This window comes from Portibacter lacus, assembly GCF_021533215.1.
Classification (GTDB): domain Bacteria; phylum Bacteroidota; class Bacteroidia; order Chitinophagales; family Saprospiraceae; genus Portibacter; species Portibacter lacus.
The window spans coordinates 1-94,139 of record NZ_JAJNKA010000020.1 but is presented as its reverse complement, the minus strand read 5'-3'; the positions used below and the strand labels follow the sequence as shown (position 1 = coordinate 94,139).

Below are 94,139 nucleotides of genomic sequence, written 5' to 3'. Positions count from 1 at the left end.
TTGACCTTTTTTTTCTTAAACGTTTCACTAAATCTTCGACGTTGCCGCTCTGTCTGATTTAATCCAGAATGTTGTTTTCCACTCATAATTCTTTTAATTTGTGGTCAACTTATTTCAGGCAATGACACTTTAATGCGAGATTTAAACATCATGAAAAAAACAACACTTTTCATCATCTCGCATTGCTCCACCAAAAGTGTTGCTTTAAACCTTACTTCGACCTGTTGCATTTTAAGCAGAGCTATGCGTGATGGCAGAAATGGGTAAGGTCTTTTCTGGAAAAAAAATTCATAGTCTCATCTTTAGAACTTTTCCGAATACTAGCGGACATGTTCGATCACCAGCGAAAGCTTATGTTTATTTTTAAAGCAGAATCACCTGTTAACTACAGCACATTGATAGGCTCAACTTTAGGTGATTCTATCAAGTGCTTTTTCTTGAAGAAAATCAACACTTTCCTTTTTCGCTTTAAGCTTTAATTAATCCCATTTTCAACAGAAATATCCGGACGTTTGCCTTGCAATGCAGCAATGCCTTCTGGTGTTACTTGTGTCTGCCAAGTATAAATTCTCTTAAGTGAAGGGAAAGACGCTAGATAATCTAAAGCTCCATCATCGATACTTGTGCCATATAGATTAATAGATTCTAAACGTGGCAGAGGAGCTATCTTTAATAAGTCTTCTGTTTCTGTATTCGATCCATTCAGTTGAAGGCGAATTAAGTTTTTCAGTTCAGACAACTTCTCGAAATTGGCATCAGATATTTCGGTATTCTTCAAGTCCAAAATAATAATGTTCTCTTTCAATGGACCGAAATCGATCGGGCTTCCTAAATCCGTTCCAAGTGGACTTACTTCTAAATAGTTATCGCTTTTGGACATTCCTGATACCTTAAACCCTCCTTGAGCGAACGCCTCTAAAGCCATCGTATCTATCTTAGGCCCAGATTCTTTCTCATACCAAGGTTTCGGAGTGAAATCTATCTTGTAAAGTTTATTAATACCTGTCATTATTTCTGCAGGCATTTTAATAGTCGCAGTTTGCTCTTTAAAATGTGCACCATTTTCTATCCACCATTTCAGCAACGCCATCTCGTAATAGGTCAGTGGAACGCCATTAGTTGGCATGAATTTCACATTATTCTGGTTCAATGTAACTCTTCTGAACAATTCACTTTCGTCAACATCTCCCGGAATCACAACTTCACCTCCATCTCCACCTTCCAGTAGTTTTTCAACAGAAGTGATATCTAGATTTCCACTCATAGATTTCTCATTGTGACATTTCGCACACTTTTGCTCTAAGAATGGATAAATCAAATGTTCATAAGTAGTAATGGAATCTGGTTCTATCCCTGACAAATCTACAGCCTCCGGTGGATTATATCCCGCTATACTTTTTATAAAGCCTGGAGCCGCCTCTACTAAATAATCATTTCCATGCGTTAATTGACCACCGATATGCCCACCTAATGAAAGCAGAACAATTAGTCCAACTTTTAAGGCCCCAGAAAATAGATTCTTCCGTTTTTCAACAAATTTAGTGATTGCCCAAAGCAAAAAGGAAATGGCCGCTACAGAGATGCCGAGCCACTTGTGCCAGAAAAGTTGGTTTTCGGGATAACTAGATCCTATAGAAAGCTGCCATCCCGTAAAAATGGAAAAAAGTGCACTAGCAAATGAAATCAACCACATCCAGGCCAAAGTATTTTTACCAGTTTTTCCGATTAACTCGAGAACAAGTGTAATAATTATCATACCAATTGGCAGGTGCACAAACAAAGGGTGAAACCGCCCAACAAAAACTGAAAAATCAAAGCTCATCATAATATTTCTATGGTTATAAAGCTAAAAATTTATTTTGATTTATGAGGACTTATCTCCAACTTCTAATGATCTAATTTAGAATTAGGTGTACGTTAACATGAAAAATGGAAAAAATGTTGGGTGATATAGCTTTACATGACTTAACTAAGAATTAAACATTGTTAAATAAGATCAATAACTATGAGGAGCTTGTAATTTTAAAATCGTTACCATTAATTATTTGTTACATCCTATCATCTATAAACATTGTATATAACGAGAAATAGATTCAAAAAAAGACAGATAAATAAAGCGTAGAAGCCACCAATGAAAGCAAGTGATTCTGATTTACCATGTATCTTACTTCGTGATAATTTTAATTTTTTAAAAAGATAAATTATCAATACTGAAAGTTGACCTAATATTTGAAAAAAGATAGTAAAGGAGACCGCATAGATTAATTGACTATATAAATTGAGTTCAAGGTAGAGGTGCTGAATTGTAAATACTAGATTTGTGATGAAGAGCAATAATAAATACCTTAAAAACCAATTAACATTTTCAATTTCCTCTGTTAATAAATTATCTTTTTTGATAATTGCAGGTGTCTTCATTGAGATAGATATGGTAATTAATGGCGAAACTACCCTTTAAATATAGACATTAAATTCCTTTTAAAACAAAATGACTATTAGCATCATACTTAGCTAAGATTTGTAGCTTCTATTTTCAGAATAAAATGTAAAATATTTTTGTAAATGCCTATAACCTTCTAGACAGGATAGCGCATAAAATCTTAGATAAATGGTCATGCTTCTTGCGGATAAAATGCGCAATGTTTCAATATATTTCAGTTAATTTTCAAACAATGGAACTTTATTCTAAAATAAGGGTTAATGGTGGTGGTAGGGTTATTAATCTAATAATTCGCCATTTTAAAATTATATATTTTTACAATGAATAACGGTACAGTTAAGTTTTTTAATGACAGCAAAGGGTTTGGATTTATTACACCAGAAGATGGTGGAAAGGACGTTTTTGTTCATGCTAATGGTTTAGATGGTAGTACTATCTATGAAGGAGATAAAGTCTCTTATGATGTCGAAGAAGGACAAAAAGGATTGAATGCAGTGAATGTCTCAGTGATATAAGCTCATTTAAATCTTAAATGATATAGGCCTGTCGATTAATCGACGGGCTTTTTTTATGCATATATTTATCGTAAGGAAACATCTTAAGCCTCCTTCAGCGAATAAACTCGCCCACAAAAAAAACTCATAGCTTTACTAAACGTAAAACCATGAGTCCTTTATAAATTGACATACAAAAAATGCTACCTATAAATCAAACTTGATTCCTTGCGCTAAAGGTAGTGTATCACTATAATTAATTGTATTAGTCTGTCTTCTCATATATGCTTTCCAAGCATCAGAGCCACTTTCTCTTCCTCCACCTGTTTCTTTTTCACCTCCGAAAGCACCGCCTATTTCGGCACCACTTGTTCCTATATTGACATTAGCAATTCCGCAATCAGATCCTGCATTGGACAAGAAAAATTCTGCTTCTTTCAGGTTATTTGTCATAATTGCTGAAGAAAGACCTTGTGGAACATCATTCTGCATTGCGATAGCTTCATCTAATGTGCTATATTTCATTACATAAAGAATCGGCGCAAATGTTTCATGCTGAACGATCTTGTAGCTATTTTCAACTTCTGCTATACATGGTTTCACATAACAGCCTGAAGTATATTCTTCACCTTTCAAAACTCCACCAGCAACAAGCATTTTACCTCCTTGCTCTTTAATAGCGTCTAGTGAATCTAAATAAGCATTCACAGAATCTTTATCAATTAATGGACCTACATGCATTGCTGGATCTAAAGGATTACCAATTTTCAACTGCTTGTAAGCTTTCTTTAATTGAGCTTTGACCTTATCATAGATCGATTCATGAATAATTAATCTTCTGGTAGAAGTACAACGCTGTCCACAAGTTCCTACTGCACCGAATACTGCACCAGCCAACACAACACTAAGGTCTGAGTTCGGAGTAACAATGATCGCATTATTTCCTCCTAATTCTAATAAACTTTTACCCAGTCTAGAAGCCACTGTTGCTCCTACTATCTTACCCATTCTAGTACTTCCAGTTGCTGAAATCAATGGAATTCTGCTGTCATAGGTCATAAATTCACCTACTTTATAGTCTCCATTAATGATAGAACTTACGCCTTCTGGGACTTTATTTTCTTTTAATACTTTCTGAAGGATGTTATTACAAGCAATCGCACATAGTGGCGTTTTCTCACTTGCCTTCCATATGCATACATCTCCACAAACCATGGCGATCATAGCATTCCAAGACCAAACGGCAACTGGGAAATTAAAAGCACTGATTATACCAACGATCCCAAGTGGATGCCATTGTTCATACATTCTGTGTCCAGGACGCTCAGAATGCATACTCAATCCATATAACTGTCTAGAAAGGCCAACTGCAAAATCACAGATGTCTATCATTTCCTGAACTTCTCCCCAACCTTCTTGCAGGCTCTTTCCCATTTCATAACTCACTAATCTACCTAGTGCATCTTTGTGTGTTCTTAGCTCGTTTCCATATTGCCTTATAACTTCTCCTCGCTGAGGAGCAGGCACAGCTCTCCATTTAATAAATGCTGCTTCCGCTTTTCTTACAACTTTAGCATAATCCTTTTCAGAAGTGACACCTACTTTTCCGATTAATGTCCCATCTACAGGAGAGTAAGATTCCAGATATTCAGTTGCAGTTCCGATGGACTTCTGACCAGTCCAAGTTCCTTCATTTGACTTTTTAAGGCCTAATTTTTTTAAAAAACTAGTGTTCATTTTGTGGCTTTTTTATTAACGTTAAAAATGGATAAAGGAATAAAATCAGATGGCATTAATAATTCCATATTCGAGGCAATTTTTATTCGGTTTAGTGGAACTAAATCGGATGAAAATTAACGAAGTAGATGGATTTAGAAATGTCACCTGCCATAAAAACAATCTGAATCATCTTCTTTTCTTAAAAATCTCTTGAATTAGCGCTGCTAGTCTTGTAAGATTCTTAATTCAAATCTGATAATTCTTATGGCTTCTGATAAAATTACTTATCCATTATTAACGCTTTATTAATAATCTTATCATCAAAGGTATGATAAATAAATCGCTTAATAATGCTGTGACTAGAGTTATTCCAATAAGAATTCCTATCGATTTGCTTGGTGGATGAACTGAAAACAGCAAGACCATAAATCCAAAAAAGAGAATGATACTTGTTATGCAGATGGCTTTTCCTGTTTCTAAAAATGTATTCTTTAACGACTCTTCTACTGACATACCATTCACTTGACCAATTTTAAACCGACTCAGAAAATGAATACTATCATCTACTGCTATTCCGAATATGATGGCAAATACAATGGTAATTCCAGCCTCTAATTCTATATTCAAAAATCCGAGGATCGCTCCTGCAAATAGAAGTGGGAAGATATTAGGAACAAGCGCTATGATTAAGTACCTCCAATTTTTAAATAGCAAGGCCATTAAGAATCCTACAATGATGATTGCTATCGCTAATCCTGTTAACAAGCTCCTCCTCGCATATTCAACATTTTTATCCAGCAACATAGCTGTCCCGGTAACATTAAAGTTAACCAGACTGGTGTCTGTATTTTGATTAATCCAAGTATCCAGATTTTCTACAATAACTTTCACACTATCCGCTCCTACATCATTCATTCTTGAAATAACCCTTGCCTTTTTGGCGTTCTTTCCTACTAAAATATTATTGCTCAACTTAGGTATCTTAGCGGCGATCTCTTTGTACTTATTATACTCTGCTTCCGTTTCAGGAAACTTATAATTATCGTGATTATTTCCACCATACATCTGGGCAATACTCTTATAGACCATTGTCTGAGATCGAATGGCTTTAAAATGACCATCTTCTTTGAATTTTTCTTCGACCTTATTGATTTCCTTCATGATTTCATAATCATAAATATTTCCATCTGTAGTTACAGCGACTTCTACTGGTCTGAAACCTACGAATTCATCTTCGAAGAAATAATAATCTTTGGTAATCTTCGCTCCAATAGGTAGATTCGATTCGATCTTATAATTTGTTGTCACCATAGAAATACCAACTCCACAGAAAACCAAAAAAGCTATGATAGAAGTCCAGATCGCCTTATTATTAAATGAAGCCTTATAAGCCCAAGTCATCCATTTGTTCCAGAAGTTGGTCCTCGTTTTTTCTGAGGTCAATTTATTTAAGTCATAGAAACTTAACACCGCTGAAGTAAATAAAACGACCGTTACATATGCGATCATTACTCCTACTGCTGCGTTCACACCAAATTCTCTTATCGGTGTAATCTTGCTGGTTAACAAAGTAGTGAAGCCTACTGCAGTAGTGACTGAAGTTAATAGGGTGGCAAGGCCAATTTCTTTGATCGTAACAAGAATAGAACTATTAGGCGGATTGCCTTTTTCTAGCTCATCCAGGTATTTACTCATAATGTGAATAACGTCTGATGTACCGACTATGATCATCAATATCGGATACAATCCAGTCATTGCACTTAAAGCTTGACCTGATATTCCTAAGTATCCCATAAACAAAGTCATCCCGAGACCAATGGATGTCAGCGCAATCGCTACGGTCAGCGCCCGCCTATATATAAATAGCATAATTAAGAAAACCAATGTCCCAGCTATAATGGTCGACACTAAGATTTCCCTGACTTGCATTCGCACCAGTTCTTTCTGAAAAACAGCTCTTCCCAGTAAATGAGACTCTTCAAAATCATAAGAATCTATGAGCGCTTCTAAGCCACCTAATAATTCTTTAGATTGATCTAACCTGATCGCATCCACAGTCTTCAGTGCTATTGCTGTTGACTTCCCATCTCTTGAAACCAAGTAATCTAGAAGCCTTTCATCTTCAAGGAGCTTTTCCCTTTCCATTGGGTATTTAGAAGGGTCGTCTATGTGTATAGCTGGAATCGCTGTTACACCGAAAGGCGTAATTAATGGGTACGAAAACTTCGTTATAGATTCTGCTTCTAAAACATGAGGAAGATCTCTTGCTTTAATCGTTAGATCGTGAAGATCTGTCAAAAATTTCTGATCAAAAATTCCTTCTTCCCTTTTCAGGCCGATTAACAGAAAATTATCATCTGTTTCAAAATCCTTAATAAAGTCTTTAAAGATTGCGAGTTCCGGATCATCCTTAGGAAAAAAGGATTCGAAGTCGAACTGGAAATTAAGTTTAAACATGAATGTCAGACTGTATACTGCCATTAATGCAAATGCGATAATAATCGGAATTCTTAGTTTCTTAACCATGTGCGGCAAATGTATTTAATTGCTTATTGTAATTACAATTAAATACGTGCAAAGTTTTTATCTTCGGCCCAATAAATCAACAAAATGAAAAAACTTAAAGTTGCTATTCTTTTTGGTGGAAGATCAGCAGAACATCAGATATCGCTGTTATCAGCTAAAAATGTCATTTCCTCGATAGACAGAGAATTATTCGAACCCATCCTTATTGGTATCGACAAAGCTGGAAAATGGCACTTAAAGAATGACTCCATGGATCTTCTGAATGCTGACAATCCAAAACTGGTTTCTATGAGCAAAGGTGGTGCGGAAGTGATTTTATCGCATAATGGAAATGACCACCGATTGATCAGTGTAGCAGATGGAACACCTCAACTTGAGATCGATGTCATCTATCCAGTTCTTCATGGTACATTCGGTGAGGATGGATCTGTCCAAGGTCTTGCTAAATTAGCAAACCTTCCTTGTGTTGGTTGCGGAATTCTAGGTTCTGCTCTAGGAATGGATAAGGATATCATGAAGAAGATTTTAAGAGATGGAGGAATAGGAATCGCGGACTTTTTTACGTTTAGAAAAGGCAGTGCTAAGAATCCTTCTTATAAGGAAGTGATTGAAAAACTTGGCAACGAACTTTTCGTTAAGCCAGCTAACTTAGGTTCTTCTGTTGGAGTTTCCTTCGTCCAGAATGAAGAAGAATTCAATAAAGCATTAGCAGAAGGATTCGAATATGACCGAAAAGTTATAGTGGAAGAGAAAGTGACAGGCCGAGAAATAGAAGTTGCTGTATTAGGAAACGATAACGCTCAGGCTTCTGTTCCAGGTGAAATCTTACCGAAGTCGAGTTGGTATTCTTTCGAAAACAAGTATGTAGATGAAGATGGAGCTGCACTTGCAATACCTGCCGAGTTAGATGAAGCCACAACGAAGCGAATGATGGAGGCCGCTGTAGAAACTTACCATTTGCTAGAGTTAAGTGGTATGACTAGAGTTGACTTTTTCCTTAAGGCTAATGGTGAACTTATTGTTAATGAGGTCAACACCTTGCCTGGATTTACCTCTGTTTCCATGTATCCTAAATTATGGGCATATTCTGGAATTCCGCAAAAAGAATTGATTACGAAGTTAATCCACTTTGCAATGGATCGTTTCGCAGAAGATGACGCGTTAAGGAATTAATATAATCTTGGATCGGACTTTATCGGTTATAATTAAATAAAATGCTTAGTAAGCTTAAGAGGAGGAAAAGTGAACCTTTGGCTAAATTTCATGGAGGTGACTTTTCGCTGTAGAATTATTATCTTTTCTTTTGCCACCCATGCAAAAGAAACAAAAGATCTCCTCTGTGAAAGAATATAGCGTAAATGTAATAGTTGATTCCTTCGGTTGCCTTTTCATTTGGCGTCACTAATTAAACAATCCTAATTGTCAATTGCATGGTGAGTATGAGCGAAATATTCTCCATGCATAATGTTAGATCTAGTTCACGGATTTTTTGACTAGATAATTCGTTTTACTTTTGTCTCCTTTCTTTGCAAAAAAACCTTCTTCCACACCTTTTCTCAAATCTCTTGATGCTGTTGCACTTGAAATATCTTTAAACATATTCAAATAATCCTTTCTTACGAAATTTTCCTGTTTGAAATTCTCAATGAAATACTCGACTCTTTCAATATCTGAAAGTTGACTTCGTTGTTCTGTTACTAATTGTTTTAATGATTTGAGAATTATCTCAAGCATATACTCTACAAAAACTGTTGAAATTCCTTGTTTATCTGAAATAGATAAACTTTTGTAATAATCTTGTTGAGTATTTCTGACTTCGACTTCAATTGGTAAAAATTCAAAGACTGGATTCTCGTTCATTAAAATTACCGTTTGCCATAATCGACCCATTCTTCCATTCCCATCCATAAACGGATGTATAAATTCCATTTCATAGTGAAACACACAACTCTTAATGATAAGATTGTCATCACCATTCTTCAAATAGTCGAAAAGTAGACTCATCAAATGTTGGACATTCCAAGCTGGGGGAGCCATATGAGCTACTTCATCTACTTTAAATATACCAACTCCTTTAGTTCGAAGTTGACCTGGTTTGCCTACAAGTCCATTCATCAAAAGTTTGTGAGCTGATAGATATGAATCAAGTTTAAAGGCATCAAAACAATCAAGTTGACTGTACACATTTATAGCATTTTGAACTTCCAAAATATCTTTTGCTGGTCCTAAAACTCTTTTGTTGTTAAATAGCGTTGTCACTTGATCAATTGAAAGTGTATTACCCTCGATCTCTAATGATGATTGAATAGACTTAATTCGATTTTCCTTTCTAAGTGCAGCTTCTGGTTTTCTTAAATAAGTTGAATCGACAACACCCAAAAGTTTGCCTATTTCTGTGGAAAGGTTGATAATTTTTGAAGTGCCCTCAAAATATTTATTAATCACAATACTATCATTTGATAGTATCAAAGATACAGAAAATGATAATTAAAGCGTCTAGTTTAGATATTTAGCTCAAATGATTTTATGACAATTAGACCTAACGGAATCGCAGCAAGCGGCGTTCCGAGGAACGAGGAATGATCGTCTTCGCTGCCTGTTCTATATAGTGCTTTGCACTTTTAGCTAAATGCGAATTCTTTCTTATCCAGTTTTAGCATCGGTTTGCCTAGTTTATTTATCGTTTTTTCAATTTTAACTTTTTCTTCTTCTGGAATTTGAGTTGGGATTAATTTGTTGAGATTAATTTTAAGTAGTTTGCTAGTTACTATGAGATCTTTCAATGAAAATGGTATTATCCCATTCATTAGTTCAGATATATAAGACTTATTATCATGACCTAGCACTTTTCCAAATTCTTGCTGGTTCAGGCCAAGCTTTTTCAGTTTGGATCTTATAAGTTTTTTACGTTTTTCAATAAATTCTAGATGTTGTTGGACAATGAGTTCAGCTTTATCACTTTCTTCGACTTGTGAATCTGTAATTTGATCTCGATTTGTCCAGTGTTTGGCTTCGTAAGCATCAATAAGTTCCATTATTTGTGAATACTTAATTTTGGCTTTCGGATTTTCTTTAGACAATAGTTTTAATTGCCTTTCGGCAAGAGAAGCGTACTCTAATTCAAGTTCGTTTTTAATTGAGCCGCGTTTAATTACTTTGTTGATATTAAATTCATTTTCCATATTAGATCAATTTTTTTGATTGAAGCCATTTTCTAATGGTCGTCTTATTATTCTTAAAAGTTGATTCGTAACTATCATGATTTCCACACCATATTATTGAAGCTCTGTCATGATCTAGTTCAATTAAAACCATGGTTCGATCGACAGAAATATTGAAAAAGTAGAAACCGTTTGAATGTACTTTATCTGCATCAGGTCTATTAAATTTGATCTCTTCTTGTGTTGACCAATTTGCATTTTCAAGTGTCTCTAAAAGGCTAATGATTTCACTTTCTAGTTTCTTGTTGCCTCTTCTCTTTTTTGCATATTTTTCAAGAATTCTTCGATACCTTACTTTCATTAAACGTAAATATAAGAAATAAAGTTCTTATTTGATATGAACTGTTTGTGTTTGTGTATTTTGATTTGCATTACATAGAACTAGAATATCTAAGTTACGGAAACATGAACCCTTGGATGAATTACAATGAGGTGATTTTTCGTGTTATGGCTCTCTTTCCATCACTATAAATTACTAAGAAATAATAACCAGTCTTTAGCTTGGGTTGAATACTCGTATGATTACTTTCCGTCTCATGAGAAAATACACATTGACCTAAAACATTATAAATCTTTATTTCATCCACTTCGAAATCTGTCGATCTGATATTTAATTCCGAATGAAAAGGATTCGGAAATATCGCTACGTTATTTGCCTTCGCAACATTACTCAAGGATGAAACTTCCGCGTTTTTCTGATAGCGAACTTCACTAATCACCTCTGAATCTCCCAGTACTACGCCACTAGCTTGAAGAACTGGTCCTGAAAACCCTTCTGCATACCATTTATATTCAACCATCGTTGTTGAGATCGGAAATATAGAGGAATCATAGCTTGTGGTATCCATATTAAAGATCAGCGTTTTCATCTTTATTACATTATTATAAGTCCCAGCTGGAGTTTTTAAGGTGCCACTACCGTCCACGCTGTTAAGTCTTCTCCCATTCCGAGCAATCCTAGCATTAACTCCTATAGACTCTAAGTCTATTACTAAGCGACTTTCAGAACTATCCACCTTTCCGAATGCTAAAGGAAATGCAAGTTGGGTATCTGCTTTTTCATATTCTATACCCACAGGAATGGAAATTCCATTCACCGCTACCGTCATTCCTATCATTGTTTCAGAATAGGCATTATCATTCTTGAGATAGTGACGAACTATGTTTTCCGCTTTGATTTCACCAAAACCTAAAGTATCTGCACCTTTCACCGCTACACTCGTCACTTCGTCAAACTTACTATTACAATTAAAAACGTAAAAATTAGATAGACAAAATGAAGACTTGTATCCACTATCTTCAGGATCTATAAAATCGGTGGTATCCTTTCTGGTCTGAGTAAAGTCAAGATATTCCCAATTGGTGTTTTCACCAGTTGTAGAAAAATCCACATCGAGATTTACAAGATTAGTCACTTCATACTCTATCGATGTACCCACTGAGAAGTGTTGTTCAGCAGTATAAGATAATTGAGCTGCTGCGATATTGAAGTATAAGAAACTAAGTAAGCATAAAATAATCCTCATTAATAAGTCTTTAGACCCTAAAGGTAATATTCATAATACTAATCAAGGTTCGTCCTTCTTAAATATCGCAGAAATGTATCTGTGAACACATTGAAAATCAAATTAAACTATGGAGAATAGATCCCGATCTCTAAGGAAATTATAAGCTCTTCTATACGCAACTTGCTTTTCCTTGGACAAATTGACATAGAATATACCTTCCTCTGAATGGCAGTCTACAAGCTTCTTACCTTCATAGTTTAAAGCAACACTGTCACCCGAATAATTGATATTAATCCCATCTAATCCTATTCTATTAACACCGATGGTATAGCTCTGATTCTCTATCGCTCTACTGATCAGTAACTGGGACCAAGCGTATTTTCTCTTTTCGGGGAAATTAGCAACATAAATCAATAAATCGTAATCTTCTGTATTTCTCGACCACACAGGAAACCTGAGATCATAGCAAATTAAAGGACAGATTTTCCAAGTCTCCGTTTCTGACTGAAGTTTAAAAATTTTACGTTCTTTCCCTGGTTCGAAAAAGTTATTTTCTTTCGCAAGCGTGAACAAGTGTTTTTTATCATAATGGTCAATGTTGCCATTCGGTTCCACCCACAATAACCGGTTATAAAAGACTTCTCCTTCTTGAATAATAAGACTTCCTGTTACAACTGCATTGTATTCTCTAGCGATACTTTTCATCCAGTCCAATGTCTTTCCAGACATTAATTCTGCATTCTTATGGGTGTCCATACTAAAGCCCGTATTGAACATTTCGGGAAGAATAAGCAATTCGAAAGGATCACTAGAGCTTGCTAAAATCTGTTCAATTTTATTAAAATTTTCTTGGGCATTCTCCCACTGAATATCATACTGTACAAAGGCTACTTTCATGCGCTACAAAGATAATTTATTTTTCTTGTAGATTTTCCGAATCCATTGAGGAACGATGATCACTCCAGCAAAAAGATAGGTATAATATGCAATTAGCCGCCATGCGAATGCAATAACCACAGCCAGTGTAATAGGAACATAATCACTATAAAAACCACCGAACAAATACTCCGCAAGCCCAGATCCTCCTGGTGTCGGACTTGCAGCAGTTATGGTAAACATCGTTTCATATCTGCCATAGATCATTGCCGTATTATAAAAAGTCCTTGGTAAGTCATGAATAAAGGCATAGATCACACAGAAAATTAAAGTAAACTTAAAAAACCATGCAGTAAACGTTGATAAGATTGCTTTAAGGTGGAAAAGTGGACTTTTTGCTCTGAGCGTTTTAGAACTTTTTTCTATGTCAATTCCTGTATTAATAATCTTTTTCTTGAACCTCCTTAATATTTTACGATTGCCTATGAAATTCAACAGTTTCTTGATCTGGTCAGGTCGATGAAATAATCCATAATAAAATACAAAACCATAGGTCATCATTGCAAAAAAGACAAATAGAAAAGTGATGCCATAACCATTAATATCAAATAAGGTTTCCATTTCTGGCCGGATAACCAAAGGGCCTAGAATTATATAAAGCAATGGAAGACTGATCACAAAAAACAACGTATCAAGCACTACAGAATACAGCACAATGGTCACTGCTTTCGCGGTTTTTATTTTTTCTTGTGATAAGAAAAACATTGCAACAGCGCTTCCTCCCAAACTGGTAGGTGAAACCGCTGTCGAAAACTCCCAGATAAAAATAAGTTGGATAGCTTTACGCCAAGAAAAAACATTATCGGACAAAATGACTAATCTGGCGGCATAAGCTAGATGTCGAATGACATAAAAGAAGACTCCCAGCATTAACCACCCTAATGTCCATATACCCCATTCAATATCGTTAAAAGCTGATCGATCAAATTGTTTCCACAATAAAAAAACCACAACACCTATTCCAATCAACATGGGTAGGACGATGCGATTAATCCTAATCCGCTTTAATACATTTTCTATTTTCTTTTCTTTCTTCAACTAGGAACAATCATTTTAATAGTAATAAACCCAATATCATACTAGCATTGAATTTTAAACTTAAAAAGATGCAAAAAATAGATGAAATTATCTAACAATAAGGACTTTTGTTACAGCAGTATCTGGATCTTGGTTAATATCAGTGCTGTTACTGAAGACTAAGTATACTCCAGAAGCAACTTTTCTACCGTTATAATCACGGCCGCTCCACGTCGCTTGACCACCCAGTGCACTAGATTCATAGACCAATTGTCCTTTTATATCTGTAATCTTTATGGTAGCATCACGAGGCAAGCCTTTGAATGCGATTACCCCATCATAATCAGGTCGAACAGGATTTGGATAAGCATAAACATTAGGCTTGTGATACTTTCCGCCTTCTGTGGTATTTGTTTTATAACCTTGAATTCCACGATCTGTAGCGATATACATTACACCACTTTCTGGATCAAATTCTAGATCAATGATATTATCATTAAATAGAGGGCTATTTTCTGTTGTAAACCTCAGTACTTTTTCCGTTCCATCAGGTGACTGAACAAATATACCGTTTCTGGTTCCAAACCACTTCTGATTTCCACCATCTATTCCTATACATCGAATATCCTCAGTCTCTAATAATCGAGCTGCAATTTCATCTTCGAGAACGGTTTTCAATGTCCCAGTGCAAAATTCATTTCCTTCACTATCCGTTTGAAAAACATCACAACCGAAAACAATAGGCCCGTTACTTGTCCCTACCCACATTTCACCATCCAAGTCTTTCGTAATACAGTTTACCGTATTCGACAATAATAGAGAATTACTTGAATTGATAAATTTTTGCCGGTCATCTGAAGGGTTATTTATAGTTCCTTGATCATCATAAACCAAAATTCCACCTGATGCACCTGTTGCTTGTATCCATTTGTAATCAAAGTCATCTACGGTTATGGATGCAATTCTGTTACTACTATTTACCGCAAAACTGTGAAAAGTACCTTCTGCACTATAGGCAATAAGTGGTTTTTCTGCTTCATATGAACTGATCCACAAATTATTCTGACTATCAAATGCTAAGCCGGAAACTTTCTCTAAATCTGGTGCACCCGTTGAACCAATAATAGGTGAGTTGTCTTTGTTATACAACTTAAAACTATTCTCTTCTAAATTAGCCTCCATAAGTCCCGCCCAAAATGATCCCAAATAAATATTATTGTTAAGCGGATTCAGCGCAATTTTAAATATATTGATAAAATCTTCTGTCCTGAAAATCTCTGGATTGCCTTCTTTGTAATTGGTCCATTTTCCATCCTTATAAACATAGATTCCATTTCTATTCGACTGCGCATTAAATCCTTCTGTCACTCCGCCCGATGCTGCATACAACACACCATCTTTCACGACTAGATCACTTACCGTCTGAGAGAATGGAGAGTCATTATATACTCGATTACAATTACCATCGATACCATCTGTATAGCGGAAGCTATCCCATTCATCAGCGTACCATGTTCTACCTGACTCATCTACGATCGCATTGTTTATAAAGTTAGCACATCCAAGAACACCTATCGAAATATCTAAGTTTTGATTTACATATTGAACTCTCGACTTAAATTGGTTAGGAAACCTGGATCCTATCATGAGTTCTGGGCCTTCCGTGCTTAAAAATTTGAATTCCTCACCACTCTCTGGACTTATAAATTCTACGAAAAAGTTATTCGGATTTGTCCATATCTTATTCTCAGAAACCACCCATAACTGATTAGCATAGAAATCAATGTCTAATGCTTCATAAATTAAAGGCAGGCCTACTTCATCACCTAATAACTCCCAATTCGCAAAATCGCCAAAGTTGAAATTCTGATTCATATCAAGCCGATATATTCCATCCTCTGTGGCTGCATATAAGTTGTTATTATCATCCGTCGTGGTACTAAAAACTTTGAGGCCCATCTGAGTTGTAAAGCCAAACTCAAAATTTTCCATGTTTAGAGAAACAACACCGAAACCAGTAGAAAGGTAAGCCATATCTTGCTCATCAAAATGAACATCATATATTCTCTTATCACCTATGATCCCGAGGTTATTCTTTATATCCGCAATATTTACAACACCATCTTCAGTTAGAATATCGATTTCACTATTCGTATAATAAATGAGTAAGTTCTCTGAGGTTGGGTCATATTTCAGACCGCCAGAACTCGCATCGCTAACACCGATAGTTGATAGTCCAGAAACTTTGCTAATAAAATCCAATGTAAAATCTGCTTTATCTATCGACATAACGGACCAGTCTGTACCAAAGTAAACTTTAGTGGGGCTTTGAGTTACAGCAAGACCTCTCTGATAAGGTAGATGTGATACCCATTCTCCGAAACCAAGATTTTGCTGACTTTGTATGTTCAAGCAGGAAAGAAGCAAGCACAAAAATATCAGTAGCGTTTTTTCCATTATGGAATTATGTATACATTTTATTCGATTCGATATATTCGAAAACGGACTGGGGAACTAAATATTGAATAGATCGACCATTTTTTATCGAATTTCTTATAAAACTGGAAGAAATATCAAGCATTGGTGCTTCAACAATAGAAATTCTAGGATGATTTTCTAATTCTCCTAATTCATAAGATGGCCTTTTATAAACATAGATATCATGATTCTTAAGTATGATTTCATAGTTTTTCCACTTGTGAAAACTTCCTAGATTATCACCTCCCATGATTAAACTAAATTCATGGTCTGGGTATTTCTCTTTTATATAAGTCAAGGTATCGATGGTGTACGAAGGCTTAGGAAGTGAAAACTCAATATTAGACGCTCTTATATTAGGATTCTCAGCAATTGCTAACGTTACCAAGTGAAGTCTGTCATAATCTTTAGCTAAGCTCTTCTTGTTTTTATGAGGGTTATGTGGACTAACCACCATCCACAATTGATCCATATCTGTATACTGCACGATATGATTAGCGATAATCATATGGCCCACATGAACAGGATTAAAAGAACCAAAGTACAATCCGATCTTCATAGAAACGGTATTAGTGACTCATCATCACTGGCATAACAAGCATTAACAATTGCTCATTTTCATCTTCTTCTGTAGGAAGTAGAATACCTGCTCTACTAGGAGTAGACATTTCTAGTTTAACCTCATCAGATTCGATCACGTTAAGCATCTCGATCATAAACTTGGCATTAAACCCAATGTTCATCGCATCTCCTGTATAATTACATGGTAGTTGTTCAGTTGCTTCATTGCTAAAGTCAAGATCTTGAGCTGAAATTGTTAATGAGCCATCATTGATGTTAAGGATAACTTGATTTGTTGTTTTATTAGCATAGATATTAATCCTTGTCAGTGATTTCTGGAAATCACTTCGTCCGATTAACATATCATTCGGATTATCTACAGGAATCACTGCATTATAATCTGGATACTTCGCATCGATTAACCTGCAAATAATTCTAGTTACACCGAAATTGAAAAAAGCATTCGTTTTATTATAACTAAGCTTTACATCTTGTTTTCCACTAATAGCATTCTTAATAAGCGTCATCGCTTTTTTCGGAATGATAAAAGAAGCAGCTTGATCGCTGTTAATATTTCCGAAAGTATACTTGATTAATTTGTGCGCATCTGTTGCTACGAAAATAATTTTATTAAAATCGATCTGCACATATACACCTGTCATCGCAAGTCTTAACTCATCGTTACTCGTTGCGAATAAAGTCTTGTTAATTGCTTTAGATAAAATATCTGTATTGATGTCTATAGAATTAACATCATCTTCTTCTGGCAATTCTGGAAAATCCTCAGGACCTTCTCCAGCAAGTTTATATTTTCCGAAAGCTGAAGTTAACTCGATTGCTCTGTTATCATCATTTAGAGCGAAAGTAATCGGCTGATCCGGAAGTGCTTTTAATGTATCTAGCAAGATTTTAGCAGGAACGGCAACAGAACCATCAGATTCTGCATTCACATCCATTTCAGAAATAATAGTTGTTTCCAAATTTGTGGCGCGAATGTTCAATGTATTATCCTTGATAGAAAACAAGAAATCCTCTAATATAGGAAGTACAGGATTAGAGCCAATTGCACCGCTGGCAACTTGAAGATTTTTGAGCAATTCAGAAGAAGAAACAGAAAATTTCATATTCACTTATTTTAAAGTACCACAAAAATAATTCTAAATACCAATATTCCTAACTATTCGCTATATGGTATGATTATTTTTTAGGTTCTTTGCGATCTTATGGAAAATCTTAGAAAAAATGGTCCACCTATAAAAATGATCGATCGAGTGGAATTACCCGACTTCGAAAAGATCACTTTAGACAACGGACTGTCCTTGTATTCGATCTCTCAAGGTACGCAAGATATTATAAAAATTGAACTTGTTTTCGAAGCAGGTAGACCCTTCGAGCTAAAAAAAGTAGTGTCTAGAGCATGCAATAGCCAGATTAAGGAAGGCAGCTTGCTCATGAATTCGAAGCAAATTGTTGACAAAGTAGATTATTACGGTGCGACTTTAAGAACCAGCGAAAACTTAGATAGCTGCTCCGTTAGTCTATTTTGCCTAGGCAAGCATTTCGAAACCTTAATTCCAATTTTGCATGAAGTGGTTACGAAACCTGCATTTCCGGAAGAAGAATTAAGGAAATATATTAAAACAAATTCCGAAAGGCTTAAAATAGAATTGGTCAAAAATGACGTAATCGCATACCGTAGCATTACAGAATCTATATTTTCCAAAGACCATCCATATGGATACAATTCAGAAATCACTGATTATGAAGCACTCACTAGAGAAGATTTAGTGCAACACTATCAGAAAAATTACGGATACAACAACTGTACAATTTTCCTAAGTGGAAAGGTGACCACTGAGCACTTAGAAGTATGTAACAAATATTTTGGAAATGGTTTCCTAGTTGCAAGTCCAGAAGAAAAAGTACCTAAGGATATCAATCTTAAACCAGAGAAAATTAAAATTTCAGCCAATCAAGAATTTCAGACTGCGATAAAGATTGGGAGAAAACTCTTTAAAAGAAGTCATGCGGACTATCCGGGCATATATGTTCTCAATGCTATATTCGGTGGCTATTTCGGCTCAAGACTAATGTCTAATATTAGGGAAGAGAAAGGTTATACGTATAATATTTACTCCGAAGTAGATGTTATGAAACACGATGGACTTTTCATGATCGGTACTGAAGTAAGTGATGAGTATGCTAGCAAAACCCTCCATGAGATCTACCATGAAATGAAGGTCTTGAGAGAGGAGTTAATTAGTGAGGAAGAGTTAAACATGGTTAGGAATTACTTAATGGGCCGTATCTTAAACTTTATTGATGGACCATTTAATACAGGGCGACTTCTAAAATCGATCGTACTTTCAAATTTACCTGAAAATTACTTTTCGAATTTAGTTTCAACGATAAAGAATGTGACTTCCGAGGAATTGCAAGTCTTAGCAAATAGATATTTGAATGAAGATGAAATGTGGACCATTTCAGTCGGTTAATTGGTACACAATTTGTATGATAGAATAAGATATGATACAATTAAGACGAAAATAAATAAGTAATACCATTTAATGATATCTTTTTTGCGTAATTTTCGCGGTTTTGAAAATGTAAGGTAAAAATCATTTATAATTGATAAATAACACTTTAACTTAAATGAGGTTTTTTAATTTTTTTACACAAGAGCTCGCTATGGATCTCGGTACAGCAAACACCCTGATAATACAGGATGGCGAGATCGTTGTGGATGAACCATCTATAGTAGCTATTGACAGAAAATCTGGTGAAGTCATCGCTGTGGGGACTAAGGCTATGCAGATGCACGAGAAGACTCACGACAATATAAAAACAGTTAGACCTCTAAAGGATGGTGTAATTGCAGATTTCCAAGCGGCTGAAAAATTGATTCAAGGCTTGATAAATCAAATTCCTGACAGAAAACGTTTTTTTACACACTTGAGAATCATGATCTGTATACCAAGTGGTATTACAGAAGTAGAAAAACGTGCAGTTTTTGATTCAGCGGATCACGTGGACTCTAAGGAAACTTATTTAATTTATGAACCAATGGCAGCAGCACTTGGTATCGGGTTAAATGTGGAAGCTCCTATAGGAAACATGATTATCGATATAGGAGGAGGAACGACAGAAATTGCCGTAATTGCATTATCTGGAATCGTTACTGATCAGTCTATTAGAACTGCTGGTGATGAATTTACGATGGATATCGTAGAACACATGAGAAGAAAACACAATCTGCTTATCGGTGAAAGAACAGCAGAAAGTATAAAAATAAACATTGGCTCAGCACTTCCTAAATTGGAAGAACCACCAGAACAAATTGCCGTGAATGGTCGAGATTTAATCTCTGGGATTCCGAAGCAAGTATATGTTTCCTACGAAGAAACAGCAGAAGCTCTTGATAAGTCTATTGCTAAAATAGAAGAAGCAATTCTTAAAGCGCTAGAAGATACTCCTCCAGAGTTAGCTTCCGATATTTATAAAAGAGGAATTTATCTAACAGGTGGTGGAGCATTACTTAGAGGTCTGAATAAAAGAATTGCTGAAAAGACTAAGCTTCCTGTACATATTGCAGAAGATCCATTGAGAGCGGTTGTTCTTGGAACAGGAATTGCGCTGAAAAATGCTAAACGGTTTACTTTCTTAATTGATAGAAAAAGTATATAATTTGATTACTGGAGATTTCATGGATAAGAGCCATGCTCCTTAATTTGATTCTTTGAAGAATATTAATAAATGCAAAACCTCCTATTATTATTTGCTCGTGTTGGCAATCTAATTTTATTTATAGTACTGGAGATTTTATGCATTTATCTAATCGTTAATTACAACCAAGAACAGAAAGGCATTTATATTAATTCATCTAATATTATGTCCGCTTCTATGTTGAAAAGGTATAATTCATTTACGGAGTATCTTAAACTAGGAGATAAGAATGATCGATTAGCGGAGGAGAATAGTAAACTTTTAGAAGAACTTATCAACTTAAAAAGTGTCATCCAATTACCTGAGGAAAAAGTAGACTCGATAAGAAGGTTTAGATTGATGCCTGCTGCTGTAATTAACAATTCCATCAATCAGAAGAACAATAAAATTACAATTAATAAAGGGGCCGATCAAGGAATAAAGAAAGGCCAAGGTGTTATTAATAATGAAGGCATCGTAGGAATCATCAGCGATGTTTCTTCTAATTATGCTACAGCAATTTCACTTCTTAACTTACAAACTAATATCTCTGTCAAATTAAAAAGGACTAAAGAGATCGGTGAATTACAGTGGGATGGTCGTTCAGTGAAGCGATTAACGATGAATGCTGTTCCTCCTCACGTAGAGGTTTTACAAGGAGATTCTGTCATTACAAGTGGATATTCTACTATTTTTCCAGGAGATTTATTTGTAGGCGTTGTAGAAGATGTAAAACAAGATAAACGGAATGGATTCCTATCCTTAGAAGTTTTGCTTAATAATGATATCTCTAGATTAGATTATGTTTACGTAATTGAAAATCTAAAGGCAATGGAACAATTAGAACTAGAGGCTGATGAATAATTCTATCTTAAGAAATATAATCCGATTTATAGTACTATTGCTTGTTCAGTGCTTGGTTTTAAAAGGGATCGACCTTAGGATTGGTGAATTCGACTATCTCCATATAATCATTTACCACTTATTTATTCTGCTCCTTCCTCTTAATATGCCTCGATGGTCTATTTTAATTGCGGCATTTATAATGGGAATTAGTGTAGATATGTTTTATGACAGTCCGGGTCTGAATGCAAGTGCTGCAGTGTTTACAGCGTATCTCAGAAAACCAGTTTTACAATTTCTAGAGCCACAAGGCGGATATAACATTAACGAAATTCCAAGTTTACACCATTTTGACATTTCTTGGATCATTATATACACTTCTATTCTTACCTTTGCTCACCTTTTATGGTACTTTTCGATGCAAGCGTTTTCATTTGTATTCTTCTTTGATATTGTGTTGAATACAATATTTAGCTTTATAATATCGATTATATTTATGATGATCTACCAATTTATCATTAGACCAAAATACTAATTTTGGAACAGACTAAAAGAAATATCATTCTTGGCATTTTTATTTTCAGCGCACTAGTACTTACACTAAAGGCTGCACAAATTCAATTACTAGATTCTTCTTTTAAAGATAAAGCTCGTAGAACTACACTTAATGAAAAAAAGCTCTACCCTACACGTGGTCTGATCTATGATCGAAACATGAAATTGCTCGCAGCTAATGAGCCTAATTATGAGTTAAAACTTGTCTACAATCAACTGGATCCAAAGATGGATACCATGTTATTCTGCGAACTACTTGATATTGATAAAGAGACATTCGAAATACTCATTAATAAAAATTGGAGAGATCCGAGATTTAGTAAATCCACTCCATTTAGAGTAAAAAATAATATTTCCCCTGAGAAATATGCAGTTCTTCAAGAACACATGTTCCGTTTTCCCGGGTTTTTCACAGAGATGCGGAATGTAAGGTCATATCCTCACACTAGCTCTGCCCACGTTTTGGGTTATTTAGGAGAGGTAAATCAGAGTCAAATTAATAATTCTGAAGGTGTTTATGAGTTAGGTGATTTTAAGGGATTAGTAGGTTTAGAAGAAATGTATGAAGAAGAACTGAGAGGAAAGAAGGGTGTAGAGTACATGTTAAGAGATAATCTAGGAAGAAATGTAGAAGTTTTTGATGGTGGTAATCTTAATGAATACCCAGTTCCCGGAGATTATTTGATCACTGGATTAGACCTCGAGCTTCAGAAATTTGGCGAAGCTCTAATGGCAAATAAAAGAGGAAGTATCGTAGCTATTGATCCTTCCACTGGAGAGATATTAACTGCATTAAGTTCGATTTCATATGATCCTAATCAGATGTCGATCTCAAGTAATCGAGATAGCATCTATAGAGCAATGAATACAGATTCTCTTAATCGGCCATTATTTGATCGGTCAGTTCAAGCAAAATATCCTCCTGGGTCTATTCTGAAACCTGTCATGGCACTAATTGCCTTACAAGAGGGACTGACAACGGTTAATCGTTCCATTCCTTGTGATGGCTCTTATCGAGTAGCAAGAAATTTTTACCAGAAATGTCATGCACATAATAAAGCATGGGGAGTCGCAGGTGCGATTCAATATTCTTGTAATTCTTATTTCTACCAGATCATGCGTGAAATGGTCGAAAAATATGGATATACTAATCCGGGCAAAGGACTCGATATGGTTATGGATCATTTAAAAGAATTCGGGCTTGGAGACAAACTGGACGTAGATATTAGTTCAGAGAATAAAGGAAATTTGCCGAGTTCAGAGTATTTCAATAAGTTATATAACAAGAATGGCGCAACATGGAGATCAACGGCCATCTTATCTATTGGTATAGGTCAAGGTGAGCTGGAGTTAACTACGGTTCAGATGGCTAATCTCGCCGCAATCATAGCTAATAGAGGATACTATTACAAGCCACACCTTGTGAAATCTTTTAGCAGTCAGACTAGAGATATTCCTGATAAGTACAAGGTTAAAAACGAGGTCAATATCAATAAAGAATTTTATGGTCCTGTAATAGATGGAATGGAGATGGCAATCGAAGCAGGAACTGCGCCATTAGCAAAAATCCCAGGAATTCAAGTTTGTGGAAAAACAGGTACCTCACAGAATATAGGAAAAGATCACTCTGTTTTCTTTGCGTTCGCGCCGAAAGAAAACCCAAAGATCGCCATCGCTGTATTTATAGAGAATGGAGGTTGGGGAGGCTCACATGCCGCACCGATTGCCAGCTTAATGATAGAACAATATTTAAACAAAAAGATCGCGGAGAATAGAAACTGGATATTAGAAAGAGAACTTAACGCGAACTTGTTAGAAGACGACAAGACATAATGATAGTATCAAGTATAGTTGCTGTAGCAAAAAATGGAGTAATAGGAAAGAATAATGAAATGCCTTGGTACTTGCCAAAGGACATGAGATATTTCAAGAAAAAAACTATTAATCACCACGTAATTATGGGTAGGAAAAACTTCGAAGCTATGGGAAACCCATTGCCGAAGCGAACCAATATCATTCTAACACGAGATCCATTTTATATTTCATCTTCCTGTATCGTGGCTCATACCATAGAGGAAAGTCTTTCTATTGCATTCGAAAATGAAGAAGAAGAAGTTTTTTTCATCGGAGGTGGTGAAATCTACAAGCAAAGTATGGATTACTGGGATCGACTTTACATAACTGAAATAGATGAAGAAGTTGATGGGGATGTATTTTTTCCACCAGTCAATTATGAGGAATGGACACTTGTCTCTGAAGAAGCTCATCAAAAAGATGAAAACAATCCGTTCGATTTTGTATTTAAAGTATATGAACGAAAAGTTAATTCTGAAGAATAACATACTTCATTACCTACATCATCAGTTTATTAGTAGGATTTCCATTACATCAAACTCTTACATTTGAGGTATAAGTCATTGAAATTGAAGCTATTTACTTTCTCATTCTTATTATTGGCAATTTCTTCATTTGCTCAGGAAGTTGGTAACCTACCATTGACTAAATTGACAGAAAAAGATGGAGAGCAATTTAAAAGCAATGTCGTTTCCAAGGATAAATTTGGCACTTTTTACAGTGGAGGAGATGATGAAATTCGGATATTAAAAGGAAATGACTGGCAATCTTATTACGATGATGGTCGACCGATTACTGAACTTGCCTTAGATTATAATGAAAATATCATATTAGGAGGGGAAGATTATTTTGGTAAATTAGGGGAAGATTCCACTGGCAAATTTCAATTTATAGATCTAAGCAACAACCTACATGGAATCGATGGTTTTACAAAATTAAATAAGATCATTCCATATAATGATGGGACACTTTTCCATATAGACAATAGAATCATTAAAATTAGTGACGAAATCACAGATTACAATTTCACGGATGTTGAATTTTCAGGAAAGTTTAATCAAAACATCATCATTCAGAGATCTACTGAAGGTTTTTTCATTTATGCAGGCAATGGGTTTCGAAAAATAAATGGAAGTGAAATCTATAAAACAGAAAGCGTCCAAAAATTCATCGACTTAAGAGATGGTCGCTTTATCGTTTTTTTCGAGCGAAAAATAGTCATGTATGACGGTGATCACTTTACGGATTGGAGACCTAAAAGGAAGATTCCTGGCGCATTCAAGAATGCAGTCTACAATCAAAACGGTCTTTTTATACAATCTTCAGATCAGGAAATTCAGCAACTAAATTTGGATGGAGCATTAATTAGAACCATAGATCTAGAGAGTGAAATAAACCATATTTATGCAGATTTATCTGATCGATTATGGATTTCTACGGATCGCGGTGTTTCGGTCATCAGAACAGATTCGCCTTTCCAACTTATGCCCATCGAAGAAGAAAAAGGAAGAGTTGCAGTTAAAATAAATGATAAGTTTTACTTCGGAACTAACCAGGGTGCATATTCGACTTCATGGTTACAGTTCAGTAATAGTGGATTTAATCGAAATTACACGACCTTACTTGATGCTGCAGTAAATGATCTAGGGAATTTTGGAGGACCATTTTTAATCGCTTCTGACGAAGGACTCTTCGATCAAAAGAAATTGATTTCTCCAGAGCCATTCAGTAATCAACTCTTATTTCTGGAAGAATACGATGTACTTATAGAGGCCAGTAAATCTGGGCTAAACTTATATGAGAAAAACTATAATCGATGGGAATATGCTAATCACATCTATGGATTAGAAGAAGAAGTAAAACAAGTTGTGAAAGATGACAATGGAAGATTATGGGCATACAGTAGTAAATCTGGAATTTACTTGTTGGATTTTGATAAAGAACTTTTTACCATATCGCCGAAAAGGTATGAATTAGATCAGTTACCCATAGGAAAGATTAATGGTATTTTTCTTATCAATGGTCAACCCGTAATCTCGACTTATGAAGGCATCTATGAATTGAATAAGCAACTAGATCGTTTCAAAAAGAGTGATGTCTATAATGATTTGCTTGGCGAAAACAGCAATATTCAGTTGCTATATCAAGATGAAACGGGAGACATTTGGTATATCTCCAAGTCGGAAGTTGGACTTATTAGAATAATTGACAAGGGCGTTCAGAAATCAGCTGAGAAGATAAGGATCCCTGAGCTTGTAAATTACGTAAACTTAGAAACGCCACTCATTTATGGTTTGGATTCAAGGAATTATCTAATCAATGGAACAGATGGATTTGTTAAGATTGACAAGGCAAAAATTGACCACCCCGAAAAGTTAAAAATCAGCTTATACAAAGTTGAAAATACAGTTTCTGATGAGCTGATATTCGTAAAAGATCCTAATAAAATCAATACTTATGAATTTTATAGGACGAACAATAATGTTGCGTTAAGCTTTAGCACCAACTTATTCGGGAGTGAAGAAACAGTGGAATACGCTTTCAGTTTTAATGACAAAGAATGGACCGAATGGTCTGAGAATTCAGAGAGTAATGTTGAATTGCTAGGAGGTGTTAATAGCCTGAAGGCCAAAGCCAGGGTGGGAATGAAAAACGTGAGTAACACGCTTGTGGTTCCGCTAATTATTAATCAGGAATGGTATTATGAAGACTGGGCCAAATATCTTGTCGCAGCAATTGGGCTTTTACTGTTTATCATATTCATTTGGATCCGAACGATTCTCTTTAAAAGGCGTAGAAAAAAACTAGACTTGCTGATGAAAGAGAATGATGAGCTGAAGAAAGTTATCAAAGAACTCACGGAGAAAAATGCGGTGATTAGCGCCCAGTTACTAAGCGCGATTAATGAGTCAGATATTAATTCACAATTGAAAAAGCTCGGCGAAGAAAACGATAACCCAGATGTAAAAAAGGCGATTAAAAAATTAACAAAAAAGATAAAATCAGATCGCAAGCAGCCAGAAGAAATGATGATAGATCCAGATTTCATGGCGAAGTTGAAGATTAAATTTCCATCTTTGACCAAGAAAGATATCCGGCTTTGTAATCTTTTAAAAATGGACCTTACTACGAAAGATATTGCACCTATTTTAGATATTACAGTGCGAGGTGTGGAAATAAGCAGGTATCGATTAAGAAAAAAACTAGAATTAGATAACGATGTAGTGTTATCTGATTTTTTAAAGAAATTATAATGGCATTCGAAAAGAATTTTCAAGTAAGATGGTCGGAAATAGACCTTAATATGCACCTAACTTCCTCAGCATACGTGAAGTATATCACAGATACGAGGATGAGTTTTTTTGTGGATAATGGATTCGGCTTAGACGAGATGGCGAAGCATCAATTGGGCCCGATAGTACTATGGGAAAAGAGTTACTATTTCAAGGAAGTGCATCCGGATCAGAAATTTACGGTAAAAATCACAAATGCTGGAGAATCTGAAAATGGTGGAATGATGCGGTTAGAGCAGCGAATCTATAATGAAAAGGGTGAGAATTGCTTTTTAGCTTATACGTTGATAGCTTTTCTAGATCTAAGGCTTAGAAAGATGATTGCACCACCAGAAGCGCTAGCTAAAGTCTTAGCCTCACTTCCGAAGTCGGAGAATTATAAGATTATCCCTAAGGAGGAACTTAGGGATGCGGATGCGAGACCAATGTAAAGAGGGGTAAGAGTTGTTTTTCTTTGTATAGATTTGTTTTTTTGGTACACAAATTTTGCTTTCAGAAAGCAAGCAAAATCATCGTATCACATTCAGTGATGCTATGAGTTTTTGCTGGCTCGAAGTAGTAGTAATTCTGGTGCGATCGATAAACTACTTTTCTTTCCCATCATCGGATTCCAGTTTATTCATCAACTCTTCTGGAGTATATAACTTTAAATGCCCATTGTAAATCAGCCCATCTTTAATATAGTATGGCTCAACATAGATTGTATTTCCTTCTATTTTCTCTACCTTCAAAGAAAAAAGCAACTCTAAATTTTTATGAATGTTCATCTCACTTATATTATCAAATAAGCTAAAAATCTCTGGATCATTTCGGAAGAGCTTTTGAAGACCCTCTTTAGCTTTTTCAAGTTCTGTGGCATTCTGGTAAATCTCAAAAGGCACATGGTCATTGCCTCCGCCGAAAACAATGCAAAGATTGTCTGCCGTATTTTCAGCTGGATTTCCAATCCTAAGTTCCATTTGACCAAATTGTTGAATAAGATCTTGACTTGATGCTATGATTTCATTTAAAAACTCCTCTGCTTCTATCATGCTTTGTTCTATTTCGGCCTCAATTTCTATGCAGCTGCAAAACTCTCCAAGAGGACAAGACTGACTTTCTACAGTGCAAACTTCCCATCCTATATGACCTTTATCAGATAAGAAAATGGATTCATCCAAAATCTTTAAGGAAAGGGTATACCTGATATTATTTGGCAATTTTTTAGGCAAATCCACAGAGATATTATACGAACTCAGAAGCTCATAAAAAGCAGAAAGCAACCTTTGCAATTGATCATCATTCAACAATTCTGCTTTTGGAAATCGGATGGCTTCCAGGTCAACTATCTGCCCGAAGGTAGGCTCATGTTCATAGTCGAATTCCAGGTAATTTTCAACTTCTCGAAAGTGAGCTTCCAAGCCATCATCTAGATCATTTAATGAAGTGGTCTTATCTGAATTAGAATCGTCCAGCTTTTTATGAGCCGCATTGATGTCATGCAGTAACTGGGTGATATATTTTTCAGGAACCATGATATTGAGGTTTGTTATTTATTGAATTTTTGTTGATAAAAATAGGAAGAAAATGGCAGGGAAGGTAGGGGGGCTTTGCTAATTCCTATAATGTTAACAATTTTTAGCTGCCAGTTTATTACTTTAGCTACATGCGGCTGTTGAAACTATTATTCATTTCGTTTCTTGTAATGACTTATTCTTGTACTTCCGACAAAGAACTAAGTAAAATCGAAGCTTTTGTATTATTAGCTCTAGAACGAAAAGTGGATCAGCAAGAAGATTTTATTGAGCGTGTTAAAGATGATCCCAGACTCAAAGACGTACTTGTAGCATTGTCAGATCCTTTATTAAAGCTTCCGCCCGAAAATACTTTCCATAGTAGAATTCACGAATCAAAAAGTCTTATTTATAACAAACAACAAAGTGGAGGGATAGAAGAATTAAAAGAAAATTATCAAAAACAAAATTATAATGATCAATTTGACAGATTAACATACCAAGAAATCCTGCTTACATATTATCAATACAAAGTACATAATAGCCTTTCGCCCCTTGCTTTTAGCGAGGAAATTGTTCCGTTACTTTCAACAAACTGGGACTCCGAAATCCTACAATTTTACTTTGACTACCGCATTCTAAATATTCTATCTACAATCAAAGGAGATGAGAATAATCTTAACGAGTTTTTATTAATGAATCAGTATTTGTTGTCTAAAATCAAAAATCTAGTAAATAGATATGACCTTAAATATTGTGAAGAAGAAATTAGAGCAAACATAGCAAACAAGCTTTTTAGGGAATATGACCACAAGTTCTTTGGAGAGTACATCTATTTTCACTTGGATAAGATTAGTGACAATGAAAACCGCCGTTTTAGCAGCAATTACAATGAGCAATTTATCAGAGCTAACTTCTTTTTCGAAGATGGTGATATAAATTCTGCCAATGAAATTCTGCGAGCCATTGACCTTGATAGTTTGAGCATAACTCAGAAAAGTAATTTCTACCTATCATCTGGATTTTTCAGCATGGGTTTTGATAATTCAAAAGCATACTCATTTTTTGAGAAATCTCTACAACTTTACCAAGATACTTTCAGTTTTGCACATGCTACAAGACCTCTTCTCTACATGATGGCTTCTGCCCCAAGTGCTGACAAGTATTTTGAACATAAATCAACTGTGGATCAATTCATTGAAGCAGGACATGAGGCTTCTATTATTGCATTTCAGAAACTTCTATTCATAATCGATAGCCCGTATGAATCTTTTAATGATTCACAAAAAATAGAGCTACTTTTAGAAAAGAGAAGCTTAGCAGAACAACTTTGGGGAAAGGAACCTAATTTTCACATTCAAGATTTATACGCACACAATACCGCAGAAATACTTACCATTGCAAAAGGCATGTTATCAAGGGGCCAGTCGATTGACATTCCAACTATCTTACAATTATTTCAAGAAACAAAAGCGATAGAACTAAAGAGAAAAAGAGCATTTGAACAAAAGCTAGAATTAGAAAAAAATAGATTCGATGATTTTGCGGATGAGCTTTTATTAACAAATGAATTTCTGTCGACTGAATATGATGGCCATCCAATCTACCTTGATATTTGGAAAAATTATCTCCACAAATTAATCGAACACTCCGAAAACAAATTACCAACTAATAAGCCTATTGTTGTTCCTGAAATTAATTTACTTAAAAATACAATGGTTCTAGAATTTTTAAAATTTGACACCAGCTATTGGTCATACTTTGTACATGACCAACAAATTAGTATTTCCAATTACTCCGCCCAATTTATTGACTCATTAACAATAGCTTTCCAAGACAAAATGATGTCTAAAAAAAACGTAAAGGCATCTATATATGAATTCAAGAAATATCTAGATTTACCTCAGGATCTTCAAAATAATGATGGGGTAATCATACCAGATGGTGAATTATTTAATATTCCTTTCGATCTAATTTTTAACAATCAAAGCATAAGCTATCATTATGATCTGGCAGCATATGGACTTGAGAAGGAAATCGTGATTGATAACCCAAACCTTAGCTTATTTAGTTATTCTAACAGTGAAACCATAAAATCAAAATCAAAACTTGATTATCCAGAGTTGACATATGGATGGAATGAAGTTGAAAGTATACACAAAGTGCTACCAAATAGCAAAACATATAGTGGTTCAGATTTTCGTAAATCAACTCTGCAATCGAATAAGTCAATAGACATTATGCATATTTCCACTCATGCCTCAATGAATAAAGCTAACCGACTTGATAATTTTTTGCTATGTCGTGAAAAAGATAGTGATCCTGAACAAGTCTATAATTTTGAAATAGAATCCTGGGATTCAAGCAGTCCAGTTGTCATACTATCGGCATGTGAAACTGGAAGCGGTATCCACAGAATTGGTGCTGGATCTTATTCGTTAAGTCGTTCTTTTATTTATGCCGGTACTGACGTTGTGCTAAAAACCTTATGGTCTGTGAACGATAAAGCCACCTCTGAATTCATGGTTTATCTCTACGAGTTTTGGAAAGATGGGATGTCTCTTGAATCTGCATTACAAAAAACTAAACATCTTTTTCAGACGCATGATAAATATGCTCATCCCTTTTATTGGTCAGGGTTTGTGCTAGAAGGAAATGGAAAAATAAAAATTAATCTAGACTAAGGGGTTACTTTTTTCAGTCATATTCCGACAATACTCTCGAAAGCAATAATCAAAACAAAGGATTAGAAAAACAACTTTAATTATCCTCTCAGATTATCGCATTTCAATAAACTTTTTATTTAACAAATGTGGTAACAATTGCGCATTGTTACCCTAGCACTCTTATGCCTTAATGAAGGCTTAGGAAACAAAAACTTCATGTTCGTGGCCACTGACATGATTCAATTTTTTAACACTTAAAAAATAAGAATCATGGAATTTTACGAATGGTTGCTCTCGATGATAATCGGTGAGGATTTAGGAGGCTTCTAAGCCCCAAAAATAAAAGGATAGCGAATCTTAATTTTCGCTATCCTTTATTTATTTCTGTAGATAACCAGTCTCGATAAACCAAAGTATTGTATTTTTCAAGATGGATGGTTAACTTGCGAAAATCCCTCTGCACTAGTAACTCCACCACTTTTACAAAATTAGTATAGGCCTTAATTGATTCGTTGCTCAATTTTCCTTCATTTCTTTTAATCGTCCTTTTGAAATTCGCAATGTAGTTTCTTAGAAAGCTATAATTATCCTTCCTATCAATAAAGATAGCTATCAATTCTAGACCCTGTGCCCTGATTTTTTCGATGAAATCTTGAAATTCTATACCTCGAATCAAAGGAATGATCAAGTCATACTTTTGATAGGCAAATGCATTCAAAGCCTCGGCCAAAGACTTTGTGTCTACAGTGTTTTGAGTTTCTACGTTCTTATGCCATCTGATAATGAATTCTTGTGTCCACGCATATGATTTGAGTTTGCCCAGCGTCGCGATCAAGTTGAAAAACCTTCTTCGAGGAATTTTCCCGCTTTTCATAAGTACTCCGCTACTAAGTCCATACTCTATCAACTCTGCACTTTCGGAAGCATTGGTGAATTTTCCATTTTGCCATAATTTGATTCCAGCATTGATGAGATAGAGTGTGGTCAATGTATGCAATTCACTGGGTTGTTCAAAAGTATTGTCAAATAACAAGGCCTTAACTTTGAGAAAGGCTTCTAAATCTAGATTACTGACCACCTTATTCAAGTCCTTTAGCACTTCCGATAAGTCATTGTTAGGAAGTTGTTCTACCGTAGCATTGATACTTTCAAGTAGTGTAGAATAATCGATTTGCTTTAATCGGCCCCAATTGTGCAATTCTAGTTCATATATAAGAGCGGACAATTTGGTTGTGGTTAATTGCGCATTGACCAAATCACCAAGCAATGTTGAATCCTTTGCATATTTGATGGGATTATCACTGTAATATTGTTGATGTAATAGCTGCGCTTTATTTCTTTCTTGGTCATAAGAAAATACAGCTCTATTATTCCAAAACTTTGAAAGCTTCTTTGCTTTCTGATCTGCCAACTTATAAAGTCCATTATCATTATATGCTTTGTTAAGAATAAGCTCCTTCTTTTCTTGGTCATTCATAACAGTCTTGAAAGTCAACCAATTTTCAGATTCAATAAAAAGTCTGGAATGTAAGTTTAGTAACCCTTTTTTTGTGAGATGGGAAAAATCCTTTTCAAAGTTTTCTGATTTAGCGATTAATTCTTGAAGGTGGTTCCGCTTGTCTTTATATAAGTCAAATAATTTCATAATATCAGCATCCTCACGATGCGACATGCCAATAAACTTTTTCAATGAGGTCCAATCTGAAGGCGCTAAAATCTCAGCTAATTTCAAAAACGAAGTATTCAAGGACTGGTTGTTTATTTAAATAAACGAATATAATAAAATAATATATTGTTGGGACATTTAATATATAAAATGACTATATAAAATTGTATATCAGCTATTTAGTTTTAAAACGTATCCAATAATTATTAATATTATATTAGGATAAACTTGAATTATTGCATTTGTGAACGGTCTAAGTGGATGTAGATTTACAATCGTAATCAACACCCATTAAACAAATGAAAATGAAAGAGCAGTCAATGAAAATTCTAATTCCAACTTTTTCGACTTTGGAAGTGGTTGCTGCGGACGAAATTATTTGCATTCATGCTGCTGATAGTTATAGTCAAGTTGAATTAATTAAGAAAAAGAAAATTACATCCACCAAGGGGATTGGACAGTTTGCGAAAGAATTAGAAAATCAAGGATTTTTTCAATGTCACAAATCACATTTGGTCAATCTTTCAAAATTAGTAAGATATCATAAAGAAGGACAAGCAGAAATGGTTGATGGAAGATTAATCCCCGTAGCAAGGAGAAGGAAGGAGGAATTTTTGGATCAAATAAAGCAACGTGGCGATTTCACTAATTCTAATTTTAAAAGTTAAAGATTAACAAAACCTAAAACCCTTAAATATTTACGATGAAACGATTATTTCCAATTTTAATTCTACTTATTTTCTGTTATTCTACAAATGGTCAAATAAACCAATTTGAGGTAAAAGAATCAGGAATTGTAATACCTCGTGTTGATAAAAATTCAATATCGGCGCCCGAATCAGGGCAAGTAATCTATGATATTACTAGCTCGTCTTTTTGGTTCTACGACAACCAAAAGTGGTTAGAACTTAAGGAGGACAATGACCAGGATGAGAGCAATGAGTTGCAAAATATGATTGTGTCCCTTTTTGGTGACACCCTATATTTGGAAGGTGGAAATCATATAATAGTACCTGGCATTAGTGACGCTAATTATATCAAAGATGGTAATGGCAATGTCTATACTGAAGTGGAGATTTTGGGACAGGTCTGGTTAAAACCAAATCTTTCAGCGACACGATACAATGATGGCTCTCCGATTGAAAAAAGCGAAACTTATGCAGAATGGGGAACACTATCTACAAATAATACGCCTACTTACGGTTGGTATAATTTAGATTCTATAACCAATGCCCCAAGATATGGAGCGCTTTATAACTGGTTTGTTGTAGACACCTTGGCTAATGGAGGTAAAAATGTATGCCCTATTGGTTACAAAGTACCTGATGTTTATGACCTGTATCAACTCCGAGATACATTAGAACCTACTAACACAAGCATAGTTGGCCAACACTTAAAGGCGGTAGGGACAGAATTCTGGATTGCTCCTAATGCAGGAGTTTTAGATACTTACGGTTTTAATTTTAGAGGTGGAGGTCAAATAAGGGCCACTGGTTCACAATGGGAGAAGGAAGTTGGAATGTTTCTCACGACTTCAGATTATGTAGTATCTACAAGTAGTTATGTTGGATACCTATATCCGCAAGGCAATGTTTTCAGTCCAACAGGTTATCCAAAAGCATATGGATATAGTATTAGGTGTTTGAAGGAGTAGACTATCAAAAAAAATTTAATTAATATAATTTTTAAATATATCAAATGATGAAAACAACGAACTTTTTGGCAATCCTTTTTATAATGATTTTAAACAGCACAATCAGCTATACACAGTGCAATGATTTTGAAAATAATATATCTAACTGGTTATATTATAATACAGTAACTGGTGCCTCAACTCCACAACCGCTAGATGCAGTAAATACTATTCAATCTCCTGGATTTAATTCACAAAAGAAACTATACGTGCAAGATAGGGGCGGTTCAACTTTTATCTATAATCCTATTGATTTTAATGGAAATTATTCTGAATACTTTGGAAGATGCTTATGCTTTGATATACAATTATTGGTTAATGATGCCGCAGTCAAACCTTCTGTTTTTTTTGTTTCAGGATTTGATCCAACTCAAAAAATTAGCTGGGGAGTTAATCCTCAGAAAACAATTAGATTTACTGCAAATCAAAATTTACCTGCAAATTCTTATTGGAAAAACATTTGTGTTTCATTTGATGAATGTTCTGGTTCCTATTTACCTAATAATGTTGATGGCACTTGGGAGATTCTTGGAGGTGGTTCTTGCCAAGATTTCAATCAAGTATTATCAAATGTACAAGGTATTTTGTTCAATGTGGATATGTCTGGATGGCCTGGAACAGAAAAATTTAGCCTAGACAATATTTGTAGACTTGATTGTAGAAAAGGATCTGAACCATACCCTAACCCTTCAGGACCTTCAAGTCCCCAATTTGACCTTTGCTGTCCACCGATTGATGAATCTGATTTGACTGACCAGCTAAATCTATCAGGCAACCTGAATACTTATCAGCCAAACTTAATTCTTACACGATCATTCAAAGAAAGAATTCAAGCCTATGTCAATTACAGGAAAGCTCTAAATCCATGCTTTGACCATTTCAATATTGAATATGTTATTAGAAAGCCCAAAACAGAACCCAACACATTTGACCTTGCACAAGCAAATATCCTTTCAAGAGGTGCAACTGTTTTTACTCCCAATCAAACGAACACCACCACATGGGGGCAAGCTAATCTTTCAGACATTACACTTCAAACAAATAAATGGTATAAGTTAGACTTTGTTTTTTATGGCGGGCCAACGTCGTGTGCAGATTGGGAAATGATTGATGAATGTGGAGTCACATCCGTAGAGTTCAACTTACAAACAAATTTGGCAAGGGGTACGAAAGGTACAATCAAAGATTTGGCAAAAATCAAAATCAGAAATTCGGTAAATCTTTCTAGTAAATCAAAAATGGAGCTAATCAGAAACTCTAAAAGTCCCGTAAAAATTAAAAGATAATGAACACCATAATATTTGCTTGCTTACTATCTTTTTTAAATCCAAATACTGTAATAGAGGAATGTGGTCTCATTCAAATTACAGTTATAATTGACAATAATTGCAACGGAATATATGACACTGGAGATACATATGCTAATAATTGGGAAGTAAGAATAGAAATCACAAACAATTCCATATCTTTTGAAAATCAAACAACCGATCAAAATGGTCATGCATTCTTCGGAAATTTGCCTGCAGGTTCATACCAGTCAAATTTAACATTGCAAAATAATTGGAATGTTACCAATACGACCCAAAACTTTGTTCTCCAAGAAAGTGGAGTTGGACAAATTAATTACTTTGTTTGCCAGGATTGTGATCCAGAATTTAATATTACTCAGACTCCCACGGGAAATGAGATTTGTTGCCCTACATCAGTAGTAATGCATGTTCAGGGTAATTATCCAATAATTTCAGTTCAATGGTCTAATGGCGGTGGTGGATTAGTTAAACCGGTAACAGTTTCAGGAAACTATTCTGCCAATATTCAATATGAATGTAATGGACAAAGAAAGTACATCACGTTAAATTCTTCAGTAAATATGGGAAGAGGTGGATTTCCAAGTCTTAGTTACCACAACAACGCTGTCAGACCGAATAATCCTCTTGTCTTCTATGATAACAATCCACCCTCACAGTTCTATAAGCCCTATAATGCTACTAAATTTCATCTTAGAATATTTGACAGATGGGGAGGAATGGTCTATGAATCTGTGAAACAAAAATGCGATGGATTCGTGAATGGCGAAATCAAATGGGATGGTAAAGGTACAAACGGCAACAATTTGCAGCAAGGTCAATATGTCGGATATGTGGTGTTAGAAAACTGCCAATATAAATGCTCCATTAATAATGTGGCAAACATCAATCAAATTCAGAGAAGATGCCCTCAGAACATTACCTATTTTAATGTTTTTTGGCTTCCATAATTCAAAAAATAAAAAAAATGAATAAAGTAATAATTATAATAAGCATCCTGTTTTTCCCATGTCAAACCGTGCACGCTCAAATAGGACCAAAAAAAATAATAAAGAAAGATTTGGTTAAGAAAGAACGACCTGTCGAAAGTGACATTAAACCAAGTTTCATGAAAACTGAATGTGAAATCTATTTGGATGAACTTAAAAAACTGATGCTAGGTATGATAAAAGCACCTGTTGGTTCAAGAGTAAATCTTAGCACATTGTATCCGAAGGCTGGAATTATAAGAAATTGGTCAACAAGTCAATATGGAAATTACAATCTAATGACCTTTAACAATAGTGTAGAAGGATGGACAGAATCCTCGAGTCCTGTAACTTCACTACAAGATCCAGTTCAGTTCAAAGCGCAAATTCATAACATTTCATTTTTCTTTGAGAACTCTGAATTACTTTGCGGTTTCTCGTTTGATGCGGGTGATTATTCTAATGTTGTGAAGGTAGATGATATTTTCTATATGAACTCTCCTGTTTCCAATGTTGACACTTTCATGAAAGTCAAATATGCTGATGGATCTCATAAAATCATTCGCTTCTCAGTTTCGGAATGCTTTGATCCAAGGTGCTCATTGCCAGAAAGACCGTATCAATTTATCCAAGACTAAAAAAATGTATATGACAAACATTAAACGCGCTATGCCATTATCATTAATTCTAGCATATTTCCTTCTAAGCAGTCAAACGTGTTCGCAAGTCCACCCAACCAAATGCAATAATTTAGAAGTATTCTATGGTCCATTAGTAGAAACGTATGGACCTACAGGCGATGGCAATTCGAATCAGCAAGATCGTTTCTACCTTGCTAATCTATATTACAAAAGCAACAATAATAATTTCACAGGAATACAGATCGAATTTAATTTATCTAGTTTAGAAAATGTTGCGAATGTAATTGGAACGGCAACTTCTTCGGACCCTTCAAATGTCGAGATTAGAGCGAGTAACCCTTTAAACATTAGCGGGAATAATCCAATCAAATTAGCAAGCATAGTATGGAGAGTGAAATATACAGACTTTGGAACTACTGCAATAGGCAAGCAAAAATTTACTTTTTTAGATGGAACAGGACTGGCATTTGAAGGTTGCCAACCTTCATTCATCGATCCACCGTCCGTTTCAAGAATGAGCGGTCAAATAATACCAAAGCCTAATGATGGTTATATTCTGCCATCTGGAGAATAAAATTAGGAAGTATAATAGTTCCGTTTTAGGCAATATCATATTCATTTATCCTAAAAAACTTTCATAGTACTAGAAAATTATTAATAATTATCTGCTTCTTAGTATATTAAAGCACCAACTTGCCCCAAAGCTGACTTTTAAAAAACCTTAAAACAAAACGAAAATGAAGAATTGGAGAGATTCTTTAATAGTTATTCTTATAGTTATAACTACGATAACTATAATTTATTCTTTACAATTTAGACCTGTTAATATAACAGGCAATAAATATATAGAGGGAACAATTATCTCTGAAGCCTTGGGGCCAAATCAACAAAAAGGATTTCCAGGATCACGCTACGGAATGATTTTAATCGATGAAAAAAATCTTGATGTAAATGAGATGAGGATTATTTTATATGAGGGGAATCAGAGTGAAAAATTCATAAATGATGAATTTTTAGAGAAGGTATTTTTTAAAGTGCGCACAGTAAAAGGAGTTCCAATTGCTTGGGATATTAGATCTAACTCAACAGATTTAGATATTGAGAATGATGCACAGAGAATTTCAACTTTAGAATTCGGTATTAACTACCATGATGGTTTGAGCGTCGATTTCGATTATTGGCATTCAAAAACTCACATTATAATTGAAGGTCCCGATAGTGGCAGTCGAACGCCCAACAATAGTTTTCAAATAGATACTATAATAAATGGGCTTGATTACAAAAAGGTGTGCATAGGAGAATCAGCTAACGAAGTATGTAATTTTGATAACAAATATTACTACATAACTTTAGACGAATTAGCAGAGTCTAAGTTACTAGCAGAATACTATATTTACCTTGTCGACAAAGTAAATGGTAGATTTATCATCGAGGTAGACTCAGATCATATACATGGATATAGGCAAAATAAATAAAAGGAGAATTCTATTTGTCCTTGCAACCACGGTTATATTGATATATGTCGTATGGGGTATATTACCATATATACCAACAAGTAGTTTTATTACTCGTAGTAAGCCAACTCAACCTAGTTATCTGCTCTATAAGATCGGATCAGCATATGACACACTCGGTTTTAAAAGAGGTCAGAGTTTCAATTATTCAAAATCCATAAATAAATTTAAAGAATATTTCATATTAAGACCAGACAGTAGAATTAAAAAGTCTAATTATTTCCCGATTTCTAACGGGTTAAGAATATCAAAAAAACTTGACTTTGATCTTTTCTATAATAGCAGTTTTACTTTTGATGACGCTGAAATTGATTCATTAGAAAGTGATATAAATATATATTTATCAAAATTCTATCTGGGTTTAAGTATTAAATTTAATCGAATTGAATCTTATGATACATTGCAAAACTTTAGAAATCAATCAAATTCAAATGCGATATTCACATCGTTAAAGAATACTTTAAAAGGTGATTTCAAAAATAATCACATAATTTGTATTGATCAGGCTTTTGTTGGCGTGGATTCTTCAGTTATTGCAAGAGTTTCAAAACATGCTGTTAACGAGAAACCGTATCCATTTTTGTATTTAGGTTCAGACTTATTAATCAGGGAGCCTATTGTATTTATTCACGAAGTACTTCACAACCAATATAAATTTCTTCACCGAACTTGTCCTAGCATTAGTGAAACTAAAAAGGATACTTTTATAAATATCATGGACAATTGCTATTCTTTTAATAATCATAGCTTAGATCTTCATCAGATAATGTTAACATTTCCTAATAAAAGTTATCTCGATCAAGAGCAATATCCAAGTAAAATGATTATGAACTATAAGAATCCTGAAAAAGATATTGGGAACTGTTGTGATAGAATAGATATCTATGAAAGAGATAATATTGAATGTGATATCAATAATACAATTAAAGGATGCTCACTTGATACAAGGTTTATTTCTGGTGATAGTATAAATATTTTAAGGATTATTGACATGGATGCTTTACATAATTCAGCTTATCGTGAATATGATTATTATATCGATAGTGAAAATAGAGCCAGAAAAGAAAGATTTATTAAAAATAAAGTCGACAACTATATTGAGATTAAGAGAATTAATGTAATTTATCGACTCATAAATCGATTAGAAAAGCTTGGTACAGAAAAAAAATTTAGAAAAGCATATTTCAATGCTGATACTTTATCTGAATTGATTGAAAATGTAAAAAAGCCTATCTTGATAAAAGGACAAATATATGATAGTGATTCAAGAAGTCCCTTAATCGCTGCAAATGTTCATGTAATTGAAACAGCAACTGGAACAATAGGAGATCTCGAAGGCCGTTTTCAAATCAATGTAGAATATGATTTTAAAGGTCTATTAATTTCGATTGATAATTATATAGAAGAATTTATTAGTTCTTCAGAAATAATTAATAAAGAAGCTAATATAGAGGTTCCTATGCAAAAGAAACTAGACTAGTTTTACTTCACGATCTTAGAAAGTATTTCCTTGAGTTGACTATTTTCATTTTCTGAGATAAATTTTTTCGCCTTCTCCCACTCCCCCATATTCAAATATACATGCCCTAACCAATAATTCCCCAAACTCAGACTATCCTCATTGCTAGTGCGATCGAGAAATAAGAGGAGTTTATCTTCTGCTTTCTCAAATTCATTCAAGGAAAAGTAATATTTCCCTTTCTGAAAATTATTCATCAGAGTTCTGTCTATTCCTTTAAGTATTTCATCATCGATAGGTCGAACATATAGACTTGCAAATAATTCTTGGCGTTCAGCCTCTTTCTTTTCTTTTTGAACATATCGAATGATAAAAAATCCTACAATAATAAAAAAGGGAATTAGAATCTTCAGCCAAATTGGGAACTTTGATTTTGACGATTTATCGTTTCGACTAATTTTATTTGTTTCTGTTGCATTTGCTTCCAAGCTATCTATGCTTTCCATAATATCTAACTCCAGCAAACCCTCACTTAACGTCTTAGCATCATCATAGTTGTCGATGGCACTCTTGAGCTCAGCATCTTTTTGAATGGCTGACTCCATCTCATATCTCAGATTTTCATCTAGATCACCTTTCATATAATCGTCTATGTATTCATACCAATCCATATTACCTTAACGCCATTTTTATTTGTGGATTTTGATCTAAGTACTTAAGAAGCTGCTTGAAACATTCATACTTTTTCTTTTTAGCCATCTTAAAACTATTGTAGTTGAGCATTTTAGCAATTTCTTCCATGGAGTAACCATTCGCCCAATACATCAATACTTGTTTGCAATTTCTTCTCAACTTTTCCAAGAGATCATTCAACAGTGCCTTATTCTCAAAGTTAATGATTAGATCATCAGCTTTTTGATCATCTTTGATTTCTTTATGATATTCCTTTAATTCGGAAGTCTTCTTGTTACTTCTGCTTTCTAACTCATCAATCCATCGATGTCGCGCAATACCAAAAACAAACTGGTAAATACTTGTTTTGATTTCAAGGTTGGGATTCTTGACTACCGTTTTCACAAATTGGACAAGACTCAGATTGAACACACTTTTTACATCAGTTTCATCCCCTCCCCTATTCTTAATGTATCCCGAAATAACATTTCTCAATTTCTGATCATGATATAAGGAAGCAACCACTTTGTCTCGTCCATCTTTACCAGATCGGATCTGCTCTAACAATTCTTGGATCTCATTCATCTAACCTTAAGGGTGTCGGTTCTATAATATAAAAAGTAACCCTTAAGGTAGGATTTTTTTGAAAATTGTTATGAAATATAAAAATCTTAACTTTTGCTTATCTAGTATTTTAATAAGATATTTTTTATGTCATTTATAATAATATTTAATAATTAGAAAGACATAACTAATCATCCCAAAAAAAGCTCGCCGATCTCTCTCTATCCTCCGCCACTCCCCAAGCTCGACGATCTAAATAGCAAGACCAATATTTCCTCTTATTCTAAATCTTCCCAACTGCAATTTTTTCAATATCTTCGGCATGAAACTATAGTTGACCAACAAATTATTACTCATGAAAAACTTTTTACCTCTATTTGCTTTCCTACTTGTTCTAAATTTAGGATATGCTCAAATACCTAAAGTATACAAAGCCCCAGTTTATGAAAAAGAATGGAACCATCCTACCATCCATCCTGATCGAATAATGGTCAACTTTGGAGCAGAAGCAACCTCTGAATTAAATATTACGTGGAGGACTTCCACCGATGTGAAACAAGGCATTGTGGAAATTGCAAAGGCGACTGCCGCTCCTAAATTCTGGAGGAATGCAAATACGCACAACGCTGAATTAGAACTTTTTGACCTCAAATTAGAAAATGAAATAGAGGTGTCCGCCCATTACCATTCTGTAAAAATAAAAGATTTAGAAGCCAATACATTGTATGCTTATAGAGTTGGTGATGGAATGCACTGGAGTGAGTGGATTCATGTAAAAACAGCCAATACTGACCCCGATCGGTTTTCATTTATTTATATAGGAGATGCACAGAATAATGTACTGGAAGTATGGTCTAGATTGATTAGACAAGGATTCCAAAAGGCGCCTGATGCTGCTTTTATGATTCATGCCGGTGACTTAATTAATCATGCTAATACGGATTTAGAATGGGAGGAATGGTTCCAAGCTGGGTCGTTCATTCACAGTATGATTCCATCTTTCCCTGTTCCTGGCAACCATGAATATAGATCGATAAAAGACGGAGAGCCTCGTCAACTTTCAGTTTTATGGAGACCACAATTTACACTACCTGAAAATGGTCCAGAAGGGTTAGAAGAAACTGTTTATTATATGGATTATCAAGATCTTAGGGTGATAGGGCTGAATTCTAATGAGCAGAAAGAAAAACAAATGATTTGGCTGGAAGATGTTTTAAAAAACAATTCCAACAAATGGACGGTTGTTACCTTCCACCATCCCCTCTTCTCGGCTTCTAGCAGCAGAGACAACGATGAGTGGAGAGAGATGTTAAAGCCTATATTGGATAAGTATCAGGTGGATTTAGCACTTCAAGGTCATGACCATGCATATTCTAGAGGTAGAACTACTCCATTGGAGGAGAATATTCCGACGGGTGTTAATGCCAAAGATCTAACTGGAACGGTCTATGTGGTATCTGTCAGCGGAGGTAAAATGTATAGCTTGAGACCAAATGCCTGGGAAGGTTGGGATGCTGATAGAGACAGAGCTGCTGAAAACACTCAATTGTTTCAAGTGCTGACTGTAGATGGAAATATTTTAAAATATGAATCTTATACCGCTACTGGGGACTTATATGACGCATTTGAAGTGATAAAAAATATAAAAGGTCCTAATAGTTTTGTGGAATTAAAAGGTCAAGCTATTTCAGGAAGATATTTTGATAATACCATTGCTTATCCAGATCAATTGCCAGCAGACATTGAGAAAAATTTAATCTCAAAACACGAAGGATTTTTTGTGACCAGAGTAGCCTATCAAGAAAAAGAAAATGACGTAGTATACAAAGTTCGAATTTCAAATGGAGAAACAAAGTACGACATGATTATTGATCTAAAAGGAAATGTTGTCACGAAGGAAGAGGTTGAATAATCCGAAATAGCTCGCCGATCTCTAAATAGCCTCCGATGTATTGCAAGCTCGACGATCTAGTTTAGGGCTACAAAATTCATGTCATTAACGAATGTGATAACATTAAGAATAGCAGACTAACGAGTTTAAATCACGAGGAAATATTAGTTTAATAACCCATTAATTTTATCAACCTCATAACCCCATCAACTTATCAACCCATCAACTATTCCTTATGGTCAGCTCGCCGATCGCTCCGTTTCACTGCGAGCTCGACGATCTAAAACCCTATTAACTCTTCTCCATCTCTACCACCATATCGTCTTGCAATACCATCGTCTTGTTCTTTATATGAACCTTCGTAATGACTCCGTCATATGGCGCCGTTATCGTACTTTCCATCTTCATCGCTTCGATCACAAATAATGGATCATTCTTCTTCACCTCTTGACCTTCTTTAACCACCACTTTCGATAAACTACCTTGCAAAGGAGAACCAATCTGACCTTCAGTACTTGCTTTTTTATGAATAAAGACTTCACTCTTTACTTGGTTATCTTTCACCATCACGGAACGAATCGCTCCATTGATCCTGAAAATAACTAACCTCGTTCCATCAGCTGATGCCTGATTCGTATTCAGATATTCAATTAGGATGTTTTTACCTTTCGCTATGGATACATTAATCTCATCATTTGGCTTAAGGCCATAGAAGAAACATGGTGTAGGAAGCATTTCTGTATTCCCAAACTCTTGAATATGTGTGTAATAGTCCGCGAAAACTTTCGGATACAATGAATAACTTAAGAAATCTAAGAAGGTTGCTTTTTCAGGATATTCCAACTTAAATGCCTCGAATTCTTTGTCAAAATCTATAGGATCTAAGTGCGCATTCGGTCGATCTGTAAACGGCTTATCGTTCTTCAGAACCATCGCTTGAAACTCTTTCGGCCATCCTTCTGCACGCTGCCCTAGCTCTCCCTTCATCATCGAAATCATTGAGTCTGGAAAAGCTAATGACTCCCCATTCTTTTTAATATCTTCAATGGTAATATCATTCGCAGTCATGAACATCGCCATATCACCAACTACTTTCGAAGAAGGCGTCACTTTCACCATACCTCCCATCATATTATTAATGGCTGCATAGTTCTTCTTAATCGTATCAAACTTATTTTCTAACCCTAACGATCTCGCTTGAGGTCTTAGATTCGAATATTGTCCACCTGGAATCTCGTGATCATACACCTCAGCTGTTCCTGCTTTTAATTCCGTCTCGAATGGATAGTAATATTTTCTTACCTCTTCCCAATAATTAGAATATCGGTTTAGATTTTTTAGGTCAATGTTGCCAGAACGCTCGTGACCTTCCATCATCGCTACTACAGAATTAAAATTCGGTTGTGATGTTATTCCTGAAAGTGCACTTAATGCTACATCTACCACATCCACACCAGCTTCTATCGCCTTAAGATAAGTCGCCGACTGTATCGAAGAAGTATCATGCGTATGCAAGTGTAAAGGAAGTGAGGTATTGTTTTTCAATTCTGTAATCAAATATTCAGCGGCCATCGGTTTCAATAAACCAGCCATATCTTTTATCGCAATAATATGCGCTCCACTATCTTCCACAGCCTTCGCCATGTTGATATAATAGTCAATATTATACTTACTATTTTTATCCATGACATCACCAGAATAGCAAATACTTACTTCCGCTAGTGAATTTGTTCTTTCTCTTACCGTTTTAATACTGGTCTGCATTGCTTCTAACCAGTTCATCGAATCGAATATTCTGAAAACATCAATTCCTGTTTCTGCTGATTTTTCTACAAACTCTTCTATTAGATTATCAGGATATGCCTTGTAGCCTACTGCATTCGATCCTCTTAGAAGCATCTGAAGCAAGGTATTCGGAATCGCCTTTCTCAATAATTTCAATCGATCCCATGGACTTTCCTTTAAAAATCGCATGGAAACATCGAATGTCGCTCCTCCCCATACTTCCATAGAGAATAACTCATGACCATGGTCTTTCGCAAACTGTGGCGCAATATTTAATAAATCCTTCGTCCTTACCCTTGTTGCCAGCAAAGACTGGTGGGCATCTCTGAAAGTTGTATCAGTATACAATACATGTTCTTGCTCCTTTAGCCATTCTGAAAATCCAGTAGGACCTAATTCTGTAAGCAATTGTTTCGTACCTGATTGGTAGTCCTGATTCTTGGCTTTTGGAATAGCAAATTTATCAAACTCAACATCTAAGTCTTTCTTCTTTACATCAGGATTTCCATTGACATTCACCTCACCGATGTATCTGATCAATTTCGTTCCTCTATCTTTCCAACTTGGTGGCACCAATAGTTCTGGATGATTTCCGATATAGTGTACCGTTGTATTTCCAGTTCTAAAGCTAGGCTCTCTAAGTATATTGAGCAAGAAAGAAATGTTAGACTTAACGCCTCTAATTCTAAACTCCCTTAATGCACGGTGTAACCTATCCGCAGCGTCATCTAATGTATGTCCAGAAGCCGTAACTTTCACTAACATACTATCGAAAAACGGAGAAATCGTTGCTCCTGCGTATGCATTCCCTGCATCAAGTCTAATCCCGAATCCACTTGCACTTCGATAAGCTACTAATCGACCATAGTCTGGCTTGAAATCCTGTGATGGATCTTCCGTTGTTATCCTACATTGAATAGCGACTCCTCTATACTGTATGTCTTCTTGCTTTCCAAGGCCAATTCTAGGATCATCCAAAGAAAGTCCTGCAGCAATCAATATCTGATTCCTCACAATGTCTTCTCCAGTAATTACCTCCGTTATCGTATGCTCAACTTGAATTCTTGTATTGACCTCTATAAAATAGATATTTTCTTCATCATCCAGCAAAAACTCAACAGTTCCAGCATTCTGATATCCTACCTTATTTCCTATTGCTAATGCATGTCTGTAAAGTGCATCCCTTGTTTCTTGCTTTAATGAAGTCGCCGGAGCAATTTCTACCACTTTCTGAAATCTTCTCTGAATAGAGCAGTCTCTCTCGAAAAGGTGTACCAGATTCCCATGCATATCTCCTAAAAGCTGAACTTCTATATGCTTCGGATCTGCGATATATTTTTCAACAAATACAGAACCATTCCCAAAGGCAGTCTGTGCTTCACCACTTGCTTCATTGAATGATTTCTCTACATCTTCTTCTTTATAAACGACTCGCATCCCTCGACCTCCACCACCATAAGCAGCTTTAACCATAACCGGATACCCAATTTCATTCGCGACTCTTTTCAGTTCTACAACTTCTGTTATTTCACCTTTACTTGCAGGAACGATAGGAACACCAGCTTCTATCGCCACTTTCTTCGCTGATATCTTATCACCTAAGGAAGCCATGATATCAGGACTAGGTCCGATCCACTTTATCCCAGCATCAATACACGCTTGCGCGAAAGATTCATTTTCTGAAAGAAAACCGTAACCTGGATGAATAGCATCGACTCCATTTTCTTTCGCAATAGATATAATTTCTGTGATATCGAGGTAAGGCTTTAACGGATCGTCATCTTCTCCGATCTGATATGCTTCATCTGCCTTATAACGGTGTAATGAATACCGATCTTCATGTGTGTAAATTGCAACTGTTCTGATATTGATTTCAGATGCCGCTCTAAAAACACGAATCGCTATTTCTCCACGATTTGCAACTAATAATTTCTTTATAGGTAAGTCAGCCAAGATTCTAATTTTAATGATTATTTTAGAAATTCTGATTCCAACTGCAACTGAAATACAGAGAGTATAAAGGTAAAGTAAAAAACTGATTTCCTTATCATCAATATCACATAAGTGTTTTGAAAATAATAAAACTGCAGTAAAAACCAGCTTTAGAATTACGCATCAAGATCAATTATATTTCTCTTCCGCATAATCCATTGCCTTCCTTAGTATACTACAAGCCTCCACGATCTGTTCGTCTGTAATGATTAAAGGTGGAGCAACTCTGAAAGATCGATCATTAAAGAGAAACCAATCTACAATCAACCCTAATTCCATACACTTTGCAACGACATGCTTTAGGTATTTTCTTTTGGTCAATTCTACAGCCATCATCATTCCAGAACTTCTTACCTCTCGAATAATGGGATGCTTTAACTGTTCCAGTATTAATTTTTCTTTTCCCAATACCTTAGAAGGCAAATCTTCATCCAGAATCGTCGATAAGGTAGCATATGCAGCCGCACAAGAAACAGGATGTCCTCCGAAAGTTGTGATGTGACCAAGAGCTGGTTTCTTAATCATCGATGAAAATATTTCTTCCGATGAAACCAATGCGCCGATCGGCATCCCTCCGCCCATCGATTTTGCAACTAATAAAATATCAGGTGTGACATTGTATTTCTGGTGGGCAAACAAATGCCCTGTCCTTCCAAAACCAGTCTGAATTTCATCAAGAACCAACAACGCTCCAACTTCCTCACATCTCGTTTTAAGCTTAATAAGGTAGTCATCAACTGGAGGAATGACTCCTGATTCCGCTTGGACTGGCTCTACAATTACAGCAGCAGTTTTCGTGGTTATTTTCTCAAGATCTGCTTCATTGTTAAATCCTATATGTCTAACACCAGGTACCCCAGGCGCAAAATTCATCGTAAATTCAATATCACTTCGTAGCGCTTCCGCACCATAAGTACTACCGTGGTAAGCCCCAGCGCAAGAGAAAATCTCCGTTCTGCCTGTATACTTTCGAACCATTTTCATCGCTACTTCTACGGTTTCTGTTCCAGTCATCACAAAGTATACCCAGTCGAGTCCGTCAGCTAATTGTGCTGTTAGCAATCCGGCATATTTTGCTTGGGGTGAATGAATGTGTTCACCATAGACCATGGTGTGCATGTGTTTTTGAACTTGTTCAGTAACTGCATCCACAACGGCAGGGTGGCAATGACCTAAAGAACTTACGGAAATTCCAGAGTTCATATCATAATACTTCTTACCAGTCGTATCGTAGATGAAAATTCCTTTCGCATGATCTACCTCTAACATGAGTGGCATTTCATTGGTCTTCGCTACATGAGAAAGAAAGAGTTGGCGAATGCTTGGCATTTTTTTGATTGCAAATATATAAAAAGGGAATTATTCGACCTGCCATTTTTAAGTCAGGATATGTGTGAGTGCAAGAAAACGCAAGGTCTTCCGAGATTCATTTAAGAGCATCTCGGTGCGAAAGGAAAAATGTGTGCTATTGCGCTAGAGATGGAATAACGAATGCATAACTTTCAGCTCTGGTAACTTCATCTAGTAGTTTTCTTTGGAATTCTGAATTTTCAAACAATTATCAAGCTTCGCTCATAATATTTTTCTAAATTTACTATTGTAACTACTACTTATAATGAGCAATCCTGACCATCAAGGACAATACCACGATTTTGCCGCAAAACTAGCCGCAACTAAAAAATCTGTGGAAGTGGATGAGTCGCTCAGGTACGCTGCGGAAGAAAACAACACGATCCGAGAAGAGTTAAAGAGTCTAGAGGACGCCTCTATTTTTCAAAATCTTTTAAAAGGTTACGCCATCATTGGAGGCTTAATTTTTATTGCGCACCTTATATTGGAGGGTCTTTGGGTTGGATTACTTGGAATTATCGTTTTGGCTATATTCTACATTATCAGTAAAATATCTATCGATCGGGATATTAAAAGGGTCAATGAAATTGTTCAAGATCGAAATGATTCAACCTTATTAAACGAAGTTGAATTAGCTAGAATGAAAATGGGTACTACGGCAATCATAGAATTGAAAATTCGAAGGTTCCAATTGATTATGGCAATGACTGTTGTACTTACACCACTAATTTTTATGTCAATAAGTGAATTGATCTTTGGGAATCTACCCTTAATTAACATAGGATTATCAATATTACTCGGAAGTATATTCTGGATGATTTACTTTAAAAAAGATATTGACCAACTAACAGAAATGAAAGAACGGCTTGTTAAAGCTTAGCATCTATTTCTGAAAGATTCTCATCATCAAAAGCTCCGAACCATTTGTTCAACTGTTCTTTAGAGGACTTTTTAATATCTTCATTGATGTAACCTGCAATTGTGACAAGTCCAAAACTTAATACACCGATATCATCCGTAAATCCTAAAAAAGGTGTTACGTCTGGCAGACCATCTATAGGGCTAATCAAATATCCAATAGTACCTAGAATAATATTTTTAGCCCAAGCTGGCGTTTCCGTTCTTTTATACGCATTATACAAAAGCAAAACCGTATAAACTGTTTTTAGACCTATCTTCTTGATGTACTCAGGAAGCTTTTCCATGAGTGTATCTTTATTGAAGGCTTTTCTATATTTGTTGAATTTATCAAGCATAGTTACAATATAACAGATTCAGAGCTGATTTTAGTTCATTTTGCTAACTCATTTTTACTATATTCGAAGCTATAAAATTAAGATTATGGAGCCAGTATTTACAAATGACGCAGTGGTATTAGGGATTTTGCTAGTTATATTGGCCTTGATTTTTCATACTTCAAGTTTAGCTGGATGGAAGCGGTTTTATACATTTCTTCCCACAGTTTTGATGTGTTATTTTGTTCCAGCCTTATTAAATTGGCCACTAGGATTAATAGCTCCACATTGGTACACAGATTCTATTTTAGAAGTTGCAAGCCAATATAATTTAGTGATTCCAAAAGGGATGAGTTTCGATCAGATCACCACTTTTCTGAGTGAAGCAGGAGTTCCAAAGGCAGAATACACATCACACCAAGGCCATTCCTCTCTTTATTTTGTTACCAGTCGATATCTATTGCCTGCGAGTTTGGTATTGTTGTGTGTGGGAATTGATTTTAAAGGCATTGTAAAACTTGGGCCTAAAGCATTAATCATGTTTTTTGCGGCAACATTAGGAATTATAATCGGTGGGCCGATTGCCTTATTGTTCGTTTCCTATATCGCGCCGGGAGTGATTGAATCTACACCAGGAGAAGTTTGGCGAGGGCTTTCGACGATTGCTGGAAGTTGGATCGGCGGAGGAGCGAATCAAGCAGCAATGAAGGAGATTTATGAAGTTTCAGATAATTTGTTCGGAAGCATGATTGTCGTTGATGTTTTGGTTGCGAATATATGGATGGGTGTGCTTTTATTCGGGATCAATTTTTCAGATAAGATAGATAGATGGCTTAAGGCTGACAACTCAGCAATTCATGAGCTGAAAGAGCGGGTATCTAAGTATCGAGCGAGTATAGAAAAAGTACCGACGACGAACGATGTATTTATCTTGTTAGCTGTAGCATTTGGTGCAGTGGCGATTTCGCATTGGGGAAAAGATGTTATCACTCCGTTTATGGAAGGTTTTAAAGAGCGATTAGAGGCAATGAGGTTGAATTCATTGATGAGTTCGTTTTTCTGGTTGATCGTGATAGCGACCACTGTTGGTGTATTGCTTTCCTTTACCAAGGCTAGGAAACTGGAAGGTGTAGGTGCAAGTCGGTGGGGAACCATTTTTATTTACTTACTGGTTGCGACCATCGGGATGAAAATGAATGTGGGAGAGATATTCGATAATCTGGGATTATTTCTAATCGGAATCATCTGGATGATGGTCCATGTGCTCATCTTATTCATTGTTGGAAAACTAATCAAAGCACCTTATTTCTTTATTGCGGTAGGAAGTCAGGCCAATGTCGGAGGAGCGGCAAGTGCGCCGATCGTTGCTTCTGCATTCGATCCAGCTTTAGCGCCGGTAGGTGTGTTGATGGCTGTTCTCGGATATGCGATGGGAACCTATGGAGCGATTATTTGTGCGATGCTGATGCAGGCTGTTTCAGGGTGATGGTTTTATTCTTTTAGTCGTAAGTCTTGAGTCTTGAATCGTAAGTCTTTTAGCTCACTAATCTTAACTTATGGAATATAGACGATAGACTCATGACTCTGGACTCAGGACTTATGAACTCAAGACTCCGGACTCTAGACTTATAGACTTATAGACTCTGAACTCACAACCAAAGACTAAAGCATCTAATTCTACTCAAATCAAAGTTGCACCCCCTGCTAAAAAATTGACCTACAAAATTTTATAAAACCATGTCTGAACAAAGTTTCGATTAATTTTGCTATCTTTGCACGCTATTTTTAATCTCTTGTAAAAAAGTAAAGAAAGGTATGAGTAAGAAGAGAATTCTTTTTGTAACTCAGGAGATGGAGCCTTATACGCTCGCCAATGATATTTCTAAATTAGTAAGGAAACTTCCTCAACATACACAGGAAAAAGGATTTGAAATTAGGGTTTTAATGCCTAAGTTCGGTTCTATCAATGAGCGCAGGCATCGTCTTCATGAAGTTGTTAGATTATCGGGAATGAATATAATCGTAGATGACGATGATTTCCCATTAATAATTAAGGTAGCTTCTCTTCCAGGAGCAAGAATGCAAGTTTACTTTTTAGATAATGAAGAATTCTTTAAAAGGAAATTTGTTTTCGAAGATGCAGATGGTAAGCCATTCGAGGATAATGCAGAAAGAATGATCTTTTTCTGTAAGGGTGTTATGGAAACAGTCAAGAAATTTGGTTGGGCTCCGGATATCATTCATTGCCACGGTTGGATGACTACGCTTGTTCCTTTATACTTCAAGACCGTATATAAGGATGAGCCAATATTCCAAAATGCACAAATGATTTATTCTTTATATAATAATTCATTAGGTCATACGTTTACTGAGCAGTTCTTAGATAAAGCCATGATTAACAATCTGGAAAAGGATGATTTAAAATCATTTTCAGATGAAAATGGTATCAATCTACACAAAGGAGCGATTAAAAACTCAGATATAATCTTTGTAGGGAGCGAAACGATCGATGATTCCGTTAATGAACTGATAGAAAATTCAGGAAAAACAAAATTAGACTTTGTCCCTTACGATGAAGCTCCTCTTGCTTATCTTGATTTTTATAAAAGTTTGCTTGAGGATGATGAAGAATCTGATGAGTAAAACAAAGTAATAAGTTTCAATTCTGTATGAAAGTACTTTTGTATTCGTTAGCCGCGATGTTGGCTTTGGTATTTACGTTTTCTTGTAATAAAACTAGTTTAGTTGGTTCCGAATTATTCGTACCTGGCAGTATAAACTTGCTTTATGAGGATGACTTTGAGATAACTGGAAAAACTATTATGGGTGATTCCATCATAACATATGATGGAACTTCTTCTATTTCGACATTAACAATAGGTGAATTAAATGATCCTGTTTTTGGTAAAACAATAGGAGAGGGATATGTTTCTCTTAATAGAGCAAGTACTGCTCCTATTTTCCAGTATGATGATGGCCAAAAAGTTACGCTTGATTCCGCTGTCCTTATTTTATCTTACAAGCACGATGGATTTTACGGTGATACCTTGACACGTCAAGAAATCAGTGTAAACGTTCTAGAAGAAGACATTTTCGGAGCGGATACTATGTACTCTTCATTCAGACCCAGCGCAGGGAGTCTAATTGGAAGCAAGTCTATTGTTCCTAATTTTAACGACAGTTTATTCATTACAGAACCAGGAGATACATCTGTTTCTGCTTATGCTCAACAGTTACGAATAACACTAGATGATTCATGGGCACAGGCGATGATAGATGACACGACTTTAGTTAGTTCATTTGATAACTTTAATGCCTATGCACCTGGACTTAAGATTTCAAGTACTCCTGAAACGAGCGCTACTTTTGGATTAGACTTTTCTACTAACCAAGAAAATCCTTACAACTACATTACCATTTATTATACAAAGGATACTTTACAGTTGACTTATACAATCATTGTAGGAAATGCACGTCATTCTTATTTTGAAAAAGACTATTCTGGCAGTGTTGTAGCACCATTCTTTAATGACGAAGAAAAAGGTAAAGAATTGTTATATCTGCAAGGTTTGACAGGGGCTGAGGTAGAAATTGACATTCCAGTATTAGCTTCTAATGACTTTGATGAATATCTAGTCAATAAAGCGGAGCTAGAGTTTTATGTCTTAGAGGATGATATTTCTAGTGATTATTCTCCTGCAGAAGCGATCTATCTGGAGCGCTACAATGATGATGGAGAAACAGTTGTGATTAGTGATGTCATAGCCGCTTCTGAAACAGGTGTTGTTAATATCTTTAATGGATTGCTACAAAATACAACTGTAGATGGCATGACCATAAAGAAATATTCGGCCATCATGTCTATTCATACGATCAGTATGTTTAATGATGATGATCCAGATTCTAAGCTAAGAATCGTAACAAGAAATAATTCAATTGTTCCTAACCGTAGTATCATCTATGGTCCTGGACATCCAACATATCCCATGAAGTTTAAATTAAATTATTCAAAATAGATGTAACCGATGTGCGGAATCGTAGGATACCTGGGAAAGCAAAAGGCATTCCCAATTCTTCTAGAAGGTCTAAAAAGATTAGAATATAGAGGATATGATAGTTCTGGAATTTCATTATTGGATGAAGAGCTACACACATTTAAAAAGAAAGGGAAGGTAAGTGAATTAGAAAAATTCGAAGATGCCCTTAATTCAGAAGCACAATTAGGAATAGGGCATACTCGATGGGCAACTCACGGGAAACCTGATGACCTGAATGCTCATCCACACCATTCAGGCAATAATAGATTAGCTCTTGTTCATAATGGTATTATAGAAAATTACTCAACACTTAAAGAGTATCTCGTATCACAAGGACATGAATTCAAAAGTGAAACTGATACAGAAGTACTCGTTCATCTTATAGAAGAGATTCAAGAAACGCAAAATTTAGATCTTGAAACTGCGATTCGATTTGCTCTAAAAAAAGTGGTTGGTGCTTTCGCAATTGCCGTAATAGATAAAGAGCAACCAGATATCATTGTGGGAGCAAGAAAGTCAAGCCCACTTGTAGTAGGTGTCGGTGAAGATGAATTTTTCATTGCTTCGGATGCCACACCGATTATTAAATACACCAATAAGATTATATATCTCGATGATGATGAAATAGTTACCATCCAACGTGGTAAGGAAGTTCAGATCAAATCATTAGAGAATGAAATGGTAGATTATACCATAGAAAAAGTTGATCTGAAGTTAGAGGAAATTGAGAAAAGTGGATATGATCACTTTATGTTGAAAGAAATATTCCAACAAGATGAGTCCATTTATGAAGCCATGCGTGGAAGAATAAATGCAGCAGAAGGTTGGGTTACTGTGGGTGGAATGCAAGACCATTATAACCGTATTGCCAATGCAGAAAGGTTCATTATAGTTGCTTGCGGAACATCATGGCATGCAGGGATGATTGCTGAATACATTTTTGAAGAATTAGCAAGAATACCAGTAGAGGTTGAATACGCATCAGAATTTAGATATAGAAATCCAATTATAGGGCCTAAAGATGTGGTTATTGCACTTTCACAGTCAGGTGAAACTGCTGATACCTTGTCTGCGCTAGAATTGGCAAAGGAAAAAGGAGCTTTAATCTATGGAATCGTAAACAATGTAGGTTCTTCGATCGCTAGGTTTACAGATTGTGGTTCATACATTCATGCAGGACCAGAAATAGGAGTTGCTTCTACGAAGGCATTTACTAGCCAGTTGGTTGTACTTACTTTAATGGCACTAGACTTGGCGCATAAGCGAGGAACGATAACAAAGTCGCATTTTCAGAAGCTGATTTCGGAGTTTGAGCTTATACCTCAGAAGGTTAAAAGTGTATTATCTCAAGCAGAAAATATAAAAAGTATCGCTTCAGAGATAAAAAGTGCATCTAATGCTTTATATTTGGGACGTGGGTATAATTTTCCAATAGCTCTCGAAGGAGCATTAAAACTAAAGGAAATATCTTATATCCATGCTGAAGGCTACCCTGCAGCAGAAATGAAACACGGTCCCATCGCATTGATAGATATGTACATGCCCGTCATTGTTATTGCCACGAACAAGAATGCTTACGAAAAAATATTTTCAAATGTTCAAGAGGTGAAAGCAAGGAAAGGAATTGTTATTGCAATTGTATCTGAAGGTGACACCGAAATTAAAAAGATTGCTGATTTTACTATTGAAATCCCTCATACAGAAGATGTCTTTTCACCATTGCTTTCTTCTATACCGTTGCAATTATTAGCTTACTATATTGCAGTGATGAGAGGATGTAATGTAGATCAACCAAGAAACTTGGCTAAATCAGTAACCGTAGAATAAGTTAATAAAGATCAGAAATAAGAAATAGATGATTAACATGGAATACAATACGGAAAAAGACAGACTTGTCATTTCCGAATATGGACGAAACGTTCAGAATTTAATAAACTACGCTAAAACAGTTGAGGATAAAGAACTTCGTCAGAAATACGCTGAGCGCATTGTCGCTTTAATGTACCAGATGAATCCTCAAAACAAAAATATAAATAACTACAGAGCTAAATTATGGTCTCATCTTCTTAAGATCGCAGATTATGATATCGAAGTAGATGCGCCAGAAGATTCTATTCTTACGAAAGAAGATGCTATCAAGCCTGAGGTAATGACTTACCCTAAAGGAGCGAAAAGATATAGACATTACGGTAGAAACGTATTAGAGCTTATTAAAAAAGCGACAGCAATGGAAGATGGTCCTAAGAAGGACGCATTCGCAGAAACAATTGCTAGGTACATGAAATTGGCTTACAGAACTTGGAATAGAGAACACTACGTAAGTGACGAATTAATCATTGAAGATCTAAATAAAATGTCCCAAGGGAAGTTAAGTTTAGGTGATAACTATGATTTAAATATTGGAAAAGACGAAAGAGATACGAATACTAGAAGACATACTAACAATAATAATAGGAAGACGAATTATAGAAAAAATAATAATCCTAGGTATTCAAATACTAGAAACAAAAAGAGAAGATAACACATTACAATAAAATTTAATATATTTGAAGGCGCAACTGAATCAGTTGTGCCTTTTTTTGTATAAAAATATTGTTATGGCGAATCAGGCATTTATAGTAGAAGGAAATACAATCCTGAATGGAGAAATAGAACCTCAAGGAGCAAAGAATGAAGCATTACAAGTGCTTTGCGCAGTTATGTTGACAGATCAGAAAGTGGAAATAAAAAACGTTCCTGAAATTCTGGATGTTGAGAAACTAATCAGCTTACTAAGAGGTCTCGGAGTTAAAATAGAAAGATTATCGAAAGGGCATTACAGCTTTCAGGCGGATGATATTGATCTAGATTACTTATCTTCTGATGAATATCAGAATGATGCAAAGAAAATAAGAGGTTCTGTAATGTTAATCGGACCATTATTAGCACGTTTCGGAAAGGCTTATTTGCCTCAGCCAGGTGGTGATAAAATAGGAAGAAGAAGATTAGATACCCACTTTATAGGTTTCCAGAAGTTGGGAGGAGAATTTAAATTCGATGAAGAAACGAACGACTTCTACATTCATGCAGATCGCCTAAAAGGTTGCTACATGCTAATGGATGAAATTTCCGTTACAGGTACTGCAAATGTATTAATGGGCGCAGTATTGGCTGAAGGTGTTACCACCATTTATAATGCTGCATGTGAACCATATGTACAGCAATTGTGCAAAATGCTCGTAGGAATGGGAGCTAAAATCTCAGGAATAGGATCTAACTTACTAAAAATTACTGGTGTAGAAAGTCTAGGAGGAACAAATCACCGAGTACTCCCTGATATGATCGAAATTGGGTCTTTCATCGGAATGGCTGCAATGACAAAATCTGATCTTAGAATCAAAAATGCTGCTGTCAAGGAATTAGGAAACATTCCTTCTGTTTTCCAGAAACTAGGAATAAAACTAGAAATCGAAAATGATGACATCCATATTCCTGCTCAAGAACTTTACGAAATAAGTAGCTTTATAGATGGCTCTATTCTTACTATCTATGATTCACCATGGCCTGGATTTACTCCAGATCTACTGTCTATTATCCTTGTAGTTGCTACACAAGCACGCGGAAGTGTATTGATTCATCAGAAAATGTTTGAATCTCGACTGTTCTTCGTGGATAAGTTAATAGATATGGGTGCTAAAATCATCTTGTGTGATCCACATCGCGCGACCGTTATTGGTCTAGAAAGAAAAACACAATTAAGAGGAATTTCTATGAGTTCACCTGATATCAGAGCTGGTGTTTCTTTGCTTATTGCTGCATTATCAGCTAATGGATCTTCTACGATTCACAATATTCAGCAAATAGATAGAGGCTACCAGAACATAGATGGAAGGCTAAACGCTTTAGGAGCTAATATAGAAAGAGTAGATTTATAAGAAATTACTTGTTCCTGCTGATTACAAAAGCAACCAATTTTTCGATGGAGTCTCGAGCAGGTGAAGGGTTTAGGGTCATTAGAATTTCTAATGCTCTTTCTCTATAATCGTTAAGGGCATCTTGCGCGTAAGATAATCCGCCATTCTCTTTCACATAGGAAACTAGTTCTCTTACCTTTTTCTTATCATTATTATATTTCTTAATGATATTCATGATCCATCTTTTTTTAGATCGATCAGCTTTATGGAGAACATGAATTAAAGGAAGGGTCATTTTCTTCTCTTTTATGTCAATTCCTGTAGGTTTTCCAATATCACTTTCTCCGTAGTCGAAAAGATCATCTTTGATTTGGAAGGCTATACCTATATATTCACCGAAGAGTCTCATTTTTTCAATGGTTTCCGGATCCTTAGTTGTCGTCGATGCTCCTGCTGCACAAGCAGCTGCAATCAATGATGCTGTCTTCTGTCGAATGATATCATAGTAGATTTCTTCATTGATATCTAACTTTCTCGCCTTTTCTATTTGTAGCACCTCCCCTTCACTCATTTCTTTAATCGCATTCGAAACGATCTTGATCAACTGAAATTGATCATTCTCTAGCGCCATTAAAAATCCTTTCGCAAAAAGAAAGTCTCCCACTAATACGGCTACTTTATTTTTCCATAAAGCGTTAATAGAAAAGAAGCCTCTTCTTTTATTAGCTTCATCCACCACATCATCATGAACTAAAGTCGCTGTATGCAATATCTCTATAAATGCAGCAGCATCTTGGCTTGCTTCATTAATATCACCAAAAAGTTTTGCGCTTAAAAAGACAAACAAAGGTCTAATTTGCTTTCCTTTGCTGTGCACAATATAATAGGTGATGGTATCCAGCAAAGCAACATTGCTCTTCATTGCATTTCTGAAATGCTGATCGAATTGTTTAAGATCCGCTTCTACTGGTTGTTTTATTTCCTTTAAGGAAAGTGACATCGACGCTATTTTATGAACACCAAAGATATGTAGATTTCTGGTCTTGAATAATATTGGCATTATTATTTCCTTAGTATTATCAAAGTACTTTTTTAACGGTGATAGAAATTTTTCGTACCAATCAATTTTTCGCAACACTTTTACTGATTCCTTATACATTTTTGATAAGGTTTCACTCCTTGTTATATCCTGTAAAATATGAGGTCAGGGAATACGACACTGCATTCTCGAAATACGTTTTTGGGGAAATACTTTCATCTCCGCTGATGCAAAGTTTTGTTGCTTGTATTCTTGTCTTTTTAATTGCCAATTTTATTAATCGGCACATCATTCAGAATCGAATATCGAAATTTCTGACCTTGCTTCCAGGTTTGTTCTTTGTTCTCATCACATCTGGAATGCCAGGAGGGCTTATGTGTTCGCCGGCAATGTTTTCTGCATTCTTCCTTGTTTTAGCCCTTATCAGCATCAATAAAATATATAAAGTTGATAATGCAGCTATCTACATTTTTAATGCTGGATTTTATATTGCCATCGCTTCTATTTTCTATTCCGCTAGTATAAGCTTTTGGGCATTCGGGGTGATCTCAATGTTGATTCTCAGATCTTTCAAAATCAGTGAACTGTTCATTCTAACTTCTGGAGTATTTGTTCCTCTTTTTCTATTAGGTAGTTACTATTACTGGCACGGGGAATTAATATTAATCCAATCTTACTTTCAGTTTGATAAAGGAATACTAGCTGTTTTTCAATCTTTAAACCTGCAATCCATTTTATACTTAGCTGTTATCGGAATCACCATTCTGTATGCCATCGTTCGGTATAATACATTTACCATGAAAATTGCCATTCAAGTCCAGAAGAAAGTAGACATCATTTATTGGTTTATGATGTTCAGCTTAATAATGATGTTTTTCATCAATGGTGTAAGCATTACTCATTTGGTAATCTTATCTGTACCATTTGCAATGTTTATCGGATTAAGCTATGAAAAAATGAAGAGCAGTATGATTGCAGAAGTACTCCATATCGGAATTATCGTTGCTATACTTCTTGCTCAGTTCAATGGATGGATATAATCATGAATCCTTAGCATAATACATCTCCTGCAATCGCATTAAGTGAATGCTGCATCTTAGATATTCTTCCAGAAATTGGCCTATGAAAATACAATAATAAGCTTAGACGAATAATACTATTTCTCTCCGATTAGGATTTTTTGCTTGTTAAAGTTAGCAAGTCCACATTCTAAGAACTCTACATATTCCTTGTAGTTCGGATCATAACCTCTAGGTTGACCTATGATTTCTTCATCAGGAGTCATCATCGCATAAAGTGGTTGTGTATTAGATCCGAAGTTGGCAATCTGGAAATCAGTCCACATATTCCCAACATCTCTCAGATATTTGTCTTGTGTAACCGAGTAGATCTTCTCATCCAGGTCTTTATCATCATCACTGTACAAAGAAACGAGCACAAAGTCATTGCTTAATTTAGAATGAACATCTGTCTTAATCCAAACGTGCTCTTCCATCTTACGGCAATTCACACAAGCATGACCCGTAAAATCAAGAAATACTGGTTTATTCACTTCCTTAGCATATGCAACTCCTTCATAATAATCCGTAAAGCAATCCAGATTGTTCGCACATTTTTTATAAGAGTAAAATCTTTCTTTTAAGTCTGGGTTTAACGTCGGCTTTTCAAGGAAAAAGTTATACTGAGCAGGTGGCGCTAGTCCACTTAACAATTCCTTAGAATCGTATGCTTGCGTTTTTTCGTTATAATTAAATCCTGTCATTAGATAGATTGCAGCTGCTGCGAACAACCCAATAAATCCCCATCTAAGTGGCTTGATTTTCTTAACAGGTGCATCATGTGGAAATCGTATATAACCAAGTAAGTAAAGCACGATCAATATCGCTACAACAATCCAGATACCTATAAATAATTCATATCTCAAGAATCCCCAGTGGTTTGTTAAATCAGCAACAGATAAGAATTTAAATGCAAGTGCAATTTCTAAAAATCCAAGTACTACTTTCACTGATGTCATCCAACTTCCAGACTTAGGCAAACTATTCAACCAAGCAGGGAATGCTGCAAACAAACCAAACGGTATCGCTAATGCCAATGCAAAACCTGTCATCACAACGGAAGGACCTATTTTAGAACTCGCTGATTCTACTATAGCAGAACCGATGATCGGCCCAGTACATGAAAACGAAACAATTGCAAGTGTGAAAGCCATGAAAAAAATACCAACAAATCCACCTTTATCAGCCATCTTATCACTCTTATTCGACCATGAAGATGGCAAGGTGATTTCGTAATATCCGAAGAATGAAAATGCAAAAAAGATAAATACAAGGAAGAAAATGGAATTTGCAATCCAGTTAGTAGATAGTCTATTCAATGAATCCGCACCAAAGACCGCTGTTATTACAATTCCTAACGTTACATAGATTACAATAATAGAAGCTCCATATATTAATCCATTCACCCAACCTTTTCTCTTGGTATCTTTAGTGAAAAAACTAACCGTTAATGGAATCATTGGAAATACACATGGCGTCAGCAACGCTAGCAATCCACCTATAAATCCAAAGATAAAGGTTAACCAAAGGTTAGTACTTAACTCCTGAATTCCTCCGCATTCCGCAGTAGGATTTTCGAGAGAAGAAACGATCTTTGGAATGGTATTATCGATTACATTTCCTTCTTCAGTTGACTTTTGCACTTCCTCTTCCGAGATCGCTACAATTCCACCCTTAAGAATAGAAGGTTTAAAAGAAAAGTCTATAAAATCTGGTGGTAAACATTCCGTATCATCACAAGCCATGAACTCAAGTCCACCTTTTATTTCTTTCGAAGGGTCTGTTGTTTTAATCCGATGCTCTATTATAAACGGTTCATCAGATAGAAATTTTATAACTTCTACACCATCGAAAAAAGGATCCAGTCCTTTTTTCTTATGTCCTTTTTCTACCGATCTATCAACAACTGAATAATGATCCTCTTCTTCATATAAAATTAAAGTTGGTACTGGACCATCATCATTTGTAAACTGGGAATAAACACTCCAGCCTTCTTCAGCATTCGCGATATATTTTAGAAGATACTCGTCATTTCCCTCATTTGTGATTTCGAAAGACCATTTTACTGGACTGATCACTCCACTTGGCATCGCATTATCCGTTCCATTCATTGAAATAGACATAACACCACTTGGAACATCGCTGCTTTTTCCATCGGCTAGGTTAATATCGAAGTCTATATCTGTAGGTGGCAAGCACTTAGAATCATCACACGCCATGAAAGTTAAAAAACCTGAAACATTCGTTACACCTGGGTCAACTTTCACATTATGCTTAATGATAAAGTCTTCGTCATCTAGGAATTTAGTTACCACAACATCGAAGTAAGAATCTAGTCCTTCTTTTTTATGTCCAATTTCTTCGCCTTTTCCATCATATGAAACTCCTTCTGACTCGTAAGTGATTTCCGTTGGAACAGGTCCGTCTTCATTCGTTTCTTGTGAATATACAGTCCAGCCTTTATCTATTTTCGCTGTGTAGATGAGCACATACTCTTTCTCAGAAACTTTTTCTGAACTGAATGACCATTTAACAGGGTCTGCCAGCTGCCCAAAAGATTGAACAGTGAAAAACAACAAAATACTTACTGATAAAAATCTTAACATTTTCTCTTTTTTTTACTTCACTGTAATTTTAAAGTCAACTTCCGAAGGTGGCAAGCAATTGGAATCATCACACGCCATAAAGGTTAGAAAACCAGAAACACTTGTTACATCTGAATTAACTTTCACATTGTGCTTAATGACAAAATCTTCATCATCTAGGAATTTAGTCACCAAAACATCGAAGTAAGAATCTAGACCTTCTTTTTTATGTCCAATTTCTTTACCATCTCCATCATATGATACACCTTCTGAATAATAAGTGATCTTGGTAGGAACAGGTCCGTCTTCATTAGATTCTTGAGAGTATACTGTCCATCCTTTATCTATTTTCGCTGTGTAGATAAGCAGATACTCCTTCTCAGAAACTTTTTCTGAACTGAATAACCATTTAACAGGGTCTACCAGCTGCCCAAAAGATTGAACAGTGAATAACAACAAAATACTTACTGATAAAAATCTTAACATTTTCTCTTTTTTTACTCGATCGTAATTTCGAAATTAACATCTGAGGGTGGTAAGCATTTAGAATCATCACAAGCCATATAAGTTAGGAATCCTTTTAATACTTGATCTTCGGATTTCACACTGACCATTTGATAAAATTCTGCCTTACCTTTCACTTTTATCAGATCCATTTCAAACATTTCATCGTACTTCGTTTCTTTATCTTCAGGTTCTACGACACCATCTTTCAACTCAATGTCAGTGTTTTCATCGAAATTAAAAGTCGTGGGAATCGGTCCACCATCTTCGATAAATTGAGAATAGACTGCCCATCCGTCCTCTATCGTCGCAGTGAAAGTAATTTTGTATTTATTATCACCCACTTTTTCTGAGCCAAAAGTCCACTTGACAGGATCTAAGTTACTTTGGGCATTGCCAACAAAAAACAGGCAGATTAAACAAAAAGATAAAACAGCTTTCATACTCATTAATTTATTACAAAAATATGGATTAAAGTCTAACGATACAGGGACGTGAGATGTTTTATCATAACATTAACAGATCGCAATAGTTTATATATACTTTTTAGCTATAAGAAAAGCAGATGAAGCTAAAATACATTTAACATAATACTCTCGACAGCACTTCCTTTCTCCGTTCTATAAATGCTTTGTAACACATAAATCCCAGAAGCTACCTGATCAAGCGGAATCTGAAATTGTCCAGCTCTATCCGTCGTTAAGGACTTTATTTTCCTGCCATTTATATCATAGACATGAAATGCTGATGAAGCAGGCGTTTCGATCATTATAGACCTTTGGATATTTGAATACCGTGCTTTTATTAATTGATCATTAGCAGCAAGCTCTTTCACAGGAACCAGCAACTCGCAAGCTTCATTCGTGATACTACAGTAGCTTCTTGAAGCTAAGCTACAATCTAGAATAAACGGGTTCGGATACTCCTGCCATTTCGCAATGAGATTCGTTCTAACATATTCCGCTGAATCTACAGGATCCTGAAAATGCCATTCACATAACGTAGGAAGCATATCCCAGAAGAAATCAGGATCTGCAGCATCGGCAGCATCTTTATACATGGTATAAAAATACATCATCGCTCTGGCTATATTTCCTTTAAAATCTTCACGAGGCTCGAAAACCCCAGATTTATATTCACTGTATTTGTCAATGTTTTGAGTAGGAATCGAAGAAATAGCTTGATTTTTATAAAACCATGTATCTGTGCTGGCATCTGGAATTTCACCGAACGGAGAATTGCTTCGTACTTCATTTACTTTAGATCTCGTTGGATATAAATGGTGCATATCACTTTCTGCGTTGCCTGAACCAGCGCCTTTACTTCTCGGATACGAATGTTCTGTATTGATGCCATTCGCCGATCCTTCCATATAAACGAAGGTAGTTGGATCTTCATTTGGATCCAAATACAAAGTATGACCACTATAGACACATTTCAAACTATCATTCACCGCGTACACATTTCGAAACATGGTATCTCTAGCTTTACCATAATCGAAAAACACTATTTCTGATTTATAATTTTCTAATACCATCTCTATCAATTCATCTCCCTCCGCACCAGGAAAAAGACGAGTCTGCTGATATTGACCTATCGCCATCGTCGTAACCAACAAAAGGCTAAAAACTAATACTGACTTCATTTGAACGGATTTTCTATACCTAATTCAGCATATGATTGGCCACTTTTGATATCGCTGATGTTCATTTTGTAAATTTTCATATCATGAAGTGACGAAATTTGAGCTCCAGTAGGAAGTGTTTTCCATCCCTCCCAACTTGTGTAAATCCCCTTAACAGGCAAGATCTGAGTCCACATTTTCCAACCCGTAGGCATTCCTGAATCATCTAACATCCACAGGTAAGCATCTCCCGGTGTAACGCCACCTGAACTATACTGGACCAACAACGCTTTGCTGCCATCTTCCTGAGTAACAATAGATCTTGTAGTCCCTTCATCTCTTGCTTTCACTGGCGCATTTAACCAAAACATGTCATTACAGAAAAAACTGAATGCTTTATCTATTACCTTCCTTTTATCATCTCCTTCTAGCGTTTCACTTCCCTTCGTTACTGTTCCGTCGTAAGCATCTAGATTCATAACCACTTCTGTGTCTCCCCAGTTAACCTTTAAGTCAGTGGTTTCTTTGTTCCATAAAAATTGATGTAATCCCATAAAGTCCCAAGTAACAATTCGAGTGGTATCCCAAGCTTCTTTGTCTATCGCTTCAAACATCTTATCTGTTAACGCTTCAGCCTCTGGACCTTCTACTCCTTCAGGCATTTTCTCACTTAACATAAAGCAAGATCCTACACCGAGCACAACTAAGACCAATATGATTATTCCTATTATTTTTAAAAATTTCTTCATCCTCTTATTTATTGAGGCACAAAGATAGGTAACAATTTTTAGTTCAACACACCGAATTTCGGTAAAAGACGCCCTCCTCGAACTTGACCACCATAAGAAAATGGCGGTTTAAATCCAGGAATAGGACCATATCCCACCATATTCGTGAGATAATCTGTGTTCAGCCACTGATTGTAATAATCTACCGTCACATTACAATAGCTGCTAACTGTCGTAGAATTAATATCATTTCTCATCTTAGATGGTAATGCATTCATAATATCTTGAATCATCATCTGCTTTTTGGTAAGCAAGAATTCTCCGAAAGATGGGCAAATTGCTAATGGTGTTGGGATATTAGGCATCGGTGGAGCAACTGGTCCAGGAAAGTAATTGAATAAAGGATACCAATTCAAGCCTGGAATATGAAAACCAGCTCTCCATTGATCAAGGTAGTAAGCTGTTACCTTACTTACCGCCTTAGCCATTTCCCTATTTTCATAGGTGACCATCTCACCGCTAAGTTCTCCAAAAATGAGCGGCTCTATATTAGGAGCTGATAGACAGCCAGCATCGCCATAAGCCTTCGAACCATTTATTTCGACATTCTGAAAAGAAGAAACTGCTTTAAAGTATTCATGCCCGGCACGCATTGCTCCGAAAAGTCTATTGGGCTTTATCGTAGCATAATTAGATGGTGCCTCACTTTGTTCTTCCATTTGGTTTTCAGCTTGTCCAGAAGTATCCTGAACTAACTGATCTTGTGTCACACCTGCTTGAGTTTCAACTTGCTGGGCGGTTGCGAAAAAAGAAGGCGGTTGCATACTTTCAGTTGCTTCGAAATTCTCTGCTGCCGCCATTGAGTTCACTTTTTTCGCATCATCAACTTCGTATTTCCTTTTTTTCATAATTCCTCCGTTTTTACAAAAATCGTGGAATCATATCCGAAAAACCTCTATGAAATCATAGATATTAATGTCTCTAGAACAAAAGTTTAACACATTCTTAAATCTACATTCCGCATCTTATTCGTTTACGCTATAAGAGAAAGATTGCTAGGCTGAAGCAGAATAATTAAAGGGATTAAAAGAAATAGTCATAATTAAACTACTTGAGATTTTTTTGCGTTATAAAACTGAATCCTACATTTCTTTAGCATTCAAGCCACCTTTAGATTTTGATTTTTAGACCTTGTGGAATAGCTTTGTTATATTTCTAGCTATCTCAAGGCTGAAGACCGTGTTAAAAGGAGAATTAATTAACTATAGTAGAAGTACAAAGGCATTTAAATAATATGAAACTCTAATTTACAAATGAGAAGAAATCGTTACATCTATACATACTTGGTCAATTTTTTGCCAACTATTCTTTTGCTTGTTCTTATCCTTCCAAGCATCAACGCGCAAGATTTTGATGTCCAAAAATATGCACTTGGTGAAAAACTGAATTTTCCAACGGGTGTTACGTTTGCAGATGAAGGAAGCAACCATTTGTGGCTCCACTATAGAACGACAGAGAATGGCGCGACAGTAGATAAGTTGTTAATGTACAATCAAGCAGAATGGGCACCTTCTACCTTTTCTATTTGTAATTCGTGCATCAGCGATTTCAAGACAGGTCCAGACGGCAAGCTTTGGGTAGCGGCTTCTGAAGAAGGTGTTTATAGAAGAGACAATGACGAGTGGGTACAAGTTCTTGACATCGAAGCGAAGGGTTTCGACTGGAAGGAAAATGGAGAACTAATCATTATAAATTCTACGGGAGCGCATCATTATGATGGAAATGAAGTGACTGCTGGAAGTGTGGAAGGTATGCCTGAGATGACTTCCGACCCTCATGATGTGGTCGTAGACAGAACAGGAGATCTTTACTTGATTATATCCTCTAAGTTGTACCTCTACAACCAGACCAGTGGATGGACTGAGAAAATGGAATTATCTGCACCGATGAATATAGAAGTTGATTCAGAAAATAGAGTTTGGGTGACTGATAATTTTGGAGAGATCGGTTATTACCAAGAAGGAATCTATCTAGGAGGTGTGTATGACTATTTCGGAACAGATGGCTTCGATATTGATCAGACAGATGTGCTCTGGTATGGTGCAGAGGAATTGATTAGAAATCAGGATGGTACCGAGTTAAGCCTAAATGCGGAAGATTTAATCGATGATGGTATTTTTATCAATAGTATTTATGTGGATCAAAACAACTTAGTGTGGGTAGCATCTAATTTCAAAAGTGGTATAGCAAGTGTGAGATATCTAGGAGATCCAACTGCAACTAGTGAAGTAAATATTGCATCGAATATCTCATTGAATCCTAATCCTGTTTTTGATCAGACGCATCTTAACATTGACCTAAAAGAAAGAAGTGAAGTAAATATTCAAGTGTACAATCTCGCTGGTAGAATAATTTCAACTCATCGGAATCAACTTTCCGCTGGTCGCCATGTTATACCTCTAAATGTGACTACATTAAGAAGTGGAATTTATTTGGTCAATGTGTCTTATGGAACGGATTCAAAGACATTAAAAATGGTGAAAAAATAGCTTATGGCGTGGAAATGGTACGATAGTAAGGTGATAGAAATTAGGGAGATGACTCCTACAGTTAAGCAATTCTTTCTGGAAGTAGATGAGGTAGCGGATTTTGATTTTTTTGCAGGTCAATTTATCACACTAGACTTACCTATTTCTGAGAAGCGACTGAAACGGTGGAGAAGTTATTCAATAGCCAATCATCCTAATGGCACGAATATCATTGAGTTATGTATTGTCCACCTGGATGATGGTGCAGGAACTACCTACTTATTTAATGATGTAGTAGTAGGCAGTGATATTAGGTTCAAGGGTCCTTCTGGTGCGTTCTATTTACCAGAAAAAATTGACAAAGACCTTGTAATGATCTGCACAGGAACAGGCGTTGCTCCTTTCCGAAGTATGATCAATGACATTTTAGTAAAACAAAAAGCTTTTCAAAGTATACATTTGATATTCGGTGCTCGTTATGAAAAGGATATTTTGTATCGAGAAGAACTTGAAAACATTGAAAGAGAAAATCAAAACTTCACTTATGACATAACGCTTTCGAGAGATGAAAAGTGGCTAGGTTATAAGGGATATGTCCATCAAGTCTATATGGAAAAAGATTACTCTGAAGATACAAAATTTTATCTCTGTGGATGGTCTCAGATGATCGACGAGGCGGTAGAAAACTTACTAATCAAGAAAAAAATTGACAAAAAAAATATCATATATGAGTTATATGGTTAAAAAGCTGTAACAATTCGGCTTATTTATTGTTACTTTTGTAAATAGAATAAAAAGAAAAAATATGGAAACGACAGTTAAGAGTCCAATAATGATATATACTGAGCAGACGCCAAATCCGGAATCGCTTAAGTTTGTTACGAATAAAATGCTTTATAAAGGTACTGCAGATTTCAGAGAAGAGGAGTTAGCGAAGCAGTGGTCACCTCTAGGAAAAGAATTATTTGAGTTACCATTTGTGAAAGGTGTTTATATCTGTAACAATTTTGTAACGATTACGAAGGAGTTCAATTTTGGATGGGAAGATATCATGTTAAAATTGAAGGAATTTATCAAGGATTATGTTTCTGAAGGGAAGGAGATTATTGCTGAAGGATTTACAGAAGCGATGGCTGAGCTAGAAGCAGAGCAAGGAGATGCTTATCAGTATACTGGTGAAGAAGCGGAATTGGTAAAAAAGATCAAAGAATTAATAGATACTTATGTTAAGCCAGCTGTGGAAATGGATGGTGGTAACATAGAATTTAAGTCGTTCGATAAAGGATTGGTAACGGTTATCTTACAAGGATCTTGTAGTGGATGTCCATCATCTACCGTAACATTAAAGGCTGGAATCGAAGGAATGCTTAAGAGAATGGTTCCTGAAGTTACAGAGGTTGTATCTGAAATGGGGTAACGATTTGGACAGTATATTTCTCGTGTTAAAACACGAGGTCCTTTGAAAGTTAAGACTAAGCAACTTAAAGGTTTTCATTTGGTACACTATTATTAATAAGACCTTGGACTAAGTCCGAGAACTAAATTTTGGTGCATTATTTCAAAAGGTATGAAACACCTAAAACATACTGAGTGTATGAATAGGCTGAATCTTCCTTCTGTACTCCTGCTATCGGTTGGTACCAATGAAAACCCAAGTCTAAATATAGGTTTTTGTATATTTTATAATCAAAGCCCATTCCATAACCAATATAAATTAAACTTGGTCTCTCAAAGGGATCAAAATTACCACATGGACAGTAATTCCCATAATTAATCGATACTTCAGGAAACCATTCATTCGAGCTTTCCTTCAGGATATCGAACTGATAAAATAGTCCCGCTAGATAATAAGTATGCTTTTCATCTGAAATGCTATAAGAAGAACCTCTAGTCCAAATATTGAGATACTGAATACCAATATTATGCCTCTTATTTATTGCATAGAGACTGTTGACATTTAAAGTTAGCTCATCATATCTTTCAGATGGATTGTCGGTTCCGAAAAACGGAATATAAGTGAAAGAAATACCTGGGCGAATGAGTTGGGAAAACAAGATAGCAGGACTAAGTAGTATAATAATTATGACAAAAAGTCTCATTTCGTTAGTTTATAGGTGAGTCCAAAATTCAAATCCAAATGATCATTGCATTTGGGATATATCCGATAACCATATCCAACCTCTAAAAATAATTTTTCTATTATTTTAATCTCAAAGCCTATTAATGGGGTAATGCTATAATTACTGAAACGCTCTAATTGGATAATACCCCCGTCCGAAAACTCCCAATCTTGAATTGTGTTTTCTACCTCTCCAAAAACCTTAACCCGAGGATACCATTTATAATTTTCAAGCAATTTTATAAAGTATCTCCTGTAAGAAAAATGGATCGATCTTCTTATAGGCACCGGATCAAAGTCTGACCAGCCATTTGAATACGAATACTTAGCAACTAAGTTATTACCTTTATTTATATATAATATTGCTGGCTTAATGTAATATACAAGTTCATTTCCTCCGTTTCCTTGTGTTACTCGATTAGAAACATTTACAAAACTCCCTTTTGGGTAGATTCCAATTCTGAATTCACTTTGGCCTTCTGTTCTATTTGAAAGTAAACAAAAAATAACCAGGAACAATGAAAATTGTATGTGAAAAGAAGTTATCACCTATATCCAAAACGCATTTCTTCACATTTTAATATTTAAGAAAGGAAAAAGTATACATTGGTTTTTACTAACATTGCAATTTTTAGAGTCTGCATTACTTGAAAATTAAAGAAGCATTGACCTAAGTAAAACTAATACTCCATTTAAACATTATATATACATGAACACAAGAGAACTTATCGAAAAAGCTGAAGCACTCGTTCGAAATACAGGGCTATTTATCAAAGAAGAATTAGGTAAAGTTACTGCAAGTGACATCGAAGCTAAGGCGCTAAACTCCTTGGTTTCTTATGTAGATAAGGAAGCAGAGAAGATGCTCGTCTCCGGACTGCTCGAACTTACTCCTGACTGTGGATTCATTACTGAAGAAGATACACCTGATGACGATTCTAAAGAGATGGTTTGGATTATCGATCCACTCGATGGTACGACTAACTTTTTAAGACAAATTCCACATTTCAGTGTAAGTGTGGCTTTCCGCGTTAATGATATTATCCAACTTGGGTTCGTCTATAATATTATGCTCGATGAAATGTTTTCAGCTGGAAACGGACATGGTGCCTTTCTGAATGGAAGGAAAATTTCAGTTAGCACTATTGAACTATTTAATGAAACGATTATTGCTACAGGTTTTCCATACGAAAATCGGGATACATTGCCGTTTGTAGAAATCTTACAAAGCATCATGATCCAAGGTAGAGGTATAAGAAGATTCGGATCCGCTGCATTAGACTTAGCATTTGTAGCAGCAGGAAGAATAGATGCTTATTATGAATGTTGTATAAATAGATGGGATGTTGCTGCGGGAATAATAATCGTAAAGGAAGCAGGGGGTAAAATTTCGGATTTCAGCGGTGGTGATAATTATGATGATGGAAAAGAAATCGTCGCAACGAATGCGCTTATCCACGATCAGTTGTTAGCGATAATTCAGAAGCACAACGTATAAAAAATCAACTTAATTAATATTACTCTTGAATAGGTTACTTACTTTTGCATCATGAACGAAAGTTTATGTGAAGATTACGTAGAAATCATGCTTCAGGGAGAGCAATTAACCTTGCTCAGTGAAAGAGCGATTTACTGGAAGACAGAAAAATGTCTATTGATTGCCGATCTTCATATCGGGAAAGTAACTCATTTCCGAAACAACAATATCCCGATCCCGCAAAGCGCTGCACAGAAAAATTTTGATCAATTAGAAAAACTCATTCTTAAGCATACTCCCAAAACAGTTTATTTTATGGGAGATCTTTTCCACAGTTTTTATAATAAGGAATGGGAAGTGCTCGTTTTTTTGCTTGCTAAATTTAAGAATGTAGAGTTTGAATTAATTACTGGAAACCATGATATTCTCAAGCAAGAGCATTATGAATCTGCAGGAATATCTAGTAGAATACAAAAAGCAATAGGGCCTTTCATGCTCACACATCATCCAGAAAATCACAAAGGTTATTATAACTTATGCGGGCATATTCATCCAGGTATTAAAATGAGGGGAAGTGGTCGACAGTATATGAAACTGCCCTGCTTTTACTTTGGGGAAAAACAAGGGATTCTACCTGCATTCGGAAGCTTTACTGGTACAGCAGCCATCAAAGTAAAGAACAATGATCAAGTTTATGCGATTTTTAATGAACAGATCATGAAACTTAATACCTAGAAATAAAATATTTATTCTAATTTGTGTATTGTTGGTAGTACAACAAAATAGAAATTAATTGTGTTTGTAATAAAAAGATAGGTCGAATTTAACCGATCTATAAAAATTAAGATAAAATTTGTCAGAAACTAAAGATAAAAATAACGTATTCGAGAAAGAGCTTCTACCTCACATCGATGCTCTGAAAACCTTCGCTTTTCACTTGACTTACAATGAAAACGATGCTGATGATCTGGTTCAAGAAACCTACATGAAAGCATTTCGTTTTATAGATAAGTACATTGAGGGAACTAATGCGAAGGCATGGTTGTTTAAAATTTTGAAGAACGCATACATTAACGAGTATCGTAAAAAAAGTAAGCGTCCTACACAAGTAGATTTCGAAGATATTGTAAATTATCACGATAGTGATGATGGCAGTACTTCAAGTTACTTAGACCTAAGAGAAGAGATTTTTCAAAATATGATGGGTGATGAAGTCACCATAGCAATAAATAGACTTCCTATTGACTTCAGAACTGTTATTTTACTGTGTGATGTAGAAGGTTTCACGTATGAGGAAATTTCTAAAATCATCAACGTTCCGATCGGTACTGTACGATCAAGACTTTTTAGAGCAAGAAATATGCTCAAGGAAAAATTGAAAAAATACGCTGAAAGCAAAGGCTTCCGAGATGTCAGAGGAGCAAAAGCTGTAGGTGAAGAAGAATAATAGAAGGACTATTTGTGAAATTATGGTCCGGTTTTCGAAGTTTTTAAGTTAATATTTACCACGAGGTAAATTAAACTGTAATTATTTGTTATTAAATCTATACCAATGCAGAGCAGAACAAATGATCTTCAGGATTTCAGACAACAAGTTGACTTGTATCTAGACAGAGCACTTAATACTGAAGATGAAAGACAATTACTCGATAGAGTAAACCATGATCCTAATTGTGGAAGAGTATTATCTAAGGAGCAAAATTTTAGAAACTTCATTAAGCAAAATGTGAAGCGATCAGAAGCTACTCCTGATTTTATTCAAGCTATTAAAAACAAAATTAGAATTGATTAAGTTTTATTTGTCCTGAATTGAGGACAGATAGAACATTAATTATTATTCTATGACAGTCTTCTTATTGGCTGTTAACTATTTGGTTATTTTTGCAGCCGCAGAAATAAATAGCTATTATGTTTGACAAGTTAGAGTCCATTCACCACAGATTCCTCAGTCTTGAGGAACAAATGGCAGATCCAGAAATCGTGAGCGACATGAAACGCTTCATGAATATCAATAAAGAATACAAGGATCTTAAGCCTATCGATGAAGCCTACCACCAATACAAAGAAATAAAAGAAGGATTAGAAAGTGCCGAATCTATGTTAAAGGATCCTGATCCTGAAATGAAGGAAATGGCAAGAGCAGAATTCGAAGATCTTCAAGACCGAAAAGAAAAACTCGATGAAGACATCAAATTCTTACTTATTCCTAAAGATCCAGACGATAACAAAAATGCTATTATTGAGATCCGATCTGGAACTGGAGGCGATGAAGCTGCAATTTTTGCCGGCGATCTCTATAGAATGTATATGAAGTTTTTCGAAACGCAAGGCTGGAAAACAGAAGTGCTATATGTGAATGAAGGCTCTGCTGGTGGATATAGTAAAGTTTCTATCGAAGTAAAAGGTGAAGATGTATACGGTAGATTAAAGTTTGAATCCGGAGCTCATCGAGTTCAGCGAGTTCCTAAGACAGAATCTCAAGGTAGAGTTCATACTTCTGCAGCCACAGTTGCCATTATGCCTATTTTCGAAATGGAAGATATAGACATCAATAAAGCAGATCTAAAAACTGATACTTTTAGAGCTTCAGGAGCTGGTGGTCAGCACGTTAACAAAACAGAATCTGGAGTTAGGTTTACACACCTTCCTACTGGAATTGTTGCTGAAAGTACCGATGGTCGATCTCAGATAAAGAATAGAGAAATTGCTATGGGACGACTTTATCAGAAAATTAGAGAAGCACAGAAAGCTGAATTCGATAACAAAGTAAGTTCTACAAGAAAATCATTAGTCGGATCAGGAGACCGTTCAGATAAAATCAGAACTTATAATTATCCACAAAATCGGGTGACAGATCATCGGATCAATCTTACGCTTTACAGCCTTGATAAAATCATCGAAGGAAATATCGAAGATATCATCGAAGCCCTAATGATGTTCGAGAACACGGAAAAAATGAAAGAAGGATTAACCGTTTAGGTTAATTTGTACCCATTGTTAATCCTGCTTCTTTCGATGCTAACTTTTCTAGTACGAAGTGAATTTCTTTTTCATCCTCTATTGATGAGCCATATACTATGATGTCTTCACCATTTCTATAGCTATTGATTTTCATTAATTTCTGTTCAGGCTGAATAGTTCGTATTGTGCCATCATCACCATTGAAGATAGAATAACTTGTCTTCACAGACTTCTTATCGGCTACTCTAGAAACAATTAGTAATTTGTTTTGGTCTAAGTGTTCGAATGTCAATTTCGCACTTGATCCTACGACATTATTCGCTAAGTAGATAGTTCCCGTATTTATTAAATTTCCATTTGCATCAAGGACAATCATTTTCAAGTCGTTTCCAAATTCAGATGCAATCATAGCTACTTTGCCATTCTCTAACTTTACAGCATAATCATAGCGATCACTAACACTTGTCATTGCTTCCGTTTTATTTCTAAGCTCCTGAACGATTTCTAGATCAATATCTTTCTGGAAATTAATTTCTTGTGCCTCATTATCCTTAGCTAAATAGGTGTAGATTCCTTCCCCTATTTTTTTCTTTTTGTTCCCTTTTGTTTTTAATAAAACAATATGGCTATCATCCTTTTCTACAACCTTGATGATTTTTTGATCGTCTATTTCTTTCGCTTTTGGTGCAAATGGTAGTGACAACATCACTTCCTTCTGATACTTTCCAGCTTCATCAAAAATCAATAATTTCCGAACAGCAGAATTATAATCTTCATTCGCTTTTTTATAATCTCCAGTTCCTCCTGCCTCGATCAACGTGATGTAGAATCCAGATAGTTTACCAGATAGATTATGTATCAGCCCTGAGTTATCTGTTAGGTACGCTCTATCAAAAACAATGTCTTCTTGAGCTGTAACTTTCCCGGATTTATCCAAGGTTAAGAACCTAAATTCTTTTAGATCGTTGAATTTTTCTTCCTTATTACCTTCTATTACTTTAGAAGTAGTAATGATACTAATTGGTTCAGCAATTGTCGAAACGGTAAGCTGATCTTTCACTACATAACCTTCTTCCAGTTCCACTATCGATTTTGCTTCCCTTTTAGCAACTTTACCTTGCTCGTAAGTATAATTCGTTAGATTATATTTTACTGAAGCATTATTAGCAATGTCGATTGTGTTTATTTCTAAAGATTCATCATTGTTGTATAATGACCCTAATATTGGATACTTAGATTTTATTTTTTCAAATGATGGATCATTCGATGTCCCAACTCTAAATTGTAACATCTTAGGCGCACCTCTCTGATACATCGTATAATGATGGTTCACATCAGCTCTAACAGCAATAGAAAATATAGAATCTACTTCACCTGTGCTTTGAATATGGTAGTGATTGAAATTTTCATAGGTCATAGACGGATTGGTTACCAAACCTCTCGTAGAAACCATGGTTCCTTTTCCTTCTGTTAGGAAATAAAAATTATATCCCTTTCCTTCCTGCTCTATAAATGGGCCCGAGGAGATGGTATCGTATAGATATGTAGATGTGTTATATTGAGCATTCAGCCCTAATGAGCATATTAGCAAAAGACAAAAAATAACGATTCCTGATTTCATAGGTGGATGTTTTTAATTTAGGGGAAGTTACGTTCTCCTATTAAATGATTCATTTTCAACCATTCACCCTTATTCAAATATGAAAAAATTATGGTTTTTGTCAAATGACTTGCCCATTAATTTGTTCTAGGACATTTACAACCATAAAGCATTTCAGGAGGATCTATTTAGGTCAATTTAATGGAATATAGACCGAATAGGAATCGTCCCCTTTTTTAACCGCAACCACAAGCACTTTCGGTTCTCCATCTGCTTGCAATACAAATGGACGTTCCATTCGATTAGGTATCAAATAAGTACCATCCTCTAATAAAATTTTCTTTTCTGTCAATTTATAATTTGCCGCCTTTTCCCAATCCGTTCCATTTTCAGAAGTTATCATACCTATGAAAGAGTGAGCATGAAAAACCCCATAAAACCTTTCCCGATTTTCATCATACCAGACCGACATATCCTCCGTGTCCAAGTAATCAATCACTGGTTTTTCTTGAATTACGAATGGGCCCGCTGGGTGATCAGCGATGGCTACTGCTTGATTTCTAATGAACTTGGTTTCATTAGGTTTATCACCTTTTACGATTAAGTAATACTTGCTATCTTTTCCTTTGTCAATGGCAGGATTAACGGTCAATGTCGTAATAGGGCCCGAAGGTTCGATCAGAGGTTCATCCATTCTTTCCCAAGGTCCATTAAGAGATTCTGAAACGGCTACACCAGTTCTTTGATTAGGTCTAAGGATTTTCCAATCTGGATGATTATATCCCGTTTCTGAAATTTCAATTAAATCATCTTCCGTGTAATTTTTCTCGCCCATATTCGTGCTGATATAGTAGAGATAGTATTTTCCATCAAAATGTTTTATTTTAGGATTATGAGCGGTAATCGCATCCCATTTTCCATTTCGACGTCCTTCTAAAACGGTCTCTACATATTCCCAAGGACCACTTGGACTGTCACTTACAGCGTGAGCCACTTCCGAATAAGTAAGCCATCCGAAAAAACGGTATTCTCGTTTCCATCTGGCGTAAAAATTATGATACTTACCGTTCTCATCTTTTATTATTGATGCTCCCCAATTATAATAACCTTCTGTTTTGAAAATATTATCCTGGATAACCGCTTGTATTTTGTCACTTATCATCAGATCGTCACTCTTCTTCTGCGCTAGAGCGCAAGAGATGCTTAAGTAAGAAACTAAAATGGCAAGAACGATTTTACTATTTTTCATTATACAATTATGAATTAACACTTTCATCTGGGAAGGGCGTTTTCTTTCCAGTCTCTTTATTTATAGGAAACTGAGCATCCACTTTCCGCAAATAATCAGATAGTATTTTTTCTAATGCTTTCGCTTTCTCCGGATTTTCATCAATTAGATTCTTGGTCTCGCCTATATCTTCTGCAATATTAAATAGCTCTTTTCTTTCATCAAGATGGTAGTAGAGATATTTGAAATCACCATATCGAACTGAACTAGACGCACCTATTCCAGGTCCTGAAGGCCCCCAATGATTCGGGAAGTGCCAGAATAACGGTCGCAGCTCGGAAGGCTTCTGGTATGATTGTTCTAACATTGGCACAAAGCTAATCCCGTCTATTGTTTGTTGAATATTAGGTTGGCGAATGCCCGCCATTTCTATTATCGTAGGATAAAAATCTTCAATGATTACCATTTCATCCGTTTCAGAATTGGATTGGGTAACTCCTGGCCATTTTACAATCATTGGCTCTCGAATACCACCTTCATAGGCCGATCCTTTCCCACTATTTAGTGGAGCATTGTGTGTATGAGGTACGCCAGCCCGAGCATGCGCACTAAGTCCTCCATTATCTGACATAAATAGTATAATGGTATTATCAACTAGGTCATTTTCAGCTAAGTGATCCATAATATCACCCAGACTTTTATCCATTCCTTCTATCATGGAGGCATACTTTGCTTCTTTAGGGTCCAATCCAGCATCCAGGTATTTCTGAACATATTTTTTGTCAGCATACAAAGGTGTGTGAATTGCATAATGTGCCATATACAAGAAAAATGGTTTTTTATCTTGAACTGCAGTATCAATAGAAAGCAAGGCTTCGCGTGTCAGCGCATCTGTTAAGAAAATATCTTTGCCGTGATACTTTTCTAAGCCTGGAACTGCCCAGACTTTTTTGTCATCCATTCCATTCCCGAAATTTTCAGTCCCAAGATAACTTTGAGGTGCGCCAGCGGCATGACCCGCAATATTAACATCGAAACCAAGGTTAATAGGATCTTCTCCGGGTGTTCCGATCGCACCAAAGTGTGCTTTGCCTGCATGAATGGTATAGTATCCTGAATCGTGTAATACTTGAGGAAGGGGCGTTGCAAAAACGGAATGATTAATTCCCGCTACTGGACTTAATCCATTCACATTCCAATCCGGAAAGGTTAATTTCTTATGATTTATTTCTTGTGGTTTCAGAACATCTTTATGCAATGTCCAATTTGTAACTCGGTGTCTTGCGGCATTCATGCCTGTCATTAGACTTACTCTTGTAGGAGAACATACTGGGGTTGCATATGCCTGTGTAAATTTAATACCTTCCTTCGCTAATCGTTCCATATTAGGCGTGCGGTATATATCATTGTATGGTGTTTTTCGATCCCAGAATGGTAGAGAAGTATCTTGCCACCCCATATCATCCACAAAAAATAAAACGATATTCGGTTTTTCTGAGGTTTTATTACTGCCAATTTTTGTGGACTTGCAGGATGTAAACAAGTGACATGCAAGAATGAGAATGATCATACTTGCTTTCACAAAAATTCCTTTATTTATCATTATCTCGCTGTTTTTGGAATGAATATAGTATAAATTTCTATTTAAGTTAAACTGGGAAGAAATTGGACAGGTAAGCTAGGAGCGAAACGCAGAGACTGCTTAGCCAATTTCTGCTGTGATAAAAACCTTATACTTTCTTGCATGCTCTCATGGCTCCGCTTAAAAATTGTCAGGTTGAAATTAGAAATCAGACAGTTAAGCTTGGAGTGAAACGCAGAGACTGCTTAGTCCATTTCTGGTCTGAATTCAAGAATCGTAATGTTATTAAAGTCAATGAAAGTAGTAGAAACTATGTTAATTATACTACATTTGTCTCCCTAATCCTAAAAATCAATTTCAATATGTCTAAAATTTTAACTTTTCTATTTGTATTCATCGGATTTTCTCTTGTCGCGCAAACGTCTATCTATTGGGGTAATACAGGTGACGGAACAATTAAGTCTTCCGACTTAGATGGAACAAATGTTCAGACTCTTACGTCAATATCTACTTTTCCGGAAGATGTTGTTTACAACCCACTCAATGATTCTCTATATTTTGTAGATGGTTCTTCTGCAGCTACTATCTTTCGAATGGCTACAGATGGAAGTGGTTTAGTGAACCTCATAAGCGGATTAAGTTCTCCAGACGGTATGGAGCTAGATTTAGCTGCTGGTAAAATGTATTATGCAGAATCCACACCTCAGACCATTTCAAAAGCAAACCTTGATGGTAGCAATATTGAAGTAGTTGTGACAGGTACAGGTCTTCTTGAAGGGATTGCGTTAGACATTGCGAATCAAAAAATCTATTGGGCTGTAACTGGAGCTTCCCAGATCAATTCAGCCGATTTTGATGGCAGTAATGTCACCAATGTTTTTACAGGTACAAATGGTACGCTCAAGTTAGCAAAAGATATGAGCTCTGGATTCATCTATTTTACTGAATTTTCAGGAAATAATCTTTCAAGAATTAACCCAGATGGAACAGGATATACAGTAATTACTAGTGGCTTAAATACTCCTGGAGGTGTTGTTCTTGATGCAGATAGTGGTAAAATATTTTTTAATGATAGGAACGGAATTTACAGCATAAATTTAGATGGTACCGGGCTAACAACTTTGGTAAGTGAATCTGGATTAAAATTAACTATTGAACTAAATAACAATAGAAGTTTACCACCTTCAGCTGGTGTGCCGACACTCGGGCAATGGGGTATAATAACTCTTAGCTTATTGGTTCTGATTTTTGGAATTGTGGGTATTCGACAGAAAGCCTTAAGACAAGTAAGCATCTAACGAAATTGGGCAGGTAAGCTCGCAGAGATTGCTTAGCCAATTTCTGCTTTGATAAAAACCTTACACTTTCTTGCATGCTCTCGTTGCTCCGCTTAAAAAATGTCAGGTTGAAATTAGACATTGAACAGTTAAGCTAGGAGTGAAACGGAGAGATTGCTTAGTCCATTTCTGGTGTGGACTTCTATGAATCATATTTATCTCTAAACACTGTTCTTTCAGCGTCTAAGTACATCTCAAAATATCATTTCAATGATAATCAAGTTCGTTTTCGTGCAATAATTATTCCGCATTGTCTATAACTCCGACTATAAAATGACGATATTTGCGACTTATGGGGAAATTAAGTGTAGTTCAAAAGTTAGAAATTCTATCCGACGCTGCTAAATACGATGTGTCTTGTGCATCAAGTGGAAGCAAAAGAAAAAATACAAAAAATGGATTAGGCAATAGTTCAGGAATGGGCATTTGTCATAGCTATACACAAGATGGTCGGTGTGTTTCTTTATTGAAAATTTTACTGACTAATTTCTGCATTTTTGATTGTGCATACTGCGTTACCCGAAAAAGTAATGACATTCGAAGAACAGCTTTCACAGTAGATGAAGTAGTCGACTTGACCATCAATTTTTACAAGAGAAACTACATAGAAGGGTTGTTCTTGAGTTCAGGTATATTTAAAAGTGCTGATTATACTATGGAAAGACTTGTTCGGGTGGCGAAAAAACTAAGGAAAGAACATGATTTCAATGGATATATTCACTTGAAAGCTATTCCAGGAGCTAGCGACGAACTGCTTTATGAAGCAGGATTATATGCAGATCGCTTAAGTGTCAATATTGAGATGCCTTCAGAAAAAAGCTTAAAGCTAGTCGCTCCAGAGAAGTCTTTTAAGGATGCAATGGAGCCAATGGAATACTTAAAAGGTGCCATTCAGGAAAGCAAAATTGAACGTCAGAAATTTAGACATGCACCTAAAGTTTCGCCAGGTGGCCAGTCTACTCAGTTGGTGATAGGTGCCAGTCCGGAGAATGACAAACATATTCTTGAACTGAGTGATCAATTATATGTTGAGAAAAAATTGAAGCGGGTATATTATAGTGGATATGTTCCCATAAGCGATGACCCAAGGTTGCCTATCGTAGATAAAACACCAGTACTTCGAGAAAACCGCCTGTATCAGGCAGATTGGTTAATGCGATTTTATAAATTTGATGTGAATGATATTGTGAATGATGAATTCCCCGATTTAGATATTGATATTGATCCCAAAGCTGCTCATGCTTTGCGAAATCCCCATTTATTTCCAGTTGATATCAATAAAGCTGAATACCATTCCATCTTAAAAATTCCCGGAGTCGGAGTGAAATCTGCTAAAAAAATCATTGCTGCTAGAAAATTCAGGAAACTCAATATTGAACATCTAAAAAAGATAGGAGTCATATGGAAGAGGGCACAATTTTTCATAGAATGTGGAGATAGTAAATACACTGTGCTCAATGCTTCCTCAGCGATTAAAAGACAATTTATGTTGCCTGCCGCTAAATCAACTACGATTTCTTCTACCCAATTAAGCCTTTTTCAATAGATGGTGGAACTGGTTTTCGATGGTTCATATGAAGGCTTCTTGACTTGCATTTTTGAAATGTATATTCAGAAAATAAATGATTGTACGGTCGTAGAACAAGATCATCATCAATCTAAGATCTTTGGAGAAGCTATTATCGTTTCCACGAATGAGCAGCATGCTGAGCGAATTATAAATGGCATAAAAGATAAAACTTCTAAGAAGGTGCTTGCCTTCATTTATTCCGTTTTCCTACAAGAATCGACGCAAATTCACAATGACTTGGTCTATTTTATAAAGATGATTTTTGATGGTAAAGCTTACAAAATAAGTGACTTCGGAGATTCACGAATCTTGCGACTTCACAAAGCGAAAAAGATGATGGGTCGAGAAGTTCATCGAATGCATGCTTTCGTTAGGTTTCAACAATTGAAAGATGATCTTTACGTCGCAATTGTCAATCCCGATTTTAATGTCCTTCCTCTTATCGGAAAACATTTCAAAGACCGATATCCAACAATGGAATGGTTGATTTATGATACGAAAAGATCGTATGGAATCTTTCATTCTGAAGGGAAGATAGATGTAGTAAATTTTGAAGAGCATATAGACTTATACCAAGAAAAGATAAGGCATGAAAATTTAAGTAGCGATGAGTTATCCTATCAGAAAATGTGGCAAGCCTATTTTCAAAGTGTGAATATAAAAGAAAGAAACAACACCAAACTTCACGAACGGCATGTTCCTCGAAGGTATTGGACTTACTTGGTTGAGAAGTGGAATTGACCCAAATTGCCCTCAAACATAAAAGGTAAGACTGCTCTAACCGAAGTAGACCTTGCATATTCAAATGTTTGTATAGACACCAAAAATCCGCTCTTGCCATTATGGAGTCCAAGCATTCACACGCATCAATGTAATTTCTTATCCAATGCTCACCATAAATCAATAATAATGTTCGAGCTCTACATTGCACTTACCCTTTCCCCATTCTTCGCAACCCAGAAAGGCTGCCACACCAACATGACTTGATCCACTTTTACATCCGCTCGCCTTGGTTTGACTTCATGCACCGTAATATCGGCAGAAACAGCTTCCCATCTCTCTTTCACCTCTTGTATCTTTTCTTGAAGCTCTTTTTCCAGATCTCTGTAATCGTCATGGAGTTCTTCCAAATCTATACGCGTAGCCTCCATTTTTTGTGCCGCTTTTCGTCGCATTCGGCTTTTCGTTGCCGCTGTACTAAAAGACCTTCTCCTTCCTTTAAATACAGAAAAAATGGTTTCCGCCACTCCGATGATTTCAGCAGTCCGCCGATCTTTCATTTCTGCTTCATGTTCGTATAAATCCTGCTCCTCATCTCTAATTCGATCCTTAATCTTGTCAAATTTTTCCTCGTATCTATTCTGGATATCATCTATCTCTTCATCTCGTTTTTCCCTAGCAGCCTGAGTAATTTTCGAATGAAAAGATTCTTTTCCTTCATTCGGCACTTGATAGATTTCAAATTTCTCATGTGCTAAGATAGGCATGGATTGGCTCTGATAAAGGTAATCCGAAAACTCTTTCTCTACAGCCTTCACTTCCTTCAAAGTGTTCATGGATTCAGGCGTATCCGCAAAAGAAACATCAACTGAATCTGGGTGGTCGGGTTTCTGAATTAATTTCTTTTCCCAATTCTTTATTGATTGTACTTTATCCCACTCTATTCGACCAAAATCATCTGGAGGAGGAGTCAGAAAGGCCAATGACTTCACTTCGTCTAAGCCTCGTTTAGCATCATAAAATCTAACATCTCCGCAAGCAAAACCATATCCTTCATATATCAATTCCAAGTCACCTTTGCCAATTTCTGAACTAGCCTCTGAGGCTGACTTCCATACTGGAAAGAACATTTGCTGAATCCCAGAATCCAATGATGGCGGATGTGCAGAGGTTTTTTTAATGTCAATGTTTCCTACCGTTGACGACGATGATGTAGACTTCGAATTTGATGCGCGTAAAGCCTTTTTTTCCTTCATTAACTCCTTGACTTGTGGACGCGTCAAAGGACCACGAAGATAAGACATTACCCAGCGGGTGTGCATCACGACTGGCTCATCTTCATGCACATTATGCAGTAAAAACACTCGTGATCCTAAAGACGATATGAGTTTGCCAAAATCAGTTTTGATACTTGACCCGGCCTCAGCGATCGCACCTTCAAGCCCTTGAAGTACTCGTGCCTTATCTCTTTCCGTTTGTAACTTCCCTATAAACCAAGTTCCGGCATTCGACAATCCTTTGTAATCAATGTCCACCGGATTTTGAGTCACTAAAACTGCACCTACCCCAAATGCCCTTGCTTGCTTTAAAATCGTTAGCAAAGGTTTTTTAGACGGAGGTTGCGCCGTGGGAGGGAAGTAACCGAATATTTCATCGAAATACAACAAACTTCTCAGACTCGTTGTACCTGACTGTCTTCTCATCCAAGTGATCAAGCTATTCAGCAAAAGTGTAACAAAAAACATTCGTTCACTGTCGGACAAATGAGCGATATACATAATGCTGTGTCGCACTTTACCTTCCGGAGTAAAATACAATTTGTCTATATCTAAAGCTTCACCTTGCAACCAATATTGAAACTGAGGAGATGCAACGAGTGTATTAAACTCCATTGCTAAATCAAATCGGTCTTTTTCAGGAAAGAAAGTATCTATATCAAAAACACCAATCTTCGTAAACGGTGGTTTTTGAATACCCATAATTATTTTCGTAAGGTCTAAGTCTTCATTTTTTCGCCAGTGATGCTCGAAAAGCATGGCAAGCAGTATCCCTTCCCTACTTCGAACAGGATCTTCTTTGCTTTCAACCATCCCAAGCAATGCAGCCACGGTACCCTGAATTCTTTCGCGAAGCATTTCTGTATCTGAATCGAAATCAACCTGTGGAGCAGCAAATGAACCTAAAATATTGATGGGTACTCCTGAATCGGAACCTGGAGTATAAATCGTATAATCGACACTTTCTTTTAAAAGTTTTATCCGCTCTTCATCTTCACCCCATCCAGCTAAACCGTTTCGCCAAGTTTCAGCAGTTTTTTGGGCATAATCAGTAACCGACATGCCTTTTCTACTAGCATCATCTGGATTAATCCATTTTTCAAACTCCTTAGGAGAAAGGTTTTCAAACTGAAGCAACAGATTAGTCATATCTCCTTTTGGGTCAATGATTATTGCTGGTACCTGATCAATAGCAGCTTCTTCTAGCAAACCAATGCATAATCCAGTTTTTCCACTTCCCGTCATACCTACACATACAGCATGTGTTGTTAGATCTCTGGCATCATAAATGACTGGTTCGTCAATTAATTCACTTTTGCTAATATCATATTCAGCTCCTAAAAAAAAGGAACCCATTTTCTCCTGTGGCAATTGCATAATTAATTTTTTTATTGATTGAAAGCGAAAGATAACGAATGGCTGCTAAATTTCAATATTTACTTAGATGGTAGGTCATTATTGAAATGAATTTAGAATTCAAAAACTAGAATCAGATTAATTCAGCCTTTTTCTAATATATCCATTTGGATTACTTACAACTTCAGAGTGATGAAGCGTGTGTAACGATTCTAGTTCATTCGGAGGAGCGAGGAACGAGCTCTTACATCATGTACTTTCTGTTACCTCTTTTTAAGTAGTTCAAATAGTCCCTCATTTACGTAATAGTTTGACTTTCCCAATTTCTCTTTTCTAAGAATTCCGTCGTTGGAAAGTTGGTTTAGATAGTTCGCAGCAGTTAACCTACTTACTCCTAGGTCTTTTACTAAGAATTCTATTTTTGAATACGGATGTTTGAAAAGATTGTTGAGTAAATCTTGACTGTAGAACTTGTAGTTTTCTCTTAATGTTGTTTTCATGCTTTGCATCTGGAGTTTGATTTGGCTAATTAGCTCAATTGTATCTTTAGATGTTTTTTCTACAGATTCAATCATATAGATCAACCATTCTTCCCACCTATTTTCTGTTCTTACAGATTGAAGTAGTTCATAGTACTTCTGCTTGTTTTTTATGATGTAATTACTTAAATACAGAATTGGAAGATTTAATAGACCTTGCGTAATTAAATACAGAATGTTGATTATTCTACCAGTTCTACCATTTCCATCATAGAATGGATGAATGCTTTCAAATTGCAAATGGATTATTGCCATTTTTATTAATGGGTCTAGATCCGTAATTGAATCGTCATTTATAAACTCTTCAAGATTCTTCATTAATCCCACGATTGTATCATAATCCTGAGGAGGCTCGTAAACAACTTCCCCTGATGAAGCATTTTTAAGCACGGTTCCTGGCACTTTCCTAAATCCAGCCTTATTCTTTTCTAATCTCTCTTGAATTTTAAGGATTGTATTATTTGTAAGTAATTGATTTTGTTGGATAAGAGCAAATCCAACCTTCATTGCTTCAATATAATTTTGAACTTCTTTTGAATCTAATGAGGAAATCAAGCTCAATCCTGTCTTATATAACTCATCATGAGTTGTGATAATATTTTCAATTTCTGAACTATCTTTTGCTTCTTGTAAACCAAGAGTATTAATCAATATATTTTGATTGGGAATAGTTGAAGCAATTCCTTTTAATTCCGCCAATGCTGCATGAGCTTTTGGCAGTCTCTTGAGCACTGATTTGGTTTCAAGATCCTGTTTGATTGGCAGTGGATCCAGTTGCCATTTTGTTGGTTTTGTCATACGTAAAGAAAACTGCACTTTATTTACACATACAATTTACGTGTAAAGATAATCTAATTTTCTTTACATGTTTATTTTTAATAGAAGGTAACTACTTGAAATGAGTCAGTAGCAATATTTTAAGAATCTTTCGAATTGGCCTTCGAGTGTACAGCATCTATGGTGCGATCATGTATATGATCCATTGGTTTGGGGTTTATCTTAAGAATATTATTGTTTCTCTTATAAGTTATCTTCCTTCATTAATTTATCATCTATATCATGTAATGGTGCGTTTGATAATCTTCTTTTCATGATGGCTGCTCTCATGTGCAACTTCATTGTGTCAAGATCAGGAGCTTCTCCTTCGTATTGAGTTGCCACCGTTTGGATAATTGAATCCACTTTGGGATCATCACGATCTAATAATTCTAGCAATTCTTGGCCAGTAACTTGATCTCCTCCTATACTGTCTTTAGTGATGAATGCACCTGGATATTTACCGTCGCGATATAGTTCTTTAGAAGGAACATCTGTTCCATCATACGTATTATTTTTAACAGTTCTATCGGAAGGAAGAAAAGCTCGAACGACATTTCTCGACATATTAGTGCTATCTCCCTCTGTCATCCAATCCCTTGAAGGGCCTAAGAACACTCCTTTCTTTTCATCACCTTCAAAATCTCCACCTATTCTGGACATACCATGAACTTGTTTCCCCAAAACTTTCGGTCGATCTTTATAATTCAGCAACCCATGTTGTTCAATAGAAGGCATATTATCTGCAAATTCTGTATGATGATAATATCTAGATTGTTCATACGCATTCACAAATTCATCTTCTGGATCTGCCTGAGGAACAGGTCCTGCGTTATTTGCTGGCTGATTTTGGTTTGCTCTCTGAATATGAACAATCAATTTCCGAATACCAAACGAAGCAATATTTGCAATAGTCTTACCCCAATTACGCTGTTGAATAATTTCTGTATTGTTGGAGCTCTTTTTCAATTGAAACGACTTTTTTGGGCAAGTTGAATCCATCGCCTTCTCCCCCATCACATCCGCTTCCTTCTCTAACCCAGCATCATCATTGATGCTGAATGCCTTCATCTGGATGGTCGGTTTTACTCTTCCTTGTTTTTGCTGGACAACATGCCATGCTTCATGAGGCAGATGTTTTTCTTGACCTGAAGCTAAGTGAATATCTGTCCCTTGTGCATATGCGTGAGCTTGTAGTTGGGCTGGTTTATCAGAATTGTAGTGGACTTTTACGTCATCGAGCGAAAATCCTGAGAGGTTTTCCACCCCACTTTTCAATTGTTTAGGTAGACCAGTATTATTTGGGGAAGAAGCATCATGAGGCGGATTTTCATCGCCTTCACCATTTGCTGTTTTGAGTTGGGCAGATTTTTCTTCGTTTCCAATTTCTGGCTTATCCTTTTCCGGGCTTTCAACTTTAAGTTGCAATGGTGGTGGTGCAAACGAAACTGTTTGAACAGGGTCAACAGTTGCCATGCTTAATTCATTCGAATTGGCCTTCGAGTATTCAGCATCTGTGGTGCGATCATGTATATGATCCATTGGTTTGGGGTTTATCAGATGAATAATGGGGGTGTTAAACATTTGATATACCTAAAGTTAAATTAAAAATCGCATATGTTGTATACGTAGATGTACTAGTTTTTTAATTTTAATAATGAATTGGGAAATCTACTTATTCTTGATTCCGCTTTTTGCTTTATTATGAAAAAACCTAACACTTTCCTGCTACGCTCATACCTTGACTTAAAAAGTGTGAGGTTGATACTTTGAAAGGATCAATATCCAAGGCAAACTTTAATTTTCTGCCAGCAAATAAGATCTTCCAAAAACTTTCAGATTTATTCTACCTATTCTGTATATTGGTTTTCTAAACAATTTCAACATGAAAAATCACTTATATTTATTTTTGGCAATAATGCTTATTGCCATTAGTTCCAATGCTCAATCATGGAAAGTTGATGCTAATCACTCTAGCATTATGTTCAACGCAAAACATTCCGGAATTTCCTTTATCAATGGTAGATTTATGGAATTCGAGGCCACGATGGAAGGAGGTACACCAGAAGATTTCACAGGAGCCAAAGTATCCTTTACTGCTCAGGTCAACAGTATAAATACTGGAGCTGAAGGTAGAGACAATCATCTCAAAAGAAATGATTTTTTCGATATGGAAAATCATCCTACGATAAGCTTTGTAAGTACTTCGTTTACGAAAACTGAGGACAATATGTACACTGTCGTAGGAAATTTGACCATGAAAGGTAACACAAAGGAAGTTGAAATTGCTGCCCATCATATAGGTTCAACTAAAACTAGAGATGGCAGAAATAAGGTAGGATTCCAATTAACAGGGAATGTGGACAGAAATGACTTTGGAGTATCTGGAGCAGCTGGTTCTGTTGCGCCTATAATCGAAATCTTGTGCAATGTGGAAGTAGAAGAACCAAAAGAAAATTAAAAATCGATTTCAGAATAATCTAAGGCAGCACGTGAATCTTACTCTTCTGAATTGATGACTTTAAATTAAGTTTTAACCTTTGTAGGGCTGATGCTTATTCTGCATATTGAACAATTCTCATTTGTCAAAAAACCTAACACTTTCTTGACTGCCCGCATTGCTGTGCTTAAAAAGGTTCCGGTTGATTTCTATTTTGAGGATTAGAAGGACATCAATTATTCCCAATTAACTAAAAAATCTTACCCTTTCCTACTACGTTCAGGCCTTCGCTAAAAAGCGTCAGGTTAGAATTGGGAATAAATTCATTTCTTTGCGCTTATGTATATATCAATCAAAGAGAAAGGAATTATTACAATTGTTTATCTACTGCTACTTTTTGTTATTATCGGATGTAAGGATGAAACTTTTCACCTAAAAGAAGGTGATCTGCTTTTTCAGAAGTGGGAGTCTTCTGAATTCGCTAAAGCGATTAATGCAGTGACTGATGGATACGGTGATAACGATTTTGCTCATGTGGGAATGGTTATCAATGATGAAGGAACTTTGAAGGTTTTCGAAGCTACTATGTCAGGAGGAGTTGGTCTTACTCCACTTGATACTTTCCTAATGGCAAGTGTAACATTAGATAATCAGCCCAACATTGCGGTTGGCAGATTAAAATCTAAGTATAAAGAGGCTATTCCGTCTATCAATAATTGGGTGCTCAATCAATTAGACAAACCTTATGACACGTTATTTATATACGGAAATCAGAAATACTACTGTTCTGAATTAATACATGATGCATTTAATACAAATGCTGGTGATACCATTTTCCAATTGGCTCCAATGACATTTAAAGATCCTAGGACTAATGAATTCTTTTCTATTTGGGTAGATTATTTTGAAGCGCATCGTTTTCCTATTCCTGAGGGCGAACCTGGTATTAATCCAGGTCTTATGAGTAAGTCGTCTAAACTAGAAATTGTCCATGAGTATTTTGATTAAAGATGTAGATAAGATGCAAGATAAACCTTACACTTTCTTGCCTAAGCTCATTCCTTCGCTTAAAAAGTATCAGGTTAGTTTTCTATTTTTGAAGCTAATTTCAGTGTGAGAAAATGCTACGGACCACAACTAGGCTTACACAAACTAATGAATCTGTATCCTGAACATTGATAACATCGCTAGAAAAAGCGCTGTCATCAAGAGTAAAACCCTAGAGGGGTGACACCTTTGTAATAAAAATATGAAATATATATTTAAGCTCCGTAGGTGCGACACCTAATGGATTGTGTTTAGTATTTAATCGTCATTAGTATCTTGAAATTAACCATGTATCGTTTTTGAAACTTGAATCCGTCTACAGGAACATTAATAACATCGCTGAAAAAGCGCTGTCATCAAGAGTAATTGCATCTCAATTCTTACACTTTTTTAACTGCTTCCTTAATTAAGGTCTCTCCTTTGATGATTTCAAATGTAGCTTTCTCTGCAACACCATCTGCTAAACAATCCACCAACGTTTCTGCTACATCCGCTCTACTAATCTCACCAGATTCACCTAACTTTTCTTTTAACTCAATGTAATTCAACCCTCCCTCATTAGTCAAGGTTCCAGGTCTAACAATCGTGTAGTCTAGACCACTTTTCCGTAAATGGATATCTGCATTTTGTTTTGCCTTTAAATAATCTTTTAGATCACCTCCTTTCTCCGGTGTATCAGCTCCCATTGAACTAAGCATCACAAATTTCTTAACACCTAAGTCTACAGATGCATCAATCATTTTTTTCGCTCCCTCTTGGTCTACTTCCACAACCTTCTTTCCTCCTGAACCAGCGGCAAAAATCAACTTATCCACACCTTTAACAGCATGACTTATATTTTTTTCTAGATCACCTAACACGGTTTCTATGCCTAACGACTTGAAATGATCCACTTGTTCTTCTTTTCGAACCATTGCGATCGGTTGATAGTCCTTTGATTCCGATAAAAGATTAGCGATTTTTCTTCCTGTGGTGCCATTTGCACCTGCTATTAATACTGTTTCCATACCGATCTAAGTGAAAAAAGCTGACTTATGTTCGCAATCCTAAATACGATATGTCTAAATTCCCAATTCCTTTACCATATAATTAATAACCATTCCCTACCTTTGCGCTCTAATTACAAACAACTCCTTTGATATTTAGATAGACTATGACAAAATACTTTAATTCCTTTATTGGCCTTTTTAGATTAACAGCTTTCATAGAAGGTCTTTCATTACTTGTTCTTCTTTTCATCGCGATGCCACTCAAGTATGCATTTGACAAACCTGAAATGGTAGGAATGGTCGGAAGTGCTCATGGTTTCCTCTTCTTATTATTTGTTGTGATGGCCATCGTTGCTGCAGTTTCCTATAAGTGGTCTATCGTTAAGACTGGCCTTATATTGCTTTCATCTTTTGTACCATTTGGGACATTTATCGCTGATCATAAAGTATTCAAAGGTATACACCAAGAATTGCAAAACCAACCACAGACTAGCTAGAACTATTTTATTGTTTCTAAGCGATCAGCCATTTGCATTAATACTCTTTTGTTAGAATATTCACTACAGTGTCCTTGCATCGGTGAGAAATCTATAACCGCATCTGACTTAGGATTTTCAGTAGTTTCCAAGTATTCACTAAACACTCTTGTAGCAGGATTTAGATAAAAATTATCCATATCTCCCATCCATACATAAATCTTTCCAGCAACTTTAGGTCCTAGCTCTGTCCAATTCTCTTCAGCGTGTAATTTAAAATCATACTTCTTCCAATGTTCAGCCACTTCATGGTCAATATCTCCTGAAATCGGGTCAAAAATTGGCTTTGGAAGTCCATTTGCTCCTTTAGGACTATAAAGTGCCGTGTGTGCACTAAACTGACCACCAGAATTAAGGTAGGTATTAGAAGATCCTAATACATTTTCATATTGAATAAATTCCTTTAATCCCAAAATCGGCTCCCCCATCACACTTCTCATGACTGGTCTAGGATATCCAAATTCATTCGTATATGCATTTTCATCCGCATATATATTAACGAGTTGATAGTTACTAAATTCAACTGCATCTGGGCTGTATGAAAAAACACCATTAAAGTCATCTGGATAGTACAATTGGAGTCCTAAAGAAACCCAACCACCAGTAGAGCAGCCATCTACAAATCTTGTTTTCGCATCTGATGTGCCTCTATATTGCGATTCAATGTGTGGAATTAATTCCTTGATCAATGATTCGCCATACGGACCACTGTTTTCAGAATCCATTTGATATGAATCACCGAAAGGACCCTCGCCGTCTAAAAAGACATTGACAATTTCTGGTGCTTCATCTGATTGCCACCATGCCATGAATTCCTCATTCGAAACCAGTCTATTCAATCTAAAATAACGACCACCATATCCTGCAACGTTATACCTGATAGGATATGCTTTAGAAGAATCGTAGTTTCTAGGGAGTAAAATAGCTGCTTTTAGATTCATTGTCTTGCCCCAGAATTCCGAAAGCAAATCACTTTTCATATCGATAACTTTAACCAATTCGTGTTCGACAACTGTATGCGGTGGAATTTTCTTAGAAATGCTAACAGTAACTTCTTTATTTCCTTCAAGCGTTATCACTTCTGCATCACTGTATAAGTTTCCAGCTGCCTCTATTCGAGACTCTGTTTCATCTTGATCCCAAAGGACTTGAAAATTGTACTTTCCATTAGGAACTTCATCCAGGTTCCAATTTGCTGTACTAATCCATTTGTCAGAATTACTTATTTCAAACCCATCTTCGGCTTTTGCATTGGTAATGTTTTGAGCAAAAACAAAGGTCTTTTGGAATGGACTAGGCCAAGTTTGTGTTCTTGGTTCTGCATTCATGTTTTGACTTAGAAAAACGTATAGTCTTCCATCTTTTTCAAAATTTGGTTTTACATCATCATCAATTTCTATCTTTACTGATAATTTGTGAGTTGCTGGTTGAGCAATACATTGACCAATAAATAATAAAAATAGAATAGAGGAGAAATAAGTTGACAACTTCATTTTAGCGTGGCTTTTTGTTTGAATCGACAATATAGTATAAACGCTACTTTATTCATAACAAGCGTCCTTACTTATTAACTACTAATGATCACGCTTTTAAAAAATAACCGTACAATCCAGCTTCCAAGTCCATTTCTGGCATATCCTTATCAGGCAGTCTCACGAATCCAAATTTTTCCAAAATCTTTTGAGAAGGCTTGTTCTCTGTTGAGGTAAATGCTACAATTTTCTTTAACTGAAGCATATTAAAGCCATAATTAAGCACTGTTTTTATTGCTTCAGACATAAAACCCTTCCGCTGAAAGCTGGGATGAAGATCATAACCTAGTTCACCTTGGCCTTCTTCTAAATCTAAATGCCAAAGGGTAACACTTCCAATCATAAACCCATTCGTGTTCAGTTCGATGCCCCAGTAGATAGCCTCTTTATGAAAGAATGCTTGATAACGTTGCTCAATAAAAAACTCAGCATCTTTTATGTTTTCTGTTCCAGGTCTATCTACGAATTCATTGACTTTTGCGTCATTCCTCATGAAATGAATAAATTCTGCGTCAGATTTTTTTAATTCTCTGAGCGTGATTCTCTCTGATTTAATCACCGGGAAGCGATTGGCAAATTTTAATTCCATAATAGTAAAATAGAAACGAATTTAGTGTTTTTAAGTAATTGAAGTCAATTTTGACACCTTTTCACTTAAACCTTGCACGCTCCACCTTACATACTATAGCTTTACCGAAAGTCTCAAATTAAAATCCTGCATTTCCTGGAGTTCGTGGATGAACAACCGATGCGCAGCAATTTTAACAGCGTTAAAATAGGGAGTGAACCGAGCGTAAACCGCGAGGTAAGTATTATTCGATTTCAAGAGTGAACCGAGCGCATACCGCTGACGTTCGTACACATCTTTTTAATTTAATATGTTGTAGCCAATCATAATTGATTCGAACTTCTCTAATCCCCAAACAAACGTTTTTGTTCCCGGTGGTCGACTTGGCTGATAGAACTCTTTCCAG

Annotated in this window: 79 protein-coding genes; 42 read left to right on the top strand and 37 right to left on the bottom strand. The window is 35.9% G+C overall.

The annotated features are described in order from the left end of the window. Positions 1–475: 475 nt before the first annotated feature. Positions 476–1,822 (bottom strand): c-type cytochrome domain-containing protein, encoded by a 1,347-nt coding sequence (locus L2586_RS23040; protein WP_317218965.1) that lies wholly within the window; start codon positions 1,820–1,822, stop codon positions 476–478. Positions 1,823–2,760: 938 nt separating this feature from the next. Between L2586_RS23040 and L2586_RS23035 the strand changes: the two genes are divergently transcribed. Beyond that, positions 2,761–2,955, top strand: coding sequence for a cold-shock protein (locus L2586_RS23035; RefSeq protein WP_235295359.1), 195 nt, complete (start codon positions 2,761–2,763; stop codon positions 2,953–2,955). A gap of 186 nt (positions 2,956–3,141) precedes the next feature. Here the strand turns inward: L2586_RS23035 and amaB are convergent, their stop codons facing one another. Both amaB and L2586_RS23025 read right to left on the bottom strand, forming a co-directional pair. Continuing rightward, positions 3,142–4,671: an L-piperidine-6-carboxylate dehydrogenase gene (gene amaB / locus L2586_RS23030; protein WP_235295358.1), complete on the bottom strand. Its 1,530-nt coding sequence runs from the start codon at positions 4,669–4,671 to the stop codon at positions 3,142–3,144. Positions 4,672–4,947: 276 nt separating this feature from the next. Beyond that, on the bottom strand, positions 4,948–7,179 hold the full coding sequence (locus tag L2586_RS23025; RefSeq protein WP_235295357.1) for an efflux RND transporter permease subunit: 2,232 nt from the start codon (positions 7,177–7,179) through the stop codon (positions 4,948–4,950). A gap of 84 nt (positions 7,180–7,263) precedes the next feature. Between L2586_RS23025 and ddlA the strand changes: the two genes are divergently transcribed. Next, on the top strand, positions 7,264–8,352 hold the full coding sequence (gene ddlA, locus L2586_RS23020; RefSeq protein WP_235295356.1) for a D-alanine--D-alanine ligase: 1,089 nt from the start codon (positions 7,264–7,266) through the stop codon (positions 8,350–8,352). Positions 8,353–8,652: 300 nt separating this feature from the next. Here ddlA and L2586_RS23015 read toward each other — a convergent pair whose 3' ends face one another. The 9 genes from L2586_RS23015 to dnaN form a co-directional block, all read right to left on the bottom strand. Next, the gene (locus tag L2586_RS23015) at positions 8,653–9,621 is read right to left on the bottom strand and encodes a Fic family protein (RefSeq protein WP_407990189.1); all 969 of its coding nucleotides are present in this window, start codon (positions 9,619–9,621) and stop codon (positions 8,653–8,655) included. A gap of 179 nt (positions 9,622–9,800) precedes the next feature. Beyond that, the gene (locus tag L2586_RS23010; RefSeq protein ID WP_235295354.1) at positions 9,801–10,361 is read right to left on the bottom strand and encodes a helix-turn-helix domain-containing protein; all 561 of its coding nucleotides are present in this window, start codon (positions 10,359–10,361) and stop codon (positions 9,801–9,803) included. 1 nt (position 10,362) lies between these two features. Further along, positions 10,363–10,701 (bottom strand): type II toxin-antitoxin system HigB family toxin, encoded by a 339-nt coding sequence (locus tag L2586_RS23005; protein ID WP_235295353.1) that lies wholly within the window; start codon positions 10,699–10,701, stop codon positions 10,363–10,365. A 121-nt stretch (positions 10,702–10,822) separates the two neighbouring features. After that, entirely contained in the window at positions 10,823–11,926 is a 1,104-nt protein-coding gene (locus tag L2586_RS23000; RefSeq protein ID WP_235295352.1) for a T9SS type A sorting domain-containing protein, read from the bottom strand. Positions 11,927–12,028: 102 nt separating this feature from the next. Beyond that, on the bottom strand, positions 12,029–12,805 hold the full coding sequence (locus L2586_RS22995) for a nitrilase family protein (RefSeq protein ID WP_235295351.1): 777 nt from the start codon (positions 12,803–12,805) through the stop codon (positions 12,029–12,031). A gap of 3 nt (positions 12,806–12,808) precedes the next feature. After that, on the bottom strand, positions 12,809–13,882 hold the full coding sequence (locus L2586_RS22990) for a lysylphosphatidylglycerol synthase transmembrane domain-containing protein (protein ID WP_235295350.1): 1,074 nt from the start codon (positions 13,880–13,882) through the stop codon (positions 12,809–12,811). A gap of 87 nt (positions 13,883–13,969) precedes the next feature. After that, positions 13,970–16,318 (bottom strand): type IX secretion system anionic LPS delivery protein PorZ, encoded by a 2,349-nt coding sequence (gene porZ, locus L2586_RS22985; RefSeq protein ID WP_235295349.1) that lies wholly within the window; start codon positions 16,316–16,318, stop codon positions 13,970–13,972. A 7-nt stretch (positions 16,319–16,325) separates the two neighbouring features. After that, positions 16,326–16,898, bottom strand: coding sequence for a nicotinate (nicotinamide) nucleotide adenylyltransferase (gene nadD / locus L2586_RS22980; protein ID WP_235295348.1), 573 nt, complete (start codon positions 16,896–16,898; stop codon positions 16,326–16,328). A gap of 10 nt (positions 16,899–16,908) precedes the next feature. Then, positions 16,909–18,024 carry a DNA polymerase III subunit beta gene (gene dnaN / locus L2586_RS22975; RefSeq protein ID WP_235295347.1) on the bottom strand — a complete coding sequence of 372 codons (1,116 nt, stop codon included), beginning with the start codon at positions 18,022–18,024 and terminating at the stop codon, positions 16,909–16,911. Positions 18,025–18,123: 99 nt separating this feature from the next. Between dnaN and L2586_RS22970 the strand changes: the two genes are divergently transcribed. The 8 genes from L2586_RS22970 to L2586_RS22935 all read left to right on the top strand — a co-directional run bounded on the left by L2586_RS22970 (position 18,124) and on the right by L2586_RS22935 (position 27,578). Continuing rightward, positions 18,124–19,395, top strand: coding sequence for a M16 family metallopeptidase (locus L2586_RS22970; protein WP_235295346.1), 1,272 nt, complete (start codon positions 18,124–18,126; stop codon positions 19,393–19,395). Between the two features lie 157 nt (positions 19,396–19,552). After that, positions 19,553–20,584, top strand: a complete 1,032-nt coding sequence (locus L2586_RS22965; protein WP_235295345.1) for a rod shape-determining protein — start codon at positions 19,553–19,555, stop codon at positions 20,582–20,584. 69 nt (positions 20,585–20,653) lie between these two features. Next, positions 20,654–21,466, top strand: a complete 813-nt coding sequence (gene mreC, locus L2586_RS22960) for a rod shape-determining protein MreC (RefSeq protein WP_235295344.1) — start codon at positions 20,654–20,656, stop codon at positions 21,464–21,466. Next, complete coding sequence (locus L2586_RS22955; RefSeq protein ID WP_235295343.1) at positions 21,459–21,980, top strand: hypothetical protein; 522 nt, start codon at positions 21,459–21,461, stop codon at positions 21,978–21,980. The genes mreC and L2586_RS22955 overlap by 8 nt, the downstream gene beginning before the upstream one ends. A gap of 2 nt (positions 21,981–21,982) precedes the next feature. After that, positions 21,983–23,833 carry a penicillin-binding protein 2 gene (mrdA, locus tag L2586_RS22950; protein ID WP_235295342.1) on the top strand — a complete coding sequence of 617 codons (1,851 nt, stop codon included), beginning with the start codon at positions 21,983–21,985 and terminating at the stop codon, positions 23,831–23,833. After that, entirely contained in the window at positions 23,833–24,339 is a 507-nt protein-coding gene (locus L2586_RS22945) for a dihydrofolate reductase (protein WP_235295341.1), read from the top strand. The genes mrdA and L2586_RS22945 overlap by 1 nt, the downstream gene beginning before the upstream one ends. A 63-nt stretch (positions 24,340–24,402) precedes the next feature. Continuing rightward, positions 24,403–27,108 carry a helix-turn-helix and ligand-binding sensor domain-containing protein gene (locus L2586_RS22940; protein ID WP_235295340.1) on the top strand — a complete coding sequence of 902 codons (2,706 nt, stop codon included), beginning with the start codon at positions 24,403–24,405 and terminating at the stop codon, positions 27,106–27,108. Then, positions 27,108–27,578, top strand: a complete 471-nt coding sequence (locus L2586_RS22935; RefSeq protein ID WP_235295339.1) for an acyl-CoA thioesterase — start codon at positions 27,108–27,110, stop codon at positions 27,576–27,578. Before L2586_RS22940 ends, L2586_RS22935 begins: the two co-directional genes overlap by 1 nt. A gap of 153 nt (positions 27,579–27,731) precedes the next feature. Here the strand turns inward: L2586_RS22935 and L2586_RS22930 are convergent, their stop codons facing one another. Then, positions 27,732–28,661 (bottom strand): hypothetical protein, encoded by a 930-nt coding sequence (locus L2586_RS22930; RefSeq protein ID WP_235295338.1) that lies wholly within the window; start codon positions 28,659–28,661, stop codon positions 27,732–27,734. Between the two features lie 140 nt (positions 28,662–28,801). Here L2586_RS22930 and L2586_RS22925 point away from each other — a divergent pair, with 140 nt between their 5' ends. Further along, positions 28,802–31,324: a CHAT domain-containing protein gene (locus L2586_RS22925; protein WP_235295337.1), complete on the top strand. Its 2,523-nt coding sequence runs from the start codon at positions 28,802–28,804 to the stop codon at positions 31,322–31,324. A gap of 349 nt (positions 31,325–31,673) precedes the next feature. On the opposite strand, the gene L2586_RS22920 is transcribed toward L2586_RS22925, so the two are convergent. Further along, on the bottom strand, positions 31,674–33,053 hold the full coding sequence (locus tag L2586_RS22920; protein ID WP_235295336.1) for a response regulator: 1,380 nt from the start codon (positions 33,051–33,053) through the stop codon (positions 31,674–31,676). A 218-nt stretch (positions 33,054–33,271) separates the two neighbouring features. On the opposite strand from L2586_RS22920, the gene L2586_RS22915 reads away from it, so the two are divergent. The 8 genes from L2586_RS22915 to L2586_RS22880 all read left to right on the top strand — a co-directional run bounded on the left by L2586_RS22915 (position 33,272) and on the right by L2586_RS22880 (position 40,575). Further along, entirely contained in the window at positions 33,272–33,640 is a 369-nt protein-coding gene (locus L2586_RS22915; RefSeq protein ID WP_235295335.1) for a LytR/AlgR family response regulator transcription factor, read from the top strand. A 35-nt stretch (positions 33,641–33,675) separates the two neighbouring features. Continuing rightward, positions 33,676–34,626, top strand: coding sequence for a fibrobacter succinogenes major paralogous domain-containing protein (locus L2586_RS22910; RefSeq protein WP_235295334.1), 951 nt, complete (start codon positions 33,676–33,678; stop codon positions 34,624–34,626). 44 nt (positions 34,627–34,670) lie between these two features. Further along, a complete protein-coding gene (locus L2586_RS22905; RefSeq protein WP_235295333.1) occupies positions 34,671–35,951 on the top strand; it encodes a hypothetical protein in 1,281 nt (426 codons plus the stop codon). Beyond that, positions 35,951–36,922 carry an SdrD B-like domain-containing protein gene (locus L2586_RS22900; protein ID WP_235295332.1) on the top strand — a complete coding sequence of 324 codons (972 nt, stop codon included), beginning with the start codon at positions 35,951–35,953 and terminating at the stop codon, positions 36,920–36,922. The genes L2586_RS22905 and L2586_RS22900 overlap by 1 nt, the downstream gene beginning before the upstream one ends. Before the next feature lie 17 nt (positions 36,923–36,939). After that, positions 36,940–37,578, top strand: coding sequence for a hypothetical protein (locus L2586_RS22895; protein ID WP_235295331.1), 639 nt, complete (start codon positions 36,940–36,942; stop codon positions 37,576–37,578). A 10-nt stretch (positions 37,579–37,588) separates the two neighbouring features. After that, positions 37,589–38,155, top strand: a complete 567-nt coding sequence (locus tag L2586_RS22890) for a hypothetical protein (RefSeq protein WP_235295330.1) — start codon at positions 37,589–37,591, stop codon at positions 38,153–38,155. 163 nt (positions 38,156–38,318) lie between these two features. Next, positions 38,319–39,056 (top strand): hypothetical protein, encoded by a 738-nt coding sequence (locus tag L2586_RS22885; RefSeq protein WP_235295329.1) that lies wholly within the window; start codon positions 38,319–38,321, stop codon positions 39,054–39,056. After that, entirely contained in the window at positions 39,034–40,575 is a 1,542-nt protein-coding gene (locus L2586_RS22880; protein ID WP_235295328.1) for a carboxypeptidase-like regulatory domain-containing protein, read from the top strand. The genes L2586_RS22885 and L2586_RS22880 overlap by 23 nt, the downstream gene beginning before the upstream one ends. A gap of 2 nt (positions 40,576–40,577) precedes the next feature. Here L2586_RS22880 and L2586_RS22875 read toward each other — a convergent pair whose 3' ends face one another. Next, entirely contained in the window at positions 40,578–41,225 is a 648-nt protein-coding gene (locus L2586_RS22875) for a hypothetical protein (protein WP_235295327.1), read from the bottom strand. A 1-nt stretch (position 41,226) separates the two neighbouring features. Beyond that, positions 41,227–41,811, bottom strand: coding sequence for an RNA polymerase sigma factor (locus L2586_RS22870; RefSeq protein WP_235295326.1), 585 nt, complete (start codon positions 41,809–41,811; stop codon positions 41,227–41,229). A 334-nt stretch (positions 41,812–42,145) separates the two neighbouring features. On the opposite strand from L2586_RS22870, the gene L2586_RS22865 reads away from it, so the two are divergent. Continuing rightward, positions 42,146–43,702, top strand: a complete 1,557-nt coding sequence (locus L2586_RS22865; protein WP_235295325.1) for a purple acid phosphatase family protein — start codon at positions 42,146–42,148, stop codon at positions 43,700–43,702. A 270-nt stretch (positions 43,703–43,972) separates the two neighbouring features. On the opposite strand, the gene L2586_RS22860 is transcribed toward L2586_RS22865, so the two are convergent. Next, a complete protein-coding gene (locus L2586_RS22860; RefSeq protein ID WP_235295324.1) occupies positions 43,973–47,419 on the bottom strand; it encodes a pyruvate carboxylase in 3,447 nt (1,148 codons plus the stop codon). A gap of 168 nt (positions 47,420–47,587) precedes the next feature. After that, positions 47,588–48,787, bottom strand: coding sequence for an aspartate aminotransferase family protein (locus L2586_RS22855; RefSeq protein WP_235295323.1), 1,200 nt, complete (start codon positions 48,785–48,787; stop codon positions 47,588–47,590). A 286-nt stretch (positions 48,788–49,073) separates the two neighbouring features. On the opposite strand from L2586_RS22855, the gene L2586_RS22850 reads away from it, so the two are divergent. Next, positions 49,074–49,688 carry a hypothetical protein gene (locus tag L2586_RS22850; protein WP_235295322.1) on the top strand — a complete coding sequence of 205 codons (615 nt, stop codon included), beginning with the start codon at positions 49,074–49,076 and terminating at the stop codon, positions 49,686–49,688. On the opposite strand, the gene L2586_RS22845 is transcribed toward L2586_RS22850, so the two are convergent. Continuing rightward, positions 49,678–50,013 (bottom strand): YkvA family protein, encoded by a 336-nt coding sequence (locus L2586_RS22845; protein ID WP_235295321.1) that lies wholly within the window; start codon positions 50,011–50,013, stop codon positions 49,678–49,680. The genes L2586_RS22850 and L2586_RS22845 overlap by 11 nt on opposite strands. A gap of 136 nt (positions 50,014–50,149) precedes the next feature. Here L2586_RS22845 and L2586_RS22840 point away from each other — a divergent pair, with 136 nt between their 5' ends. The 6 genes from L2586_RS22840 to murA all read left to right on the top strand — a co-directional run bounded on the left by L2586_RS22840 (position 50,150) and on the right by murA (position 57,994). Continuing rightward, complete coding sequence (locus tag L2586_RS22840; protein ID WP_235295320.1) at positions 50,150–51,529, top strand: DUF819 family protein; 1,380 nt, start codon at positions 50,150–50,152, stop codon at positions 51,527–51,529. 329 nt (positions 51,530–51,858) lie between these two features. After that, positions 51,859–52,686: a glycogen/starch synthase gene (locus L2586_RS22835; protein ID WP_235295319.1), complete on the top strand. Its 828-nt coding sequence runs from the start codon at positions 51,859–51,861 to the stop codon at positions 52,684–52,686. A 26-nt stretch (positions 52,687–52,712) separates the two neighbouring features. Further along, positions 52,713–54,059: a DUF4270 family protein gene (locus L2586_RS22830; RefSeq protein ID WP_235295318.1), complete on the top strand. Its 1,347-nt coding sequence runs from the start codon at positions 52,713–52,715 to the stop codon at positions 54,057–54,059. Between the two features lie 9 nt (positions 54,060–54,068). After that, entirely contained in the window at positions 54,069–55,907 is a 1,839-nt protein-coding gene (gene glmS, locus L2586_RS22825; RefSeq protein WP_235295317.1) for a glutamine--fructose-6-phosphate transaminase (isomerizing), read from the top strand. 37 nt (positions 55,908–55,944) lie between these two features. Then, entirely contained in the window at positions 55,945–56,601 is a 657-nt protein-coding gene (locus L2586_RS22820; RefSeq protein ID WP_235295316.1) for a DUF4290 domain-containing protein, read from the top strand. Positions 56,602–56,677: 76 nt separating this feature from the next. Further along, complete coding sequence (gene murA / locus L2586_RS22815; RefSeq protein ID WP_235295315.1) at positions 56,678–57,994, top strand: UDP-N-acetylglucosamine 1-carboxyvinyltransferase; 1,317 nt, start codon at positions 56,678–56,680, stop codon at positions 57,992–57,994. Positions 57,995–57,998: 4 nt separating this feature from the next. Here murA and L2586_RS22810 read toward each other — a convergent pair whose 3' ends face one another. Further along, complete coding sequence (locus tag L2586_RS22810; RefSeq protein WP_348535544.1) at positions 57,999–58,973, bottom strand: polyprenyl synthetase family protein; 975 nt, start codon at positions 58,971–58,973, stop codon at positions 57,999–58,001. 179 nt (positions 58,974–59,152) lie between these two features. Between L2586_RS22810 and L2586_RS22805 the strand changes: the two genes are divergently transcribed. After that, a complete protein-coding gene (locus L2586_RS22805) occupies positions 59,153–60,052 on the top strand; it encodes a hypothetical protein (RefSeq protein ID WP_235295313.1) in 900 nt (299 codons plus the stop codon). Between the two features lie 116 nt (positions 60,053–60,168). On the opposite strand, the gene L2586_RS22800 is transcribed toward L2586_RS22805, so the two are convergent. The 6 genes from L2586_RS22800 to L2586_RS22775 all read right to left on the bottom strand — a co-directional run bounded on the left by L2586_RS22800 (position 60,169) and on the right by L2586_RS22775 (position 66,419). Beyond that, positions 60,169–62,676, bottom strand: coding sequence for a protein-disulfide reductase DsbD family protein (locus L2586_RS22800; protein WP_235295312.1), 2,508 nt, complete (start codon positions 62,674–62,676; stop codon positions 60,169–60,171). Between the two features lie 12 nt (positions 62,677–62,688). Next, the gene (locus L2586_RS22795; protein WP_235295311.1) at positions 62,689–63,141 is read right to left on the bottom strand and encodes a hypothetical protein; all 453 of its coding nucleotides are present in this window, start codon (positions 63,139–63,141) and stop codon (positions 62,689–62,691) included. Positions 63,142–63,152: 11 nt separating this feature from the next. Beyond that, positions 63,153–63,602, bottom strand: a complete 450-nt coding sequence (locus L2586_RS22790) for a protein-disulfide reductase DsbD domain-containing protein (protein WP_235295310.1) — start codon at positions 63,600–63,602, stop codon at positions 63,153–63,155. A 128-nt stretch (positions 63,603–63,730) separates the two neighbouring features. Next, a complete protein-coding gene (locus L2586_RS22785; protein ID WP_235295309.1) occupies positions 63,731–64,804 on the bottom strand; it encodes an endonuclease in 1,074 nt (357 codons plus the stop codon). Beyond that, on the bottom strand, positions 64,801–65,532 hold the full coding sequence (locus L2586_RS22780; RefSeq protein ID WP_235295303.1) for a hypothetical protein: 732 nt from the start codon (positions 65,530–65,532) through the stop codon (positions 64,801–64,803). The genes L2586_RS22785 and L2586_RS22780 overlap by 4 nt, the downstream gene beginning before the upstream one ends. Positions 65,533–65,570: 38 nt before the next feature. Next, positions 65,571–66,419, bottom strand: coding sequence for a hypothetical protein (locus L2586_RS22775; RefSeq protein ID WP_235295301.1), 849 nt, complete (start codon positions 66,417–66,419; stop codon positions 65,571–65,573). 405 nt (positions 66,420–66,824) lie between these two features. On the opposite strand from L2586_RS22775, the gene L2586_RS22770 reads away from it, so the two are divergent. From L2586_RS22770 to L2586_RS22760, 3 genes are all read left to right on the top strand, one after another. Continuing rightward, a complete protein-coding gene (locus L2586_RS22770) occupies positions 66,825–68,060 on the top strand; it encodes a T9SS type A sorting domain-containing protein (protein WP_235295299.1) in 1,236 nt (411 codons plus the stop codon). A gap of 3 nt (positions 68,061–68,063) precedes the next feature. After that, positions 68,064–68,783, top strand: a complete 720-nt coding sequence (locus L2586_RS22765; protein WP_235295297.1) for a ferredoxin--NADP reductase — start codon at positions 68,064–68,066, stop codon at positions 68,781–68,783. Positions 68,784–68,844: 61 nt separating this feature from the next. Beyond that, complete coding sequence (locus L2586_RS22760) at positions 68,845–69,456, top strand: NifU family protein (protein WP_235295289.1); 612 nt, start codon at positions 68,845–68,847, stop codon at positions 69,454–69,456. Positions 69,457–69,592: 136 nt separating this feature from the next. On the opposite strand, the gene L2586_RS22755 is transcribed toward L2586_RS22760, so the two are convergent. Both L2586_RS22755 and L2586_RS22750 read right to left on the bottom strand, forming a co-directional pair. Next, positions 69,593–70,138 carry a hypothetical protein gene (locus tag L2586_RS22755; RefSeq protein ID WP_235295288.1) on the bottom strand — a complete coding sequence of 182 codons (546 nt, stop codon included), beginning with the start codon at positions 70,136–70,138 and terminating at the stop codon, positions 69,593–69,595. After that, the gene (locus L2586_RS22750) at positions 70,135–70,677 is read right to left on the bottom strand and encodes a hypothetical protein (protein WP_235295286.1); all 543 of its coding nucleotides are present in this window, start codon (positions 70,675–70,677) and stop codon (positions 70,135–70,137) included. The genes L2586_RS22755 and L2586_RS22750 overlap by 4 nt, the downstream gene beginning before the upstream one ends. Positions 70,678–70,867: 190 nt before the next feature. Between L2586_RS22750 and L2586_RS22745 the strand changes: the two genes are divergently transcribed. The 5 genes from L2586_RS22745 (at position 70,868) to prfA (ending at position 74,614) form a co-directional block, all read left to right on the top strand. Continuing rightward, positions 70,868–71,656, top strand: coding sequence for an inositol monophosphatase family protein (locus tag L2586_RS22745; protein WP_235295284.1), 789 nt, complete (start codon positions 70,868–70,870; stop codon positions 71,654–71,656). A 51-nt stretch (positions 71,657–71,707) separates the two neighbouring features. Then, positions 71,708–72,370 carry a ligase-associated DNA damage response endonuclease PdeM gene (pdeM, locus tag L2586_RS22740; protein ID WP_235295282.1) on the top strand — a complete coding sequence of 221 codons (663 nt, stop codon included), beginning with the start codon at positions 71,708–71,710 and terminating at the stop codon, positions 72,368–72,370. Positions 72,371–72,488: 118 nt separating this feature from the next. Then, entirely contained in the window at positions 72,489–73,082 is a 594-nt protein-coding gene (locus tag L2586_RS22735) for a sigma-70 family RNA polymerase sigma factor (protein WP_235295281.1), read from the top strand. A gap of 105 nt (positions 73,083–73,187) precedes the next feature. Further along, the gene (locus tag L2586_RS22730; protein ID WP_235295279.1) at positions 73,188–73,427 is read left to right on the top strand and encodes an anti-sigma factor; all 240 of its coding nucleotides are present in this window, start codon (positions 73,188–73,190) and stop codon (positions 73,425–73,427) included. A gap of 116 nt (positions 73,428–73,543) precedes the next feature. Then, entirely contained in the window at positions 73,544–74,614 is a 1,071-nt protein-coding gene (gene prfA, locus L2586_RS22725; RefSeq protein ID WP_235295278.1) for a peptide chain release factor 1, read from the top strand. A gap of 1 nt (position 74,615) precedes the next feature. On the opposite strand, the gene L2586_RS22720 is transcribed toward prfA, so the two are convergent. The 3 genes from L2586_RS22720 to L2586_RS22710 all read right to left on the bottom strand — a co-directional run bounded on the left by L2586_RS22720 (position 74,616) and on the right by L2586_RS22710 (position 79,027). Beyond that, a complete protein-coding gene (locus tag L2586_RS22720; protein ID WP_235295276.1) occupies positions 74,616–76,217 on the bottom strand; it encodes a hypothetical protein in 1,602 nt (533 codons plus the stop codon). 172 nt (positions 76,218–76,389) lie between these two features. After that, positions 76,390–77,445, bottom strand: a complete 1,056-nt coding sequence (locus L2586_RS22715) for a glycoside hydrolase family protein (RefSeq protein ID WP_235295274.1) — start codon at positions 77,443–77,445, stop codon at positions 76,390–76,392. A gap of 7 nt (positions 77,446–77,452) precedes the next feature. Next, entirely contained in the window at positions 77,453–79,027 is a 1,575-nt protein-coding gene (locus tag L2586_RS22710) for a sulfatase (RefSeq protein ID WP_235295273.1), read from the bottom strand. 341 nt (positions 79,028–79,368) lie between these two features. Between L2586_RS22710 and L2586_RS22705 the strand changes: the two genes are divergently transcribed. The 3 genes from L2586_RS22705 (at position 79,369) to L2586_RS22695 (ending at position 82,654) form a co-directional block, all read left to right on the top strand. Beyond that, complete coding sequence (locus L2586_RS22705; RefSeq protein WP_235295271.1) at positions 79,369–80,304, top strand: IPTL-CTERM sorting domain-containing protein; 936 nt, start codon at positions 79,369–79,371, stop codon at positions 80,302–80,304. Positions 80,305–80,635: 331 nt separating this feature from the next. Further along, on the top strand, positions 80,636–81,889 hold the full coding sequence (locus L2586_RS22700; protein ID WP_235295270.1) for a putative DNA modification/repair radical SAM protein: 1,254 nt from the start codon (positions 80,636–80,638) through the stop codon (positions 81,887–81,889). Then, a complete protein-coding gene (locus tag L2586_RS22695; protein ID WP_235295269.1) occupies positions 81,890–82,654 on the top strand; it encodes a TIGR03915 family putative DNA repair protein in 765 nt (254 codons plus the stop codon). Positions 82,655–82,833: 179 nt separating this feature from the next. On the opposite strand, the gene L2586_RS22690 is transcribed toward L2586_RS22695, so the two are convergent. From L2586_RS22690 to L2586_RS22680, 3 genes are all read right to left on the bottom strand, one after another. After that, complete coding sequence (locus L2586_RS22690; protein ID WP_235295268.1) at positions 82,834–85,287, bottom strand: ATP-binding protein; 2,454 nt, start codon at positions 85,285–85,287, stop codon at positions 82,834–82,836. A gap of 242 nt (positions 85,288–85,529) precedes the next feature. Next, positions 85,530–86,603: a Fic family protein gene (locus L2586_RS22685; protein WP_235295266.1), complete on the bottom strand. Its 1,074-nt coding sequence runs from the start codon at positions 86,601–86,603 to the stop codon at positions 85,530–85,532. Between the two features lie 222 nt (positions 86,604–86,825). Beyond that, positions 86,826–88,163: an eCIS core domain-containing protein gene (locus L2586_RS22680; RefSeq protein ID WP_235295265.1), complete on the bottom strand. Its 1,338-nt coding sequence runs from the start codon at positions 88,161–88,163 to the stop codon at positions 86,826–86,828. Between the two features lie 343 nt (positions 88,164–88,506). Between L2586_RS22680 and L2586_RS22675 the strand changes: the two genes are divergently transcribed. Both L2586_RS22675 and L2586_RS22670 read left to right on the top strand, forming a co-directional pair. Further along, positions 88,507–89,082 (top strand): YceI family protein, encoded by a 576-nt coding sequence (locus L2586_RS22675; protein WP_235295263.1) that lies wholly within the window; start codon positions 88,507–88,509, stop codon positions 89,080–89,082. A gap of 318 nt (positions 89,083–89,400) precedes the next feature. Then, a complete protein-coding gene (locus tag L2586_RS22670; protein WP_235295261.1) occupies positions 89,401–90,069 on the top strand; it encodes a YiiX/YebB-like N1pC/P60 family cysteine hydrolase in 669 nt (222 codons plus the stop codon). Positions 90,070–90,488: 419 nt separating this feature from the next. Here L2586_RS22670 and L2586_RS22665 read toward each other — a convergent pair whose 3' ends face one another. Further along, positions 90,489–91,115 carry an SDR family oxidoreductase gene (locus L2586_RS22665; RefSeq protein ID WP_235295260.1) on the bottom strand — a complete coding sequence of 209 codons (627 nt, stop codon included), beginning with the start codon at positions 91,113–91,115 and terminating at the stop codon, positions 90,489–90,491. A 146-nt stretch (positions 91,116–91,261) separates the two neighbouring features. Between L2586_RS22665 and L2586_RS22660 the strand changes: the two genes are divergently transcribed. Then, positions 91,262–91,594, top strand: coding sequence for a DUF3817 domain-containing protein (locus L2586_RS22660; protein WP_235295259.1), 333 nt, complete (start codon positions 91,262–91,264; stop codon positions 91,592–91,594). A 2-nt stretch (positions 91,595–91,596) separates the two neighbouring features. On the opposite strand, the gene L2586_RS22655 is transcribed toward L2586_RS22660, so the two are convergent. After that, complete coding sequence (locus L2586_RS22655; protein WP_235295258.1) at positions 91,597–93,126, bottom strand: alpha/beta hydrolase-fold protein; 1,530 nt, start codon at positions 93,124–93,126, stop codon at positions 91,597–91,599. A gap of 88 nt (positions 93,127–93,214) precedes the next feature. Then, positions 93,215–93,754, bottom strand: coding sequence for a GNAT family N-acetyltransferase (locus L2586_RS22650; RefSeq protein WP_235295257.1), 540 nt, complete (start codon positions 93,752–93,754; stop codon positions 93,215–93,217). Positions 93,755–94,139: the final 385 nt, after the last annotated feature.

Coding starts and splice junctions, on each gene's coding strand:
- L2586_RS23040 (WP_317218965.1), bottom strand. CDS start 1,822: ATGAGCTTTGATTTTTCAGTTTTTGTTGGGCGGTTTCACCCTTTGTTT.
- L2586_RS23035 (WP_235295359.1), top strand. CDS start 2,761: ATGAATAACGGTACAGTTAAGTTTTTTAATGACAGCAAAGGGTTTGGA.
- amaB (WP_235295358.1), bottom strand. CDS start 4,671: ATGAACACTAGTTTTTTAAAAAAATTAGGCCTTAAAAAGTCAAATGAA.
- L2586_RS23025 (WP_235295357.1), bottom strand. CDS start 7,179: ATGGTTAAGAAACTAAGAATTCCGATTATTATCGCATTTGCATTAATG.
- ddlA (WP_235295356.1), top strand. CDS start 7,264: ATGAAAAAACTTAAAGTTGCTATTCTTTTTGGTGGAAGATCAGCAGAA.
- L2586_RS23010 (WP_235295354.1), bottom strand. CDS start 10,361: ATGGAAAATGAATTTAATATCAACAAAGTAATTAAACGCGGCTCAATT.
- L2586_RS23005 (WP_235295353.1), bottom strand. CDS start 10,701: ATGAAAGTAAGGTATCGAAGAATTCTTGAAAAATATGCAAAAAAGAGA.
- L2586_RS23000 (WP_235295352.1), bottom strand. CDS start 11,926: ATGAGGATTATTTTATGCTTACTTAGTTTCTTATACTTCAATATCGCA.
- L2586_RS22995 (WP_235295351.1), bottom strand. CDS start 12,805: ATGAAAGTAGCCTTTGTACAGTATGATATTCAGTGGGAGAATGCCCAA.
- porZ (WP_235295349.1), bottom strand. CDS start 16,318: ATGGAAAAAACGCTACTGATATTTTTGTGCTTGCTTCTTTCCTGCTTG.
- nadD (WP_235295348.1), bottom strand. CDS start 16,898: ATGAAGATCGGATTGTACTTTGGTTCTTTTAATCCTGTTCATGTGGGC.
- dnaN (WP_235295347.1), bottom strand. CDS start 18,024: ATGAAATTTTCTGTTTCTTCTTCTGAATTGCTCAAAAATCTTCAAGTT.
- L2586_RS22970 (WP_235295346.1), top strand. CDS start 18,124: ATGGAAAATCTTAGAAAAAATGGTCCACCTATAAAAATGATCGATCGA.
- L2586_RS22965 (WP_235295345.1), top strand. CDS start 19,553: ATGAGGTTTTTTAATTTTTTTACACAAGAGCTCGCTATGGATCTCGGT.
- mreC (WP_235295344.1), top strand. CDS start 20,654: ATGCAAAACCTCCTATTATTATTTGCTCGTGTTGGCAATCTAATTTTA.
- L2586_RS22955 (WP_235295343.1), top strand. CDS start 21,459: ATGAATAATTCTATCTTAAGAAATATAATCCGATTTATAGTACTATTG.
- L2586_RS22945 (WP_235295341.1), top strand. CDS start 23,833: ATGATAGTATCAAGTATAGTTGCTGTAGCAAAAAATGGAGTAATAGGA.
- L2586_RS22935 (WP_235295339.1), top strand. CDS start 27,108: ATGGCATTCGAAAAGAATTTTCAAGTAAGATGGTCGGAAATAGACCTT.
- L2586_RS22930 (WP_235295338.1), bottom strand. CDS start 28,661: ATGGTTCCTGAAAAATATATCACCCAGTTACTGCATGACATCAATGCG.
- L2586_RS22915 (WP_235295335.1), top strand. CDS start 33,272: ATGAAAATGAAAGAGCAGTCAATGAAAATTCTAATTCCAACTTTTTCG.
- L2586_RS22910 (WP_235295334.1), top strand. CDS start 33,676: ATGAAACGATTATTTCCAATTTTAATTCTACTTATTTTCTGTTATTCT.
- L2586_RS22905 (WP_235295333.1), top strand. CDS start 34,671: ATGATGAAAACAACGAACTTTTTGGCAATCCTTTTTATAATGATTTTA.
- L2586_RS22900 (WP_235295332.1), top strand. CDS start 35,951: ATGAACACCATAATATTTGCTTGCTTACTATCTTTTTTAAATCCAAAT.
- L2586_RS22895 (WP_235295331.1), top strand. CDS start 36,940: ATGAATAAAGTAATAATTATAATAAGCATCCTGTTTTTCCCATGTCAA.
- L2586_RS22890 (WP_235295330.1), top strand. CDS start 37,589: ATGACAAACATTAAACGCGCTATGCCATTATCATTAATTCTAGCATAT.
- L2586_RS22885 (WP_235295329.1), top strand. CDS start 38,319: ATGAAGAATTGGAGAGATTCTTTAATAGTTATTCTTATAGTTATAACT.
- L2586_RS22880 (WP_235295328.1), top strand. CDS start 39,034: ATGGATATAGGCAAAATAAATAAAAGGAGAATTCTATTTGTCCTTGCA.
- L2586_RS22875 (WP_235295327.1), bottom strand. CDS start 41,225: ATGGATTGGTATGAATACATAGACGATTATATGAAAGGTGATCTAGAT.
- L2586_RS22870 (WP_235295326.1), bottom strand. CDS start 41,811: ATGAATGAGATCCAAGAATTGTTAGAGCAGATCCGATCTGGTAAAGAT.
- L2586_RS22865 (WP_235295325.1), top strand. CDS start 42,146: ATGAAAAACTTTTTACCTCTATTTGCTTTCCTACTTGTTCTAAATTTA.
- L2586_RS22855 (WP_235295323.1), bottom strand. CDS start 48,787: ATGCCAAGCATTCGCCAACTCTTTCTTTCTCATGTAGCGAAGACCAAT.
- L2586_RS22850 (WP_235295322.1), top strand. CDS start 49,074: ATGAGCAATCCTGACCATCAAGGACAATACCACGATTTTGCCGCAAAA.
- L2586_RS22845 (WP_235295321.1), bottom strand. CDS start 50,013: ATGGAAAAGCTTCCTGAGTACATCAAGAAGATAGGTCTAAAAACAGTT.
- L2586_RS22840 (WP_235295320.1), top strand. CDS start 50,150: ATGGAGCCAGTATTTACAAATGACGCAGTGGTATTAGGGATTTTGCTA.
- L2586_RS22835 (WP_235295319.1), top strand. CDS start 51,859: ATGAGTAAGAAGAGAATTCTTTTTGTAACTCAGGAGATGGAGCCTTAT.
- L2586_RS22830 (WP_235295318.1), top strand. CDS start 52,713: ATGAAAGTACTTTTGTATTCGTTAGCCGCGATGTTGGCTTTGGTATTT.
- glmS (WP_235295317.1), top strand. CDS start 54,069: ATGTGCGGAATCGTAGGATACCTGGGAAAGCAAAAGGCATTCCCAATT.
- L2586_RS22820 (WP_235295316.1), top strand. CDS start 55,945: ATGGAATACAATACGGAAAAAGACAGACTTGTCATTTCCGAATATGGA.
- murA (WP_235295315.1), top strand. CDS start 56,678: ATGGCGAATCAGGCATTTATAGTAGAAGGAAATACAATCCTGAATGGA.
- L2586_RS22810 (WP_348535544.1), bottom strand. CDS start 58,973: ATGTCACTTTCCTTAAAGGAAATAAAACAACCAGTAGAAGCGGATCTT.
- L2586_RS22800 (WP_235295312.1), bottom strand. CDS start 62,676: ATGTTAAGATTTTTATCAGTAAGTATTTTGTTGTTTTTCACTGTTCAA.
- L2586_RS22795 (WP_235295311.1), bottom strand. CDS start 63,141: ATGTTAAGATTTTTATCAGTAAGTATTTTGTTGTTATTCACTGTTCAA.
- L2586_RS22790 (WP_235295310.1), bottom strand. CDS start 63,602: ATGAAAGCTGTTTTATCTTTTTGTTTAATCTGCCTGTTTTTTGTTGGC.
- L2586_RS22785 (WP_235295309.1), bottom strand. CDS start 64,804: ATGAAGTCAGTATTAGTTTTTAGCCTTTTGTTGGTTACGACGATGGCG.
- L2586_RS22780 (WP_235295303.1), bottom strand. CDS start 65,532: ATGAAGAAATTTTTAAAAATAATAGGAATAATCATATTGGTCTTAGTT.
- L2586_RS22775 (WP_235295301.1), bottom strand. CDS start 66,419: ATGAAAAAAAGGAAATACGAAGTTGATGATGCGAAAAAAGTGAACTCA.
- L2586_RS22770 (WP_235295299.1), top strand. CDS start 66,825: ATGAGAAGAAATCGTTACATCTATACATACTTGGTCAATTTTTTGCCA.
- L2586_RS22765 (WP_235295297.1), top strand. CDS start 68,064: ATGGCGTGGAAATGGTACGATAGTAAGGTGATAGAAATTAGGGAGATG.
- L2586_RS22760 (WP_235295289.1), top strand. CDS start 68,845: ATGGAAACGACAGTTAAGAGTCCAATAATGATATATACTGAGCAGACG.
- L2586_RS22755 (WP_235295288.1), bottom strand. CDS start 70,138: ATGAGACTTTTTGTCATAATTATTATACTACTTAGTCCTGCTATCTTG.
- L2586_RS22745 (WP_235295284.1), top strand. CDS start 70,868: ATGAACACAAGAGAACTTATCGAAAAAGCTGAAGCACTCGTTCGAAAT.
- pdeM (WP_235295282.1), top strand. CDS start 71,708: ATGAACGAAAGTTTATGTGAAGATTACGTAGAAATCATGCTTCAGGGA.
- L2586_RS22730 (WP_235295279.1), top strand. CDS start 73,188: ATGCAGAGCAGAACAAATGATCTTCAGGATTTCAGACAACAAGTTGAC.
- prfA (WP_235295278.1), top strand. CDS start 73,544: ATGTTTGACAAGTTAGAGTCCATTCACCACAGATTCCTCAGTCTTGAG.
- L2586_RS22720 (WP_235295276.1), bottom strand. CDS start 76,217: ATGAAATCAGGAATCGTTATTTTTTGTCTTTTGCTAATATGCTCATTA.
- L2586_RS22715 (WP_235295274.1), bottom strand. CDS start 77,445: ATGAAAAATAGTAAAATCGTTCTTGCCATTTTAGTTTCTTACTTAAGC.
- L2586_RS22710 (WP_235295273.1), bottom strand. CDS start 79,027: ATGATAAATAAAGGAATTTTTGTGAAAGCAAGTATGATCATTCTCATT.
- L2586_RS22705 (WP_235295271.1), top strand. CDS start 79,369: ATGTCTAAAATTTTAACTTTTCTATTTGTATTCATCGGATTTTCTCTT.
- L2586_RS22700 (WP_235295270.1), top strand. CDS start 80,636: ATGGGGAAATTAAGTGTAGTTCAAAAGTTAGAAATTCTATCCGACGCT.
- L2586_RS22695 (WP_235295269.1), top strand. CDS start 81,890: ATGGTGGAACTGGTTTTCGATGGTTCATATGAAGGCTTCTTGACTTGC.
- L2586_RS22690 (WP_235295268.1), bottom strand. CDS start 85,287: ATGCAATTGCCACAGGAGAAAATGGGTTCCTTTTTTTTAGGAGCTGAA.
- L2586_RS22685 (WP_235295266.1), bottom strand. CDS start 86,603: ATGACAAAACCAACAAAATGGCAACTGGATCCACTGCCAATCAAACAG.
- L2586_RS22680 (WP_235295265.1), bottom strand. CDS start 88,163: ATGGATCATATACATGATCGCACCACAGATGCTGAATACTCGAAGGCC.
- L2586_RS22675 (WP_235295263.1), top strand. CDS start 88,507: ATGAAAAATCACTTATATTTATTTTTGGCAATAATGCTTATTGCCATT.
- L2586_RS22670 (WP_235295261.1), top strand. CDS start 89,401: ATGTATATATCAATCAAAGAGAAAGGAATTATTACAATTGTTTATCTA.
- L2586_RS22665 (WP_235295260.1), bottom strand. CDS start 91,115: ATGGAAACAGTATTAATAGCAGGTGCAAATGGCACCACAGGAAGAAAA.
- L2586_RS22660 (WP_235295259.1), top strand. CDS start 91,262: ATGACAAAATACTTTAATTCCTTTATTGGCCTTTTTAGATTAACAGCT.
- L2586_RS22655 (WP_235295258.1), bottom strand. CDS start 93,126: ATGAAGTTGTCAACTTATTTCTCCTCTATTCTATTTTTATTATTTATT.
- L2586_RS22650 (WP_235295257.1), bottom strand. CDS start 93,754: ATGGAATTAAAATTTGCCAATCGCTTCCCGGTGATTAAATCAGAGAGA.